Below are 115,343 nucleotides of genomic sequence, written 5' to 3'. Positions count from 1 at the left end.
GGCGATTCGCTGATCGAAGTACTGATCGGACACTTGAATGCCACCATTGTCGGTACTATCGATGACTTTGTAGACCAGGCCAAGCCGAAGCTGGCTGAAATACTCGACAACGGCGGCAAGCTGGGCCAGAACGCGGTCAACGAAATCGCCAAGGGACTGGAAACGGTCGTCAACGGCAAGCTCGATGCAAAAGGGGACATGAAGTCCGCGAGTGCCAAGGTGAGTGCGGCCGGAGGCCAGTTGTTGCATGACCCCAAGGCAGCCATCAGTAATATCTTCGGCGCAGCCTTCAGCGCCTACAAGGCTGCCGGCAAGGGTGTTGCCAACAGCGCTGCAAAGAACCTGTTGCCGGACAGTGCCAAGGCTTTAGTGCTGAGCAATACCGCCATGCTTCGTACGATGGGTGTGGAGTTGCGCACTCAAATAAACAAGCTTGGTGATCCCGCTGTTCAGCATTCAATCGGTTGGCTGTTGCAGATGCTGGCAGGTTCGGTTGTGACCTGGCGCAAGCGTCGAGCACAGGGTCAAGGGGCCAGCGTCAAGCCGGATACTACTTCAAAGGCTCAACACAGGGCTGGAGAGGGGCGGCTTGAAGCCAGCAGCCAACAGGCGCCAGCGACGCATAACTGCAAAAAATGTAAAAACGGCGTCATGCCGGGCACGATGAACAGCATCAGTTTTGCCCTGGGCTCTGAATCGCTGAGTCATACAGATTTCAACTTGCCTGGTGCATTCCCTTTTGAGTGGACACGCACCTACTGTTCGCGTCTGGATGCGTATGACGCCAGTGAGATGGGCGCCCGCTGGATTACGTCGTTGACTACCCGTTTTGACTGTGTCGGCGGGAGTCTGGTGTTCCATGACGCTGATGGTCGCAGCCACGACTATATGCTGCCCGAGACAGGGCAGACTCACTACGATGCCATTGAAAACATGACGCTGGTACGGGTGACCGATGACCAGCTGCTGTTGTGCAGAGGGTTTGAACGCAAGGAAACCTATCTGCGTCGTGGACAACGTTTCGTGCTGGTCGGCGTGGTGCTGCGCAACGGTGCGGGAATCATGCTGCACTACGAGCATCGCCACCAAGGAATGCCGGTGCTGTCCGACCTGATTACCTACCAGGGTGATATGGCCGACGTTAAATATCACCTCGGCACCCTGCTTGATGAGCACGGTCGCTTGAAGGGCCTTTGGCTGATCAGCGACGGAGTTCCTCAGCGTCAACTGTGTGCCTATCACTACGACAGCGTCGGTGATTTGATTCAGGCTCAGGACGAGAACGGTGCGGCCTGGAGCTACCAGTACCAGAATCATCTGATTCATCGTTACACCGATCGGACTGGACGGGGCATGAATCTTCAGTGGCAGAGCACTGGCGCTGATGCCCGAGCCGTACGCGAGTGGGCGGACGACGGCAGTTTCGACACGCGCCTTGAGTGGGACGAGAATATTCGCCTGACCTATGTCACCGATGCGTACGGTAACGAAACCTGGCACTACTACGACATTCTTGGTTATACGTACCGCATTCGCCATCCGGATGAACGTTCCGAGTGGTTGTTCCGGGACGAAGCGAAAAACCTGATTCGACACGTACATGCTGACGGCACAACTGATCGCTTCATCTACGACGAGCGTGGCAACGTTGTTGAACATTTGCGTGCTGACGACAGCGTGCTGCATTTTGCCTACGACGATCTGGATCAACTGATCAAGACCAGCGATGCAGAAGGAGGGCAGTGGCTGCGTGCTTATGACGATCATGGCAACCTTGTGGAAGCAGTCGACCCCCTTGGTAACGTAACGGAATACGCCTACAGCGTGGCAGGGTTGCCGACTGCAATCAAAGACGCCGACGGCAATGAGAAGAAGCTCGACTACAACGATGCCGGTCAACTGATCGAGTATGTTGACTGCTCAGGAAAGACCAGTGCCTGGGAGTACAACGAACTCGGACAGATGATCTGTTTTACCGACGCGACCGGCCAGAGTACCGAGTATGGGTATCGACTGGGCCAGTTGGTTTTGATCAGGCACCCGGACAAGACCGAGGAGTATTTTGAACGAGACGCTGAAGCTCGGTTGCTCGCGCATACGGATCGTCTTGGCCGCTGCACTTCCTGGGCGTATACGGCTGCTGGCCTTGTAGCCGAGCGCATCGATGCTAATGAGCATACGTTGGTCTACCGCTGGGATCGTCTCGGGCGCTTGCAGGCGCTGGACAACGAAAACGAGAGCCGAGCGCATTTCCTTTACGACCCAATGGGTCGCCTGCTGGAGGAAAAGAGCTTTGATGGTCGTATCACCCGCTATCGGTATGATTCTGATACGGGCCGATTGAGTCATATCGTCAACGGCGAGCGTGTAATTTGCGTGAGCTTTGATGCCATGGGACGCCTGATTGAGCGACGCGCCAGTCAAGGTAAGAAATCGCAGAGCGAGCGCTTCATTTACGACGGCAACGGTCACCTGATTGAAGCCGCCAACGTAGACAGTCGCTTGCAGTGGTTTCACGACCTGGCCGGCAATGTGCTGCGCGAGCATCAGCATTACCTTGGGCTGGACCAGCCACCGGTAGTTGGCGTGTGGCAGCACGAGTACGATGTGCTCAACAATCGTGTCGCGACAGTTCGTCCGGACGGGCACCGTGTCAGTTGGCTCACCTATGGCAGTGGTCATTTGTTGGGACTACGCCTGGACGAGCACGAGCTGATTGGCCTGGAACGCGATGACCTTCATCGTGAGATTGTTCGGCATCAGGGCAACCACCTTCAACAGACGCAAAAGTGGGATTGCGCCGGTCGTTTGCAGGAGCAGGTGCTGGGACGCAGTGAGGACAGTGCGAGCCTTGTCAAACGGACATATCAATACGATGCTGCTGGTCAACTGACTGCGATCAACGATACCCGAAGAGGCCCGATTTCATACCGCTACGACCCTCTCGGTCGACTGTTGGAAGCAGCGACACGACAGGTAGTTGAAACATTCACCTTTGATCCGGCCAGTAATCTGCTTGATGAAAAGACCAGTGAAATTCGACGACCATTGGACCAGTCTCCGCGCCAGGAGAGGCAGGTAGATAACCTGCTGCGCGAGTACGAAGGTAATCACTTCACATACGATGAGCGCGGCAACCTGATCGAGCGTTTGCAAAACAATCAGCGCAGCTTCCTGCAATGGGATTTGTTTGACCGTTTGGTGCGATTTGAAGATCAACGCTTGTCGGTTGAGTTCGCCTATGACGCTCTTGGACGACGTCTTCACAAAAACTCTATCGCCCATTACAAGGGGCGTCCCGAGGCGGGGTCGCACTGGAACCGGAACGAGCATGCACGGATACAGCGAGAGTACGGCTGTGGTTTCACGCTCTATGGCTGGGACGGTGACCGACTTGCCTGGGAAAGCAGTGCCGCGCAGCTGGATGGCGGCGCGGGACGCACGGTGCATTACATTTTCGAGCCTGGCAGTTTCGTTCCAGTAGCACAGGCCATACGACACGCCCCGATTACGCTGACGAATCAGCCTGAGTATCAGGGAGAGTACAGCCTGGATGACGATCCGTTATGGAGTCGCAAGGTCACAGTTCAGCCAATTGACGTTTTGCTTTGGTATCAGTGCGATCACCTGGGGACGCCTCAGGAGCTGACCGATTCTGAGGGACAGTTGGTCTGGACGGCTCAGTACAAGGCGTGGGGGGCGATATCGGAGCAGCAATCGCAATGGGCCCGACAACGTGATGTGAGAAACCCTATAAGATTTCCGGGGCAGTACCATGATCATGAGACCGGGCTGCATTACAACCGGCATCGTTACTATGATCCGGCGGTGGGGCGATTCGTCAGCCAGGATCCGATCGGTTATGCAGGCGGTCTGAATCTCTATACCTATGGTCCGAACCCTACAGGGTGGGTGGATCCGATGGGCCTGACGGGGGTCGATGTCTATCGGGCCATGAAAACCGACGAAACAGGTAAGCCCATTGCGGACTCGACCGCACGTGGGCTAGGGGTACGTCCTGTCGATATTCCGGTTGATAAAGATGGGAACGTTCATCCCAATACCGGTGGGATGTCCGTAGCGCCGGATACCCCGCAAAACCTGCCGGATCATCGGCGCCCCTCTACGTTACCCGGCGGAACCGGCAAAGACAGCGCCTGCAAATTGAATACCGATTCACTTCCGGAAAGTCTTCGTTACGTGCAAGACAAAAAAACTCACGGAACCATTCAGCCTAGTAAGGTCATGCCGATTTCTGATTACCAGAAGGCACTAGGTTCGACGGCTGAGCATTGGGAGAAACAATGATGAAATCGCTTGATAAACCGTTGGATGATGAACTGTCCGGCGCATTGAAGAGGGGGGGGGATCTTCTTTCTATACGGGAAGTCCTGCTGAAGTATCGAGACAAGGGTTTTTCCGCTGCATCGGTCAATGAACTGTTGGGTTCAATGCGCGGTGATGCCGATGAAGAGTTGGAGGATCGGATCCTGGAGGTGATGGATATCGTTTCCGGGTTTTGTACGCCAGCTCTGGAAGTCTGGTAAGCGGTTGTTTTGGAATTGAGAAGTTTCACTGGAAATCTGGACTTTAAAGGAATGAACATGAAAAACACCGCTGTGATCCTCGCACTGACTGCCACTTTAGGCGCCTCCGCCCTGGCTCGCGCAGAAGCGCCAGATCCCGCTACCCTGAAAGGCATGTACGACAGCGGTCGTAACATGTCGGGCCTGATCAAGCATTGCGTCGACAAGGGCTACCTGAAAGCGGACAGCACTGAAAACGCCAACAAGATGGTGGTGTTCGTTGCGAATATGCCGGGTGAGTTCGACAAGGCCGATGGCGACAAGAGCGAAGGTTTCGGTCGCAAAGGCGAAGTGTTGGCTGATGGTCAATACAAGAGTCTGGAAGGCAACCTCCCACCGGATCTGAGCCTCAAGCAATGGTGCGAGCAAGCGGATCAGGGAATGCGCGAGGGACTCAAGCAAATCGGCTTGTAAACGAAACGATTCAAACGACACCGAGGAGAACCTCGCCATGAAACCCGAAAAACCGCTCACCGATGCTTCGGTACTGATCGACGCACGAATCGCTGAACTGGCCGATTGGCGCGGTGCCATCCTCGGCGAGATTCGCAAGGTCATTCACCAGGCTGATCCCGAGGTGGTGGAGGAGTGGAAGTGGCGCGGTGTTCCGGTGTGGTCGCGGGGCGGCATCATTTGCACCGGGGAGACCTACAAGGCTGCGGTGAAGATGACCTTCGCCAAGGGCGCGGCGCTGGCCGATCCTGCGGGATTGTTCAACGCCAGCCTGGAGGGCAACACCCGGCGGGCGATTGATTTTCACGAGGGCGACCAGGTCGATGCGCAGGCCTTGAAAGCGCTGATTCGCGAGGCGATTGCGTTGAATTTGTCGAAGTGAATCGCGGCATTTGCCTTGGTTCAGAAATAACTGGCTGTTTTAAAACAATTTTTTTGCATTCAGGGCTTCCCAGATCGAAAAAAGGTTGGTAAATTGCGGCCCATTCTCGCAGAGCTTGTTACAGAGCTTGAGATACAGGGGCGTCGCCAAGCGGTAAGGCAGCAGGTTTTGATCCTGCCATGCGTTGGTTCGAATCCAGCCGCCCCTGCCATATTCAGAAAAAACGCCAGTCCGAAAGGGCTGGCGTTTTTTTGTGCGCGCGATTTGTGTCTGGCCGCGACGGTTGCCTGAGCTTGAGCGGGTGACTGTTGTAAACTCCCCCCCGCGAAAAGTCCCGGCAGGTTATTCCCCGGCGACCCTCACTCTCTCCAGACAAGAGACTTACATGGCTAATCAAGACCTCAGCTTCACCCCTGATCCGGATGCGGACTCCATTTCCTCCGACGTTGTCGGTTTCAACGGCATTCTGGTTTCGACCCAGATCCCGACCCGCGCCGACGGCAGCCTGGAGCTGGGCGACATCACCCTGCAAAGCGAATGCACCCTGCAGGCGCTGAAAGTGGCGCTGGAGCGGGCGGGCAGTTCGATGGATCGGGTCATGCACCTGACCATCTACCTCACCGACATGGCTGATCGCGCGGCATTCAACGAAGTCTACAAGCGCTTCTTCGCCAAACCATGGCCGGTGCGCGCCGCTGTTGGCGTGGCGTCGCTGGCGGTGGAAGGCATGCGCGTGGAAGTCACCGCGATGGCTGCCAAGGCCTGATTTTCCTGTGGGAGCGAGCAGGCTCGCTCCCACATTGATTTGTGTGAAGCCATCGATTGCGGACCACCACAGTTCCCTGTGGCTGGCGATGGCGGTCTGTCTGTCCAAAAAAAGCTGGAGCCTGGCGCGGATTTCCGCTCACAAGGCCTGCCACTTGGCAGCACAGGCGTGCCGGCCGGGCGTTTCGCAGCTACAATGCGCGCCTTAACCGTGACAGCCTGACTAAAAAAACTATGTCCTTGCCCAAGCATCACCTGGAACTGCTCAGCCCCGCCCGTGACGTGGCCATTGCCCGTGAAGCCATCCTGCACGGCGCTGACGCCGTGTACATCGGTGGCCCGAGCTTCGGCGCGCGCCATAACGCCTGCAACGAGGTGAGCGAAATCGCCGAGCTGGTGGAGTTTGCCCGTCGTTATCACGCGCGCATTTTCACCACCATCAACACCATCCTGCACGACAACGAACTGGAGCCGGCGCGCAAGCTGATCCACCAGTTGTACGACGCCGGTGTCGACGCGCTGATCGTCCAGGACCTGGGCGTGATGGAACTGGACATCCCGCCGATCGAGCTGCATGCCAGTACCCAGACCGACATCCGCACGCTGGAGCGAGCGAAGTTCCTCGATCAGGCCGGTTTCTCGCAACTGGTGCTGGCCCGTGAGCTGAACCTGAAAGAAATCCGTGCCATCGCCGATGAAACCGACGCGGCCGTCGAGTTCTTCATTCACGGCGCCCTGTGCGTGGCGTTCTCCGGGCAGTGCAACATCTCCCACGCGCAGACCGGCCGCAGCGCCAACCGTGGCGACTGCTCTCAGGCGTGCCGTTTGCCGTACACCCTGAAAGACGAAAAGGGTGGGGTGATCGCCTACGAAAAACACCTGCTGTCGATGAAGGACAATAACCAGAGCGCCAACATCCGCGCGCTGGTCGAGGCCGGTGTGCGCTCGTTCAAGATCGAAGGTCGCTACAAGGACATGGGCTATGTGAAGAACATCACTGCCTATTACCGCCAGCGCCTCGACGACGTGCTCGAAGACCGCCCGGACCTGGCCCGCGCCTCCAGCGGGCGCACCGCGCATTTCTTTCTGCCGGACCCGGAAAAAACCTTCCATCGTGGCAGCACCGATTACTTCGTCACCGATCGCAAGATCGATATCGGCGCGTTCGACTCGCCAACCTTCACCGGTCTGCCAGTGGGCACCGTCGAGAAAGTCGGCAAGCGTGACATGCAGGTAGTGACTCAAGAGCCGCTGTCCAACGGCGACGGCCTCAACGTACTGGTCAAGCGTGAAGTGGTGGGTTTCCGCGCCAACATCGCCGAGCCGAAGGGCGAGTTCGAAGAAGACGGCGAGAAGCGCTATCGCTACCGCGTCGAGCCGAACGAAATGCCGGAAGGCCTGTACAAGCTGCGCCCGAACCATCCGCTGAACCGCAACCTCGACCACAACTGGCAACAGGCGCTGCAGAAGACGTCTGCCGAGCGTCGGGTGGCCCTGAGCTGGGTCGCACGTCTGCGTGAAGAACAGCTGCAAGTGACCGCCACCAGTGAGGAGGGCATCAGTGCCAGCGTGACCCTGAACGGTCCGTTCGGCGTGGCCAACAAGCCGGAGCAGGCGCTGGAGCAATTGCAGGATCTGCTCGGTCAGCTCGGCACCACCCAGTACCACGCGATCGACGTGAAACTGGATGCGCCGCAGGCGTTCTTCATTCCGAACTCGCAGCTCAAGGCCTTGCGCCGCGAAGTGATCGAAGCGCTGACCGCCGCCCGTGTCGCGGCGCATCCGCGTGGCAGCCGCAAAGCCGAAACCACGCCGCCGCCGGTGTACCCGGAGTCGCACCTGTCGTTCCTCGCCAACGTCTACAACCAGAAGGCGCGCGACTTCTATCACCGCCACGGTGTGAAGCTGATCGATGCGGCGTACGAGGCCCACGAAGAGGCCGGCGAAGTGCCGGTGATGATCACCAAGCACTGCCTGCGTTTCTCGTTCAACCTGTGCCCGAAACAGGCCAAGGGCGTGACCGGTGTGCGCACCAAGGTCGCGCCGATGCAGCTGATTCACGGCGACGAAGTGCTGACCCTGAAGTTCGACTGCAAGCCGTGCGAGATGCACATCATCGGCAAGATGAAAGGTCACATTCTCAACCTGCCGCAACCGGGCAGCGTGGTTGGTCACATCAGCCCGGAAGACCTGCTGAAAACCATCCCGCGCGCGCCACACTGAGTGACGGGCGGGCGTGGCGCTAAAGTGTCACGCCTGCTCGGGCTCTCGATCCGCCAGCGCTTCGAGCAAGTCGGCTGAAGGCACAAAAAACAGACCCCCGGTGACCGCCGTGCTGAAGTCCAGCAAACGGTCATAGTTGCCGACGGGTTTGCCGACAAACATGTTCTCCAGCATCTGCTCGATCGGTTCGGGCGAGCGCGCGTAGCCGATGAAGAAGGTACCGAACTCGCCAGCCCCCGGGCGGCCGAACGGCATGTTGTCACGCAGGATCTTCTGCTCCTGGCCGTCCTTGGTGATGGTCGTCAGGGCACTGTGGGAGTTGCTCGGTTTCACTTCTTCACCGAGTTCGATGTCGGCCAGCTTGGTCCGGCCGATCACCTTTTCCTGAGCTTCGACGCTCAGCGCATTCCACGCGTCCATCTTGTGCAGGTACTTCTGCACCAGCACGTAGCTGCCGGATTCGAACGCCGGGTCTTCGTTGCCGATCAGGGTGAAGTGGTCTGCCTTGCGCCCCACCGGGTTCTCGGTGCCATCGACGAAACCGATGATGCTGCGCATGTCGAAGTAACGGAAACCCTGCACCTCATCCACCACGGTGATCGCGCCATTGAGCGCGCTGCACAGCTGCGTCGCCAGTTCGAAACACAGGTCCATCTGGTCGGCACGGATGTGCAGCAGGATGTCCCCCGGGGTCGCCACCGCGCGGCGGCCTTCCACGCCGAACTCACGGAACGGATGCAGCGATGCCGGGCGCGGGCTGCCGAACAGCGCGTCCCAGGCGTTGGCGCTGAACCCGCAGACACACGACAGGTTTCCGTTGGGCACGCGTTTGCCGACCGAACGGGTGAGGGCGGCGATGTCGCCGCACCAGCCGCGCACCTGGCTGGCGGCGTCGCTGCCGGGCATCAGCGTGGCGACGATGAAAATCGCGCTGCTGGTGATCGGGTTGCAGATGGCTTGCGGCTCGGGTGTCTGGGTATCCATTGTCGAGGTCATAGTCGGTTCCATGTGCGCAGGGCTAAGGTCGGCGCTCATTATGAAACCAAAAACGTTTCATCGATATCTCAGAAGCGACCCAGTCGATAGGCATCCAATGCCGGCAAGCCGGAATGTGTTCCCGGTAAGACCATCTGCGCGACCAGCTCCGCTGTCACCGCCGCCTGCGTCAGCCCCAGATGCTGATGACCGAACGCGAGCAGTACCTTGCCGTCGCAGACCTTGTCGATGATCGGCAGCGAGTCCGGCAGCGATGGGCGAAAGCCCATCCACGGCGTCGCGTCTTCAGCGTTCAAATCGCGACGGAACAAACCCTTGCTCAAACGGTGCAACTGCCAGGCGCGCTCCATGAACGGCGGGCGCTCAAGGCCGGCAAACTCCACCGTACCGGCCAGCCGCAAGCCGCCGGCCATCGGCGTCATGATGAACTTGCGCTCCAGCGAGGTGACGGCGAACGGCAGCCGCTCGTGTTCGTGCGGCAGCATCAGGTGATAGCCACGTTCGGTGTCCAGCGGCACCTGTTTGCCGGTCAGTGCAGCCGTGAGTTTCGCCGAGTGCGCGCCACAGGCGATCAGCACCTGGCGCGCGGTGAAGCGGCCCTGAGTGGTGTTCAACGCCACGCAATGTTCCTGCAACTGGCCGCCCAGCACTTCTTGTTCGAGGAACTGCACGCCGGCCGCTTTGGCGGCGCTCACCAGTTCACACACCACCCGATACGGGTCGAGAAAGTGCCCGGTGCGCGGAAAGAACAAGCCGCCCTGAATCTGCGCGCTGAGCTGCGGCGCGCTGTTGTGTACGGTACTGGCCGACCAGAAATCCACCGGCACCTGTTGCTGGCTCATGCGCGCCTGCAAGGCGTCGATGGCTTGCCGCGATTCGGCGCGTTCGAATACCAGCAGCGAGCCGTCCTCCTTGAGCAGATCCGCTTGGCTGATGCTCTGCAGCAAGCGATTCCACGCGGCGAAGCTGCTTTCGTTGAGCGCACGCAGGCCGGCAATCGTGCGCTGGAACGGCGCCGGGCGCAGGTTCAGCAACAAACGGGTGAACCACGGCACGGCGCGTGGCATGTACTTCCAGTCGAGACGCAGCGGGCCCATCGGGTCCATCAGCATCGCTGGCAGGCGTTTGAGGATCGACGCGTCGGCAATCGGAAACACCTGTTCGGTCGCCAGATGCCCGGCGTTGCCGAACGAGGCACCATGCCCTGGCGGCTGACGGTCGATGACCACCACCCGCCGGCCCTGGCGCGCCAGTTGCAGGGCGCAGGCGACGCCGATGATGCCGGCGCCGATCACCGCGATGTCGGCGTTGTCCGCTGTGAAGTTATCGGACATGTGTCAGGCTTCCCTCTGACCGTCGAGCAACCGCCGCAAGTGCAGCGGATTGGCCTGTTGCAACGCTGACGGCAGCAGGCTGTCGGGGAAATCCTGATAGCACACCGGGCGCAGGAACCGCAGGATCGCCGCCGTGCCCACCGAGGTGCTGCGCGAGTCCGAAGTGGCCGGGAACGGCCCGCCATGAACCATCGCATCACACACTTCGACCCCGGTCGGCCAGCCGTTGACCAGCAGGCGTCCGGCCTTGCGTTCCAGCGTCGGCAACAAGGCGCGGGCGCGATCCAGATCGGCGTCATCCAGGTGCAGCGTGGCGGTCAACTGGCCTTCGAGATGTTCGCAAACCTGACGGATTTGATCGTCGTTGGCGCACTGTACGATCAGCGACGCCGCGCCGAAAATTTCCCCTTGCAGGCGTGCGTCGGCGAGGAAATCCTGCGCGCGGGTGACGAATAACTGCGCCTGGCACTGGTTCGGCCCTTCAGCGGCGAGACCGCTGGCCACGCACTGCGCTTGCGGATGTTCGGCCAGCGCGGCGACGGCGCTTGCATAGGCGCGGAAAATCCCCGGTGTGAGCATGGTTTGCGCCGGGCTGCGCTGGACTCGCTCGGCGGCCGCCGCGATGAAGCTGTCCAGCGCCGGCCCTTGGCGAGCGATGACTAGTCCGGGATTGGTGCAGAACTGCCCGGCGCCCTGGGTCAGCGAGGCGACGAAGCCCTGCGCCAGCGCCTCGCCCCGCGCTGCAAGAGCTGCGGGAAACAGCAGCACCGGATTGATCGAACTCATTTCCGCATACACCGGAATCGGCTCGGGCCGCGCCTGCGCCGCTTTGCTCAGGGCGAGGCCGCCACTGCGCGAACCGGTGAAGCCCACAGCCTTGATGCGCCAATCGCTGACCAGCGCAATACCCACTTCATTGCCGGAACCGAACAGCAATGAAAACACGCCTTCGGGCAAAGCGGACTTTTTCACTGCACGAGTCAGCGCCTGGCCGACCAATTCACTGGTGCCGGGATGCGCGCTGTGCGCCTTGACGATCACCGGGCAACCGGCGGCCAGTGCCGAGGCGGTGTCACCGCCCGCCACGGAGAACGCCAGGGGAAAGTTGCTGGCGCCAAACACCGCCACCGGCCCCAAAGCGATCTGCCGTTGCCGCAGATCAGAACGTGGCAGCGGCTGGCGCTGTGGTTGCGAATGATCGACCCGCACGTCCAGCCACTCGCCAGCGCGCAGGGTGCGGGCGAAGGTGCGCAGTTGCCCGCAAGTGCGCCCGCGCTCACCTTGAATACGCGCACGTGGCAGACCGCTTTCGGCCACTGCACGGTCAATCAGTTCATCGCCGAGGGCTTCAATCTCATCGGCAATGGTCTCGAGAAATTCGGCGCGAGCGCTCAGGGACGTCTCGCGATAACGGTCAAACGCTTGCCACGCCAGGGCGCAGGCCTGTTCGACATGCTCAGCGCTGCCGCCGGCATAGGCCGGTTCGAGCACGGAGCCGGTGGTGGGGTCGATCCCGCGGATCGCTTCACGGCTGCCGGCAACGGCTTGGCCGCCGATCAGCATGTGGCCTGTCAGAGTCATGGCGGTTCCTGATAATTCGAGTGAAGCCCCGGCGTGTGATACCGGGGCAGGGGTAGCGGTCAGGCGAAGTTCTGTTCGGCGGACCAGTTTTTGTACCACTGGCGGAACAGTGCGTACTGGGTCTCGGCGTAGCGGCGCTGGGCGTCGCTCAGGGCATCGGTTTGGTTGAAGTGCAGGGCGTATTCGCGGTCGCCGTTGAGCACCATCAGGTGCTTGTAATACAGCACCAGATCGCAGCCTTCATCGAACGACGACAGCACCGCCAGCGCCGCTTCCAGTTCACGGGCCAGGCGCCGGGCCTTGGCGTCGCCCTTGGCCGCCTGCTTGCTCAGTGCCACCAATTGCAGGACTTCGCGGGGCAGGGCGTTGCCGATGCCGGTGATGGCGCCGGTGGCGTTGCAGTTGACGAAACCGTGCACCACTTGGGTATCGACGCCGACCATCAGGGTTACGGCATCGTCCTGCGAGGTGATGTTCTCGGCGGCGTAGCGCAAGTCGGCGCCGCCACCGAATTCCTTGAAGCCGATCAGGTTCGGGTATTCGCGGCGCAGTTCGAAGAACAGCTCGGCGCGGGTGGCGAAACCGTAGTAAGGGCTGTTGTAGATCACTGCCGGCAGGTTCGGTGCGGCTTGGAGAATGGCAGCGAAATGGGCCTTTTGCGCGGTCGCCGAGGCGCCACGGGACAGCACGCGCGGAATCACCATCAGGCCATGGGCGCCGACTTTCGCGGCATGGGCGGCGTGGGATACCGCTTCACGGCTGTTGACCGCGCCGGTGCCAACGATGGTCGGTACGCCAGCCGCCACCAGACGCGCCACGCCTTCCTGACGCTCGGCCTCGGTCAGCAGCGGCCAGTCGCCCATCGAACCGCAGTAAACCACCGCGCTCATGCCGATATCGATCAACTCGCGGCCCTTGGCGACCAGGGCGTCGAAGTCCGGTTTGCGCGCGGCGGTGCAGGGGGTCATCAGGGCCGGAATGCAGCCAGTGAAGATGTTATCGCTCATTGTTGTAGCTCCTCGGGACATTCATTCAGATCGGTTAAAAACGGGGCAGGTCAGATGCCCCAGGCGAAAGGGTCTTGTTCGTCGATCAGCAGGGTGGCGTCGGCGGTCATGCAGGCGCGCCCGGTGATGAACGGGCGCACGCGCTCGCCTTCCCATTCGAAGCGGGCTTCGAACTGGCTGCCGGTGATGCTGGCCTGGGTCCAGACCTGGCCTTCGGCGAGTTTGCCGTCGGCGGCCAGGCAGGCCAGTTTGGCGCTGGTCCCGGTGCCGCAGGGCGAGCGGTCGTAGGCCTTGCCCGGGCACATGACGAAGTTGCGGCTGTCGGCCCGGTCGTCGTCGGCAAACAGTTCGACATGATCGATCAGCGCGCCGTCCTCGCCATGGATGCCTTGGGCCTCAAGTGCCTTGAGCATCGCCCAGGTGTAATCGGTCAAGGCTTCGACGTTGCTCATCTGCAGGTCCTGGCCGTGCTCTGAGACAAGGAAAAACCAGTTGCCGCCCCAGGCAATGTCGCCGAATGCGCGTCCGTAACCGGGCACTTCGACCGGCACCTGTTTGCGATGGCGGTAGGCGGGCACGTTGCGTAGGGTCACTGCGCCGTCATCGTGCAGGGTGGCGCTGACCGGGCCGACCGGCGTGTCGATCTTGTGCACGCCCGGTTCGATGCGGCCCAGGTGATGCAGCGAATTGATCAAGCCGATGGTGCCGTGGCCGCACATGCCGAGATAACCGGCGTTGTTGAAAAAAATCACCCCGCAGGTCGCATCCGGCGACACCGGCTCGCAGTACAGCGCGCCGACCAGTACGTCGTTGCCACGCGGCTCCAGCAGGCAGGCACGGCGCCATTGATCATGCCGGGTGCGCAGGTTGTCGCGCTTCTCGGCCATGCTGTTGCCGTGCACGTCGGGGAAGCCTTGCATCACCAGGCGCGTGGGTTCGCCGCCGGTGTGGGAATCGATGATGTGTATTCGTTTCATGAACTCGTCCATTGCGTGAAAGTCAGGCGTGAGCCGGGCGTTGGCCGCTGGCGGTGCTGGCGGAGGATTCAGCGGCTTCGCTTTCGTCGTCCTCGGTTTCCAGACGAATCAGGTGCGCCGGTACGCCGGTGGCGGCGCCCCAGTAGTAGATGCCCAGTGCGCAGACCGCGACGATCACCGTATCGAACGGGTGGCTGAGTACGCCGATACCGCCGAAGCTGCCGAGTTTGGAGAGGACGATGGTCACGGCGTAGAAGCCGATCAGCCACGCCGACGAGCGTACTTGCTGGCCGAGATTGAGGTGCGCAGTCGGCACCATGCGGCCACACAACAGGTAGATGACGAACATCAGGATTTGCAGGCCAAGCAACCACGACACGGTGCTCCAGCCCGACCAGTAGACGATCAGCGCAGCGATGATGAACGACAGCGGCCCGAGCACGCTCATGCCCTTGACCCGGAACGGACGCGGCATGTCCGGCGCGTTGCGGCGCAGTGCGGCAACCGTCACCGGGGCCACGGCGTAGCTCAATACCAGCGCGGCGGAGACCACGTTGATCAGCGCTTCCCACGACGGGAACGGCAGGGTCCAGAACACCGACAGGCCAAAGGTCAGCCACAGCGCAGGGCGCGGGATGCCGGACTTCTCATCGATGCGGGTGAATATCTTGAAGAAGGTTCCGGTCTGCGCCCAGCCGTAGATCACCCGTGGAGTGGCGTTCATGTAGATGTTGCCGCAGCCGCTTGGCGAGATCACCGCGTCTGCCACCACCAGATATGCGAGCCAGCCGACGCCCAGTGCCAGGGCGATGTCGCGATACGGCAGGGCCAGTTCCTTGGCGACGCCGGCCCAGCCATTGGCGAGCATTTCGGTCGGGATGCCGCCGAGAAAAGCGGTTTGCAGCAGCACGTAGATGGCGGTGGAGAGCAGCACCGAAAGGATCAGTGCAATCGGAATCGTGCGTTGCGGATTCTTCACTTCACTGGCCACCGAAATGATCGGCGTCAGGCCCAGATAAGCGAAGATCACACCGCCGGCCGACACCGCCATTTCGATCCCGGACAGGCCGAACGGGGCGAAGCCATGCACTTCGAAGTTGGCCGGTTTGAAGAAGGTGAACAGCACGCCGATCACCAGCAGCGGCACAATGAACTTGAACACGCTGACCAGATTGTTGGCCATGGCGAAGGTTTTCACGCTGCGGTAGTTGAGCAGGAAAAACAGGCACAACAGACCGAATTGTACAAACCAGCCCAGCACGGTCGGGTCACTGGAACCGACCTTGGTCAGCTCGGGAAACCACGCCGCTGCATATTGCCGTGAGGCGACCACTTCGATGGCCACCAGGCTGGAAAACGCGATCAAGGTGATGAAACCCATCAGGTAGCCGAGCAGCGGGCCGTGGGAGTAAACCGGGTAGCGCACCACACCGCCGGCGCGGGGCAGCGCGGCGCCCAATTCGCAGTAGACGATGCCCAGCAGCAACACGGCGAAGCCGCCGAGCAGCCAAGAGAAGATCCCTGCGGGACCTGCGATGGCGGACACGTGACTGGCCGCGAACAACCAGCCCGAACCGAAGATCGCCCCCAGTCCGATGAACGTGAGGTCTGTCAGTGAAAGTTGTTTCTTGAACTTGCCTTGGCCTGTCATAGCGTCGCCTTCTTGTTGGTTGTTGGAGGGGCGTGCAGTGGCGCTACAGTGAACTCATCAAGCGCGGCGCGATTGATGTTTTTTGCCGGCATCAATGACGAATTCAGCACAATGGCCGACGCCAAAGCCCCGGCTCGACAGGCTGTCAGCCATGGGGCAATCTGCGCGCAGGTGAATGCGCAACGTGGGGAGTGAGGGGCATGATGCAGAATGCGTTTGCGATCCTGAGCCAACAGAACGAGGCGAGCCGGCCAGAGACCCTCGACGATCTGCTGGCGGGCATGGCGCTGCTGTTACCGATGCTGGACGTGATTCCCAACGCGGCGATCTTCATCAAGGATCTGCAGGCGCGCTACGTCATGGCCAACCGTACGCTGGTGCAGCGCTGTGGTTTGAAAGACCTGCGACCGTTGCTCGGCAAGACCAGCGCCGAGGTGTTTCCGGCGCAACTGGGCCCGGGCTATACCGAGCAGGATCGGCGGGTGCTTGAAGAGGGGTTTGTGCTGGAAGATCAGCTGGAACTGCATCTGTACGGCAGTCGCGAGCCGGGCTGGTGCCTGACTCACAAGCGTCCGCTGTACGACCGCAATAACCAGATCATCGGCTTGGCAGGAATTTCCGTCGACCTGCAAACCGCCAGCGAAACCCACCCGGCCTATCAACGCCTGGCGGCGGTAGACGAGTATATCCGGGCGAATTTCAATCGCCGCGTCAGCCTCGGTGAACTGACGCGCATCGCCGGGATTTCAGTGGCGCAACTGGAGCGTTACTGCAAACGGGTGTTCCACCTGACGCCGCGGCAGATGATCCAGAAAGTGCGCCTTGAGCATGCGCATCGGCTGTTGCACGGAGACTTGCCGATCACCGAAGTGGCGCTGCAGTGCGGTTATACCGACCACAGCGCGTTTACCCGGCAGTTCAAGGCGTCGACCGGGTTTACCCCGCGTCAGTATCGGTTGGCGACGGGGCATTAGGCGTAGAGTTGAGAAGGGATCGATTAAATGAGCTCAGGGGCTGCCTTTTCGATGACACCCTCGGCAACGCGACCGAAAAAGCTTCGGGTCAAGCTGAAAAAAGGATAGAGCCTGTTATTGCAAGGCACCAAATTGATACCAACCAAACATTCCAGATCCATTTCCTGTTCAATGTGATCTATGAAAATCTCGTCCAGCTCGTCCCACCACCGACGCCGCTCTATCAATAGGAAGGGGCTGTTAAGGTTGAGTAGGTCAATAGTGTATTGAGCGCGATCTTCATCTTTTTTCTCTAAACCGTCCGCGGGGACGACGCGTCCGTCAGACAGATAAGTGAAGAAGCGCCGGCAATCAGGCTGATGTGGCGAAACGAAGAGTCGAATGTCGACCGACTTCTGTTTGCCTGGAGCATGTCCACCGAAGACGATACCTGCTTGCTCGTCTTCAAGAAGGTTCTTCAATAGAGGATCTTTGTCTCCGGTGCGCAGAGCAGAAGCTGCAAGATTGGTGCAGTCAAATGTTCGCTGCGGGTTTTGTCTTTTGTTTTCGACATGCTCAATGTGATACCCAAGCTCGTGCTCGTCAGCACGTAGTTCACTGTAACAACACAACGAATACTGCTCTGACAGCAAGAACTCCATCACTTCTTGCTTATGATCAAAGCCACCCCAGCGACTGGTCGCATCGTCGGACGTTTGTGGCGGGTTTTCGTGCGATTTATCCAGATGGTAACCGGCATACCGCCGTTGAACGATATGTCTCATCCCTTGAGTACCCGTTGCCGAGCAATGCTGCGTTTGAGTCGCTGCATTTGCGGATGTTGCTCACTGAGGGAGAGTTGAAGCTCCTTGGTCAGCTGCAGTGCTTCCGGTTCGTCATAAAGGCCTTTATCGACAAGTTCTGTTAGTCGCTGAAGGTCAGCTTTCTCGGCCACTGGTGGCTGCGGATCGACCTGCATGACACTGTGCAAAATATCGCCGCTCGGTTCGCCATAGGTACGGGCGAGGGGTTCATTCGCCGAAACCTGGCCGCTGGCATCCCGTTCAAGTAACCGGATATTTTCCCTCCGTACAGTGCTGAGGACTTGAGGACTGTGCGTTGTGACGATGAACTGGATTTTCGGGAAGGCCTCCTGTAATTGGCTCAGGATTTTTTGCTGCCAACTTGGATGCAGGTGCATATCGACCTCGTCAATCAATACAACGCCGGAAGTTCTCTTTACGGCATCCTGCTTGTAGTGGAAGTTCAAAAGAGAACAGCGGCAGGCAAGGTCACCAACAAGTTCTATCATGCAGCGCACACCATCTCCCAATTGGGAGAGTTTTCTTTCCTCGGTGTCTCGTTTGAAATGAATCTGTTTTATGTCCTGCTTTGGAAGTTGCCACTCCCAACCAGTCACTGTGCGGATGGCCTCTCTAACCCCGATCCATAGATGTGCGACGTACTCTTTACTAAATAACCCATCTTTCACTGAAGAGAAGAGAAATAAAATAAACCATTCAAATCTCATGAAGCTTGACTCAAGGCTTGTTGCTCCGTCGTAACCCACAAATCTGACGGTTGAGCGATCAACCTTTCTTAATCCTGCACTTCTTTTCCATAGACGGTTAGTTCCATAGTATGCGATGACTGGTAAATCTCCTGGTTGCCCCTCTTCCCCCTGCCAACGATTAAGGTCATCAATAGCTGCATCCAATGCTTTGGATCTCGCCAATATGTCTAAGGACGTTCCGCGCAGCCAATTAATCTTTGCATTGGTTTTTGTCAGTTCGCACCCGATAATGTCTATGGGCGTGTCGTCATCGAAGTCTTCTTCGAAGTAGTAAAAATTTTCCTCTTCGGGAAAATCAACCATGCCTTTGACTGAACATGGGAAGTTTAATTTGTTTCGACCCTCAGGGGACTGGAAACTATGAATATCATCAGCCGTAATTTTAGGGGTGGCGCCGCGCCTGACATCTTTACCGTAATTACGTACATAAGACCAAAGCAGCAAACGGAATGCACTCATGACTGTGGTCTTGCCAAATCCGTTCAATCCTACGATAACTGTCAAATTAGGGTGCAGGTCAAGATCGAGCCTTTTGAATCCCCTATAGTTCTCAAGACGAACTTTCGTTAGCTTCAATTTGCTTTCTCCGACCCGATTAATTGGTCCGATAGTAAAGCAGTCGCGACGCTCAAAAAGTCATTTGTGATGTGTTTGATCTTGTACATGTCGAAACCTGAACATCCCTGGACGAGGTGTGATTTTTTGATAGATCTGGATGTTAACAGTACTACGCATGGCGCGCATCGATCACCGGTGTGTCGTTGTTCTCGCACATAATGGGCTACATTCACCGAAATGGATTCGGATTGATTGATTGATTGATTGATTGGCTTGGCCTTTCAGGCCTTGACCCATCGCTGCCGACTCCACGCACTCAGCGAATCCACACCCAATACCAGAATCAGCATCGCCAGAATCACCGTGCTCGCCTGCGCTTCCTGAAACAGGCTCAGGCTGACATACAGCATCTGCCCCAGCCCTCCGGCGCCGACGAAGCCCAGTACGCTGGCCATGCGGATGTTGTTTTCCCAGCGGTAAAGGCAATAGGCGAGTAACTGCGGGGCGAGGTTGGGCAGGGTGCCGTAGCAGAAGGCGAGTACCGGGTTGCCGCCCTGCAAGCGGATCGCTTCGGCAGGCTCGGGCGGGGTGTTTTCCAGGGCTTCGGCGAACAATCGGCCGAGTACGCCGGTGGTGTGCAGGGCCAGCGCGAGGGTGCCAGCGTTCGGGCCGAGGCCGGCGGCGAGCACCATCAGCGCCGCCCACACCAGTTCCGGAATTGCCCGCAGACCGTTGAGCAACAGGCGCGAGGCGCTTTGCAGCGGCCAGCCGAAACGCCCGGCAGCGGGCAGTGCCAGGAGGATGCCGAACACCGCCGCGAGCAAGGTGCCGAGGGCCGACATGGCGAGGGTTTCCATTGCCCCTTTGAGGATCGCCTGCATGTGCGTGGCGCTCAGGTCCGGGCTGAGAAAACGCTGCGCGTAGGCGCCCATCTGCTTGAGGCTGGCGCTGCTGCCCAGGTCACCGAGGTCGAGTTCGAGATAACCGAATGAGGCGACAACCGCTACGCCAATGCCGACGATCAGTAACAGATTGATCAGGCGATTCATGTCAGCCTCCAGCGCAGCAGGCGGCTGAGTTGATCGGCGCCGAGCACCAGCATCAGGAAGGTCAGCAACATGCTCGCCACTTCACCGCTGGCAAACATGCGCAGTGACAGGTCGATCTGTTGCCCCAGACCACCGGCCCCGACAAACCCCATCACCACCGACGCACGAATCGCGCACTCCCAGCGATAGACCGTGTACGACAGCAGCTCCGCCGCGACATTCGGCAGAATCCCGTAGGCAAAACCTGCGAGCCGCCCGCTGCCGGCCTGCATCAGGGCATGCGCCGGACGCTGGTCGGTGGACTCGAAAATTTCCGCATAAACCTTGCCTAGCATGCCGCTGTAAGTGATGGCGATCGCCAGCACACCCGCCGCCGGGCCGAGGCCCACGGCGCGCACGAACAGTAGCGCCCAGACGATTTCCGGCACGCTGCGCAAGAAGATCAGCAATCCGCGCACCGGCCAGCGCAGCAAGCGCCCGACCCGGCTTGGAACACCGCCCCGTGAGGCCGCCGACAGTGACAGCGCACGACTGGCAAGCAAACTCGCCGGCACCGCCAGCAGCAAAGCCAACGCCATACCGGCGGTGGCGATGGCCAGGGTTTGCAGGGTGGCCTTGAACAGCAACTGGAGAAAATCCGCGTCGTGCGCCGGCGGCCAGAAGCCGGCGATGAAACGGCCCATTTCGGTCTGACTGTCGGTGTGCAGCAGCACCCCCAGATCGAGTTCGCTGAGCTGGATGCCCGGCCACAGCAAGGCGATCGCCAGCAGGGTCAGCAACAGTCGCGGCGCGGTAGCCGGGTCTCGTGAATCGACCTTCAGCATCGCGGGATCTGCACGATCAGCGGCGCACTCGATGTCGTCGGGCTTTGCAATTGCTCGTTGGCGTACAGCGTATCGAGCATGTCACGGCTGACCTGTTCGGCAGGGCTGTCGAAGAGGATCTGGCCGTCGCGCAAACCGATGATGCGCGGAAAGTGCGCCAGCGCCAGCTCCACCGCGTGCAGGCTCGCCACCAATGTGACCTGATGAGCGCGGGCATGCTGCGAAAGGATCGACAGGGTGTGCCCGGCCAGTACCGGATCCATCGCGGAAACGGGTTCGTCCGCCAGCAGAATTTCCGGCGCCTGATACAGCACCCGGGCAATGCCCACACGCTGCAATTGACCGCCGGACAATTGCTGACAGTGAGCGAACAGCTTGTCGCCCAGATCCAGTCGTGCGAGGGCCGCGCGGGCACCGGGAATGTCCAGTGGATGCAGCAGATTCAACAGGCTCCTGCCCAGGCTCCATTGCCCGAGCTTGCCGGCCAGCACTGCCGTCACCACGCGTTGGCGCGGCGGCAGCGGTGGCGCCTGATGGACCAGACCGATGCGCGCACGCAAGCGTTGGCGTTGGTGGGTGGAAAGGTGCCAGGGGCGTTCGCCCAGGACCTCGATTTCGCCGCTGCTGGGACGCAAAGCCGTGGCCAGCAGGTTCAACAGACTCGACTTGCCAGCCCCGGACGGGCCGATGATTGCCACCTGTTCACCGGCGCCAATCTGCAGGTCGACGCCGCGTAGCGCGTCGACCCCGTTGGCGTGGTGCAGGCGGCCTTGTTTGAGGCTCAGGGTCATTTCAACAGATCGGCGGCGCGAGCAGCTTCCTCGATGCCCTTGTAGTTCTCGGGCTTGGTGTCGATGAAGCGGCTGGCCGCTTGCAGATCAAGAATCTTCTTCTGCTCTGGGTTCACCGGGTCGAGGGCGAGGAAGGCTTTTTTGATCTTCGCCGCCAGTGCCGGGTCGAGGGTGCCGCGCACGGTCCAGTTGTAATCGAAGTAGGCCGGGGTGGTGGCGAACACATGAACCTTGCTGGTATCGACTTTGCCGGCGTCCACCAGTTTCTGCCAGACGCTGGCGTTCAGCACACCGGCGTCGACCTTGCCGGCCTGGACCCAGGCGACGGTGGCGTCATGGGCGCCGGAGTAGGCGACGCGACTGAAATAGGCTTCAGGTTTGATGTTGTCGTTCTTCAGCATGAAGTAACGCGGCATCAGACTGCCGGAGGTGGACGACACCGAACCGAAGGCAAAGGTCTTGCCCTTGAGGTCGGCGAGGCTCTTCACGTTCGGGTCGGCGGTGATGAACTTGCTGGTGAACTGTGCATCCTGCTCGCGCTGCACCAGCGGGATCACCGGGGTTTTGCCTTCGCCTTGAGTTTTCAGCTGTGCCTGAACAAAGGTGAAACCGCCCAGCCAGGCCATGTCGAGGCGATCGGTCGCCAGTGCTTCGACCACTGCCGGGTAGTCGGCGACGGGTACGAACTGCACTTTCATGCCCAACTGCTGCTCCAGATAAGCCCCCAGCGGCTCGAACTTGCGCAGCAATTCGGTCGGTGCTTCATCGGGAATCGCGCTGACCCGCAGCACATCGGCGGCGTGCGCCACCAGAGTGGAAAAAGACAGGGCCAGGCCAGCGGTCAGTGCAAGGGTGCGTTTGAGCATGGAAATCTCCGTTTCATGAGCGTCGCATTCTAAGCGCCACGGGGCGCGGTGTCGCGGCCGGGCGCTCAATCAGGTTAGACGAAACGGCGAGGTTATACGTAGGCGGGCGGTTAAAGGCCAGTGCGGGTGTCTGGCGATGTTTTACCCCACGTTACGATGAGACGTTTTCCGGCAATCTGGCGATCACCTTGATCTCGAAGCGAAAGCCTGCCAGCCAGGTCACGCCCACCGCCGTGATCGTCGGATAGGGCGCCTGACCCCAGAACTCCGGCACCACTTCCCAGATGGTTTCGAACGTCGATTGCGGATCGACCATGAACACCGTCACATCCACCGCATCATCGAAGCTGCACCCGGCGGCATTGAGGATCGCATTCAGATTGTTGAAGGCCAGGCGCACCTGATTTTGCAGGTCCGGTTCGGGCGAGCCGTCCTCACGGCTGCCCACTTGTCCCGAGACGAACAGGAAACCGTTGGAGCGAATCGCCGGCGAGTAGCGATGGCGTTCGTAGAGAGTGTGGCGGGCCGGAGGGAAAACTGCATCACGTTGTGTCATGGGGTGTCTCCATCATGCTGGAACGTTGACGATGGAGCGACTTTAGGGACTTGCGCAGTGGCGATAAACGCGCAACCTTGGCGTTCACTGTTTGCAGATTCCAAACAATCAGAGGGCGAAAAGTGGACCGTTTCGATGCAATGCAGGCGTTCGCCCGGGTGGTCGAGGCGGGCAGTTTCACCAAAGCCGCCGAGACCCTGCACATAAGTAAGACCACCGTGACTCAACTCGTCCAGCAACTGGAGGCGCGGCTGCGGGTGAAGTTGCTCAACCGCACCACGCGCAAGGTCAACGTCACCGCCGATGGCGCGATTTACTACCAGCGGGTGATCAGTTTGCTGGCCGATCTGGACGATGCCGAAACCACGCTGTCCGGTGCCTCGGCGATGCCCAAGGGCCGGTTGCGGGTGGATGTGCCGAGTCCGCTGGCACGCCTGATTCTGATGCCGGCGTTGCCCGACTTTCACCAGCGTTACCCGGACATTCAGATCGACATGGGCGTCAGTGACCGCATCGTCGACATCATTGATGAGAACGTCGATTGCGTACTGCGCGGCGGCGAACTGCTCGATCAGTCGCTGATGGCCCGGCGGGTGGCCGATCTTCAATTGGGGGTATTCGCTGCGCCGAATTACCTGGCCGTTGCCGGCACGCCAATGCATCCGCGGGAGCTGGAAGACTCCCATCATCGAGTGGTCGGTTTTCTCTGGGCGCGCACCGGCAAACCGGTGCCTTACGCCTTGCACAATGGCAGCGAGCATTTGCAGATCAAAGGGCGCCACGTGTTGGCGGTCGACGACGGCAATGCCTACCTCGCGGCAGGTCTGGCCGGCATGGGCGTGCTGTGGTTGCCCAGGTACATGTCAGATGCTCATGCCATGCGGGGTGAACTGGTGCCGCTGTTCGAGGACTGGCAGCTGGAACCGATGCCACTCTACGTGGCGTACCCGCCGAACCGGCATGTCAGCCTGAAACTTCGGGTGTTCATTGACTGGATCATCGAGCTGATGGCGCAACATGCGCCGGTCATGGCGCGCCAAGGTTATTGATCAACCACTCACTGAAACTGCGCGCCATCGGCTCGTTTTCGCTGTCGCGATGGGTCAGCAGTGCCCAGTTCGGGCCGCGAATGGTTTGCTCAACCAACGGCACCAATAGCCCGCTTTCCTGCGCCTGACGGCTGAGCAACTGACTGACCAGCGCAATCCCCAGGCCGGCACACGCAGCGTCCAGCAGCAGGCCCGGATCGGAGAAATTCAGGCCCTGATCCTGCTGCCCGACATCGACTCCGGCCTCGACCGCCCAATGGCTCCAGTCCATTTCCCGTTCGCCGTGCAACGTGCTGCGCTGCGCGACGGGTTGCGCCAACACGCTCGGATGACAGGCCGGGTAGAGGCGGTCGGCGTGCAGCACCTTGAAGCTGCATTCGGTCTGGGAACTGATGTCGTCGCGCACGGCGATATCGATGGTTTGTGTCGCCATGTCCGGCACTTCATCGGTGCTGTAGATCCACAGATCCACTTCTGGATGCCGAGCGCGAAAATCCGCCAGACGCGGCAACAACCAATGTCGGGCGAACGCTGGCGTGGTATTGAGCACCAGTTGATTGGGCTTCTGATATTGCCCGAGGCGACGGATGCCGACCGCCAATTGCTGGAGCATCGCCTGGGTGGTGCTGAGCAGATCGTGGCCGGCGTCGGTCAGTGCCACGCTGCGCCCGCTGCGGAAAAACAGCGGCTGTTCGAGGTACGCCTCGAGGCTACGGATCTGCTGGCTGATCGCAGATTGAGTGAGGCTCAACTCATCGGCGGCCTTGTGAAAACTGCCCAGGCGTGCAGCTGCTTCAAAGCCGCGCAGGGAGCTGAGTGGTGGCCAGTGTTTGAGCATATCGATAAGTTCCTCTAATCAGTTATCCGCTAAATCCATCGTTTGTTTGCCTGTTTATGCGTCCGTAGCATGGTCGTCGTGAACACATTGGCTTAACTAACGAGGCTTATCATGCAGCACAATGACAATAAAAACAGCGCCTGGATGATGCCGGCGGAATGGGTCACCCACGCCGCCACATGGATGGTCTGGCCGCACAACCAGACGCTGTGGGAGTCGGGTTGGCGCGTGACGCTGGCGCAGGTGCAGGAAGACTTCGCCCGGGTGGCCAATGCCATCGCCCGTTTCGAACCGGTGAAACTGGTGGTCGATCCGTCAGCGGTCGCCAGCGCCAAGGCGCTGTGTGGTGCCAACATCGAGCTGATCCCGCTGGCGGTCAACGACAGTTGGTGCCGTGACTCCGGCCCGAGCTTCATCTGCCATCCGCAGCAAGGGCTGGCGGGGGTGAGCTGGCGCTTCAACGCGTGGGGCGGCAAGTCGGCGCACGACCTGGACGAAAGCCTGGCACGCCGCGCACTCAATCATCTTGGCCTGGAATGCTTTGGCACGCCGCTGAGTAACGAGGGTGGGGCGATTCACGTTGACGGCGAGGGCACGCTGATCACCACCGAGTCGGTGCTGCTCAATCCCAATCGCAACCCGGGCATCGGCAAGGCCGAGATGGAAGCGATTTTCAGCCGCTTGCTGGGGGTGAAGAAAACCATCTGGTTGCCGGGCGATCCGGATTACGTCACCGGCGACATGACTGACGGCCACGTCGATGGTGTCTGTGCGTTCGCCCGTCCCGGCGTGTTGCTGGTGGACGCGACCCACGACCAGCACTCGGTGTACGCCGAAGTGGTGCGCGAGAATCGCCGCGCGCTGGAGCTGGCGACCGATGCACACGGCCGTAAATTCCAGCTGATCGAACTCTACGAAGCCAGCGAAGCGGTGGACGCTGAAGCCGAAGTGTTCTGTGCCTCGTACACCAATTTCTACATCGCCAACGGCGCGATCATCATGCCGGCCTACGGCATCGAGGCTGACCACGTCGCAGCCAAAGTGCTCGAACAGGCGTTCCCCGGACGCGAAGTGGTGCCGGTGCGCATCAATCACCTGGCCCACGGCGGCGGTGGCGTGCATTGCATCACCCAGCAGCAACCCGCCTGGCCGCTGGAGGGTTGATTGATGAGCCATCTGACCATCGCCACCACCCAGATGCCGTGCACCTGGGACCTTCAGCGCAACCTCGATCAGGCCGAGCAACTGGTTCGCGAGGCGGCCGCGAAGGGCGCGCAGGTGATCCTGTTGCAGGAGCTGTTCGCCACGCCGTATTTCTGCATCGAGCAAAGCCATAAACACCTGGCCCTGGCCGAGGAGTTTCGCGACAGCCGCCTGCTCCAGCGCTTCGCCGCACTGGCGAAAGAGCTGGGCGTGGTGCTGCCGTTGAGCTGGTTCGAGAAGGCCGGCAACGCCTATTTCAATTCGCTGACCGTGGCCGATGCCGACGGGTGCCTGTCGGGGGTGTACCGCAAGACCCACATTCCCAACGCCATCGGTTATCAGGAGAAGGAATATTTCAGCCCCGGCGACAGCGGCTTCAAAGTCTGGGACACCGCGTTCGGCCGCCTCGGCGTGGGTATCTGCTGGGATCAGTGGTTCCCCGAAACGGCGCGTTGTCTGGCGTTGATGGGCGCTGAAGTATTGTTGTTTCCCACCGCCATCGGCACCGAACCTGGCTGCGCGGCGCTGGATTCTCGCGATCACTGGCAGATGACCATGCGCGGTCACGCGGCTGCCAATCTGCTGCCGGTGGTGGCTTCCAACCGCGTCGGGCGCGAGGTGGCGACCACCGATTCGTCGCTGCACATGAGCTTCTACGGCTCGTCTTTCATCAGCGATCACAAAGGCCAATTGCTCGCCGCCGCCGACCGCGACAGCACCGGCGTGCAGGTGCGCAGCCTCGATCTCGAGGCCATGCGCGAGGAGCGCCTGAGCTGGGGCATCTACCGTGATCGCCGACCGGACATGTATGGCGCGCTGCTCAGTCATGACGGTCGCCACCTCCATGCACGCTGGAACACTCAAGGGGTTTGAACATGGCTACGCACCACAAACGACTGCTCGGCGCGCTGGGCCTGGCGCTGACTTGCGTGATCCCGTCGCTGCATGCCGAGGACAAAACCCTGCGGCTGTACAACTGGGCCGATTATTTTGCCGAAGACACCCTGAGCCGGTTCACCGCCGAAACCGGGATCAAGGTGATCTACGACGTCATGGACGGCAGCGAAACCCTCGAAGCCAAGATGCTCTCCGGTGGCAGCGGCTACGACCTGATCTTCCCCGGCGACACCGTGGCCGAGCGCCTGATGCGTGCCGGCAGCCTGATGCCGCTGGATCAATCGAAGCTCACGGCGCTCGCCGAGATCGAACCCGGCCTGCAGAAATTGCGCAGCCATTACGAACATTCCAGCCAGGCCACCGTGCCCTACACTTGGGGCACCATCGGCCTGACGTATAACGCGGCGCAGATCCAGCAGCGCATGGCCGACGCGCCGGTCAATAGCCTGGACCTGCTGTTCAAGCCGGAACTGGCGGCGAAATTTGCCGATTGCGGGATCTCGATGATCGACTCGCCGGATGAGGTGCTGGCGGTGGTACTCAATTATCTGGGACGCGATCCGCGCAGCGCCAAACCGGCAGATCTGGCGGCGGCCAGTGACTTGCTGATGAAAGTGCGCCCGTACATTCGCAAGTTTCAGTCGCAACCGGTGACCGATCTGGTCAACGGCAACCTGTGCCTGTCGCTGGGTTACAGCGGCGACATGACCCAGGCTCAACGCACCTCGGACAGCGCTGGCAAGACCACGAAATTCCAGTACCGCATTCCCCGCGAGGGTACTACGGTGTGGATGGACACCATGGCGATTCCGGTCGATGCCAAACACCCGGAGTACGCCTACGCATTCATCAACTTCGTGATGCGCCCGCAGAACATGGCCGCGATCAGTAACTTCACCGGCTACCCGACCTCCAACGCCAAGGCGCGGGCCAGTGTCGATGCCGCTATGCGCGACAACCCGGACATCTACCTCGACGACGCGACCTATGCTCGATTGATCCCGGGCAAGGACATTCCCCAGGCCGACATGCGTGCCCGCATGCGCACCTGGACCAAGTTCAAAACCGCCACCCATCCGTGATGCAACCGCCGGCGCCTGGTCGCCGGCCATTTTCAGGAAAGCCAACATGTCGACTCGTCGTGAGTTCATCAAACAAGTATCAGTCGCCGCCGGTGTCAGCGCCGCGTTTATGGGCCTTGGTCTGTCGCCGGGCAAACTGCTGGCGGCCAGTGCGCAGGACTGGTTCATGCCGGACGAGGGCGACCAGCACGAGCGCGCGTTCATTGCGTTCGGTGCGCAGGACGCGATCTGGGAGGACTTCACCGCTGACGTGCAGGCCGCACTCGGCCGCATCGCCCGCGCCATTGCCCGGTATGAGCCGGTGACCGTGTTCTGCCGCAAAGGCGAGCGCAGCCTGGCCGAGCAGTATTGCGGCACGAGCAATGTCACCTACGTGACTGCGGCGCTCGACGACATCTGGATGCGTGACATCGGCGCCAACTTTGTCATCGACGACAAGGGCGGTCTCGGTGCGGTGGACTTCAACTTCAATGGTTGGGGCGACAAACAGCAGCACAGCAAGGATGCGAAAATCGCCGCGACAGTGGCCGACAACACGCAAGCGACTTACCTGCGCAGCGAGCTGGTGGGCGAGGGCGGCGGCATCGAAGTCGACGGTCACGGCACCGGGATCATGACGGAAAGCAGCTGGATCAACAGCAACCGCAATCCGGGGTGGAGCAAGGCAGACGTCGAGGCCGAACTGAAGGCGCGGCTGGGCCTGCGCAAAATCATCTGGCTGCCGGGGATCAAAGGCAAGGACATCACCGACGCCCACGTCGATTTCTACGCGCGGTTCATCAAGCCCGGCGTGGTCATCGCCAACCTCGATAGCGACCCGCAATCCTACGATCACCCGGTCACGCTGGCGCACCTGGAGATTCTCAAGAAGGCCACCGACGCTGACGGTCGGCCGCTACAGATCCACACGATTTCGCCGCCGCTCGCTCCACGCAAGAGCAAGTTCAGCCAGAACAACCCGGACTTTGCTGCCGGTTACATCAACTATTTCGTGATCAACGGCGCGATCATCGCCCCGGAATTCGGTGACAAGGCGGCTGACCAGAAGGCATACGAGCTGCTGTCGAAGCTGTACCCGGAGCGCAAAGTCGAGCTGCTGAACATCGACGCGATTGCGGCCGGTGGTGGCGGGATTCACTGCGTGACCAGTCATCAGCCGCAAGCGTGATTGACTCTTTGGCCCATCGAGCCAACTATCGGCGGATAACAAATGACCGATGGGCCAGACCTTGATCGAACGACGTCAATTCAGCGGAGGCATGAAGGGCAAAAACCTCCGCTATCTGAATGAACAATCTGCAGATTCGCGCCTCACCCGCACCGGTTTCCTGCTGCTGGAGCACTTTTCGCTGCCGGCCTTCACTCAAGCGCTGGATACGATCATCACCGCCAACCTGCTGCGTGCCGGGCTGTTCGCCTCGCGCACGTTCGGCCTGGGCGAGGCGCAGGTGATCAGCGATCTGGGCCTGGTCATTCGCCCCGATGCACGGATTGACCTGGCCAGCCTGGCGGAGCTGGATTTGCTGGTGGTGTGCGGTGGCTACCGCACGGAGCTGAAGGCGAGCGAAGAGTTGATCAGCCTGCTGCGTGCGGCAGCGGAGCGTGGCGTTAGCCTGGCCGGTTTGTGGAACGGGGCGTGGTTTCTCGGACGCGCCGGGCTGCTCGAGGGTTATCGTTGCGCGATTCATCCGGAACACCGCCCCGCGCTCACGGAAATTGCCAAATCCACTCAGGTCAGCAGCGAACCTTATGTGATCGATCGCGACCGGCTCACGGCATCCAGCCCGTCGGGGGCTTTCCACATGGCGCTGGACTGGATCAAGAACCTGCACGGCAAAGCGCTGGTTGAAGGTATCGAGGATATTCTGGCGTTCGAAGAGTCGCGTTATCGGCGGATCAAACCGGACGAAAACCTCTGTGTCAGCGCACCGTTGCGCGAGGTGGTCAAACTGATGGACGCCAACCTCGAAGAGCCGCTGGAGCTGGAGCAACTGGCGGTGTACGCCGGCCGCTCGCGGCGGCAGCTGGAGCGTTTGTTCAAGGAGCAACTGGGCACCACACCGCAGCGCTACTACCTGGAACTGCGCATCACCGAAGCCCGGCGCCTGCTGCAGCACACCGAGCTGTCGCAGATGGAAGTGCTGGTGGCGTGCGGCTTTGTTTCGCCGAGTCATTTCAGCAAATGCTATAGCGCGTTTTTCGGTTATCGACCGTCCAAGGAAAAACGCCTGGTCAAATAGACCGAGCAGTTTTCTGCCTCCAGCCAGAGACACCTGCCCATGCGGTCAGAACCACAGGCCCGCTCCCACCGTTTTAATTGGGTGGTGCCAGGGCCACTGGGGCAGCGCCGGCCCATTGTGGGAGCGGGCTTGCTCGCGAAAGCGGTGTGTCAGTCAGTATATGAGGTGGCTGATGTGGCCTCTTCGCGAGCAAGCCCGCTCCCACAATTTTAATTGGGTGGTGTCAGGGCCTCTGGCGCAGCGCCGGCTCATAGTGGGAGCGAGCTTGCTCGCGAAAGCGGTGTGTCAGTCAGTATATGAGGTGGCTGATGTGGCCTCTTCGCGAGCAAGCCCGCTCCCACAATTTTAATTGGGTGGTGTCAGGGCCTCTGGCGCAGCGCCGGCTCATAGTGGGAGCGGGCTTGCTCGCGAAAGCGGTGTGTCAGTCAGTATATGAGGTGGCTGATGTGGCCTCTTCGCGAGCAAGCCCGCTCCCACAATTTTAATTGGGTGGTGTCAGGGCCTCTGGCGCAGCGCCGGCTCATAGTGGGAGCGGGCTTGCTCGCGAAGGTGGAGTATCAGTCAGCATATGCGGTGGCTGATGTGGCCTCTTCGCGAGCAAGCCCGCTCCCACAATTTTAATTGGGTGGTGCCAGGGCCACTGGCGCAGCGACGTCCCATTGTGGGAGCGGGCTTGCTCGCGAAGGTGGAGTATCAGTCAGCATATGCGGTGGCTGATGTGGCCTCTTCGCGAGCAAGCCCGCTCCCACAATTTTAATTGGGTGGTGTCAGGGCCTCTGGCGCAGCGCCGGCTCATAGTGGGAGCGAGCTTGCTCGCGAAGGTGGAGTATCAGTCAGCATATGCGGTGGCTGATGTGGCCTCTTCGCGAGCAAGCCCGCTCCCACAATTTTAATTGGGTGGTGTCAGGGCCACTGGGGCAGCGCCGGCCCATGTGGGAGCGAGCCTGCTCGCGAAAGCGGTGTGTCAGTCAGCGCATGAGGTGGCTGACATGGCCTCTTCGCGAGCAAGCCCGCTCCCACAATTTTAATTGGGTGGTGTCAGGGCCACTGGGGCAGCGCCGGCCCATTGTGGGAGCGGGCTTGCTCGCGAAAGCGGAGTATCAGTCAGCATATGAGGTGGCTGATGTGGCCTCTTCGCGAGCAAGCCCGCTCCCACAATTTTAATTGGGTGGTGTCAGGGCCACTGGGGCAGCGCCGGCCCATGTGGGAGCGAGCCTGCTCGCGAAAGCGGTGTGTCAGTCAGCGCATGAGGTGGCTGACATGGCCTCTTCGCGAGCAAGCCCGCTCCCACAATTTTAATTGGGTGGTGCCAGGGCCACTGGGGCAGCGCCGGCCCATTGTGGGAGCGGGCTTGCTCGCGAAAGCGGTGTGTCAGTCAGTATATGAGGTGGCTGATGTGGCCTCTTCGCGAGCAAGCCCGCTCCCACAATTTTAATTGGGTGGTGCCAGAACCACGGCACAGCGCCGATCCATGTGGGAGCGAGCCTGCTCGCGAAAGCGGAGTATCAGTCAGCATATGCGGTGGCTGGTATGGCCTCTTCGCGAGCAGGCTCGCTCCCACCGTTTTGATTGGATGGTGCCAGGGCCACTGGCGCAGCGACGTCCCATTGTGGGAGCGGGCTTGCTCGCGAAAGCGGTGTATCAGTCAGCATATGAGGTGGCTGGCATGGCCTCTTCGCGAGCAGGCTCACTCCTACAGTTTTAATTGGGTGGTGTCAGAACCATTGGCTTGGTGCGTCCCCCTGTGGGAGCGGGCTTGCTCGCGAAAGCGGTGTGTCAGTCAGTATATGAGGTGGCTGGTATGGCCTCTTCGCGAGCAGGCTCACTTCTACAGTTAATCGGGTGGGGTGAGAACCATTGGGGCTCAAGGTCTCGGTGGCCCGACTCGTGAATCAGTTCCATACTCCTGCGGCGGTTTGGCAAACATCTTCGATCCTGACAGGAGCAAGGCCATGAGTAATAAACCGACCATTGTGCTGGTACACGGTTTCTGGGGCGGCGCGGCGCATTGGGGCCACGTCATTGTCGAGCTGACGCGCAGGGGCTACACAGACATCCGGGCGGTGGAGATGCCACTGACCTCGCTGGCCGATGATGCAGAGCGCACTCGCAAGATGATTGCGCAACAGCGCGGGCCGGTGCTGCTGGTCGGGCACTCTTACGGTGGGGCGGTGATCACCGAGGCCGGCAACCAATCCAATGTTGTCGGTCTGGTGTACATCGCCGCGTTCGCCCCGGATGCCGGCGAAAGCCCGGGCGGCCTGACTCAGCAACATCTGCCGCAGGCTGCGCCGAACCTGGCACCGGACAGCGACGGTTTTCTGTGGCTCAAGGCTGACAAGTTCCATGAAAGCTTCTGTCAGGACCTGACGGCCGATGAAGCGCTGGTCATGGCGGTCACTCAGAAAGCGCCGGTGGCCAGTACCTTTGGCGACCCGATCAGCAATCCGGCCTGGAAAAACAAGCCGAGCTGGTATCAGATCTCCAGCCAGGATCACATGATCCACCCGGACAACCAGAAGATGATGTCGGCGCGCCTCGGCGCCAGGAAAGTCATCACGCTGGAGGCCAGTCATGCTTCGCTGGCGTCGCATGCCGCCGAGGTGGCGGCGTTGATCGATGAGGCAGCGATGTCTGCGTCGAGCGTCTGATATTCAGTCGCGGAGCACGTAACAGGCTTATCTGGCCCGCAGCAACTTGCGGTAATCCACCGGCGAGATCCCGCGCGCCTGACGGAAGGAATGACTGAAGGAACTGGCCTGCGAGTAACCCAGCATCAGGGCGATGTTCATGATGCTGGTCTCGGTGCGACGCAGGTAATGGTCGGCCAGTTCCATGCGCATGGTTTCCAGCACCTGATTGAAGTTTTCCCCTTCGGCCGCGAGTTTGCGCTGTAAGGTGCGCGGCGAAATCGCCAACTGCCGGGCCAGGCTTTTCAGGCTGAAATCGCCGGTCGGCAATTGTTCGGTGAGCAGCGCGCGCAAGCGGTCGGTCACGGAAAATGCCGGGTACGACAGGCACAGCTGCCAGTCGGCTTCCAGCAGCATGCTGCGGTGCATGCGCGGGTCGGCACCCTGGATCCGCGTCGAGAGTGTCGACTCGGCAAACACCAGTGCGTTGCTCCCGGCCTCGAACTGCACCGGGCAGCCGAAAAAGTGTTCATACAGCGCCGGTTCGCCGACGGCGGCATGCATCATTCGCACTTCCAGCATCGGCTGGTTGCTGGCGACCAACCAGCGCCCGAACGCCGCCCAGCCGACCATCAGGGCTTCCTGGTGCAGGGCGCAATAAGGTTCCAGTTCACTGGTGCGCTGATCTTCGAGGGTCACGCGGCCGTCGCCGATGACGACCCGGGTCTGGCTGGAAGGGCTGTCGTAGAGAATCTTGCCGAAGCGCAGCATCATATTCAGCGACTCGCCCAGCGTCGGGCTGGTCATCAGCACATACCCCAGCACGCCGTAGGTGCCGGGGCGCACGGCCGCGCCGACCAGCAGGCCGAAATGCGCCAGGTTGCTGCTGCGCGCCGCCAGTTCCAGCAGGGCGCGCAGTTGCTTCATGGGGATGCGCACAATGGAGTCGGACAACTGCTCGCGTGACAGTCCGGTCTGGTGCAACAGCCAATCGCCATCGCAGCCGTGTTGCTCGGCGACATCAAGGACGTGGTTAACGAAGGCAGCGCTGGAGGTGGCGGGTCGCATGGGGGGAGGGGAAGTCCGGTAATCCGGTGATCTTGCTTTTCCGAAAAGTGAAGGAAGCGACGTCGCCAAGGTACGCGGCGTCAATAGACCCTACATGCGCCCGATCACCGGGATGCCGGTGCCGGTGACCGCCGAAGCTTGTTCCGAAATCAGAAACAGAATGACCGCCGCCAGTTGGGCTGGCGTTACCCAGCGCTGGTGCTCGGCGTCGGGCATGGCCTCGCGGTTTTGCGGGGTGTCGAGAATGCTCGGTAGCACGGCATTGACGGTGATGCTCATGTCCTTGAGCTCTTCGGCGAGGCTTTCGGTCAGGCGCAGTACGCTGGATTTCGACGCGGCGTAGGCGCCCATGCCCAGCCCGGCCTTCGCCGCCATGCTCGCACCGATGTTGACGATGCGCCCGGCCGAGGACTGCAGCAGTAATGGCAGCAGAGTTTTGCTGGCGTTCAAGGCGGTTCGCAGATTCAGCGTGTAGAGCCGATCCCAGGCGTCTATCGTCCCGCCCAGCAACGGCTCCCACGCATAGCCGCCGGCACCATTGACCAGCGCATCGAGGCGGCCGAAATAGCGGTTGATCTGCCGGGCGACGTCCTGGCAATCGGCAAGGGAGGCCAGATCAACGCCGGACAGGACCAGTCGGTTGTGAGAGGTGGGCAGCCCGATCGTCGCCTGATCGATCAGCACCAGATCCGCGCCCTGGGCTGCGGCCATGTCCGCCAGGGTCTCGCCGAGATTCCCCAGGGCGCCGGTAATCGCCACAACGCGCCGTGAGAGTGACTGAGTCATCAAGAGTCCTTTCCTTTTTAAGGGCGCATACTCTAATGATATCGGCCGCCCGTGGCATGCTTTTGGGTGTCAATTTGTTGTGCAAAAGTGCCAATTTTTTATGCTTGGAGAAACCTGCGCAAAGGGTCGTTAAACAGGCGTCAGAAAGTTGGCTTGCTGACGGTGTCGAGGCTGCAGAAAAGGCGTGACTTTATTCGCCTTCAGTCACAAGTTGTCAGCCCACGAGAGGGTGAGTAAGCTGCTCTGATGAATCAGCCATCGATCACTTCATCCCCACCCAGCACTCGTGGCCCCGTCGATCATGACATTCGCGATCAGATTGTCGCGGCTGCCAACGAGCATTTCAGCCAGTATGGCTACGGTAAAACCACGGTGTCCGATCTGGCCAGGGCCATCGGTTTTTCCAAGGCGTACATCTATAAATTCTTTGATTCCAAACAGGCGATCGGCGAAGCGATCTGCTCAAATTGTCTGGGGCAAATCGTTGCAGCGGTAGAACAGGCGATTAACGCAGAGGCGATTTCACCGACCGAGCGTTTACGCAGGTTGGTGAAAACCGTGATTGCCACGGGTGTGAACCTGTTCTTCAATGATCGCAAGCTCTACGACATCGCGGCATTTTCTGCGGCGGAGCGCTGGCCCAGTGCCCAGGTGTATGAGGAGCAGATCAAGCGCTTTATCTTCGACATCGTGCGTGAAGGGCGAGAGGCCGGAGAGTTCGAGCGCAAGACCCCCCTGGACGAGACCGTCGAGTCGATCCATCTGGCCCTGCGTCCCTTCGTCAACCCGTTACTGCTGCAACACAATCTGGATTTTATCGAGGTAGCGCCCACGCTGACCTCCAACCTTATCCTGCGCAGCCTGATGCCCTGACCCAACGCTGATCACTGTTCAGGTGATCTGAGCCAGAGCGACATCCCCCTTATCAGGTTCCTGTTCCCGGCACATGCGTGCCGGTACGGCGTTAAGTTTTGCTGTGTGTGACCATTGACTGAAATGGTCACATGGATAATATGGCTTCGCTGTCGTTCTCGATGTTCTTTTTCAGTGATCCCATAGAGTCCAGATAATGAAAAAAATAATGCTCAAAAATCCCGTTGGCCTGGCCGTCGTGCTGGCGTCCTCCAATGTGTTGGCCGGTGGCTTTGCACTCAACGAACAAAGCATCAGCGGGATGGGATCCGGTTTTGCCGGGCGATCTTCATCAGCCGAAGACGCCAGTACGATCTACGGCAACCCGGCGGGCATGGCGCGGCTTGAACGAGAGCAGATCAGCGTGGGGGCGGCTACGTTGTTTGCCAAGTCTGACATCAGCCGGACTCGCAGTACCTTCGGCGGCAAGGAAGACGGCGACATGGTGCCCACCACCACTGTACCGATGGGGTATTACGTCAAACCGATCGATGAGCATTGGGCATTCGGCGTCGGGTTTTATGTGCCTTTCGGGTTGATCACCGACTACGGCAGTGGTTTTGCCGGACGCTATTACGCCAACAAGAGTCAAGTCACCACGCTGACCTTCCAACCGACGATCAGCTACGCCTTTAACGAAAAAGTCTCGATCGGATTCGGGCCGACCATCAACCGTATCGGCGGAGAGATATCGGGCATGGTGCCCAATCCACTCAGCCCGGGGCGTAATGACGGCAAGCTCAAAAGCACCGGCGATGACACTGCACTGGGTTTCAACGCCGGCGTGCTGGTGCAGGCGACCGATCAGACCCGTCTGGGCCTGACGTATCACTCCAAAGTCAGTTACCACCTGGATGCCAAAACCAAGGTCACGGATGGCATCTTCAGTGTGCTGGGCGTCAGCGGTCGTAGCTATGACGCATCGCTGGATGTGGACACGCCGGAGTCGGTGGACTTTTCGGTGACGCATCAATTCAACAACGACTGGACGCTCTATGTGGGCAGTACCTGGACGCGTTGGAGCCGCTTCAAGGAGCTGACGATTGAGAACAGCGGCTTGCCGCCGTTGCTGAGCGGGCAGTTGGGGACGATCAGCGAAGAGCAGAACTGGCACGACACCTGGGCTCACGCGATCGGTGCGGCCTATCAATTGAATAAGCAATGGGTGCTGCGTGGCGGGTTTTCGGTGGATCAGTCACCCACCAACAATACCAATCGCGGGCCCCGGATTCCTACCGGCGACCGTAAGGTTGTCAGCTTCGGGGCCGGCTGGACGCCGGTGGACAATGTCACGATCGATCTCGCGTATTCCTACCTTTGGGAGGAGAGCGTACAGATCAACGACACCTCGGCAACGCGGGGTGCGTACAGTGCCAGGTACAAGAACAGTGCGAGCGGATTCGGTACTTCTGTCAGTTACCGCTTCTAGTTGAATGCGGTCAAGCGGGTCGGGAGTACGCGTGTCTCCCGACTCTCAGTAACCTGGTCTGAAACGATCTGGCGTTGCTGCTCAGCGCGCCACAACAGACGGCGACTCAGCGGGTTGCCAGCCACCGCCGAGAGCCTTGAATACCGCCACCGCCGCACGGGCCGATTCTGTCCGCGCTTGTGCTCTGGCGTCGGAGGCCTGCAGCAATGTTTCGTCGGCGTGCAGGACATCGATCAGGCTGGCCGTGCCTTTTTCATAGGCGATGAATGAGGACTGGCGAGCTTGAGTCAATGCCGCTTCGCCGCCGGTGAGGGTGGTGGTCTGGGTTTGCCGATTCGCCAGTGAGGACAGCGCGTTCTCGACATCTTCGGTGGCGCGCAGTACCGACTGGCGATACGCGGCCAACGCTTCAGCTTCCTGCCCCTTGGCCTGATCGATCTGGGCGTTGATGCGTGCGAAGTCGAAAAGCCTCCAGCGCAACCCCAGGACACCGCTCGACTGGCTCGCGCCGCTGGTGAATAGATTGCCGCCGGAGACGGCTGTCGCGCTGCCCAGCAAGGCGCTGAGGGAAAATTTCGGGTAGTACTCGGCAATCGCTTCACCAATGCGCGCGTTGGAAGCTGCAAGCCGGCGCTCGGCCACGATCAGGTCCGGTCTGCGCCGCAGCAGATCCGCCGGTGTGCCAAGCGCAGTCAACGACGGCGCATTGGGAATATCGCCCTCACGTGCCAGTTGCGTGCGGTGCGTGCCGGGAGGCGTGCCGAGCATCACGTCCATCGCATTCATGGCTGCCTCCAGACCGCTTTGCAGTACCGGCACGGTTGCCTGGACTTGCGACAATTCACCCTCGGCCTGACGCACCTGGTACTCCGCGGCCAGGCCCTTGCCGTAAAGCAACCGGACCTTTTCCAGCAACGCGCGCCGGGTGTCGACTTGCTGGTTGGCAATATCCAGTCGTGCCTGTAATCCGCGCAGGGTGATGTAGATATCGGCCGTTTGCGCGCCGATCGCCAGCCGTGTCGCGGTGAAATCCGCTGCGCAGGCCTGGTACTCAGCCAGTGCCGCCTCACGTCCGCGGCGCAGTCCGCCAAACACATCGACTTCCCAGCCCGCCTCGAGGTTGGCCTCGTAAGCATTGCCGTAACGGTCGTAGCCCGGTGTTGAATTCAATACCTGGCCCAGTGGCGTCTCGACGGACTGATAAGCGCGCGCCGCCTGTGCGTTGATATTCGCTGAGGGCAGCAGTGCTGCGTTTGCCGCACCCAGGCCGGCCCTTGCCTGGGTGACGCGCGCCGACGCCTGTGCCAGGTCCAGATTCTGCTGCAGGGTCTGGTTGATGTAGTCGGTCAGCAGCGGATCATTAAAGTTTTCCCACCAGGCGACAAGGCTGCCTGGTGTCGATTCGGATCGCGGTTCGACAGCAGACCGACCCAGGTAATGATCCGAAAGCGGGGCGTCTGGACGATGGTAATCCGGACCCACCGCACAGCCTGCCATCAGGCCGGCAGTAACCAAAAGAGCAGTCGGGCGGAGGGCAGGCATTGGCGTTCCTTAAGGGGATTTCGTGACCATATTACTTATTGGTCACTAAGTGTCAATTGTGTTCGATTGATCTGATCGAGCATCATCGCAAGGATTATTCCCGGATAAGGCTAAAGACTGGAGCGTTGAATGCCGAATGTGATGTGACTATTGACGATAATGGTCACGAGGCTGAGAATATGATGATCATCCTATTCCAGTAAGGGCACCTATGCGCCGGCTCCGATTTTTCCCCATTGCGGCATGCCTGTTGCCACTCGCCCTGGCGGCGTGCGGTGATTCCTCCTCCGTTGCAGACCCGCGCACGCAGGCACCTCTGGTCAGGTTCACCACCGTTCAGGCTGCGGCGGACGGTTCTCGTTCCTTCACCGGTGTGGTGACTGCGCGCGTTCAGGGCGACCTGGGGTTTCGCGTAGCGGGCAAGGTGCTCGAACGTCTGGTTGACACGGGCCAGACCGTCAAGCGCGGTCAGCCGCTGATGCGGCTTGACCCCATCGACCTGGGGCTGCAGGCACGCGCGCAGCAGGAGTCGGTCAGCGCCGCCCGGGCCCGCGCGAAGCAGACAGCCGATGACGAAGCGCGCTATCGCACCCTGGTCAGCGCCGGCGCCATTTCCGCATCGGCTTACGATCAGATCAAAGCCGCCGCAGACACTGCCAAGGCGCAGCTCAGCGCCGCTGAAGCGCAAGCGGACGTTGCCCGCAACGCTTCTGGTTATGCGGTGCTGGTCGCCGATGCCGACGGCGTTGTGGTGGAAACACTCGCTGAACCCGGACAAGTCGTCAGCCCCGGTCAACCGGTGGTTCGACTGGCGCGGGCAGGGCAGCGCGAGGCCATCGTGCACCTGCCCGAGACCTTGCGTCCCGCCGCAGGATCTACCGCGCAAGCCACGCTCTATGGCAACGCCTCGGGTGCTGTGAGCGCAAAACTGAGGTTGCTTTCGGACTCGGCAGACCGCACGACGCGCACGTTCGAGGCGCGGTATGTGCTGGAGGGCGCGTTGGCCAATGCGCCGATCGGTTCGACAGTCACCCTCCGCATCGCCGAGGGATCGGCACCTACCGCGTCGGTGCAAGTGCCGATCGCTGCCGTGTATGACCCGGGTCAAGGTCCGGGCGTGTGGGTCATCGCCGGCACACCGCCAACCGTGGCCTGGCGACCGGTTCAGGTGCTGGGGCTGAGCGACGATTCGGCGCGAGTGGTCGGCGACCTTCGCATCGGCGAGCAGATTGTGGCGCTGGGCGCTCATCTGTTGCGCGAGGGGGAGCCAGTAACAATAGCTGTGCCGACTGCCGCGACGGTTGCCGGGAGTCGTCCATGAACGAAGGACGATTCAACATTTCCGCCATCGCCGTTCGCGAACGGGCGATCACAGTCTTTCTGATTTTTCTGATCGCCGTTGCCGGCATTCTGTCGTTCTTCCAGTTGGGGCGTGCCGAAGACCCTCCGTTTACGGTCAAGCAGTTGACCGTCATCACGGCGTGGCCGGGGGCGACTGCACAGGAAATGCAGGATCAGGTCGCGGAGCCACTGGAAAAACGCCTGCAAGAACTCAAATGGTACGACCGCTCGGAAACCTATACGCGGCCAGGGCTCGCGTTCACCATGGTCTCGCTGCTCGACAGCACGCCGCCTTCGCAAGTGCAGGAGGAGTTCTATCAGGCGCGTAAAAAACTCGACGATGAAGCCATCAAGTTGCCGGCGGGCGTCATCGGGCCGATGGTCAACGATGAGTATTCGGACGTGACCTTTGCGCTGTTCGCCCTGAAAGCCAAAGGTGAGCCGCAGCGCCTGCTGGTACGCGATGCGGAGTCCTTGAGGCAGCGCCTGTTGCATGTGCCGGGGGTGAAGAAGGTCAACATCATCGGCGAGCAAGCCGAACGGATATTTGTATCGTTCTCCCATGACCGGTTGGCGACCTTGGGCTTGTCACCGCAGGATATCTTCGCTGCGCTGAACAGTCAGAACGTACTGACCCCGGCCGGATCGATTGAAACCAGCGGGCCACAGGTTTTTCTGCGTCTGGACGGCGCGTTCGACAAGCTGCAGAAAATTCGCGACACCCCTGTTGTCGTGCAGGGACGGACACTCATGCTGTCTGATGTGGCGACGGTCGAACGCGGTTACGAAGACCCGGCCACCTTTCTGGTGCGCAATAACGGCGCAGATGCGCTGTTGCTCGGTGTGGTGATGCGTGAGGGCTGGAACGGTCTTGATCTGGGCAAGGCGCTGGATGCCGAGACGGTCAGGATCAATGAGGAAATGCCGCTGGGCATGAGTCTCTCCAAGGTCACCGATCAGGCGGTGAATATCGATTCGGCCGTCGGCGAGTTCATGGTCAAGTTCTTTGTCGCGCTGCTGGTGGTCATGCTCGTCTGCTTTCTCAGCATGGGCTGGCGTGTCGGCGTGGTGGTCGCCGCCGCCGTACCGTTGACTCTGGCGATCGTGTTTGTGCTGATGGCGGCCACCGGCAAGAACTTTGACCGTATCACCCTCGGGTCATTGATCCTGGCGCTCGGGCTGCTGGTCGACGACGCGATCATTGCCATTGAAATGATGGTGGTGAAAATGGAGGAGGGCTACGATCGCCTCAAGGCTTCTGCTTATGCCTGGAGTCACACGGCGGCGCCGATGCTGTCCGGTACGCTGGTGACGGCGATCGGCTTTCTACCGAACGGTTTCGCCCAGTCCACGGCCGGCGAATACACCAGCAACATGTTCTGGATCGTGGGCATTGCGCTGATCGCTTCCTGGGTCGTTGCGGTGGCGTTCACCCCTTATCTGGGCGTGAAGCTGTTGCCAGACATCAAGGCGGTCGAGGGCGGACACGCAGCGATCTACAACACGCCGCGCTACAACCGCTTCCGCCGGGTTCTGACACGGGTCATTGCGCGCAAATGGCTGGTCGCGGGCACGGTGGTCGCGCTGTTCTTCGTGGCGGCGGCGGGCATGGGTCTGGTGAAGAAACAGTTCTTCCCGACCTCTGACCGTCCCGAGGTCATGATCGAGGTGCAGATGCCCTACGGCACCTCCATCGAACAGACCAGTGCCACGGCCGCCAAGGTTGAGGCCTGGCTGCAGCAGCAGGACGAGGCAAAAATTGTCACGGCCTATATCGGCCAGGGTGCGCCGCGTTTCTTCCTGGCCATGGCGCCGGAGCTGCCTGATCCGTCGTTCGCCAAGATCGTGGTGCTGACCGACAGTCAGGAAGCACGGGAAGCCCTCAAGTTGCGTTTTCGTGACGCGGCCGCCCAAGGGCTCGCCCCGGAAGCCCGTCTCAGGGCGTCGCAAATCGTGTTCGGTCCTTATTCGCCATTTCCGGTGGCCTACCGGGTGATGGGGCCTGATCCGGCGAAGTTGCGCGTGATCGCCGAGCAGGTGAGGGGCGTGATGCAGGAGAGCCCGATGATGAGAACCGTGAACACCGACTGGGGGCCGCTGACGCCGTCGCTGCATTTCAACCTGGACCAGGACCGTCTGCAGGCGGTAGGGCTGACATCGACTGCGGTTGCCCGGCAATTGCAGTTCCTGCTGAGCGGAGTACCGATCACGGCAGTGCGTGAGGATATTCGCTCAGTGCAAGTCATGGGGCGGGCAGCGGGCAATATCCGCCTCGATCCGCAGCAGATTGCCAGCTTCACCTTGGTCGGTGCGTCGGGACAGCGAATCCCGTTGTCGCAGATAGGCGAGGTCGATGTGCGCATGGAGGATCCGATCCTGCGCCGACGTGATCGCACCCCGGCCATTACCGTGCGTGGCGACATTGCCGAAGACTTGCAGCCTCCGGATGTTTCCAGTGCGCTGCTGAAGCAACTGCGGCCGATCATCGAGAAACTCCCTTCCGGTTACCGGATTGAGCAGGCGGGGGCGATCGAAGAGTCGGGCAAGGCCGGCAAGGCGATTCTGCCGTTGCTGCCGATCATGATCGCCATGACCCTGGTCATCATCATTGTGCAGGTTCGTTCGATCTCGGCGATGATCATGGTGTTCCTCACATCACCGTTAGGGTTGATTGGTGTGGTGCCGACACTGCTCATCTTCAATCAGCCGTTTGGCATCAATGCGCTGGTCGGTCTGATTGCTCTGTCGGGGATCCTGATGCGCAATACGCTGATTCTGATCGGGCAGATTCATCACAACGCGCAAGAAGGGCTGGATCCGTTTCACGCGGTTGTCGAAGCCACGGTGCAACGTGCGCGACCGGTACTGTTAACGGCGCTGGCGGCCATCCTGGCGTTCATTCCCCTGACACACTCGGTGTTCTGGGGAACGCTGGCCTATACCCTTATTGGCGGCACGCTCGTCGGCACCATCATGACGCTGGTGTTCCTGCCCGCGATGTACTCGATCTGGTTCAAGATCCGTCCTGAGGATAAGAGGCAACCTGAAACTGTAAAACCGGCGTAGCTATAAATCTTAAAATCGAGGCCCGCTCTGTCGGGCCTCTTTGCCCCCCCACACGTGAACTGCGCAATCGCTGCCTGGGAATTTCAGGCAAATCGAGTCCTGAAAGCCTGGCGATAGCTTGGTCTGGCATGCTTGGCGTCCTTTCGCCCAGTGCGAATCCTCTCTTTTGAAGTCTCTGACGCATCTCGTCTGGACGAGGCGTTGCAAAGCACACATGTACTTTTTCCCGCTTCATAATCTGTTGCTGCAACGATTCATCGCTGCTTGTATCCTTGCTTGCGACAAGGACAAGCGGCTGCAGCCATTGAGTCGATCATTAGTCGCTGGAACGGAAAACCGGACTTTCCAAAAGGTATTAATGTGAAGCGTGATACTCGCCTGGTTGTGCTTTTGTTGTTGGTGATCGGTTGTTCCCTGGCGTCATTGACGGTGTGGAAAGTCTTGGCCTCTCGAGAACGAGCTCTGGAGGAGGTCGATGTGCATGGCCTGAATCTGACCCAGGCGCTTTCGACGTACTCCGAAGGCATCGTCCGCCAGAGTTCGCTGCTGTTGCTCGGCCTCGTCGAGCGTCTGGAAACCGAAGGCAGTGGCCCCGCGCAGATTGAACGGCTGAGTGCCTTGGTCAACCGCCAGGAACCGTTGATGCCACAGCTCAGTGGCATCACCATCTACGATAATCAGGGCCGCTGGCTGATGTCTTCCAACCGGCCGATTCCCGCTGGGGCGAACAGCAGTGATCGCGCCTATTTCATCCACCATCGCGATGATCCCTCCCGCGAGACCTTTATCGGTCCGCCGATTCAGAGCCGTTCCAATCAGGAATGGGTGATTACCGTCAGCCGCCGTTTCAACGATGCGCGCGGCGAGTTCGCCGGGGTGGTGGCGGTTACCCTGGGGGTCGAAAACTTCCTGCGTCTGTTTGGCCAGATCGACGTCGGGCAGGAGGGCGCCATTGGCTTGTCCTATACCGACGGTACGTTGCTGGTGCGCTATCCGTTTCGCGAGCAGGACATGGGGCGCAACTTTTCCAAGTCGCCGATCTATGCCAAGTATCTGGTTGATCGGTCAGTCGGCACGGCGTCGTTTACCTCCAGCCTGGATGGCGTCGAACGTCTCTACGCCTTCCGCAAGAGTGATCGACTGCCCTTGATCACCACGGTTGCCCTCGGCAAGCGCGAGGCTCTCGCGGCGTGGCGCATGGAGGCGTGGCTGTCGGCAGTGGTGGTAATCGGGCTGCTGGGGCTGACCGGGCTGATCGGCAGGTTTCTGATTCTGGATATCCGCAGGCGCACACGGGCCGAAGACCAGTTGCGCGGGACGCAGGAGCAGTTGCTTTCATCCAATCGCCAGCTTGAGTTGCTGGCGATGAAGGACGCCCTGACGGGGCTGGCCAATCGGCGCTGTTTTGACGAGAGCCTCGCCATGGAAGCACGGCGGGCAAAACGCGACGGTACGACGCTGGCCTTGCTGATGATCGATATCGACTACTTCAAGCGGTACAACGACACCTTCGGGCATGTCGCCGGCGATGCCTGCCTGCAGACGGTGGGCAGAGCGCTGGAGGCCTGTGTGCGGCGACCGTCAGATCTGGTGGCGCGTTATGGCGGCGAGGAGATGGGCGTGATCATGCCGGGCACCAACAGTGACGGTGCGGCGGTGGTCGCGCAGCTCATCCTCGACCGCTTGCAGCAAGAGAACATCCCGCACACCGCCAGCCCGCTCGGACGGCTGAGTGTGAGCATCGGCATCGCGACGGCCACAGGGTCGCAACTGGATCACTTGCAAGGGTTGATCGAGGTCGCAGACCAGGCGCTGTACAACGCCAAGGCGCTGGGGCGTAACCAGTTTGTGAAGGGATGACTGATTGATGCGGCGCCTCAGCGACCGGTGTGCCTTGCCACACACTTTCTCGGCGTCGTCATTTAATCGTGACAACGACCTTGCCCTTGGCCCGTCCCTGTTCGACATACTTCAGCGCCGCTGCCGTTGATTCAAAGGGGAAGGCGCGGTCAATCACCGGTTTGATGATTCCCGCCTCGACTAGCACGCTGATTTGTTGCAGTTGATCGCCATTGGCGCGCATGAACACAAACGTGTAGCTGACGTTCAGCTTGCGGGCCTTGCGTCGAATGCCGAGGCTCAGCAGGCGCATGACTTGCTGCAATGGCCAGGACAACCCTTGCTCCTGAGCGAATTGCGCGGTGGGTGGCCCCGAGATGGAAATCAGCTGACCACCGGGCTTGAGCACTTTGAGTGACTGCTCCAGGACATCGGCGCCGAGACTGTTCAACACCACGTCGTAGTCGTGCAGCACAGTTTCGAAGTTCTGCTGTTTGTAGTCGATCACCACATCAGCGCCCAACGCCTTGACCCACTCGACATTCGCGGTGCTGGTGGTGGTCGCGACAAAGGCGCCGAGGTGTTTGGCCAGCTGAATGGCAACGCTGCCGACGCCGCCGGAGCCGGCGTGAATCAGCACCTTCTGGCCCTTTTGCAGGCGGGCGGTGTCGACCAGCACTTGCCAGGCGGTCAATGCCACCAAGGGCAGGGAAGCCGCTTGCGCCATGTTGGTATTGGCCGGTTTCAGGGCGATCGCGTGCTCGTGCACGGCAATCAACTCGGCGAACGTGCCGATCCGCGTTTCCGGCGGGCGGGCGTACACCTCGTCTCCCGGTTGGAAGCGTGTCACCTTCGAGCCCACCTCAATCACCACACCTGCCAGATCGTTGCCCAGGATCAGTGGAAACGAGTAGGGCAGGATCAGCTTGAATTCGCCTGCGCTGATCTTTGAATCCAGCACGTTGACGCTGCTGGCATGGACCTCGATCAAAACGTCGTGAGGACCCACTGCGGGGGAGGGCACTTCGCCCTGGCGTCCGGGATGCTTGCCATAGCGATCAATCAGAAATGCTTTCATCGGGGTGCGGCTCTTGTCGGTTATCAGGAGGGTAGCCGGTGCGTGGTCAGGCATCTAGGAACGCCTGTACCTTGGCCACAAAATCAGTGTGATGCTGGAAAATCCCGCCGTGCCCGGCATCCTCATACATCACCAGCTCTGCGTTGGGGATACGCTTGGCCAGCTCAAACGAATTGACGCTGGGCACCATGATGTCGTTGTCGCCGTTGACGATCAGCGTCGGCGTGCGCAAACGCCCGAGGTCTTGCGGCGCCTGTTGGCCCCACGCGGTGATGGCTTTCAACTGCCGCAGGAAAGCGCGGGGCGTCGGGCCTTTGTCGCGATCTTTTTTGCGTGCTTGCAGGCGTTGCACATACTGCGAAGCAGATCGGCGGCCATTGGCTGTCGAGGTGAAGAACAGGTAGAACTTCGGGTCGCGCAGGGTCAGCAAACCTTTGAGGATCAATGGCCACGACACCGCGCCGACCTTGTCCATGCCGCTGCCGCCGGCCGGTCCGGTACCGGTCAGAATCAAGCGGCGCACCAAGTCAGGCGCCTTCAGGGCGAGGTCCTGAGCAACGAAGCCGCCGAGGGAGAAACCCAGCACATCAACGGTTTCCAGGCCCAGCGCCTGGATCAGCCGGATGGCATCGTCGGCCATTTCGCCAACGGTCAGGGGCGCGGTTCCACCCGAGCCGCCGATGCCGCGATAGTTGGTGGTAATGACGCGTCTGGTTTGCGCCAGGCCATCGATGATCGCGGGGTCGAAGTTATCCAGCACCGCGCCCCAATGGTTGAACAGTACGAGCGGCACACCGGAATGTGGACCGATGTCGCGATAGGCAAAGCGAACGCCGTTGACCGTGATCGACTGGTTCACGGCGTTGATGAGCGATGTCGGCGAACCCGAAGGGGGATTTGTCTGTATTGAATTCATGGCTACTCCGGACAACGGATCGGATTCGATGCAGTGACTTGCGCCTGCATCGAATCCACCGTGAGTGCTCGCTACCAAAAGATCACTGTGGGTTCTGGTAGCGCTGGGCAACCGCTGACTGGCGGATTTGCCCCAGCAGGCCCTGACGTGCGCTCTGCAGGTCATCCCAGCGTTGCGCTTCGTGCAGCGGCGGGATGGTCACCGGTTCGCGACGATCAAAACCGACCAGTGCGGCATCCACCAGATCGCCCACTTCCATGATTTCACTCAAGGTATTGATGTCGACGCCGGAGCGATCCCAGATCTCCGTACGGGTAGCGGCCGGCAGCACGGCTTGCACGTAGACGCCTTGAGGCGACAGTTCCAGGCTCAGGCCCTGGGACAGGAACAACACGAATGCCTTGGTCGCACCGTAGACGGTCATGCCGAATTCCGGCGCCAGGCCCACCACCGAACCGATGTTGATGATCGCGCCGTCGCCGGCCTTGGCCAGGCGTGGGGCGATGGCGCTGGCGAGCCGCACCAGCGCCGTGGTGTTGAGGGCGACCAGTTGCGCCATGCTGTCGGTGCTTTGATCGACGAAGTTGCCCGACAGCCCGGCACCGGCGTTATTGACGAGGATGCCGATGCGGGCGTCGTTGCGCAGGCGGCTTTCGACGGAGGTCAGATCGCTGAGTTGGGTCAGGTCCGCCGGAATCACATCGACGGCGACGTCGTGTTCGCTGCGCAAACGTGCGGCCAGTGCGTCCAGGCGCGCCTGATCGCGGGCGACCAGGACCAGATCGTGGCCGCGTTGCGCGAAGCGCTCGGCGTAGACCGCGCCAATGCCGGTGGAGGCGCCAGTGACAAGAACAGTAGGGCGAGTGCTCATGGGGTATCTCTCTTTCAGGGTGTGAGAAACAGAACGCGCTCAGCTGGCGCTCGATTCAGCCAGCGTCGGGTAGTCGATGTAGCCTTGCGCACCGCCGCCATAGAGGGTGGCGGGATTGAACGCGGACAGCGGCGCGCCATGCTTGAGGCGCTCCACCAGATCCGGGTTGCCAATGAACGGACGACCGAAGGCGATCAGGTCGGCCTGGTCTTCAGCGAGCTTCGCGGTCGCCAGGTCCAGGTCATAGCCGTTGTTGGCGATGTAGGTGTTTTTGAAGCGCTGGCGCAGGGCGTCGAAATCGAAGGGCGCCACATCGCGCGGGCCACCGGTCGCGCCTTCGACCACGTGCAGGTAAACCACGCCGACGGCATCGAGTTGCTCGACGAGGTATTCGAATTGCGCCTGCGGATCGCTGCTGGAAACGCCATTGGCCGGCGACACCGGCGACAGGCGCACACCGGTGCGATCCGCGCCGATCTCACTGACCACGGCCGCCGTCACTTCGAGCAGCAGACGCGCACGATTTTCAATCGAACCGCCGTAAGCGTCGGTGCGCAGATTGGCGCTGTCCTTGAGGAATTGATCGAGCAAATAGCCGTTGGCACCGTGAATCTCCACGCCATCGAAGCCGGCGGCGGTCGCGTTGGCGGCCGCCTTGCGGAAATCGGCAACGATTCCCGGCAGTTCACTGATGTCCAGCGCGCGCGGCTCGGAGACGTCTTCGAAGCGGTTGTTGACGAACACTTTGGTCGCGGCGCGCAGCGCAGAAGGGGCCACGGGCGCAGCGCCGTTTTCTTGCAGATCAACGTGCGACACGCGGCCGACATGCCACAGTTGCAGGAAGATTTTCCCGCCCCTGGCATGAACGGCTTCGGTCACTGCACGCCAGCCGTCGATCTGCGCCTGGGTGTAGATCCCAGGGGTGTCCTGATAACCCTGGCCCTGTCGGGAAATCTGCGTCGCCTCGCTGATCAGCAAGCCGGCGCTGGCGCGTTGGCTGTAGTAAGTGGCCGCGAATTCGCTGGGGACAAAGCCCTGGCCTGCGCGATTGCGTGTCAGCGGCGCGAGAACCACGCGGTTCGACAGCGTAAGGCTGCCCAAGGTGTAAGGGGTGAACAGGTTCTGATTGGTCATCTGATGAATCTTCCGTGCCCGTTGATGGAAGTCGGTGGTGCGTGCAGTTAGGATGATGATCGAAATCTAAACTGTCAACGATTTTGATTATGGGCAACATCTATGTATCATCGGACGCAGGATTTCCCGCTAAACACGAGGTATTGCACGTGAGAGTGACCAAGGCCCAGGCGCAGGCCAATCGAGAGCACATCGTTGAAACGGCCTCTGAACTGTTCCGTGAACGCGGCTTTGATGGCGTCGGTGTGGCCGATCTCATGGCGGCAGCCGGTTTCACCCACGGAGGCTTCTACAAGCACTTCGGGTCGAAGGCCGACCTGATGGCTGAAGCCTCGGCCTGCAGTCTTGGCAAATCGCTGACCGGCGCCCAAGCGCTCGATGTGCCGGGCTTCATCAACGTCTACGTGAACAGAGAACACCGGGACGCACGCGGCAGCGGTTGCACCATGGCCGCGTTGGGCGGCGATGCGGCGCGCCAGGCGGACGAGGTGAAAGCGACATTTGCCGAGGGCATTGAGCACACCCTGCAAACCCTGGGCGAGAAATACCCGACAGGGCCGGATGCCGAGGCGGGTGAGGGGCGAAAGAAGATGATCGACCTGCTGTCGCGGGCGGTCGGCGCGATTATTCTGTCGCGTGCCTGCCCGGATGATTCCGCGCTGGCGGACGAAATTCTTGAAGTGTGTCGCGCGCAAATGCTGGCTTCGTTGCCGGTCGATGACGTCGACGCGCAGTAGCAGCGTGGCTCATTCCGCGAGCGCTTTGGCCCTGGCGATTGAAAGCGCTTGCGGCAGGCGGGCGCCATTCTTGGCGGCAAGGATCTCGGCCATCACGCTGACGGCGATTTCCGCGGGTGTCTTGCTGCCGATGTAGAGGCCGATCGGCCCGTGCAGGCGCTCAAGCGACGCCTCGCTCTCACCAAAATGCTCGATCAGACGTTCACGACGCAGTTGGCTGTTGCGCCGCGAGCCGATGGCACCGATGTAGAACGCCGGGCCGTGGAGCGCTTCGAGCAGTGCCAGATCGTCGAGTTTGGGGTCATGACTCAAGGCGACGATGCAGGTGCGCAGGTCGACCGCGAAGTCGCGGACGACGTCATCCGGCATGCCGACGATGCGCTCCACGCCGCCTACCGCCCAAGTCTCGATGTACTCGGGACGCGGATCGCACACTGCCACCTTGAAGCCGTTGAACAACGCCATGGTCGCCAGATATTCGGCCAGCGCACCGGCACCGATCATCAGCATCCGATAACCCGGCCCCAAGGTATTGAGCATCTGCGCGCCATCGAAGCAGAACTGCTCCGGCGTCGCCGTGGCTTCGAGCTTGACCTGACCGGTCGCCAGCGCCAGGCGACGGCGAACCAGCTGCCCTGCGTCCAGTTGCACCAGCAACGCGTCGAGTGACTGCCACGCCGGATTGAACTCAAGGATCAGTTCAAGCGTGCCACCGCAGGGCAAACCGAAGCGATGCGCCTCATCGGCGCTGACGCCGTAGCGCACCACTTGCGGTGCGCTGTCGTCAACACCACTGCCGCCGTGGGCCGTGGTATAGCGATGGATCAGATCATCCTCGATGCAGCCGCCGGACACGCTGCCCACCACGCGACCGTCGTCACGCAAGGCCATCATCGACCCCGTCGGGCGCGGCGAAGAACCCCACGTGCGCGCCACCGTGGCGAGCAGCACGCGCTCGCCGGCGGCGAGCCAGTCCCGCGCCGTGCGCAGGACCAGCAAGTCGATACTTTCCATCAGGCTCTCCTCTTAGCGCATCTGCAGAATGATCGGGCTGCTGCTGGCCGGACCGGTGTGTTCACGCAGCTTGCCAACCGCCTGCACATCAACGGCACTGCCCTGATTGCCCCAAGTACTGCGCATGAAGGTCAGCACTTCGGCAATCTGCTGATCCGACAACTGCTCACGGAAGGCCGGCATGCGATAGGCGTCCGGCACGCCGGCAGCTACGACCCGCTGTGAACCATTGAGGGTGATGTTGATCGCCGAGGCGCTCTCTTTGGCCAGTGCGGAAGTCGCGCCAGCCAACGGCGGCATCCATTCGGGCTGGCCCTTGCCGTCCAGTCCGTGGCACGAAGCACAGCGTGTCACGTAGGTATGCGCACCGGGCGCGTCCAGACGTTCCGTTGCCGAAACCGCTTGATACTGCCATGGCTGCCCGTCGCGCTCGCGGTCCCCGGGAAGCGACTTCAGGTAGTGGGCAATCGCGGTCAAATCATCGTCGGTCATGAACTGCGTGGAGTTGTTGAACGCCTCGGTCATCGAGCCGTAAACCACCGCATGTTGGTTGCGCCCGGTCTTGAGGAACTGCACGATCTGCGGTTCGCTCCAGCGGCCCAGCCCGGTGTTGTGATCATCACGCAGGCTCGGCGCGTACCAGCCATCGAGCAAGGCGCCGGCGAGGTACGGCTGACCGGTCTCATCCAGTGCCTTTTCGTTGAACGCCAGACCACGCGGCGTATGGCAACTGCCGCAGTGCCCCGCGCCTTGAACGAGGTACGCGCCACGGTTCCATACTTCGTCCTGCGACGGTTTGGCTGCGTAGGGTTCGGCGTCGACGAACACGCCGTTCCACATTGCAATCGGCCAGCGCAGGTTCAACGGCCACGCAATCGCACTCGGGATGTTCGCCTGTTTCACCGGCGCCACGCCTTTCATGAAGAACGCATACAGCGCACGCACATCGTCGTCACTGAGCTTGACGTAAGACGGGTAGGGCATCGCCGGATACAGGCGGCGACTGTCAGGTGTTACACCGTGGCGCACGGCTCGGTCGAAGTCCGCCAGGCTGTAATGGCCGATGCCGGTTTGCGTGTCCGGGGTGATATTGGTCGCATGGATCGCACCCAGCGGTGTGGCCATTTCCAGGCCACCGGCGAACGGTGCGCCGCCCGGCACGCTGTGACAGGCCACGCAATCGCTGAGCCTGGCAACGTATTCGCCACGGGCGACCAGCGCCGGGTCGATGTCGGCCACAGCGATCTGATGGTTTTCCAGGCGCGAAACAGGCTCGCGGGTGACATACCAGGCCAGCAGGCCTGCCGCGACCAGGCACGGCACGGCCAGCCAGCCAGCGGTTCTTGCGAATCGGCTGTTATTCATGAAGGCTCCGGCGCTGATCAAGTGAAGGTGTGTCGGCTCATGGGCAGGCTGCGCACCCGCTGCCCCGTCAGCGTTGCCACCGCATTGGCGACGGCTGGCGCGACGGCGGGCAATGGCGGCTCGCCAATGCCACCCATTTTTTCCCCGCTCTCGACGACACGCACGTGGACCCGGGCCATCCGCGCAGGCGGCAGGATCGGATACAAGTCGTAGTTGCGCGCCCGGGGTTTGCCATCCACCCAGACAGATTCCTCCACCAGTGTCTGCGACAGTCCCAACGCCACGGCGCCATTGACCTGCGCTTCGACAATCGCCGGATTGACGATGCTGCCCGGGTCAATCGCCTGCCAGATGTCGTGCACCCTGACCTGGCCGTTCTCGATGGACACCTCGGCGATCACCGCCGTCTGGGTACCGAACGGCGAAGCCATCGCCACACCTCGCGCACGTTTGCTGCCGTCCTCGGCGGTAAACGGCCCGCGCTTCCAGCCGCCCGACAGCTCACCCACCGCTTGCAGCAGCGTGGTCAGTCGCTGGTTGCCACGCAGCAGATGCAGGCGCAGGTCGAACGGGTCCTTGCCGCCCTTGTCGGCCAGTTCGTCGAGGAACGATTCATAGAAGAAGTCGTTGAGGGAATTGCCCACCGAACGCCAGTAACCCAACATCGCCGGGCCTTTGACGTAGATCTGCGCGATGCGCTTGTTGGGGATCGCGTAGGACTTGCCCGACAACCCTTCAAGCGCCGTCGGGTCGAGCTTCTCACCCTGCTTGCCGGCGAGGGCTTCGGTCGGGCCTTCGGTGGCACTGATCGCTTCGATTGCCAGCGGCCAGCCATCGTTGTCCAGCGCCGCGCGGAAGTTCACCGCAGCAACCGGACGCAGCACGTCACGCAGGAACTCTTCCTCGCGACTCCAGATCAGCTTGACCGGGCGGCCAACCGCTTTCGCCAGCGCGATTGCCTGCGGATAGGGGCTGGCCGCGTCGTAGAGAAAATGCCGACCGAAGAATCCACCCAGCAACGGTGAATGCAAGGTAATGCGCGACGGATCCAGCCCCGTGCGTTTGGCGATGTCCGCACGGAACATGTCCGGCGCCTGATTCGGCAACCAGACCTCCAGCGAGCCGTCCGGATTGAAGCGGGCCAGCGCAGAAGGCGGCTCCAGTTGCCCGTGGTTCAGGTATTGGTTGTGGTAAGTGGCGTCGATCCGGGTCTTGGCCTCCTTGAGAATCGACGCCACGTCGCCTTCATGTTCATCATCTTTGGCGGGGCCTTTGTCTGCAGCGAGTCGCTTGAGCCAGGCATCGCTGGAAAAGTCAGCGGGCATCGGCCGCACGGTGCTGTCTGCCGTGGGCTCCTGCCAGTCGACCTGAATCGCTTCGACCGCACGTTTGGCGTGCCACCAACGTTCGGCGACCACCGCCACGGCGCCCGGCAGACGATGCACGGAATGCACGCCTTTCATCGCCTTGACCTGGTCTTCGTTGCGCAGGTTGCCCACCGTCATCCCCAGGCGCGGGGCATGCTGAACGGCGGCATGCAGCATGTCGTCGACCTTCAGATCGATGCTGTAGAGCGCCTTGCCCGTGGACTTGTCGTAAGCATCGAGGCGTTTGACCGGTTTGCCGATCCAGCGGAACTGACTTGGATCACGCAGCTGCACAGAGGCCGGATCGGGAACCGGCAGGTCCATCGCGTGCTCGGCCAGTTCACCGTAGGCCAGCGAGCGGCCAGACTTGGCGTGCACGACTTTGCCAGGCTCGGTGGTCAATTCGCCCACCGACACCCCAAGCTTCTGCGCGCCGGCCTGCAGCAGCATGGCGCGGGCGAGGGCGCCGAGGCGGCGCATGACCGGGTAACTCATGCGCACCGACATGCTGCCGCCGGTGATGCGCATGCCGTTTTCCATCACCACATAGGCTTCGCCGGGCGGTGCCGCTTCAACCAGGAAGGTCGCCGGGTCGGCATCCAGTTCTTCACCGACGATTTGCGCCATCGCGGTGAACGTGCCTTGTCCGCCTTCCATGAACGGGCAGAGCAGACGCACGCGGTTGTCCGGGCGGATTTCCAGAAACGCCGGCACCTGCGTGCCGCGCTCGGCAGTCGTTGCCGCCGCTGCCGCTTGCACGCGTGTCGCACCCAGCGGCAGGCCGAAGCCGAGCACCAGTGCGCCGACGGCGGTGCCGGTCAGGAAACGTCTGCGCGATAGGTTGACCGGATCATGCAGAGCCAGTGCTGCTGCTTCCAGCGTAGGATCGATTCGAACGTTCATCAGGCATCTCCCTTGCCGGCAAGCTCATGCACGGCGGCATGAATGGCGTTGTAAGTACCGCAACGGCACAGATTGACCATCGCCGCCTCGATCTGCGCATCACTCGGCTTGGGGTTCTGTTTGAGCAACGCAGTAGCGGCCATCACTTGCCCTGACTGGCAGTAACCGCACTGCGCGACCTGCAGATCGACCCAAGTGGAGACGACCCGTTTGCCCACGTCATCGGCCTCGATGGCCTCAATCGTGGTGACCTCGCGGCCGACCACGCCGGCCACCGGCGTGACGCACGAGCGCACCACATTGCCGTCCACCAGCACCGAACAGGCGCCGCACTGCGCCAGGCCGCAGCCGTATTTGGTGCCGGTCATGCCCAAGTCATCGCGGATCACCCACAGCAAGGGCGTATCGGCGTCGGCATCGACCTGATAGGTCTTCTGGTTGATTCGTAGTTCCATGGTTCACCCGCTGATCATCGGTTGACGTGCATTGTTATAAACGGTGACACGCGGCAAGGCGCATCACCGGCTTTCGTTCAGTTCGCTACGGCGCCGGGCGCTTCTGCCTCGAGTGGCTGCCCGCGCATCAGGGCGATGTCACGGCTCGGCGCGGTGCCGAACAAGCGGGCATATTCGCGACTGAACTGCGAAGGGCTTTCGTAGCCGACCGCAAACGCTGCCCGCGAGACGTCCAGGTGTTCGGTCAACATCAGCCGGCGGGCCTCGTTCAGCCGCAGCCACTTCTGGTACTGCAGCGGGCTCATGCCAGTGAGCTGGCGGAAATGATGGTGAAAGGTCGGCGTGCTCATCTGCACCCGCGCTGCCAGCTCTTCGATGCGCAGGGCCTCGGTGTAGTTGACCTTGAGCCAGTCGATGGCTTTGGCGATGCGATAACCCTGGCCATCCACGGCGATGATCTGCCGCAGCCGCGCGCCTTGATCGGTATTGAGCAGCCGATAGTGAATTTCCCGCAGGATCAGCGGCGCCAGCACCGGGATTGCCTCGGGCTCATCGAGCAATGCCAACAGGCGATCAAGGGCGCCTTCGAGGGCCGACGACATACTGCCAATACCCGCGCCTGTGCTCATCGAAGGATGGCGTCTGGCAGGCAAGCCACCCTTGCTGAGGACCTCGGCGAGCATGCCGACATCCAGTTTCAGCACCAGCCCGACACAGGGTTGTTGGGGACTGGCAAGCATCACCTCGGAGTTGGCGGGCAGGTCCAGCGAGGTGACCAGAAATCGCGACGGGTCGTAGCAGTAACCCTCACCACCGACCCACAAGCGCTTTTCACCACGGCCCACCAGAATCAGGCTTGGCTCGACCATGCACACGGCGGGAGGTGCCGGCTGATCGCGACGAAACAGCGACAGCCCGGGAATAGAGGTGGCGAAGTCGCCCGGTACGCTCACGCGCGAGTCAATGTTCGACGCCAAAGGCGATTCATGGCGCAGGGGGGTAGGGATCATGTCGGGTCACTCCTGTTGACCGAACTCTAATCCGCTGCCGAGGCGTTTCCTATCCATCACCCTGCATCCTCAGAGGATCAGGCAAGCATTCAAGAGGAATGCGCTAGGGCAGAGGCGGATCGACCGGGAGAATGTGTCGAACTGTTACAGGAAAGCCCTTACAGGAAAAGCCCTTACAGGAGAGTCCCTATGCAAGTCTTCGCTTATGGCGCCCATGCGGGCGATAAACCGCTTGAACCCCTGCGCATCACGCGTCGCGATCCCGGCCAGGAAGATGTGCAGATCGAGATTGCCTATTGCGGTATCTGCCACTCGGACCTGCACCAGGTGCGCGCCGAATGGGAGGGTACGCAATACCCTTGTGTGCCCGGTCACGAAATTGTCGGTCGTGTCACGGCGGTAGGCCAAAAAGTCACCGGGTTCGCCCCGGGTGATCTGGTCGGCGTCGGCTGCATCGTCGACAGCTGCAAGCATTGCGAAGAGTGTGCCGAAGGCCTCGAAAACTACTGCGACGGCATGATCGGCACCTACAATTTTCCGACCCCGGACGCACCTGGCTGGACCCTCGGTGGCTACTCACAGGCAATCGTCGTGCACCAGCGCTACGCATTGCGCATTCGTCACCCCGAGGCGCAGTTGGCTGCCGTTGCGCCGCTGCTGTGCGCGGGCATCACCACCTGGTCGCCGCTGCGGCACTGGAACGCTGGCCCCGGCAAGAAAGTCGGCGTGGTGGGCATCGGAGGCCTCGGTCACATGGGCATCAAACTGGCCCATGCGCTGGGCGCGCATGTGGTGGCATTCACCACCTCCGAATCGAAGCGTGAAGCCGCGAAAAGCCTGGGTGCCGATGAAGTGGTGGTCTCAAGCGATGCGCAGCAAATGGCGGCGCACCTGAAGAGCTTCGACCTGATCATCAACACCGTCGCCGCGCCGCACGACCTCGATGCCTTGTTGATCCTGCTCAAGCGTGACGGCGCGATGACCCTGGTCGGCGCGCCAGCCTCACCGCATCCGTCGCCCAACGTGTTCAATCTGATCATGAAGCGTCGCACTCTGGCGGGGTCGATGATCGGCGGTATCCCGCAGACCCAGGAGATGCTCGATTTCTGCGCCGAGCACGGCATCGTTTCGGACATCGAGTTGATCCGCGCCGAGCAGATCAATGAGGCGTACGAGCGCATGCTCAAAGGTGACGTCAAATACCGGTTCGTGATCGACAACGCGACGCTGGCGCAGTGAAAAACAGCGCGTCCGGGCAATCGCCCGGACGCCTCTCGCAATACAGGTAGTTCCAATGACTTCCCTTTCTACAGAAAAACGCGGCTGGAGCGCCGTGCTGGCCATGTCGTTGGCCGCATTCGCCCTGGTCGCTTCAGAGTTCATGCCCGTCAGCCTGCTGACGCCCATCGCGGCAGAACTGCACATTACCGAAGGCCAGGCCGGGCAGGGGATTGCCGTCTCCGGTGGCTTCGCCTTGCTCACCAGTCTGGTGATTGCTGCAGTCGCCGCGCGTGTCGAGCGCAAGAAGCTGCTGCTGTGCCTGACCTTGTTGATGATCGTCTCGGGTACGGTCGTCGCATTCGCGCCGGGCTACCCGTCATTCATGTTTGGACGCGCCTTGATTGGCATCGCCATCGGCGGGTTCTGGTCATTGTCGGCGGCGACCGCCATGCGTCTGGTGCAGCCCGATCAGGTTTCCCGAGCACTGGCCATCGTCAATGGCGGTAACGCGCTGGCGACGGTCATCGCCGCCCCCGCGGGCAGCTTCCTTGGTTCGCTGATTGGCTGGCGCGGCGCATTCTTCTGTGTTGTACCGGTCGCAGCGCTGGCGGCCGTGTGGCTGCTGATCAGCCTGCCGTCCTTCAAGGTCGAGCGCCAGACCGGCAGCGGCAACGCCCTGCGGCTGATGCAGCGGCTGCCCGTCGCTTTGGGGATGATCGCCGTCAGCGTATTTTTCATGGGGCAGTTCATGTTGTTCACCTACCTGCGCCCGTTCCTTGAGGGCGTCACCGGCGTCAGCGTTTCAACATTGTCGTTCATGCTACTGGGCCTTGGCCTTGCCGGTTTCATCGGGACTTTTCTGATCGAAAGATTCATCGGCAATGGCCTCTACCGCACACTGACAGTGATCCCGCTGATCATGGCGGTCATCGCGCTGGCGCTGGTCAACTTCGGCGCCTCGCCGTTGCTGACCGCAGTGCTGCTCGGCCTATGGGGCCTGGTCGCTACGGCGGCGCCCGTAGGCTGGTGGACCTGGCTGGCGCAGACGCTCCCGGAGGATGCTGAAGCCGGCGGAGGGTTGCTGGTGGCCATCGTGCAACTGGCTATCGCCGCCGGGGCAATTGTCGGCGGCCTGGCATTTGATCTGAGTGGTTACAAAGCCACCTTCGAACTGAGTGCAGCGGTGTTGGTGGTGGCGTCTGTGGTCGCCTGGCTGGCGGGGCGCAGTGCGACTGAGGTTGATCTTGCCGAGTCGAAGGCGGCTGCCTGAAGAAGTTGGAATATGCTCAGCGAATGGGGGATGAAACGAGAGCCAGTGCGCGTTTAGAGGTGAATGAACCCCCATTGGCAGCGCCCCGTTCCGAAAAAAGTCGGTGACGGAGTTGAGCGGTCTCTAATGCAAGGATCCCTCACGTTGAGAGCGTCAGGCCGAGACACACTGCTGTAGCAGCAGTTGCCCGGCTACCGGCCTGGAAGAGCGTGGCGAATCCCTGTATCGATGTAAGCCTCCAATGCTTCTATGGCCATGGGGCAACCAAATAAATATCCTTGGAAGTTATGGCAACCCAAGGCAGCCAGCATGTCACGCTGTGCGCGTGTTTCAACCCCCTCAGCAATGACCGACAAGCTCATACTGTTTGCCAGCGCAACCACTGTCCTGGCGATTGCAGCGTCGTTTGGGTCCACCAGGATATCGCGTACGAATCCCTGGTCGATCTTGAGTTGGTCCAGCGGCAGGCGCTTGAGATACGAGAGGGAGGAGTAACCGGTGCCAAAGTCGTCCAGCGAAAAGCCGACGCCGATGGATTTCAACGCATTCATCTTGGCTATTACGTCCTCGATGCTGGAGACCAGCATACTTTCAGTAATTTCCAGCTTGAGACGATGAGGATTGGCACCGGAGAGCTCGAGCACAGACTGTATTTGTTCGACAAAACCATCCTGATTAAACTGCCGAGCACTGACGTTGACGGCGATGGTCAGGTGAGAGAACTTCGGTCTATACGCCCATACGGCCAACTGCTTACAAGCTATTTCGAGCACCTGCTGGCCTAGCGGGAAAATCAAGCCCGACGCCTCTGCCATTGGAATGAACTCTGCCGGAGAAATCATGCCGCCGCGCGTGTCTTTCCAGCGCACTAACGCCTCCACGCCTGTAATGCGACCTTCCTTCGTGACCTGCGGTTGATAGTGCAACAGGATGTGGTGTTGCTTGATAGCTTTGCGCAGTCCTTCCTCCAGTGCGATTCGAGCGCTGACGACCGTCTGCATCTCGGGGTCGAAAAAACACAAGACATTGCGTCCGCAGGCTTTGGCTTGGTACATGGCCAACTCGGCGCGTTTCAGGGGCTCGCTTGCATCCTCATCCCGCTCGCCGAACAGAGTAATACCTATGCTGCAGGTTCGGTGCAGTGTCGATGTACACAACTCATAAGGCTGCTCGATCTCCCGCAGGGTTTTTTCGCCAATGGTTTCAGCATGGTTCGCCGCCTCTTGCGGATTGGCGCTCTTGCTCTCCAGAATAAGAGCGAATTTGTCGCCTCCAAGGCGGGCGACGGTGTTGCCCTCCGGCACACAACTCCTCAATCGTTGGGCTATTTCATTTAGAAACAAGTCGCCTTGGCCATGCCCCTGAGTTTCGTTGATGGACTTGAAGTCATCGAGATCGACAAACATCAATGCGCCTATCCATTGATGGCGAATACTCGAAATCAATGCTTGTTCCAGCCGATCCATAAAGAGTCGGCGATTTGGTAACCCTGTTAACTGGTCAGAGAATGACAGTCTTTGGATCTGTTGTTCGGCATCTTTCCGGTCGCTGATGTCGCGGATGATACCTTGAATACATTGAGTGTCATCCAGGGTCATTATGTGCGCCGAAATCAGGCCGGGCCAAGTGCGGCCATCCTTGCTTACAAATTCAGCTTCATGATCAATGAAGTATCCTTGTTGCTGTAAGAGTCGAACTGATTCGTGACGCTCTTCCGGATAACGCCAAATGTCGATATCAAATACTGTTTTTCCAAAAGTCTCTTCCCGTGTCCAGCCAAATATGCGGGTAAATCCATCATTGACCTCAAGAAGGCTCCCATCGTCAAGGCGGGTGATGACCTGACTATCTGGGCTGGCGCGGAATGCGGTCCGAAAGCGCCCCATTCTTTTAGCCTTAAGAACTTCAGTTTCACGTCTATAACTGTTACGCGTGTAAACAAGAATAGTCAGGGTGAAAATTGTTATCAGTAACAGTGTTATGGCTGCTTCCTTTCGCCAAGGAGCGAGAAACTCGTCGGTGCTCGTTGCGACGATGATATAGAGAGGGTAATTAGCAATTTTTCGATAGCTGTAGAGTCGCTCAATGCCGTCTAGTGGAGCAACTGCGGTGTAGCTCCCATCATTCGGGAACGCACGAATAGTTTCTGTAGCCTTGGCTGACACCAACTTGGAGCCAACTTTTCCACTTTCACTCGCTACTTTCGGATACCGGGCTATGAGTGCCATCTCATCATCACGAATTGCGATGACTCCTTGTTTTCCAACATCAAAAGTGGAGAATATCTCGGTAAAATAATCCACCATGCGTAACGAGCCCAGCGCCACGCCTGCAAAGGAGCCATCAATGTGGTTGATGCGTCTGGACAGAAGGACCGACCAGGTTTTTGTGGTGCGTCCTATCACAGGTTTGGATATAACCATTCCAAGATGCGAATTCTCATGCAAGCGTTGGAAATACTCTCTGTCGGCAATATTCGTTTTGCCGGCGGTCAATATTGTTCCCCAAGGGACATCGCCTTTTTCATCAGCTACCCATAGCCCTTCGCAATCTCTAATCGCTGTCTGCTGTTGTGTTAGATATCCATCCAGCAATGTCTCATTGATGCCTCCAGCAGCCATTTGCCGCTCCACTTCCCTTGCCACAGCGAACAGGCCCACATCAACTTTATCAAGGACGCCAGTGACATTGATCGCCAAGGATCGCGCCAGGTTCTCCGCTGTGATGGCGGCTTGAAGCTCATGCTGTTTTTTACTCTGGTAGAGCGCCAAACCTGCCAGCACATAGACAAACAACATGAAGGAAGCAATACCTGTCGTAAGACGGACCATCAAGGAATGTGATCGCCATGGCATGATGAAATCTCGACAAAGCCAACTGGGGGCATAGCGGAGCGGAACACTTCATAGGTTAGTCTGTCAGGAAATACGTGCGTCGAAAAAATATTGACTACTCGGATAAGATTTTTCTTGGCAGCATGCAAAATGGATGCTTTCCAAACTGCGCACGGATAAACATTGTGTGCTAGGTCGTTGTTACCCTTGACTTGAGTTGCACCGCATGCCGGATAGCGTCATTTTTCGGCATTGCGCCGCTCTGATGCAGTTCGCCCTGCTTTTATTTCATTGCCCAAGTGATGGTGAATTGCACAAAGCTTTCCCTTGAGATGGGTGCCTCATATCGATCCGGGCAAGGTCAGTGCGGGACGAGTCTTGGCGGACCGATCACTCTTGCCGCGCTGCTCCATTCTGACAATTGCGGGGGCCGTACGCCTAACCAATGTGTGCAGACGTTTCTCCGAACGTCGCCATCGCCAAATGCTCCATGGATCTGCCCGCGTACGACCCGCGCGTTCTCCAGAACGCTCGCAAACTCTAGCCCGTCAATTCATGTGCTGCCGGGAATTTCCTTGACCGTCTGTTGGGCGACGCTACGGTAATTTGCGCACTTTCAGAATTTTCTTAGTGATATTCCTGACTAGATTTGATGTACCGGCGTGCATTTGCTGCGTGTGTAGGGGCCAGCGCGCAACTGTTGAGCGGGTAACTCGACAGGGGCACAACCAATAAGAAAAAAGGGAAAGACCATGAATCATGTATTTCGCATTGTCTGGAGTGGACGTGCAGGTACTTTCGTAGCAGTCAGCGAATATGCGAAATCTCATGGCAAAGGTCGCAGCGGCGGGCGGCGGGGGCGCAGGCTCCGGATACTGCCCTTGTTGCTGTCGGCGGGCATGGCGTTCAGCCCGTTGTTGCAGGCAGCCGATCGGTATTGGGATACCAACGGCACGGCACTGGGCTCGGGTGGTACCGGCACCTGGAATCTTTCCAGCGCATTCTGGAGCCCCAACAGCGACGGCGTCAGCGGCCCCTATAGCGCCTGGAACAATGCCACCCTCGACGACGCTTTTTTCGGCGGCACCGCCGGCACCATAACCCTGGGCACGCCGATCACCGTGCACAACCTCACCTTCCTGACCACCGGTTACACGCTCAACGGCAGCACCCTGACTCTGGGGGGGATCACGCCCACCATCACCGTCACTGGCGCAGCCAGCATCAACTCGATCCTGGCTGGCAGCGCGGGTCTGATCAAGGCGGGGGCCGGTACCCTCAACCTCAACGGTGCCAACATCTTCAGCGGTGGTGTCGTGGTCAATGCCGGCGGCTTGTCCCTCAATGGCGATTCCGCGCTGGGTGCGGCGGGCAACGGCATCACCATCGCCGGCGGCACAAGCTTGAGCAGCACTGGTGCCCTCGCAGCGAGCCGGAACATTACCCTCACCAGCGGCAGCGTCCTGCTGAACGGCGCCGGCGTGGGCTCGGCCCGCTTCACCGGTGCTGGTGGACTCAGGCTCAATAGCGGTGTCAGCCTCACCAACGCCGCTAGCAACTATACCGGGGCGACCATTTTCGGCAACGGGAATGGCGGCAGCTTTTCGTTCAACTCCGTCGCCGATCTGGGCGTGGCCAGTTCCCTGGGTGCGCCAACGACGGTGGCCAATGGCACCATCACGCTTGGGTCCGGCGGTGGCGTTCCTGCAACCCTGAGCTATTTCGGTGCCGGCAGCAGTTCCAACCGCAACTGGCAATTCAACGCCGCGGGCACCGTGGCACCGCTCACCTTTCGCAACATAGGGACAGGCACGTTGACACTGACCGGCAACATGGTCGTGTCGGGTGGCAGCACCTATGGAACTAACTTCAATGCCAATTCGGCCGACATGTCATTGCTGGGCATCATTTCAGGCAATGGCTTGGTCTCCTATACCGGTAGCGCCGGAAGAACCATCACGCTTGGCAACGTCAATACGTATACGACCGCGACCGGCATCAACGGTGTAACCGTACGGGCCGGTTCGTTCAAGGACATCGGCACCGCCAGTTCCTTTGGCGCCGGCGCGGTGGGGAATGGCATCGGCATCACCAATGGCGCCGTGACCTACACCGGCGCTGGCGACAGCAGCAATCGGACATGGGGGCTAAACGGCGGCGCGATCAACAACGATGGCACTGGCACGCTTGCGCTCAGTGGCACCTTGGCACTCACCAACACCGGCACGCTCGGCGGCAGCTACATTGGCGCCGACAACCTGTTCTCGGGCGTCATTTCCGGCACGGGAGGGTTGAGCAAGGGCGGCGCGTCCACCTGGACACTCAGCGGCGCCAATACCTACACCGGCAGCACTATTGTCAACAGCGGCACACTCCGTGCCGGCAGCACCACGGCCTTTGGGGCAACCAATGGGGTCGTTGTGAACAGCGGCGCCACGCTGGATATTAATGATCTGAACATCACGCTTTCCTCGTTGGCCGGTACGGGCGGCACCGTCGACCTGGGATCGGGGACGCTTACCCTGAACGATGCTGCGGGTATCAGTACCGCCTACGCCGGCAACATCACCGGCAGCGGTGGCCTCACCAAGACCGGGGCCAGCACGCAGACCCTCACCGGGGCCAACACCTATACGGGTGCGACCACGATCAACGGCGGCACGCTGCGGTTGGACTACGGTGCAGCCACCGCGCCCACCAGCAACATCATTTCCAGCGCCTCGACCCTGAAAATGGGCGGCGGGGTGCTCAATGCGATCGGTGCTGCTGGCAAGGCCAACACGCAGACGTTCAATGGTCTCCTCGTCACTGGAGGCAACAACACGATCGGCGCGACATCCGGCACCGGCGGCAGCATGGCGCTCAACCTGGGGGCGATCACCCGCACCAGTGGCCTGGTCAACTTCAACCTGCCGGGCAGCGGCAACATCACCACCACAAATAGCACCCTGGGCGGTTGGGCCACGGTCAACGGCACCAATTACGCCAAGGTGGTCGGTGGCAACATCCTTGCCTTCACCACAGCGGACTATGTCAACAAGGACAATGCGTCCACCTGGCTGAACAACGAGATCCTCAGCGATGCCGGTGGCACTGCGAACTCGCCCTATTTTGGCACGGTGAGCGGCAGCAAGCAGATCGGCGGCTTGCAGTACACCGCGGCAGCCAACTCCACCGTGACTGTGGGCGCCGGTAATATTCTAGGGGTGGATGGCACGATCATCGTTGCGCCGTCGGTCGGGGCCAACAATCAGACGATCACGGGCGGTTCGCTCACCGGTACCTCCGGAGGTGGTGTACTGGGCGTTCAGCAAAATGGCACCGGCAACTTCACCATAGCGTCCCAGATCGTCGACAACGGCGGCGGAGTCGGCTTCACCAAGGCCGGTGCCGGGCTGGTCACGCTGACCAACGCCAACAACACCTACACTGGCGCCACCATCGTGTCGCAGGGGATCCTCTCGGTCGGCAACATCACCAACGGCGGCACGGCCAGCGGCATCGGTTCCTCGTCCGCAACGTCGTCCAACCTGTTGCTGGAAGGCAGCACACTGCGGTACACCGGTGCCACGACGACCAGTGACCGCGGTTTCACCATCGCCAAATCCGGCGCGATCCTGGGCAGTACCATCGATGTCACCGGTGCCGCCAGCGACCTGACGTTCAACGGCCTGGTCACCAGCACCGATGGCGCCAGTTTCACCAAGACCGGCGTCGGCATGCTGACGCTGGGCAACGCGGGCAACGACTACACCGGCATCACCTCCGTCACCGGCGGCACGCTGGCGGTCAACACCCTGGCCAATGGCGGTCTGGTCAGCGGCATCGGTGCGTCCAGCAATGCCTCGGGCAATCTCGTCCTCAATGGCGGCACGCTCGCTTACCTCGGTGGTACGTCCAGCACCGACCGTGGTTTCACCGTCGGCACCCCCGGTGCTGGCGGCAGCGTTGGTGCCATTGGTGTCAGCAACGCGGCCACCACCTTGACTGTCAGCGGTACGGCAGTGGGTGATGATGGTTTTCGCAAGGACGGGGCGGGCACCCTGGTGCTCTCCGGCACCAATACCTACTCGGGCGGTACCTCGGTCACTGCCGGCACGCTGCGCGCAGGGTCTACCCAGGCTTTTGGCAGCACAAATAACAACCTGAGCGTGGCGAGCGGAGCCACGGCAGATCTCAATGGTTTCAACACCTCGATCGGGGCGCTCCAGGGCGTCGGCAACGTGACCCTGGGCTCCGCCACGCTAACGGCGCTCGCCGGCGGGAGCTTCAGCGGAATCATCAGCGGTAGCGGCGGCTATACACAGGCGGGTGGCACCCAGATCATGTCCGGTTGCAACAATACCTACACCGGCGCCACCGCCATCAACAACAACAGCCAGATTACCGTCGATTGTCTGGCCAATGGCGGGCAGGCAAGCGGTATCGGCGCATCGTCTAGCGCTGCTTCCAACCTGCTGTTCAATAGCGGTTATCTCAATTACACCGGTGGCAGCGTCAGCACCGATCACGGATTCACGTTGCAGGGCGGGTATGGCGTGCTTAACGTCACTGGTGCGACGACCACCCTGGGCATCAGTGGGGTGGTGGGCGGCGCCGGCACCCTGTACAAGAGAGGGCCCGGCACGCTGGTGCTATCCGGCAACAATACGTATACCGGCGGCACAGTGGTTGATCAGGCCGGCATCCTGCGCGCCGGCTCAGCCACGGCCTTTGGCAACGGCTACCTGAACATGGGCAACGTGGCCGGCGCCACGCTGGATGCCAACGGTTTCAATCCGTCGTTCACCTGGTTGCAAGGTGGCGGCACCACGGGCGGCAACATCAACCTTGGCGGGCAGACGCTGACGGTCAGCACCGGCAACAATACGGCTGGCGTTGCCTATGCAGGCAACATCAATGGCACCGGCAACCTGGTCAAGAGTGGTGTGCAGGTCCAGCAAATGACCGGATGCAACAACGGCTACACCGGCACCACCACCATCAACGGCGGCACCCTGGCCGTCGACTGCCTGGCCGACGGCGGCAGCAACAGTGGCACCGGCGCCAGCAGCGCGGCCGCAAGCAACCTGGTCATCAACAATGGCGCCACTCTGTCGTACGGTGGCGCGGGCCAAAGCAGCGACCGCCTGTTCACGCTCGGCGCGGGCGGTGGCTCGCTGGATTCCTCGGGCACAGGAGCATTGAACCTGACCAACGTCGGCGCCATTGCATTGACCGGTAACGGCATCGCGCGCACGTTGACGCTCAACGGTACCAACACCGGCAACAACACTCTGTCGGCGCAGCTCGACAACAACGGTACGGGTGTCAGCTCGTTAACCAAGACCGGCACCGGCACCTGGATCCTGACCAACAACAGCAGCAGCTACACCGGTGTCACCACCATCAGCGGTGGCGTGCTCGGAGTTAGCAAACTCAGCAATGGCGGCACGGCCAGCGGTATCGGCGCTGCGTCCAGTGCGGCCTCCAACCTGGTGATTGGCAACGACTCAGCCCTGCGCTACACCGGCTCGGGCGACAGCAGCAATCGACTGTTCACGCTGGCGGGCGGCGTTTCGTTCATCGAATCGTCGGGGACAGGCGCGATCAACTTCACTAATTCCGGCACAATCGGGCTATCGAATCCCAACGTGGCACGCACCGTCGCCCTAGGTGGTACCAACACTGGCAACAACACTGTGGCCGGCGTGATCGGCAACAGCGGCACCGGTATCACCACACTGGCCAAAAACGGCAGCGGCACTTGGGTACTGATCGGCAACAACACGTACACCGGGAACACCGTCGTCAACGACGGCAACCTGACAATCGGCGACGGCAACACGTCGGGCAATCTCGGCACCGGCAATGTGATCGTTGATTCGGCGACTTCGACGTTGTCGATGAACCGCAGTGACACGGTCATCTTCAATGCCGCCATGAGTGGTCCGGGCACCTTCGCGCAGGTCGGCACCGGCACCACTACGCTGACTGCAGGCAACAGCATCGGTGGCGCCACGGTGAGCGCGGGCACACTGGACGTGAACGGCGTGCTGAATACCGGCTCCATTGCCATGAGTAGCACCTCCACCCTCAACGTGGACGGTACCGTGCAAGCGGCGGGCGGAACGACTGCTGCGATCACCGGCGACGCAGGCGCCAGCACGATCAACGTTAACAGCGGTGCGACCCTGCGCGTTAATGGCGACTTGGGCGATGGCAGCGATGCGCTCAACGTGACGGGCACGCTGGATACGGGTGCCACGGTGTTGAACCTGGGCGCTGGCAACGACACGCTGACCATCAATGACGGAGTGATCAACGGCGCCGGTGTCGACGCGGGTGCCGGCACCGCCGACAGCCTGGTGATCAACAACGCCCTGGCGAAGACCTTCGGTGGTTTCAGTGGCTTCGAACAACTGACCAAGCAGAACGTGGGCACGCTGACCTTGACCGGCAACCAGAGTTACAGTGCCGGTACCGCGATCAATGGCGGCGCGCTGAATGTGGGCGGCTCGCTAGATACATCAACCGTCTCGATGGCGGACGCCACCACCTTGAATGTGGTTGGCACAGTGCGAGGCATGGGCGGGACGACTGCCATCCTCACCGGCAGCGCCGGCGCCAACACCCTCAACATCAACAGCGGGGCGACGCTGCAAGCAAGCGGCAGCCTTGGCGGCGGCACCGACAACGTCACCCTCGCAGGTACGCTTAACACGGGCGCTGCCGCCCTGGACCTGGGTGCGGGGGACGAAACCGTGATCCTGCATGACGGCGCTGTAATCAGTGGCGTGGGCATCAACGCCGGAACCGGCAACGACCAGTTGGTGCTCGACAATGCCCTGGCGCTGACTTTCAACGGAGGCGCGACTGCGGGTTTCGAGAGTCTGCTCAAACAGAACGGCGGCGTCACCACCCTGACCGGCAGTCAGAGCTTCAGTGTCGGTACCACAATCAACGGCGGCGCGCTTAATGTGGTGGGTGCGCTGGAAACGCCATCAGTGAATCTGGCTGACAGTGTGACGCTCAATGTCGATGGCTCACTGCAGGGTGTTGGCGGAGCCGCGACCACGGTCACCGGCAGTGCCGGCGCGAATACCTTGACGGTAGGTGCTGGCGGCCACCTGGTCGCCAGTGGCGATCTGGGTGGCGGCGACGATTTCCTGGACGTGGCCGGCACGCTCGACACCGGCGGTGGTACTTTCGCACTCGGCGACGGTGATGACACCCTGATCATCCATGATGGCACCCACATCATCGGCGCCGTGACGGCGGGCGCGGGCACCGATACTTTCGCCACTGATATCAATACCAGCGCAGACGTGGGCGCCGTGCAAGGGTTTGAAACCCTGACCAAGACTGGCGTCGGCTCACTCAACTTCAATGGCCCGACGGGTTCGGACTTCACGACCGTCAACGTGCTGGCCGGCATTTTGAACATCAATGCCGCTGCCAGCCTTACCGGTGTATTCAGCGCGACGGTCGCCAGCGGCGCGGCGCTGAACGTCAATGGCAGCCTGGGTTTTACCACAGGCTCTGACAGTTTCACCGTTGCAGGCAATGTGGCGGGGACGGGCACCGTCGACATGCTCGACGGCGATGATCAGTTAACGCTACAGGATGGCGCTGATCTAAGCGGTCTGACGACCGCGATCAACGGTGGCCTCGGCATCGATACGCTGACGGCTGACATCGCCACCACCGCTGCCCTGGGTGGCGCGGTCAATTTCGAAACACTGATCAAATCCAATGTCGGCACGCTCAACCTCACAGGCCCGGTGACTTCTCAGTTCGATACGGTGCTGGTGCGGGGCGGGACGCTGCATATCGCCGCGGGCACCATCGTCGATCCGCAGACCACCGTGGTGTCCTCGGGCGCGACCATGACCGTGGATGGGACGTACCAAGGCACCGCAGGCAACGACACGTTCACGGTGTCAGGCACGGTCAATGGCACGGGCACGATCAACCTGCTCGGCGGCGACGACGTACTGACCTTGAACGACGGCGCTGACCTGAGTGGGCTGGCCAATCCACTCGACGGTGGCGCGCATGGCGCAGGCGACACGGTCATATTGAACAACGCCGGCGCACTGGCCCTCAACGGCGGCAACATCGTCAACTTCGAATTCCTGCAGAAGGACAACACCGGCACGGCGACGCTGACCGGGACACAGAGCTTCAGCGGCGGCACCGCCATCAGTGGTGGCACGCTGGATGTGGACGGTGCAATGAATACGCCGACCGTAACGCTTGCCGACAACACGACGCTCAATGTCGATGGTTCGCTGCAGGGCGCGGGCGGTACAGCCGCGACGATTACTGGCAGCGCCGGCATCAATACGGTGACAGTCAATGGCACGCTGGTCGCGACCGGCGACCTTGGGGCCAGCGACGATGTGCTAGACGTGGTTGGCACGCTCGACACACTGGGCGGAACCTTCGCGCTGGGCGATGGCGACGATACCTTCACCGTGCACGACGGCACCCATATCATCGGCACCATTGACGGTGGCGCCGGCGTGGATACCCGCGTCTACGATATCAATCTGAACGCCGACCTCGGCCAGTTGGTCAACTTCGAAGGCGTGACCAAGACCGGAACCGGCACGCTCAACCTCAACGGCCCCGGTGCGACCGATCTGCAAGAAGTCAGCGTGCTGGGCGGTACGTTGAACATCGGACCCGCCGGCAGCGTGGTGGCGACCCCGGGCAGCACGCTCACCACGGTAGTGGGCAGTGGTGCGACCTTGAACGTTGACGGCAGCTACGGTTGCGGCGACGGCAACGATGCCATGACGGTGTCCGGCACGGTGTCGGGCACCGGCACCATCGACCTGTGTGGCGGCGATGACACGCTGACCCTCAACGATGGCGCGGTGCTGAGCAACGTCGTCAGCGGCGGAGACTCTATAAACGGCGATACCGTGGTGTTGAACAACGCCAACGCCTTTACGTTCGACGCTGGCAAAACGACCAACTTCGAGTTCCTGCAGAAGGAAAACACGGGTATCGCGACCCTGATCGGAGCCCAGGGTTTCAACAACGTCAATGTGGCGGCGGGCACGCTGGATGTGGACGGCACGCTGGAGACGTCGGATATGGTTCTATTTGGCGGTACGACGCTCAACGTTGACGGCGTGGTACGAGGCTTCAATGGCGCCGAAGCGGTCATCGTCGGTGACGATGACGTCAACACGATAACGATCGGGGCTGGCGGTTTGCTGTTCGCGACAGGCGACCTGGCGGGCGGCAACGACGTGTTGGACGTGTTCGGTGAACTCAACACCAATGGCAATGACTTCAGTGGCGTGCTCTCGCTGGGCGACGGCGACGATCTGTTCACCCTGCACGACGGGGCTGTGGTGGATGGCGTCGTCTACGGCGGCGATGGCACCGACACCGCCATCGCCGATATCAACCTGACTGCCAATCTCGGCGCACTGGCTCAGTTTGAAGTCCTGACCAAGACCGGTGGCGGCACCCTCAACATTAACGGCGATACCGTCGGCGTGTTATTCCCGTCCACCATCCAGAACGTCAACGTGCTGGAGGGCACATTGAACATCGGGCCGGATGGCATCGTGGACGGGCCCGCCGACGGTAGTCCGCTCAATACGCTCGTCGCGAGTGGCGCCACCCTCAACGTGGACGGCAGCTACGGCTGTGGCTCCGGCAACGACACGATGACCGTGGGCGGCACGGTGAGGGGCAGCGGCACCATCGATCTGTGTGACGGCGACGACACGCTGATCTTAAACGACGGCGCGAATCTGTCGGGTCTGGTCAACGCGCTGAGTGGCGGAGATGGAACGGATACAGTGTTGGCTGACATCGCCGGCAGTGTGGTCCTGGGGGGCGTAGTCAACTTCGAGACGCTGACCAAGACCAACATCGGCACGCTCAACGTCGATGGCCCGGCTTCTTCGTCGTTCACTACGGTCAACGTCCTGGGCGGCACGCTGGATATCGGTGCTGCCGGTGCGATAAACGGCGTGGTCACCACGACGGTGGCAAGCGGTGCGACCTTGAATGTCGACGGCGGCTACACGGGCAGCGCGGGCAACGACAGCTTCGACGTGTCCGGCACGGTCAGCGGCAGTGGCACCATCGACCTGGCCGCCGGTGACGACACGCTGACACTCAACGACGGCGCGGTGCTGAGCAACGTCATCGACGGCGGCGCGCATGGCGCAGGCGACACCGTCGTGCTGAACAACGCCAACACACTGAGCTTCGACGCCAGCGATACGATCAATTTCGAATTCCTTCAGAAGGACAACACTGGCACGGCGACGCTGACCGGGACACAGGGCTTCAGCAGCGGCACCACGATCAACGGCGGCACGCTGGACGTGGACGGTGCACTGAGCACGCCGACCGTGACGCTGGCCGACAACACGACGCTCAATGTCGATGGTTCGCTGCAGGGAGCGGGCGGTACGGCCGCGACGATCATCGGTAGTGTGGGCACTAATACCGTCACCGTGGGAGCGGGCGGGACCTTGCTCGCCAGCGGCGACCTGGGCGCCGGCAACGATGTACTCGATGTGATCGGCACGCTCGACACGCAGGGGGGAACCTTCGCGCTGGGGGATGGCAACGATACCTTCATCGTGCGCGACGGCACCAATATCATCGGCACCATCGACGGGGGGGCCGGTCTGGACACCCGCGTCTACGACATCAACCTGGCCGCCGATCTGGGCGCATTGGTCAACTTCGAAGGCGTGACCAAAACCGGCGTCGGCACCCTCGACATCAACGGTCCCGCCGCGACCGACCTGCTGCAAGTCGACGTGCTCGGCGGCACGCTGAATATCGGGCCAAGCGCCACGGTATCGGTGCAGGACACCACGGTCGGCAACGGCGCGACGTTGAACGTGGACGGCAGCTTCACCGGCACGAGCGGGAACGACACAATGACCGTAGCCGGTACGCTGACCGGCACGGGCACCGTGGACCTGCTCGAAGGCGACGACACCTTCACTGTCCGGGACGGTGCCGATCTGTCGGGCTTGGCGAATGCCGTGGACGGAGGGGCGGGCACCGATACCTTCCTGGCGGATATCGCAGGCAGCGCGACGCTGGGCGGCGCGATCAATTTCGAGACCCTGACCAAGACCAACACAGGCACGCTCCATGTCGATGGGCCGGCGAGCTCGAGCTTCACTGTCGTCAATGTGGAGGGTGGCACGCTGGACATCGGTGCCGGCGGTGCGATCAACGGCGCGGTCACCACGACGGTGGCGAGCGGCACAACCTTGAATGTCGACGGCGGCTACACGGGCAGCGCGGGCAACGACAGCTTCGACGTGTCCGGTACGGTCAGCGGCAGTGGCATCATCGACCTGGCCGGCGGCGACGACACGCTGACCCTCAACGATGGCGCGGTGCTGAACAACGTCATCGACGGTGGTGCGAACGGTGCAGGCGACACCGTCATGTTGAACAATGCCGCGGCGATGACGTTCGATAGCAGCCATACGATCAACTTCGAGTTTCTCACCAAGGACAACGTCGGCGTTGCGACCCTGGTCGGCACCAGCACCTTCTCCGGTGGGACCGCGCTCAATGCGGGCACTTTGGACGTGGCTGGCACGTTGAATACACCAACCGTCGCGCTGGGTGACAACACCACGCTGAATGTCGACGGCAGGTTGCAGGCGGTCGGCGGTACGGCGGCGACGCTCACCGGTAGCACCGGCACCAATACGGTGTCGATCGGTGCGGGCGGCACGCTGCTGGCGAGTGGCGATCTGGGCGCGGGCAACGACGTGCTGGATGTCGCCGGCACACTCGATACCCGGGGCGGGATCTTTGCCCTGGGGGATGGCGACGACACCTTCGTGGTGCACGACGCCTCCGTGGTGCTGGGCACGATCGATGGCGGCGCCGGGCTGGATACCCGCGTTTACGACATCAACCTGACCGCCGACCTCGGCGAATTGGTGAGCTTCGAGGGTGTGACCAAGACCGGGGCTGGCGTGCTCAACATCAACGGGCCGGGCGCGACCGATCTCCAGGAAGTCAGCGTGCTGGGTGGTACTTTGAATGTCGGCTCCGACGCCAGTGTGGTGGCGACCGCTGGCAGCACGCTTGCCACCGTAGTGGGCAGCGGTGCGACGTTAAATGTGAACGGCAGTTACGGCTGCGGCGCGGGAAATGACACGATGAGCGTGTCGGGCACCGTAAGTGGTAGTGGCACCATCGACTTGTGTGCCGGTGACGACACGTTGACCCTCAACGATGGCGCGGTGCTGAACAATGTCATCGACGGTGGTGCGAACGGTGCAGGCGACACCGTCATGTTGAACAATGCCGCGGCGATGACGTTCGATAGCAGCCATACGATCAACTTCGAGTTTCTCACCAAGGACAACGTCGGCGTTGCGACCCTGGTCGGCACCAGCACCTTCTCCGGTGGGACCGCGCTCAATGCGGGCACTTTGGACGTGGCTGGCACGTTGAATACACCAACCGTCGCGCTGGGTGACAACACCACGCTGAATGTCGACGGCAGGTTGCAGGCGGTCGGCGGTACGGCGGCGACGCTCACCGGTAGCTCCGGCACCAATACAGTGTCGATCGGTGCGGGCGGCACGTTGCTGGCGAATGGCGACCTGGGCGCGGGCAACGACGTGCTGGATGTCGCCGGCACACTCGATACCCGGGGCGGGATCTTTGCCCTGGGTGATGGCGACGACACGCTGATCATCCACGACGGCAGCAAAATCCTGGGTACGGTGGCTGCAGGAGCAGGTAACGACATCTTCAATGCCGACATCGCGGTGAGCGCCGACCTGGGCGCCGTGCAGAGCTTCGAAACCCTGAGCAAGACCAATGTCGGCGTGCTCAACATCAACGGCCCGTTGGGGTCGGAATTCGCCACGGTCAATGTGCTCGCCGGCACCTTGAACGTGGGCGCCAACGGCAGCGTCATGGCACAGAACACGACGGTCGCCGCCGGTGCCACGCTCGCCGTGCAGGGCAGTTACACGGGGACCGCCGCAGATGACAGCTTCACCTCGAGAGGCACCGTGCGCGGCATGCTGGACTTCGGTGCCGGTAATGACTCGGCTAGTTTCATCGGTGGCGATCTGAGCGGTCTGCGCGGTCTGGATGGGGGGGATGGCAATGACCACCTCAGTTTCAGCGGCCTGGACTTCAGTACCGGCGCTCCTGCGCTGAACAATTGGGAGCGGGTCGAATTACTCGACGGCAGCGCTTTCTCGCTGGCCAGTCCACTCGACCTGAACGGTGGTCTATTGACCATCGACAGCACTTCACGCCTGCTCGCCCGCTCCGGTGCAAGCGTTGGAGGAAGCGTTCATAACGACGGCCTGATTAATGTCGGATCGCACCGTCTGGCGATCAGCGGAGACTACAGCGGTAACGGCGCCCTCGACGTGCAGGTCGCTGCGTCCGCCGGTACGTCTGGTGGGTTGGACATAGGCGGTGATGTGGTCGGTACGACACGCGTCAATTTCGCCAACGATGGTACCGAGGCCAAGCCGGGGACAACGATCCGAGTCATCGGCAGTCCCAATGACAATCCGTCAACCGCCGGAGGCTTCGTGTCGGACAAAACCGTGCGTTTAAATGGTAGTGTCCTTGCCTGGAATTTCGCTCAGGGCAAGAATGACTCGGGCTGGTATTTGAGTTCGGCCGACAAGCTGCTGTTGCCGGAGATTCCCGGCTATACAGTGGTGCCGGATATCGGCTATAGCATGACTCTGGATAACAACCGACTGCTGTTTGACCGCATGGCCGGAGGCCGTGGAGATAACCCCTACTGCAATCGCAGCGAAGAAGAACGCACGCGCATTGGTCTGGAGTGGTTCGGCACCTGCGAAGGGTTGTGGCTGGCCACCATCGGCAGTCACTTGTCGATGGAGTCGAATCCAGGGTTCGAGTTCGATGGCAACAGCACGGGACTCTATGCCGGCTATGACCACCTGTTCGTGAACGAACAGGCTTACCGTATGCGTGGTGGTCTGTTCATCGGCCAGCAGCGGGGCAATTACTCGACCACAGGCGAGAGTTCGACCGGTCAGGTGAGTGTGGGCAGATCCAACGTGGACATGGACGCACTGGCGTTTGGCGCCTATGGAAGCCTGGATTGGCAGAGCGGTACCTATGTCGACCTGAGCCTGACGGCTCTGCTTCCCGATGCGCATATCCGCTCATCCGATGGTTTCCGCGAGCAGGTGCACGGCGACATTTTGAGTCTCAGTGGACAAGTGGGGCACAGGTATCCCTTGAGCAACGGCTGGGTAGTAGAGCCACAGTTCCAGGCGAGTGCCATCCACATGCGCTGGGACGACAAGACCGACTCAAGCGGTAAGCAACTGAACATAAAGGACGATGTACTGGGGTTAGTGAGGACTGCGGTACGCGTCGAAAAGACCATCAAGACGGATGGCGGCGCGACCCTAAAGCCTTGGCTGGCCGCAGGGTTGCAGGACACCCTCGGGGAGAACTCAACAAATCTGGAAGTCACTCTGCCGGGCGGGACACGGCAGAACTTCTCCGGGCATGACCTGGGATTGAATGCAACGCTGGATGTGGGGCTGGAGGCCCAGGTAACTCAGGATCTGAGGGTGTTTGGCACGGCTTCGGTAATAGGCGTGAACCTGGGAGGCAGCGATGTCAGTCAGCAGCAGGTTACTGTCGGAGTGCGCTGGTCTTGGTAGGGGAGGCTGACGAGTTGCGAGGCTACGACATCTCTGCCCTGTAACAGTGATGGTGAAAGTGCCGAGACCTCAATGCGCGTAAGTTCTGACTACGGTCTGACACGGGTCGATAACAAAAAGAACTTACGCTTATGCGCCCCCCCCAGGGCATGAAACCGGTCCGACCTTTGATCAGCCAGTCACGCTGATTGTCGCCGACGGCACCACCTGAACGTCTACGGCGACTATAGCGGCTCGGCTAACGAGGAAAGCGACGACGTGGGGCAGCAGAACACGTGGAGTGAGCGCGTTCGGGACGCGCTCATCGGAGAAAGTCTGGGCGGTGGTGATACAGATCTGCGTCAAGCCAGAGTCGGCCTGCGCGGGGTCTGGTAATCGGTTCCAGAACTATCGCGCCTCACACCAAGTGCAGAAAAGCAGCCACAGCGCTACTGCCCTCGTGACGGGTGGAAACTCTTGCGGCTGGCTGTAGAAACGTTCTGTAGTGTTCGTGTTAAGCCGCTTGGATCTGTGCAGTCGAGCGTCAGATCGTTGAGTAGATAGCCCAATCCTTGCGTAACGAGATAATTCGCCAGTTCGACACCGGCACTCAGTCCGAGTTTATTCAGGGCGTTGTATTTGTGAGCGGCGATGGTCTTGTAGTCGCGGCTCTGGCGTTTGGCTACCACTTGCAAGCATTCGCCACGGGCCAGTGACAGCAGCACATGCCACTCGAGGTCGCTGAGTGAGTACCAAGGATGCATGTGGGCGCTGCCAAGGTCGATCACCGGATCGCAAAAAACCTTCCCGGCTTTGAGCGTTTGGATGGCCTCGATGATCAGATGATATCCGCTGGATTTGCAGACGTAGGCACTAGCGCCCTGTTCCAGTGCAGCGAGCGCCAGGCATGGTGACTTATTCCCCGAAAAGATCACCACCCCGAGATTCGGCGCTTCACTCAGTGCCGCCCGTAGCATGGCGATACTTTGTCCGACGCCAGGCATAATCAGATCCAGAATGAGAAAGTCGTAATGTTTACTCGTCAAACATTTGAGCATTGCCAGACTATCGCCAGCCGCGTCGATGTGGGCTGCGTTGGGGAATGCATCCTTGAGCAACTCACTCAAGGCGTAGGTGATAATGGGCTGATCGTCTACCAACAAAAAGGCCATTTTTCTACTCCAGCCATCGTGCTGTTGGCGCTGATGGAAAATTGACCCACCCTGCCAATTGAAATTTGACCCACGGCGGATTGCTGATTTCAGCCTCAGCAATTATGGATAAGTTGAGCAACGGAACTGCTTTTGAAGCTTTACCCTTCGATCGTCCAGAACGGCGATTGAATACCAGCCACAAGTTGTCATGCATAAGGTCATCCTTTCCCTAAAATCAAAATGCTTTGTCGTCCGCCAGCTTCTAATTCTCTTACACCACCAATGCCTTGCTTCGCAGACTTTACTGACTACTAGTGAATTAACGTACTCAGGTCGGTGCCCAATCCATTGATTGCTTGGGTAAAATCCTCAGTTCTGATCTGCATTGAAGCGTTTTTCATTTTGTTTCCAAATACCTTGCCGGTTCTCGCTAGCGGCTCTTTGAGCGCCTGTCGCCATGGGTGCAGGAAATAATTCCACCCTCATTCATCCTGCAAAAGCTTCAAGGCACGGTCGAAGTCGAACCGTTCCACTTGCACCGCGACCCGTTCCAGACGTTCTGCCAACACCCGATCGAGTGGCATGTTGCGCAATCCGGCAAGTGTGTCCAAAGCCGCCGTGTCACCCTCGGCCAACAGCTCTTTGAGCCTGTTCAGTTGCGGGCTGATTGCCGAACCCTCCAGCAGGCCGTCACCGGTGGCGGTCGGTGTGTTTGCCTTGAGGTCGGCCAGAGCCGTCAGGATCGGGAGCAGGCAGTGCTCGACCTGTGTCGCCAGCGCCTTCAGCTGCGTTGCGGACTCACCGTTCTGGCAGGCCTGCTCCAGCAAAGCGCAGGCCTGAGCCAGGGCTTTGGCGCCGATGGTGCCGGCCGTGCCGCGCAAACTGTGAGCCAGCCGTTCGGCGGCGCCCACATCCGGATCGATCCGTGCGGCCTGGAATTGTTCGGTAAAGCCGGTCTGAGTGTCGCGAAACTTGCACAGCAGCCGTAAATAGAGGTCCCGCCGGCCCATGCAGGTGGCGAGACCCGCTGCCAGGTCAATGCCCTCGAGACGATCTGGCAAACCATCGGAGAAACCTGTACTCAGCAAGGTCTGAGCAGGCCGTGGCTTGATCCATTTTGCCAGGGTGGCGAACATGGCCTCGACGTTGAGGGGCTTGGAGATATGGTCGTTCATGCCACTGCTCAGTGCGCGCTCGCGGTCACCGTCCATGGCGTTGGCTGTCATCGCGATCACCGGCAAAGCGTCGAGGCTCGGCTGCTGGCGAATCCGCCGGGTGGCGGTGTAGCCATCCATTACAGGCATCTGGCAATCCATCAGCACACCGTCGAAGTTGTCATCCTCGGCCAGGATGTCCAAGGCTTCCTTGCCATGACAGGCCAGTCGCAGGCTTATTCCGACACTCTCGAGCAGCTCGCAGGCCAGTTCCTGATTCAGCTCGTTGTCTTCCACCAGCAGCAGACGCGCGCCACTCAGGCTGGCCACGGTGCCGGCATTCTGTTGCGAACGCTCGCCGGCACGGGTATCGCCCTCCGGGTCTTTACCCAGCACCACACCGATGGCCTCGAGCAGAGAGGAGGGGGTGACCGGTTTGGTCAGTACCACCGGCAACTGGATGCCCTGGCGTTCGGCTTCTTCGCGGGCTTCTTCGCGGCCGAAAGCGGTCACCATGATGACCGGCGGCGTATGCATCAGGCTGGCGGAATGCATTTTGCTCACGGCCTCCATGCCATCCATGCCGGGCATCCGCCAGTCCATCAGGACCAGATCGTAAGGCAGCGCCTTGTGCTCGGCGTCGTCCAACATGTGCAACGCCAGCCGACCACTCTGCGCGACATCCACTTCCAGGCCAAAGCTGCGCGCCATGCCCGAGAGAATTTCACGGGCACTGGCGTTGTCATCCACGACCAATAACCGCATGCCCAGCAGTTCGTTGGCCTTGAACATCCGACGCGGCTGAACGTCGTGCTGCACGCTGAGTTGTACCTGGAAATGGAACGTGGAACCGACCCCCGGCTCGCTCTCAACCCAGATTCGGCCGGCCATCAGCTCCACCAGCTTCTTCGAGATAGACAAGCCCAACCCGGTGCCCCCGTATTTGCGGGTGATCGAACTGTCCGCCTGACTGAATGACTGAAACAGGCGTGAACACTGCTCGACGGTCATGCCGATGCCCGTGTCGCGCACCCAGAAATGCAGTTGCACACTGTCCGTGTGCGTAGCCACTTCCTCCACGCCGACCACGATTTCACCGCGCTCGGTGAATTTGGCAGCGTTGTTGCCCAGGTTGATCAGCACCTGTCCCAGCCGCAGGGGATCGCCCAGCAGTGCCGTGGGCAAGTCGGGCGGGATCTGGAACAGCAACTCGAGGCCCTTGTCCTCGGTCTTCAGGCCAATCATGGCAGCAAAACTGTCGAGTACGTCCTCCAGGCGGAAAGGCGCTTGTTCGAGGCTCATCCTGCCGGCCTCGATCTTGGAGAAGTCGAGGATGTCGTTGATGATCCCCAGCAGGTTTTCCGCCGAGCGATGTACCTTTTCAATGTAGTTGCGCTGGCGTTTGTCCAGTTCGGTACGCAGTGCCAGGTGGCTCATACCGATGATGGCGTTCATCGGCGTACGGATTTCATGGCTCATGTTGGCGAGGAATTCGCTCTTGGCCAGCGTGGCTTCTTCGGCCGCAGCCCTTGCCTCTGCCAGTGCTGTCACGTCGATGTTGATGCCGGTTGCGCGCAATGGCTTACCGTCTGGCGTGCGTGAGAAGCGGTTCAGCGACCGGAGCGTGCGCACCAGCCCATCGTTTTTGCGCACGATCCGGAAGTCGAACTCGACGCGATCATCGCCACTCTGAACGGCGTTCTCGAACGTGCTGCTGACCCGTGCCACGTCCTCGGGATGCACCAGCGCCTTCCAGTGCGCCAGCGTGCCACCGAATCGGCCAGGCTCCAGCCCGAACAGTGTTTCGAGCTGTGGCGTCCAATAGTTTGTGCCGCTGACCAGATCAACGTCGAACAGACCGATGTCACCGGACTCCTGCGCCAGGTTCAGGCGATCGCTGGCGGTCCGCAGCTTTGCCTCCATCGCCCGGCGCTCACTCACGTCGCGCACCGAGGCACATACGCAGACACCACGTCCCTCCAGACGCGGCAGGTGCGAAAGGCCGATTTCCACGGAGAACAGACTGCCGTCTTTGCGTACCCCGCTCAAATCGTCAAGATCGCCACCCATCTGCCGGGTTCCGCCGCTGGCAATGAACCCGTCGCGTAACCTGACGTGCCGCTCGCGGGCAGCCTGCGGTACCAGGCGCTCGATGCTGGCGCCAATCAGCTCGCCGGGGGCGTAGCCAAACAGGCTGTCCATTTGCGGGTTGGTCATCAGGATGCGGCCGTCGGCTCCCAGCACCAGCATGCCGTCCGGTGCCGCCTCGATGATGCCGCGGTACCAGGCCTCGGTGGCGCGCAATGCTGCCTGCTGGGCCTCCAGCTCTCTGGCCTGGTGTTCCAGCTGCAAGGCTTGCGCTCCCATTTCGTCAGCCTGGCGCCGTGTTTCCTGGAGCAACGCCTGGGCCGCCTCGCTGCGTTCCATAATGGCCATCGCACCGGCCAGCCTGGGCAGGACTTCTTGCAAGAGCAACGCCTCGTTCTCCTCCAGCGAGCGAAAGCCAGCCATTTCCACAACTCCGAGCAAGCGCTCGCCACGCAGCACGGGCTGAACCAGCAGGTGGCTGGCGGGGGCTGCGCCCAACTGCGCATGCACATGCCAGAACTGTTCGGGCAGATCCTTGAGCTGGCGGGGTTGGCGATCCAGCGCACACTGGCCGAGCAACCCTTCACCGAGCTCAAGATCAACGGGCAGTGGGTGCGCACTGTCCACCGCATAACCGCCGACCAATCGCAGACGTGATGCGCCTTCATAGAGAACGTAAAGCGCCCCCTGGCACATGCCCAACTGGGGCGCGATATGGCTGAAAAAAGCCTGGGCCAATTGTTGCGGCGTCTCGGCCTGTTGCAGATCGACTTGCAGGAGTGAGGCGTGGGTCTTCACCCAACGCTGGCGCTCAAGTTGACAAGCCTCCTGCTGCAACGTGGCGATGGCGCGCGCCAGGTCGCCGGTTTCGTTGCGAAGGTCGGTGTGAGGGATCTGACCATCCAGCTTGCCCGACGCCAATTCGTCCACGGCCACACGCACGCGGTTCAGCGGAACGCGAATGGAATAGCTGACCAGCCAGGTCAACAGCAAGGCCAGCGCCGAGCCGCCCAGCAGCAAGATGTACGTGATCGTAGTGCTGCGCTGTGCGTACTCCGCGAGGTTCTTTGCCGTATCGTGGATGTCGGTTTCCTTGTTCTTTTCAATCTGGGTGAGCAGCCCGTCGCCTCCCTGTTCCAGCTCAAGAAAATCCTTACTGTTGAGCAACATCAAGGCCTGCCCCAGGGAGCCCTTGCCGGCCAGTTCCAGCGCCTCATCGCCATCTTTTTGCAGGCGCTGCAATACCACTTCGAACTCCAGCAGGCTGCTGATACTGCTCTGTCTGCGCAGCGTTGGACGAACCTGCTCCAGCGCTTCATGGAGTCGCTCCTGGGCGGCATCCATCTGGGCTCTGGCGCTGATGCGGATGTCTGCATTGTTGGTCGCGATCGCGCGTTGCATTGCCAGCAACAGATGCGGCAACTGCACCCGAACCTCCTGCACATGCTGGATCCCCACCAGATCCTGTTGGTACAACTGCTGCATTTCATTTCTGAGTGAATACTGGGTGCGCAGGCTTTGCACGCCCAGTATCAGGATCAATATCAGCAGCGCAGCGAAGCCGATGATCAATTTACTGCGCAGAGACAGGCGCTCGAGCATCTCGAACAGTCTGTTCATAAACGGCCTCTTTAACTGGATGTGCAGAGTGATGCGCGTGGCTCAGGGAAGGTCGGCGATCTGCTCAAGCTGGGCTAACTGCCTGGCCATGTCCTGGTCGCTGTCGGCGAACCGCGCGGCAATTTCGCGGAACTGCTCGGCATTGGCGAGAAACGCGTCACAGATGTCCGGATCAAAATGCGAGCCCCGGCCTTCGCGGATGATTTCCACCGCCTGCTCATGGGGCATGCCGGGCTTGTACACGCGGCGGCTGATCAGTGCATCGTAGACATCTGCCACGGCCATTAACCGGGCGCTGATCGGGATGTCGTCGGCGACCACACCTTGCGGATAGCCACTGCCATCCCACTTTTCCTGGTGGCCGTAGGCAATTTCCTTGGCCAGCTGAAGGAAATCGACGTCTATGCCTAACTGATCCTCTGCGTGCTGGATCGCGTCGCGGCCCAATGTGGTGTGGGTCTTCATGATCTCGAACTCTTCGGCAGTGAGCCGACCCGGTTTGAGCAGGATGCGATCAGGAATGCCAATCTTGCCGATGTCATGCAGCGGTGCCGATTTGAATAGCAGTTTGATGGTTTCCTCGTCGAGGAAGTGACGGAAGCGCGGGTGCTCGCGCAGCAGTTCGGCGAGGAGTTTTATGTAGTGCTGGGTGCGGCGAATGTGGTTGCCGGTTTCGTTGTCTCGGGTTTCGGCCAGCGAGGCCATGGCGTGGATCGTGACATCCTGGATGGCGATCACCTCACGGGTACGACGTTGCACTTCCTGCTCCAGAAAATCGTTCTGATTGCGCAGGAAATCGGCAACGGCCTTGAGCTTGATCTGAGTTTCGACCCTGGCCATGAGCACCGGGGGGATGATCGGTTTGGTGATGTAATCCGCAGCGCCCAGGCTCAGGCCGCGAATCTCGTCTTCCGTGGCGGTCATCGAGGTCAGGAAAATGATCGGTATAGGGTGAATGCGAGCATCACGCTTGAGCTGCTCGGCCACGTCATAACCGGACAGGCCCGGCATCATGATGTCCAGCAGGATCAGATCGGGAAGCGGGTCAGCCTGCAGAAGACGCAAGGCTTTCTCGCCGCTGTTGGCGGCCTTGACCCGATATTTGTCCTTGAGCAACTCGGCGATCAACATCAGGTTGTCGGGAGTGTCGTCGACCACCAGAACCGTTGCCATTGGATAAACGCCCTGAATACTATCCATTGAAGTTGGCTCCCTTGCCTGACAATTAAGGAGTGGTCGCAGGTACGCCATTCACATGCTGGCAAGCGTAGCTAAAAAACCTGTAATCGCCAGGAAGAAGCCGGAGGCGCGCGGGTCTCGGGCCGGATAGCGTCGGGCAGCCTTGGACGGTCGTGACGGGGGAGCCACGGACGCGTCCGGGGCCAGGAAAATGGCCTTTGTCTTTGGATCTGGGCCGGGCTTTCTGTTGTAGAGCGCAAGACACTCTAATGGGAATGTCCGTTTCTGGCTGTGGATGCAACCGTCGAGCGTCTGGCCACCTCGCTCAAATATGCAGCCAGGCCAGCGAACCCAGCATGACCCCCAAACCCGCAGCCCCAAAAGACACGCGCCTGAGCCATTCCTTGCGCGTCAGCAAGGTGATGGCCGCCAGTGAAATGGCGATTTGAATCGCGGTCATGGCCTGGGCCCAGCGGTGATGCTGATGCAGCATCTGCTCTGACTTCTCCTCCCATTCGTGCGCCTGTTGCTCAAGGGCTTCGGCCTTCTTGCGCGCTTCCTCTTTCTGCCCCCCGTAGCGCTGCGCCTCGGCAACATAATGGGCAGAATCCAGCCCCGGCAGATGGCTGGCCAGCTCCGACAGGTTCTGCCGGCTGGACTTGGCCTGGTAGTAGTTCCATTCGTTAGCGGCTTCGGTCTTCTGGATGGCGGCGTTGTTCTTGTCCATCGCCGCCTCACTCTCCGTGGAACCTGCCTGATAGCTCATCAAGGCACCGACAGTCGCCATGATTGCCGTCATCACCGCAATCTTGCTGGCAAAGCGATCGCCTTGTGCATGGGCATGGTGGGTCGTGTGCTCAATATGTTGCTCGTGAGGGCTTGGTACTTCGAACTCTTCAGGCATGGCTGTCGAACTTTGATGAGGGAGTCGGGAGGAGCGGCATTATGAGTGGTGGCAGGTTTTTTAGACACCAGTGAGTGGTCGCGCCTGATCTTCAGTTGCTCAATACGCTACTTGATGGGGAGAACGTGAATGTTCAACAGGTATCCCGAGCGGCAGGTGGGTCAGTGCGCCAATGACGGCTGGGTTGCGATCGAGACGGTGAAGATCAGAATAAACAGCACGACAAGTGTCCAGAACATCGACACGACGGTCACCATGACGACCTTGAGGCTTTGATACAGCTTTCGCAGCCAGTGGCCCTCGGGTCTTGCTTCTGACCGGGTTCCGAGTACGCCTTTCAAATAGAAGCCTAGGAGGGCAAGCAGTGCGCCATCGATCAATAACGCAGGCAGGCCGGCTTCGGGAAAAATGCTTCCCCAGCGATAGAATGGCGACCGGCTCAGGAACACCACATAACAAGTGAGGCCGCCGTAGGGGACGGCTCTCCACCACTTGCCCGCCAGCGCCCCGACCATCAGGCACATAATCACCATGAACGGGTTGAGGAGAATATTGACCATCCACTCCAGTACGTTGGGGAAGTAGCCCGGGGAATGGATGCTGCGCCAGATGTGTTCCAACATTGTTCAGGTTCCTGCCTTCTATGGAGTAAGTGCTGCTTGCGTGCTTGCGTGCCGCTGCACGGTATCGGCATCTCGTCGGCTTACATAAGTCCTGTTGTGTAAATCAGGGCCTGAACGAAAAGTCGCACATGTCCGGTTGGTGAAGGTGGATCGAAATTTGCGCAGGCCACTGAGGGGCTTTCGGGCAGCACATGGAACTGTACGGGGAAGGGCACTTGGCAACGGTGTCGCGATCGTCAATGACAAACGGGGATAATGGGAATTTGTGTTAATTGCGAATGGTTGTGTATAGCATGCGCGGGAGTTTTTGGCGGTTTCACTCCCTGTATTGGCCTATTCGTAAAGGTTGCTCTCTCCATGCGTCGAACCCTGCTTTCCATTTGTGTCCTGCAAGCGTTGTCGCCTGCCTCATGGGCTGAACAAACAGAGGGATCGCCCTCAACGCTCGAGCTGGACGCAACCGATGTGATCGGTACTGCGAATTACGAAAGGGCGGACGGGCCGGTGCAGGGTTATCGGGCGACGCGCTCGGCCAGCGCCACACGTACCGACACATCGATCCACGAAACCCCGCAATCGATCAGTGTGGTCTCGAAGGATGTGGTCGAGGATCTGGGCGCCACTCGTTTGCAGGACGCACTGGACTACGCCGGGGGTGTGGGACGGGCGAACAATTTTGGTGGCCAGGGCCTGACCACGTTCACCGTGCGTGGCTTCACCACCGGCGAGTTTTATCGCAACGGTTTTCCGATCAACCGTGGCTACCCGAACATGCCGGATGCCAACACGATTGAGCGCCTCGAAGTGCTGCGCGGCCCGGCCACCATGCTCTACGGTCGAGGTGATCCTGGCGGCACCTTCAACGTGGTTTCCAAACAGCCGTTGCCCGAGCGCTCCGTCACCCTGGGCAGTCAACTCAACGATCAGGGCATGAAGCGTGGCACGCTGGATGCTTCCGGCCCGCTCGATGATGAGGGGCGCCTGGCCTATAGACTGAACGTAGTGGGCGAGGGCGGCGACACCTTCCGTGATCATGTCGAAACTGAGCGCTACGGCATCGCGCCGGTGCTCACCTGGCAGGCAACCGATGCGACCAGGCTGATTTTCGAAGGCGATTTCATGCGTAACAACGCACCTCTGGATCGAGGCGTTACCCGTTACGCGAAACAGACCGGTACCGCCTCTCGCGACAGTTTTTTTGGCGAAAAAGACGCTGGAAAGCTGCATAACGACAACAACATGGCGCAACTGCGTTTCGAGCACATGCTCAACGACGACTGGACGCTGGGGGGCGGCTTCCAGTGGCTCGATGGTTCGCTCAAGGGCAACGCAGTCGAGGCCAACGGTATTGCCGCGGACGGCCGCACCCTGGGTCGCAACTTCAACTATCGCAAGCTGGAGTGGACCGACAAGGATACCCAGCTCAATCTGACCGGCCATTTCGAGACCGCTGGATTGCAGCACACGTTGCTCACTGGCATCGAGTATGAGGATTACGACTACAAGTCGATCATTCAACGCTCCAGTGGTGCTGTCAGTGCGTACCCGATCGACATCTTCGATCCGGTGTACGGCCAGCCGCGTCCGGCGCTCACCCGCACGCCGACCGACGATAAGGAAAACCTCAAGACGTATGCCGCGTTCGTGCAGGATCAAGTGGCATTGACCGACAAATTGAAGGTGCTGGCCGGGGCACGTTTCGAACGCTTCGAACATGACTACGAAACCTATGTGCCCGGCGCCAAGAGTTGGCAGGCAAGTGACAACGCGGTGACTCCGCGCATCGGCGTGACCTACGACCTGACCGAGACCTTGGCGGTCTATGCCGATACCGCGCGCTCTTTCAAGCCGAACACCGGCGCCAGTCGCCAGGGTGGAGGGTTCGAGCCGGAGAAGGGCAAGTCTTACGAAATGGGTATCAAGTGGGAAGCGCTGGATCAGCAGTTGAGTGTCGATGCGGCGGTCTATCAGATCGAAAAACGTAACGTGTTGACCACCGACCCTGTTGATTCGACCTTCAGCGTTGCGGCCGGTGAGGTGCGCAGCCGTGGTTTCGACGTTAACGTTGCCGGCAACCTCACGCCCGAATGGCGCGTGATTGGCGGCTACGCCTATGTCGATGCCGAAGTGACCAAGGACAACGTGCTGCGCTCTGGTACGCGGTTGCTGAACATCCCGAAAAACAGCTTCAGCCTGCTGAATATGTATGAGTTCCAGGACGGAACCCTCAAGGGGTTGGGCCTGGGCACCGGCCTCAAATACGTTGACGAGCGCGCCGGACAAACCGCCAACACCGCGTTTTCGATGGGCAGCTACACCGTTGTCGACTTGCTGAGCTTCTACAAGATCAACGACAAGGTGCGACTCAATCTCGACGTGAAAAACCTGTTTGACCGCGATTATGAAGAGGGCGCATTCGGCAACGTCTATGCCTATCCGGGGGCGCCGCGAACCGTGCAGGTCGGTGTTTCTTACACCTTGTAGTGCGATCTGCTGGCGCCCGCCGAACCTGCCTCGATAACGCGCGAGGTGAGGCGGTGTGCGCCAGCAGGACTGCTCAAGCGTCGCCCTCTCGGTATGGCGGTTTATGCCTCGGAAACGGCCTCGCGCACAAAGTCTTCATAGGTGCGCAGTGGGTGCCCCATGAGGGTCTGCAGCCGTTCTACAGTTCCCTCAACTGACTGCATGCCGAAGGTCTGGATACCCGACATCATCAGGCGCATGTCATAAGCCAGCCAGGTGGGGCCATACGAAGCCAGCTGTGCTTCGAAAGCTGCCACGTCATCACCCCCATAGGCGATCTCGCGGCCCAGAGCCGCACTCCATATTTTCGCCACTGACGCACCGGTAAGCGCGTGCGGCCCAACCAGTTCCAGCGTTTCACGACGCAGCGCAGAGGGGGCCTTATCGCGTCGCAGCAGTTCTGCGACCGCGACATCAGCGATATCGCGCGCGTCAATCATCGACACGCCCGCCGCGCCGATCGGCATTGGGTAAACCGAGTAGTTCTGAATAGTCTGTTGGACCATGCGGTCGTTTTGCATGAAGTAAGCCGGACGCAGAATCGTGGCAGGCATGTCCAGACTCTCGATCATGCGTTCAACCGTATGTTTGCCGGTGAAGTGCGGGACATTGGTGAGTTTGTCGGCATGGATCACCGACAGATAAACGATGCGTTCGATACCCGCCTCACGAGCCAGATTCAGCGTGATGAGGGCTTGAGTGACCTCGTCGGGCGTCACGGCATTGAGCAGGAACAGGCTACGCACCGACGCGAGCGCAACGCGCATCGACGCTACGTCGGTGAGGTCTGCGACAACTTCAGTGACACCAGCCGGAAACTCCCGCTTACCCGCTTGGCGCACCAGGGCTTTGACCTCGGCGCCCGCGCCAGCAAGGCCTTGAGTGATCAGTGAACCAATGGTGCCGGTGGCGCCAATAACCAGAATGCTCATGTTTGAAACTCCTGCATGGGATTTAGAGTGGATCAGCGAGTGAAATCCGCAACAACCTTGCCCGTCCGTGAAACGGTGCGATTGCGTTCGATCGCCCTGGGAATATCAGAAAAACCAACTACGTCGCCGATCCTCGATTGAAGCGTGCCGTTGGCGACTTCCCTGGCCAACTGCTCCAGCAAGTGAGGATCAGGCTTGTTCATGAACCAGAGGCCACGGCGATCCGTCGGCGTCCGGGCAAGAATTTCGGGAGATGACGTGCCGACAATCACACCGTCCGGCGCCAACACCTGCCACGACCGATCCAGGACCTCACCACCGACGTAGTCGAGCACCAGCGCAATATTCCGGACGATGTTTTCGAAACGTTGAGAGTGGTAGTCAAAGACAAAATCGGCGCCGAGGCTTCGCACGTAATCCAGGTCCGCAGCGCCCGCCGTTGCAAAGACCTCGGCGCCTGCCCGCTTGGCATACTGCACGGCATAAGCGCCTAGCCCACCTGCGGCGCCATGAATCAGGACTCGCTGACCCGCGAGGATCGGCCCCGCGTGATGAAGACTGTTCCACGCCGCAACGGCTGCCACAGGCATGGCGGCCGCATGGACGTCGTCCAGAGCCTCAGGCGTCAGAGAAAGACTCGCTTCGTTGACAGTCACGAATTCAGCGTAAGCGCCCAATGCGCCCATCGCTCCCATGACACGGTCGCCAACATTGAAACGAGAGGCGCCGGGCCCCACCGCATCAATCACTCCGGCCATCTCGGCGCCCAGTACGATGGGCAATGGCAGTGCGAATGCATTGCGCACAAGACCTTCGCGAACCTTCCAGTCGATGCCATTGACGCCCGCGGCCCGAACCCGAACCAGAACCTGGCCTTGCTCGGGTGCCGGTTTCTCGATCTCGGAAATTCTTGCGGCTTGCGCACCACCGTAGTCGCGTATCAATACAGCACGTTGAAGGGTGTTCATGGCAATTCCTCATATCGTGTTCCGATGACGAGAAATTAACCTGTTGCACATGCAAAACGAAGACCGCAAAATTCATACACCTCGTTTCATATATGGAACACCATGAACCTTAATGCGCTGATTGATTTCATCCTCGTCGCCAGCAATGAGGGGTTGGGAAAGGCAAGCCGTGCGAGCGGTATTTCCAAAGCCACGTTGTCGCGCCGAATCTGCGATCTTGAAGATCAACTGGGCGTGAGGCTGGTAGAGCGCAGCGCACGTGGTCTGAAGCTGACCGACGCGGGTGAGGCGCTGATGTCTCGAACCGAAGGCCCGCTGAGTGAAGTGACCGATGCCATGGCAGCAGCACGTGAGGGCGTTTCAACGCCTCGCGGACGCCTGCGAGTCGCGGCCCCGATTCTGTTCTCGCAGCTCGCAATGGGACGTATCGGCGCCGAGTTCTGTGCGGCCTATCCGGAGGTATTCATCGAGGTTGTGTCGGAAGATCGCAGGGTGGATCTGGTGGAAGAGCAATTTGACGTCGCCATTCGAATCAACCCAAGCCCGGACAGCAGCCTGGTCGGACGGTGCTTCGCCAAGGACCGGCTGATAGTGGTGGCGGCGCCTCAAATTCTCAGGCCGATGGCCGGCGCGATCAGACCCGTTCCCGCTATCGTGACGTCGGCTTTCCAGCCAACGCAATGGAGTCTTGATGGCGGGCAGTTGGTCTTGGAGCCGATCCCGAAGATGCGACTCTCTTCGCTACTGATGGTCCGCGATGCAGCTATCGCCGGTGGCGGTGCCGCTCTAATCCCCCAGTCCATCGCCTGGAACCAGCTCGCTCGTGGCGACTTGGTTCAGTGGGGAACGGTGTCAGGCGTAGAGCCAGCGCTTTGGGTGTTGCACACTTCCAGGCGGCTCGCGGCGCCAAAGGTTCGCGCATTCGTCGACTTCATATGTGACAAATATTCAGACATGTCGCTTGTTCTAAGGGGATAGACCTTATTTAAGCCAGACTCGTGTGCTCGCCGTATAGGGGCGTAGCAGGCACTCGCGAGTGGCCACTTCTGGCTGATTCTGTTGAAAAAAACCGGTCATCCAAAACGGCCTAATCATTGACTGGTGAAAACGCCTTTTTTTGCACGTTGCTGCGTGAAATCTGCTTCTGGAAACCTTTGCCGCAAGCAAAGATTTCAATCTCGCGCGCGTACTTTACAGCTGTGAAAACCATGGCCGACTTTTTCAACAGAATCGGCCGAAGACTGGCTGACCTATGCCTGCCGGACGAAGACTGCGGAGGATCGGCGAAGGTGTCTATAAGGTTCGCAGACCGATTTGCCACGACAGCACTGGATTTGAACCGTTAACTGCTTGGAATCCTTCATATAAACCCCTTGCTCTAACACCTTGTTCATAAAGATAACGACAAGCGTGCCGATACTCCAAAAGCACTTCAGGTCACTGCACACTGTTTTTGGCGATGAGCAAGGAACACAACATGATGTCTACTCGTCAGAACGCTCTCAAAGCATCAGACGTGACCCTTTGCGGTCTGGTGTGCCTGGCAGGGGTGGCCGTCACATTCTTGGTACTGACGCTATTCGAAAGGTCAGAGCAGCGTACCGTCAGCGTTGCTTTTCAGCTGGAGGTCGACGAAAGATTCAGTCGCCTGCAACGACGCTTTAATACTCAGGTCCTGAAACTGGACGTTGTGAGGCGTTTCTTTATCAACGCCGACGATGTCACTGAAAAGGAGTTTCTGGGATTCGTTACGCCTCTGGTTGAAGAGGACGAAGCCTGTAGCTGGGTCCCCAGGATTATCGAGAAGGATCTCCAGGCGTTTCGCGCCACGGCGCTTCGCAACGGCACCGGTGATTTTTCATATCATGAAATCAACCCCGTCACCGGCGAAAGAGTCCCCCTCAGCAGCCGGCCGGAACACTGGATATTGCTCTACATATTGAAGCGCGATGACGTAAAGGTCATACCCGGCATGGATGTTCTGGCTCGCCCGGGTCGCCAGGCCTTGATGAGCAAGGCACGAGAAACGCGGCAAATAGTTGTGTCGGAACCATTGAAAATGACCAATGGGCAGTCGGGGATTTTCTTTGTCGCACCGGTATTCCGGGAGTCCCCTGAGGTTGCATTGAACGATGACAACTTGCAGGGGTTCGTTGTCTCTACCGTACGCTTGGCTTCTTTGATGGAACAAGGCATTCCATTGCCAAGTCTGCAACGACTGAACGTGACGCTTTCATTGATCGACACGCAGCATCAAGGGGAAACCATTTATCAGAGCTCGGCCCCTGCTGCCCCTTCAACGCTGTATGCGCAGCGGCTGCTGAAAGTAGCCGACCAGAATTACCTGATCCAGTTCAGACCCAGCTCAACCTTTCTGGTCGCCAACAGCTACGCACTGTCCATCAGCCTGATTATCGTGTTCGGAGCAGGGTTGACGCTGCTGCTGACCTTGATGGTGTACTTGCTGATTACGCAGCGCTCCCGCGCGCTCTCGCTGGTTGATGAACGCACGCAAGACTTGCGTTTGTTGAACATTACCGATCACCTGACCGGCGTCTATAACCGCCGATACTTCGAAGAGTTGATGGAACGCCTGCTCATCGAGGCTAGCGTGCAACACCGCTCTCTGTCGCTGATCATGTTTGACGTCGATCACTTCAAACAGATCAACGACCGCTGGGGCCATCAGTGTGGTGATAACGTTCTGAAGTCGTTGTGCACACGAATACGTTCGGCAACGCGCAAAACCGATCTACTGTGCAGAACAGGCGGAGAAGAGTTTGCATTGATCTGCCCGGATACCCAACTGAACGATACAAGGCTGCTGGCAGAAAAACTTCGAGCGCTGATAAGCACTCTGCCATTTGATGATATTGGACAGGCGACTTGTAGCTTCGGCGTTGCGACGTGGATTCCATCAGAATCGTTTGACGCCTTCATTCGGCGTGCCGATACCGCGATGTACAGTGCTAAATCAAGTGGTAGAGATCAAGTCCAGCTTGCCGCTGTGTAGCAGACCAGGCTACCTGGGTGTCACGGCGCAAAAGCCGGCTCGACAACTTCGCAGCCGCGCTCTGCCTCCAGGTCATCACCCCATTGTGCTGCACGCCCCTGGTAATGAGCGGCAGACGACCCGAATCTGCCCTTCGGGGAAGGGCTGAAATCGGCCAGTGGTCGGTCGCTCAAAACACTTGAAAAACTACTGATTGCTAAAGTCAGGGTTCGAAAACAGCTCACTCGGTCGAAGGCACGGCTGCTTTGCTGCCCAAGCGGATGAGTTCATTGGAGAAACACAGACCGACGATGATCAGTGCCGCTCCTGCGTACAGGCTTTCGCGCGGTACTTCGTTGAGCGCCACAAACGCCAGCAGCGCGGCGAACAGTGGCTCGGTCAGCTCCAGCGCTTGCACTTGGGATGGCTTGAGATACTCGATGGCCTTGGTGGTGCAGAAGAAGCCCAGGATCGTCGGTAGCGTGGCCAGCGCCAGTAGCGCGGCGATCGCCAGCGGTGACAACTCGCCCATCGCGAAACCATCGGCGGCAGCTGGCATCAGCAAGTACAGGCTGCCAAAGAACAACAATTGTCGGGTGAAGTGCAGCCCTCCCGAAACCCCCATACGCTTCATCGCAACCGAAAAGGCCCCATAACCGGAGCCAGCCACGGAGGCGAGGGCAGCACCTTGCAGGGTAAAGCCCTGCTGCAGGTCGCCGCCGAAGATCACCGAGATTCCGGCGATAGCCAGAGCGGCACCCACGGTAGCGTTCGCGGTGATGGCATCCTTGAGGAAAATGCGCCCCAGAATGATCGAGGAAATCGAGGCACTGGCCATCAGCACCACCACCACACCTGCTGCAGCATAGTGTCGATAGGCGGATGTTTCGAAATGGAACAGCACAAAGATGCCAAGGAATGCGCAGATAGCCGCCTGAGTCCATTTGGTCGACGCCACCGGGCGCTTGAGAAAAAACAATAGGGTCGAGAGAAGCACGCAACCCAGTACAGTCTTGATGAGAGCGACACTGCTGGCGCTGAAACCATTACTCATGAGTATTTTGCTGAGTACACCGATCGTTGCGTTCAGTGCCGCAGCGCAGAGTGCAAATATGACGCCTTTGCTGAAAGTGGATTGCATTGATGACGATCCCTGTCGCTGAATGGTCGTTCGATAGAATGCCGCCCTGTATCGACGGCGCCAAGTTTGAGGATATGAAGATCCCAGTAACCCTAATGCCGATCAGTTAAGCGAACTCAATGCTCAAAGCAACGAAGATCAAGTGTGGGACCGGGCTTGCTCGCGAAGACGTCGGCCCGGCAAACATTGATGTTGACTGCCACACCGCATTCGCGAGCAAGCCCGCTCCCACAGGGGATCTGCGCTTAACTGATCGGCATTACCCGCTAACCCCGGTATTTATTCTGACACAGGCGCTGGATCGCCCAGCAGGTTGTTATTCGCCTTCTTGTCGCCGCCAGGGGAGAGGTCAGAGGGCCTGGCCCTTGGCTATGCAATATGAGTTGACGAACGTTGCAGTGTGCTGCAAAGACTGACGTATATCCGGTTTGGCTATTCCATGCCTGTTGGCAAATTGTTCGACCGCGGCTGTATCAAAACGAGTGGTCTGGATAAAGTCCAGGGCTTCGGGTTTTGTATTCAAAAACCACGCGACGGGAGGAATGCTCAGTAGCAACTTCAGCAATCGGAGTGAAATGTGATGCTTGGGAGACTTTAAGCCCAAAGGTTGTGCCACCTGAATCAGGAGTTCTCGCAAGTTTGGAGTTTGGTCATCAAGCGCCAGCAGTTCCTGGCCCACCATGGCAGGATCAAAAGCACAAACTGCCACCAGCTCAACCAGGTAGTCCACGGTGACCAGTGGCAGCCAGTGTTCGGCGGTACCGGGCACCGCAGTCAGCTTTCCCTGCACAAGGTTGCGTATCAGCTCCACCAGCGGCTGACCGTCAAGGATATGCCCTGTGCGGCTATGGCCACAGACAGTCGCAGGGTGGACAACGGTCATCTCCCCACCCTTGGCGGACATGACCTCCAGAGTCGCAAAATGCGCCTCCAGCTTGCTTCCCTCGTAACCGCCGACACGCCGGTAGACGGCAGACCAGTTCGTCAACTCCGGATGACGAGGATCAATGCCGATACGTTGCAGATGTTGATGATTTTTCAGCATGTAGCCGCCGATCATCACTAAACGGCTTTTTTGCTCAGCCGCCAACAGCGCCACGCGCTTTGCCCCTTCCACATTCACCGCACGAGCGTGCTCCACTGAAAGCCCCCATGCGAAATGGGCGCCCAGGTGGAATATGACGCGGGCACGCCTTAGCACTTCCCGGTCAGCAAGACTCAGTCCGAGGTTGTCCCGTTCCAGATCGCCAGCTACGGCAAATACCCGGGTTGCGCACCCTCCCAGATTATCGACTTGCTCGCGCAACGCAGCCAGTCGCTCCGGGCGACGCATCAACACCCGAATGGTGTGACCTTTTGCACTCAGGTTCGCCACCAAATGTTGACCGATGAAGCCAGTTCCGCCCGTGACAAAGCACTCCACGCTCATTTCCCTGTTCCTTGTTGAAGGTGAGAAATCAAGCGTAAACTATCGACCCAACTCTACAGTCAAGCGGTGTTTTCATGAAAATCGGCGACCTCGAGGCCCGCAGCGGTGCCAGCCGCCATACGCTGCGTTACTACGAACAAATCGGCCTGATCTCACCGCTGCGGCAAACCAACAACTATCGCGTTTACACCGAGCAGACTCTGCAGGATCTGGACTTTATCCAGCGCGCGCAAAGCATGGGGTTTTCTCTGGGGGAAATAGGCGAGATTCTGGATGCGCAGCGGAACAAGCTGATCGATTGTGCTGACGGCGCGAAGCTGATTGAAAAGAAAATGGCAGAAATCAAACAGAAAATTGCCAACCTCCAAAGCATTTATCGGTATCTGGATCAAGAGCGCGCAACCCTCCAAGCCAGTGCTGCCAGGCAACTTGAGCTTCAGCAGCAGAGCAACGCTTCCCACTGAACTGTCAGCGTCCGGGTAACGGACGCTGCGGCCTGCCTCCAGTTTCAAGCCCGTCGCTTACGCATTTTCTGAAACCTTGCGTACACCGAAAAATGTTTCGGACACCTCAACATCGCGAGTGCCCGGAAATATCAGCTTTCGCCTGCGCTTACATCCGGTGATGTTCCAGCAAGAAGTCCACGAACAATCGCACCCGCGCCGGCATTGCCGCTCCACCGACGAACACTGCATGAATCGGTTCCTGGTCGCCGGGGTTCCAGGCTTCCAACAGCGCAATCAGGTCGCCGCGCTGCAGATCTTCGCTCACGCTGAATTCACCGATACGTGCAATGCCGGCGCCGACTCGCGCGAGTTGTGCCAGCGCTTCACCACTGCTGCATTCGATGTTGCCGCTGACCTTCAGGGAAAACTCGTTTCCATCGCGGATGAACGGCCAGTTGGGTTCGGCACGCCGGAAGTTGAAGCGCAGGCAGTTGTGCTGTAGCAGATCCTCCGGTTGCTGGGGGATGCCGTGGCGCTGCAGATACTCGGGCGATGCCACCACTACCTGGCCGGTGTTGCCGATCTTGCGCGCGGTCAGCGGGCTGTCGGGCAGATGGCCAAAGCGGACCGCGACGTCGGCCTGCCCGCCGAGAATGTCGACCACTTCGTCGCCGAGGGTGAGGTCGACGACGATGTTCGGGTAACGGGCGCTGAATGCTGCGACCAAGGGAACGATGGCCAGCCGCCCATGACCAAGGGCGGCACTGACGCGCAATCGTCCCCTGGGTACGCCCTGATCGGCGATGGCTTCTTCGACCTCGTCCATGTCGGCGAGGATACGCCGGGCGCCGCGCAGGAACGCTTCGCCCTCGGCAGTGAAGGTGATCGCCCGGGTGGTGCGCAACAGCAGGCGGGTGCCAAGACGTTGTTCGGTACGCGCGATGATCCGACTGACTGCCGAGGGTGTCAGGCCCAGTGCACGTGCGGCGGCCGACAGGCTGCCTTCCTGCGCCACGGTGGTGAACACGCTCATTTCACCTGACCTGCCGTTGAAATCCACTTGTGCCTCCCGCGCAAAGGTGATTACCAAAAATGCTATCTACCGCTTGAAAAGACAGGATCGTAGCATCTGCGGCATAGATAAGGAGCCTTCCATGCGTATCAATCCACCACTTGTCGCACTCGCCATCGGTGCCTTTGGCATCGGCGTTACAGAGTTCGCCCCCATGGGCATGTTGCCGGGTATCGCTGCGGACCTGGGCGTTTCCATTCCCGCCGCCGGTTTGCTGGTCAGTGCTTATGCGCTGGGCGTATTGCTCGGCGCACCGCTGATGACCCTGACCACCGGCAGGATCCCCCGGCGCTATCTGCTGATCGGGCTCATGGCGATTTTCACCCTGGGTAATCTGATGTCAGCTCTGGCTACCGATTACTACAGCCTCATGGTCGCCAGGGTGGTGACCTCACTGAACCATGGTGCATTTTTTGGCGTTGGCTCCATCGTCGCCGCCAGCGTGGTCGCCCCGGAGAAACGTGCCGGGGCGGTGGCGGCGATGTTCATGGGCCTGACTCTGGCGACCATTGGCGGTGTGCCGCTGGCCGCCTGGTTTGGTGAACTGTTCGGTTGGCGCACCGCTTTCTGGGGTATTACCGGGCTGGGCGTGGCGACCATGGCCGCGTTGTGGTTCGCCCTGCCTGACCTGAAGGCGCCGCAAAGCGTCGGTGTAATGGCGGAAATTCGGGTATTGGGGCGTGGCCCGGTGTTGGGCGCGCTGGCCCTGACCGTCGTCGGCTCGAGTGCCATGTTCACCGTCTTCACCTACATCGCGCCGATCCTCAGCAGCGAGACCCATGCGTCCACCGCCTTCATCACCGCCATGCTGGTGCTCTACGGTGTCGGGTTGACGCTGGGCAACATGTGGGGCGGCAAGGCCGCTGACCACTCGATTGATCGCACTCTGATCATCTCGCTGAGCGTGCTGATTCTCGTCTTGCTGGCGTTCACCGTACTGATGCGTTGGCCGCTGCCGGCCGCCGTCGCCATCCTGATATGGGGTGTCGCCAGTTTCGCCCTGGTGCCGCCGCTACAGATGCGCGTCATGGAAGCTGCGAAGGACGCGCCCAATCTGGCCTCTGCGGTGAACATTGGCGCGTTCAATTTTGGCAACGCGATTGGCGCAGCGCTGGGCGGAGCGGTGATCAACGCTGGTCTGGGTTATCCGGCGATTTCCCTGGCCGCAGCGGCGATGGCCGGCCTGGGGCTGCTGATGGTGTTGGCTTTTGCCTGGCGCTCCAGAACGATTGAAGCCGCTGTGGTGTGAGGAAGATGATGCGGCGTCGGGCTACCCGCTCAGCGGCTTGATTTGCTGGATGAATTCAATGAGCAAGCGCAACCCGGTTGGCAGTTGCCGCCGGCTGGAATAGTAGATATGAAAGCCATCTTCCAGAGGCGCCCACTCCGTCAGCACCAGACGGAGCCGCCCGTCCTTCACATAAGGCGCGACAAGAGGTTCCGGCAAATACATCAAGCCAGCACCACCGAGTACTGCAATGAGCCCCGTCTCGGCCTGGTCGACAGTGATGGACGTCGGAACGGTGATTTGTAATGCCTCACCGTCGCGCTCCAGCTCCCACCGATACACCCGATCATCTCCAAGACGGTTGCTGATGCAGCGATGATTCAACAGGTCATCCGGGTGTTCAGGTGTTCCAAACCGTTCCAGGTAGCTCGGTGCCGTAGCTGCCGTGGGCTATGAGTGCTTTCTCGGCATCGCTCACGGGAAGTGCATCGATAAAGGCTCGCGCCCCATCCAGGCTCTGAAAGGGATAGTCGATGGAATACAGGATGCGCTCGGCACCCATCAGCGTGTGAATGAACTGAAAGTGCGTCCGCTTCCGGCGGCTGCCACGGCAGGGTTGCAAAACCGGCGAAGCGCTCGGGATGAGCTTGCGCAGCTGCGGCTAACCAATCGTTGGCGGCACGGTTCAGGTCGATGGCTTCTTGCGCAGGCAACAGCTGGGGAATCCATCCGCGTTGAACCCGGCGTGCTCGCCATCTACTCGATAGCGGAGAAGGGCAGGCCCACTAGTCTAATGCCGATCAGTCAAGCGCAGATCCCCTGTGGGAGCGGGCTTGCTCGCGAAAGCGGTGGGGCAGTCAACATCAATGTTTGCCGGGCCGACGTCTTCGCGAGCAAGCCCGCTCCCACCATTGATCTTCGTTGCTTTGAGCATTGAGTTCGCTTACCTGATCGGCACTCGCGTGAGTACGCCAGGATCCTGAACCTGTGGAGCACACAAAACGACTTTCACAAATGGTGCCATAAATTGGCACCACCGGGTTTTATGCTGCGCTTCTCAGGCAGATATACCCATCCAGTCTCGTCGCTGCCTGCTCTGTGAAGGAACTGCGCCATGCCCGGATTTGAACGTATTCAGTACAACAACTATGGTGGCCCGGAGGTGATGCGGATCGAAGATTTCGAACTGCTCGCACCTGGCAACGGGGAAGTGGCGGTGCGGGTAAAGTTCGCCGCCATCAATCCAATCGACTGGAAGCTGCGCGACGGACAAATGAAAATCGTGACTGGCAGGGCTTTTCCCCGGGCGATGGGGATGGACTTCTCCGGGATCGTCACGGCCGTCGGTCACGGTGTAACGCGGCTTCGGGTAGGTGACGCCGTATTTGGTCTTGCCCGCTTCAAGGAAAGTGGCGCGCTCGGCCAGGCGGTGGTGACAAAGGAGACGTTCCTTGCCAAAAAGCCCGACAGTGTTTCCTTCGAGGATGCGGCATGTTTGGGCACTCCAGGCGTTACCGCGTGGAACGGGCTGATCGACAAGGCAAAGCTGCGTGCTGATCAGCATGTCTTCATCAACGGGTGTGCCGGGGCGGTCGGCGAAGCCGCTGTGCAGATCGCACGGCTTTTCGGTGCCGTTGTCTCCGGTAGCTGTAGCGCCCGGGACATGGAACGGGCCAGAGCACTCGGCGTGCAGACCGTCTACGACTACCGCACGATGGATCTCTCAACGATCACTACGCGCTTCGACGTGGTCTTCGATACCGCCGCGACAATGAAAATGTCGGCGGGGATGGCCATGCTGCGGCAAAGCGGCGTGTTGCTGGATCTGAATCCCGGCCCGGGCAAGTTCATCCGGGCGATCTTCGATCGACGGCTGAAGCCTGTTATCGGTTCGCCACGTGCCGATATTCTCGAGAAGCTTGCGGATGCTGCCCGGGAGAACAACCTCAGAATGCCCATTGGAGAAATCGTTTCGCTGAACGCAGCGATCCAGCTAATCACAGAACTTGAAAAAGGGCGCAAGCTTGGCGGTAAAGGCATCGTCGCGATGGAGCCGGAATGACCAGAAGTCATCGATTATTTGACCTGATGCAAGCACTTCGCCGACACCGCAGGACGGTGTCAGGCAAAGCGCTTGCGCATGAGCTGGGTGTGTCTTTGCGCACCATCCGCCGTGACGTCGCCACACTTCAGGAGATGGGCGCCGACATCGAGGGCGAACCAGGTGTCGGCTACATTCTGCGACCAGGATTTCTTCTGCCCCCACTGTCTTTCACCGAAGAGGAAATATATGCGCTGGCAATCGGCGCCCAGTGGGTGAGTCGCCAAGCCGACGATTCACTCACCCTCGCCGTAACGAACGCACTGGCCAAGATCAATGCCGTTCTTCCCGCTGATATGCGCTCGGCCCTGGACGACGACACGGTCTACGTGGGCCACCCTATGAAGGGTTTGATGCCTCTCGATCTGAGTCAAATACGCGGGGCACTTCGGGAGCAGCGCAAGCTGCGCATTACACTTTCGATCGCACATGCACCGGAGGACGAACAAGTGATCTGGCCGATCATGCTGGGCTTCATAGAATCCAGGCGGTTCATAGCTGCATGGTGTGAGCTGGACAGTAGATTTCGGGTGATCGGCATGGATGACATTGCGAGCGCGGTGGTACTTGCAGAGCGCTACTCTCGAAGTCGCCGCCAGCTCGTCAAGGAGTGGCGTTCCCAGGAGGTGCGGCCCTGCAACAGCGAGGGTGAAATTTGTTGACGACGGGAGGGCGTTCGGAAACCGTCAAAACCCCCTGTTTTGTCTTGAACGGAGTGCGGTGCGCCGCAGAGGCAGGGTTTCGGGAATGGTCTTAGGTTCTCCGTGACTCACGAGTCTCCAACACGACCTCCAGGTATTGGCGTGTCGATATCAGACACGATCATGGCGCAATCAGGCTACTGGATCGTTGGGAAGGCCGGCTAAGGTGACGTGTCTTCGTATCAAAATAACCCCACTCAAATCATGGGGTTGATAAGAACTGCGGCGGTTGAACGGGCTTCTTTCGGGAGTTTCTGCAGGCAACGATGGTGATCGATCGTCTGCCCGGTCAATTTTGCTTGAATGTCGATCAGCAGAGAACAAAAAAACCAATGATCAGCCCGAACTCCATGGATTCGAGTAGCCAATTGGCGCAGGGCTTCAAGCCTCGTCACGTCACAATGCTGTCCATCGCCGGGATTATTGGCGCCGGTTTGTTCGTAGGTTCAGGACACGCCATTGCCGCAGCAGGGCCGGCGGTGCTTCTCGCCTATCTGTTTTCAGGTTTGCTCGTCGTTCTGGTCATGCGCATGCTCGGTGAGATGGCGGTGGCCAATCCGGATACCGGTTCGTTCTCCACCTATGCCGACCAGGCCATCGGCCGCTGGGCTGGTTTTACCATCGGTTGGTTGTACTGGTGGTTCTGGGTTCTGGTCATTCCGATCGAAGCGCTGGCGGCCGGGCATGTGTTGCACCAATGGTTTGCGCAAGTCGATGCCTGGATGTTCGCGCTGGGCTCGATCATTGCGCTGGTGGTGACCAACCTGTTCAGCGTGTCCAAGTATGGTGAATTCGAGTTCTGGTTTGCCATGGCCAAGGTCGTGGCGATCATCGGTTTTATCGGCGTCGGTTTTGCCGTGTTGATGGGTTGGGTGCCCGATCGTGAAGTCAGCGGGTTGAGCGGGCTGATGGCCGAGCACGGCGGATTCGCGCCTAACGGATTGTCAGCGGTGGTTGGCGCGTTCATCACCATCATGTTCAGCTTCATCGGTACTGAAGCGGTGACTATTGCGGCGGCCGAATCGAACGACCCGTCGCGAAACATTGCCAAGGCCACGCGTTCGGTAATCTGGCGTATCGGCGTGTTTTACCTGCTGTCGATCTTCGTGGTGATCTCCGTGGTGCCCTGGAACGATCCGTTGCTGGCCTCGGTCGGCTCTTATCAGCGCGCCCTGGAAATCATGAATATCCCTCACGCCAAGTTCATGGTCGACATCGTCGTCCTGATCGCCGTGGCCAGTTGCATGAACTCTTCGATCTACATTGCCTCTCGGATGTTGTACTCGCTGGGCCGGCGTGGTGATGCACCGAAAATGTTGAAGGCCACCTCCTCGGAAGGCGTGCCACGGGCGGCTGTAATCGCCAGCACGGTGCTCGGCGCGTCGATCACCGTGTGGAGCTACTTCATGCCCGACGGACTGTTCGAGTTTCTGTTAGCCAGCTCCGGGGCGATTGCCTTGTTGGTGTACCTGGCCATCGCGGTGTCGCAGTTGCGGATGCGGCGGATACTGCGTCAGCGCAACGTCGAACTGACCTTTCGCATGTGGTTGTTTCCATGGCTGACGTGGCTGGTGATTGTGTTCATCTGCGCAGCGCTGGCGGTCATGATGATCACCCCGCAACACCGCACTGAAGTCACCACTACTATAGGCCTGGCATTGGCGATTTCTCTTGTTGGTCTCGCGACGTCGCGTCATCCCACGCCGGTTGCGAGGGTCACATCGGTGGGGTAGACGTTTAAACCGAACCCGATAATCCCTTCACGAATGTCGGAGGAGTTGACAGACGCCTGCATCGCAGACCGTTTTTTATGAGGACATGATGTCATCGACCCCTTCCGCGGCCGACGGTACAACCCAATCCGTCGGGTTTCTGCTGTTGGACAAATTCACCCTCATGTCTCTGGCGTCCGCCGTTGAGCCATTGCGAATGGTCAATCAACTGACGGGGCGAACGCTGTATCGCTGGCATACCTTCAGCCCCAATGGAGCGGTGGTCCGGGCCAGTGACGGCGTGCCGATCACGCCGGATACGCCGGATACGCCGTGGAGCAATCCCTCTGTGGTGGACACGGTCATCGTTTGCGGCGGTGTCGGCATTCAGAGCTCGATTACCCGGGAGCACACGACTTGGCTGCAAGCCTTGGCGCGACAGTCCAAGCGCTTGGGCGGGGTGTGCACCGGTAGTTGGGCGCTCGCTAAAGCCGGGTTGCTCGATGGCTACGAGTGCAGTGTGCATTGGGAATTTCTGGCGGCCATGCAGGGTGCTTGCGTTCAATCCGGTTGAGCGCGTCCTTCCAAGATCGCAAATCCGTCGTCAAGGGGATCGTACCCCACTACTTTTCGGGTGCTATCAATGGAAAGACGCTTGTATCTGTTATCCGAGACCCCGTGGATAACATGGAACCCGCTCAGTTCAGCCTCAACGCAATTTTCAAGTAGCGTGACAACGTCCCTGAAACTGATAAAAGCAGCGACGTCCCTGGGGCTGTGGCTTTCCCCTTGATGAAATCTGGCGACGTTTGCAATACGCACTGCAATGGTTGTCATGTGTCCATCGTTTGCATACATCGAGGCCAGCGCTTCCCCAAACGCTTTGCTGACCCCGTAAAGATTGCCCGGTCTAGGCGCCATACATTCCTGTATCTGGACATCCAATGGATAACCTTCAATCGCCTGGGCGCTGCTCGCAAATATGAACCGTTTGCAGCCTTGGGCCTTTGCGGCGAATAGCATGTTGTAGGTGCCCACAATATTCACCGGGAGCAGGGAGGTGGTGAAATCGGCGTCCGGGTTAGGGTCAGCCGCTAGATGAATCACTGTGTGTATGCCCGCGCAAGCTTCAAGACAACTGGCTTGATCCCTGATATCGAGAGAGAAACGCTGTGCCGAGTCCGGAAGTTTTGAGACGTCCATGTCGGCTAAACGCAAATTTGATTTATCGTCTTGCGCTGCCCAAAAAGCGCTACCGATCTGGCCCGCAGCACCTGTAACCAGGACTTTTGGTGTTCTCATTTCAGCATGTCCTTATGGTAAACCTCCCTCTAGCCTCCCAGCCTTGTGGTTGGTTTACAACTTCCAATAAGAACAAACGTCGATTTCAAACACGGTCGTCGCTGGCCAAATATTTTCATTTTTGCCTGACTGCTAACCGAAAGCTGTCAGTCAGGCTTCATCAAGACAGCCAAGGTCATCTTGATGAATTCCTCATTTCTGTCGATCGTCCAGAGCACCGCGGACGTTCTCGGCGACATCGGCCGATCAGCGCTGCTCGACCCAGTTGGACAGTTCCATGATGGCGGCTTCGAGGGCGAGCTGGTTTTCGTTGATCTTGAAGAGCAGGGAAGGGAGCAGGTCGGTTGGTTTTTCAGGTGGCAGAACGCCGGGGAAAGTGGCTGAAGCACGGATAGCTATGGAACTCGCCCACAAAAGTTATGGAACACATTCTGGAGGGCGTAGAAATTCTCAACCCCCAGAAACGACAAAGCCCTGAATAATCAGGGCTTTGTCGTACATAAGATGGCGGAGGCGATGGGATTCGAACTCATGGACCTGTTACAGTCGACGGTTTTCAAGACCGTTGCCTTAAACCACTCGGCCACACCTCCGTTTGCGTTGCGGGCGCCATAATACCTGAATGAAACACACTGTCAAACTCTGTGCATGGCTTGTTACAGAGCGTCTGTTATGATCTTTGCGACTGAACGTTTCAAACCAACAGGAGTGTCGCCATGCGCGAACAGGATTACGCAGTTCACAACAGCGTGCAGGCTGAGCAGCTAGAGGTTAGCCGCGTCCTGCGCAACACATACGGCTTGCTGGCGCTCACCCTCGCTTTCAGCGGTGTGATGGCTTTCGTGGCCCAGCAGATGCGGGTCGGCTACCCGAATATTTTCGTGGTGCTGATCGGCTTCTACGGGCTGTTCTTCCTCACCAACAAACTCCGTGATTCGGCCTGGGGCCTGGTGTCCGCGTTTGCGCTGACCGGTTTCATGGGTTTCCTGCTCGGCCCGATCCTCAACCGTTACCTGGGCATGCAGGGCGGCGCTGAAGTGGTCAGCTCGGCATTCGCGATGACCGCGCTGGTGTTCGGTGGTCTGTCGGCCTACGTGCTGATCACCCGCAAGGACATGAGCTTCCTCGGTGGCTTCATCACCGCCGGTTTCTTCGTGTTGCTGGGTGCGACGCTGGCGAGCATGTTCTTCCAGATCAGCGGCCTGCAACTGGCGATCAGCGCAGGTTTCGTGCTGTTCTCGTCGGTCTGCATTCTGTTCCAGACCAGCGCCATCATCCAGGGTGGTGAGCGCAACTACATCATGGCGACCATCAGCCTGTATGTATCGATCTACAACCTGTTCATCAGCTTGTTGCAGATCTTCGGCATCATGAGCCGCGACGACTGATCGCTGCTGCTGAATCAACGAAAAACCCGCCTAGGCGGGTTTTTTGTTGTCTGCGCAAAAGTACCAACGCGATCAGTTGATCACGATGCTGCCGTCCGCTTGTTGTTTGTAGATCGTGTAGGGCAGCAACAAGGTATCGAGCACACCCGATGCGGCGGCATCGATCAGCACGCCGGGGTTGGCATTCTTGTAGTCGAACACGTCGACGCCGTCCTTGAGTTCGGCGTGCATCAGGCAAAAATCGTAAGTCACGCCACTGTAGATCCGTGGTACGGCGCCGCAGTAGGTTTTCTCGTTCCTGAGCCGCTCTGCCGTCTTCTGATCACTGCTCACAACCGTCTGCACCGTCCCGCAGGCGGTGAGCACCATTGTTGCCAGGAGTATTGCCAGGGTTTTCATCACCGCCAATCCTTCGCCGGAAAAACCTCAATCTACGCCGAACATGCGCAAAAAGCACTCACGCCATCGGCGGCAACCGGCGTTTGACCGGAGTCTTCTTGACGATAGCGGTATTGGTTTCGGCCAGCGTATTGAGCCGGTCGAGCAGGGTGTCCAACTGCTCCATCGAACGTACGTGCAGGCGAGCGATAAAGCAGTCTTCGCCCGTGACCTTGTCGCACTCGGTGAATTCCGGGATCGACAGGATCTGCCGCTCCACTTCCTGCAATTGCCCTGGCAGCGGTCGTACCCGGACGATGGCCTGCAGTTGATAGCCGAAGCATTTGGGGTCGATCTCGACGGTATAGCCCTTGAGCACACCGCGCTCCTCCAATCGGCGCAGGCGTTCGGCCACGCTTGGCGACGACAGGCCGCTGATCTGCGCCAACGCCTTGAGCGAGCGGCGCGAGTCTTCCATCAACGCACTGATAAGTATCTGGTCGATATCGTCGGTCATGGGGCAACTCCGGTATTAGGCAGTTGAAGGAAACCACCCACGATAAAAAAGGTAGAAATCAAGTTTAGCCTGCTTTTTGCGCTGGAGGTGTGCGCTGTCGGCTTGGCATACTTTTGCCACGCTTTCGTCACACGCTTAGGGAGATCGATGATGGACAACACAATCCGCCGTGGCTCGTTCGAAATGACCGCGGCCATGCTGATTTCCGGGACCATCGGTTGGTTCGTGCTGGTGTCCGGGCAACCAGTGCTGGACGTGGTGTTCTGGCGCTGCGTGTTCGGCGCCGGCACCTTGCTGCTGATCTGCGCCGCGTTCGGCTTCCTGCGCCCGGGCATTCTGACTCGCACCACGTTCCTGTTGGCGGTGCTCAGTGGCGTCGCGATTGTCGGCAACTGGGTGTTGTTGTTCGGCTCGTATTCCCGGGCCTCGATTGCCATCGGCACGGCGGTCTATAACGTGCAGCCGTTCATGCTGGTCGGTCTGGCCGCGCTGTTCCTCGGCGAGAAAATCACTGCGCAGAAACTGTTCTGGCTGGCGATTTCGTTTCTCGGCATGTTGGCGATCGTCAGCGCCCATGGCGGGCAGGGCGAGAGCGGTGGCGATTATCTGTTGGGGATTGCGCTGGCGCTGGGCGCAGCGTTGCTCTACGCGATAGCGGTGCTGATCATCAAGCGCCTGACTGGCACGCCGCCGCATCTGATCGCGCTGGTTCAGGTCTGCACCGGGGTGCTGTTGCTCGCGCCGTTTGCGCACCTCAATAGCCTGCCGCAAACCGGCGGTGCGTGGGCCAGCCTGGTGACGCTGGGCATCGTCCACACCGGCCTGATGTATGTGCTGTTGTATGGCGCGATCCAGAAACTGCCGACTGCCCTGACCGGCGCGTTGTCCTTCATCTATCCGATTGCGGCGATTTTCGTCGACTGGTTCGCCTTCGGCCATCGCCTGGAACCCCTGCAATGGGTCGGTGTGGCGGCGATTCTGCTGGCCGCCGCCGGGATGCAACAAGGCTGGGGCCTGAAAAACCGCCGTCAGCTCAAATCGGTTTGAGCAGATTGCGGAACAGTCCTTTCAACTGTTGATTGCCGGCATCCACCAGATGATTGTCGTCGAAGTACAGCGGCACGCCGTCCCTGGAGCCCATGCAGTTGCCGTTGGGGCACAGGTACGGCGTCGGGTCGATCACCGTTGCATGGCAGCGACTGGCCGCTTCTTCAATCGTCGCGATGGCGATTCGGTTGCGTTTTTCATACGCCTGCAACGGCAGTGAAATGTCGGTGGTTTGCCGAAATAATCGCTGATTCAGATTCAAACCCTTGTAAACGCTGAATGGCATTTCCGGGATCGGTTTGACGATGTACACAGGATGGTTTTCAGCAATCGAGCAGACGGTGCTGACGTACTCTTCGGTGTAAGCCTCGGCGAACGGAGCCTGGCGCTCGGGAAAGGAAATCCGGTAGCTGTTTTCCCGACCAGCATCCGCGTACAGCGCCGCGCGGCTGAACAGCACCACCGGGATGCCGGCGTAATCGGTTTTCAGCCGTTGCAGTTTTTCCTGATTGAAACCCCGGCATTGGCTTTCGACGGTTTTGTCGTGCATTGCAAAATGGGCCAGGGTCGGGCAACCGCCTCGTGACCATGACAGCGCCGCCTGAGGATTTTCCATCTGCACTGCCGCGGCTGTCGATTGTGCGTGGCTGTCGCCATACAGAATCACCGACACCTCGCCGGTGCCCAGTTTGCAATCTGCCGCTGAATAGGCGTTGGGGTAGCACTCCTGCGGATACAGCTTGCTGGTGTATTGCGGCTGGCCCAGTTCGACCAGCGCCGGGCGCCAATCGGGGTGTTGCTTGACCAGCGACGACATCACGGCCGACACGGCAACCACACCCACCGTCAGCGAAGCGAACCTGATCATGGTCCGTGTCGCTGTCGCACCTTTTTTCACCTTCGATTCAACCCCATAAAAGGACAGGGCGCCGAGGGCGAACGAGGCGACAATCGCGCCGATCACGTGCGGCCAACTGTTCAACAGCCCGCACAGGTACAGCAACACCACCAGCGGCCAATGCCACAGGTACACCGAGTAGGAAATGCTCCCGGCAAACTGCAGTGCAGGCTGGGTGCTGAACAGCGACCGGGTATTGCCGTGAATCACCAGCATCGTCCCCAGTACCGGCACCAGTGCCAGATAACCCGGCCACAGATCCTGCTCGGAAAAACCCAGTACGCTGACGAAAATCGCCAGCAACCCAAGCCCCTCGCAGATCGCGCCGCCACGCGGGCTCAGCCGCAGGGGAAACAGAAACACCAGTCCGCCAGCGATCATTTCCCACGCCCGGGTGGGCAGCATGTAGAACGCGAACGTCGGGTTGAGGCGGGTCACGACGATGGATGCACCGAGCGAAATCAACGCCAGGGCAATCAGGGCAAAGCGGGTTTTGTCGCTGCCAAAGAACTTGTGCAAGCCCATGATCAACACCGGATACAGCAGGTAGAACTGCCACTCGACCGACAGCGACCAGGTGTGGAGCAACCAGTTTTCGTGCAGCGGTGTCGCAAAGTAGTTGCCGCTCCGGGCGAAGCTGAAGTTCGAGCTGAACAGCAGGCTGCTCTTGATCGTGCGGATCGTCTCGCGCAAATCGTCCATTGGCAGGTACAGGTAGCCGAAGATCAGCAGCGCAACGCACAGGGTCAGCAGGGCGGGAATGATGCGCCGGGCGCGGGAGGCGTAGAAACCGAGGAGGGAGAAGTTCTGCTGTTGCACGCCATTGAAGATGATGCCGGTCATCAGAAACCCGGAAATGACGAAGAACACGTCTACCCCGGCGAACCCGCCCTCGAACCCTGGCACCTTGAAATGGAACAGCACGACCGAGAGGACGGCCAGTGCCCGAAGCGCGTTGATACTCTTCCTGAATTGCATTTATGCGTCCATGTCACATTCCTTGTGCGGCGCATTGTAATGATGATGTCGGCTTTGTTACATGGGTTTTTCCCTGGGGCTCAGATATTCCAGCGTGGCGCGGTTTTCGCCAGACGCTGGCGCAGTTCGCCGATGTTGGCCGCCAGTTGTCGGGTCAACAGACGGTAACCGTCCAGTGCGCTGTAGACCGGTGTGTCGAGGCTGGCGTCGGGCAAATCAAGCGGGCGCTCCAGGCGTTGCGTGGCGCCGGACTTCAAGGCCCGGGCCATGCCGATCAGTTGCACACGGATCACCCGGTGCTCGGCCCGCAGCGCCGATTGCAGGTGGGTCATGGCGTCGGGATCGTTGGCATCCGGTCGGGTGTTGCCGAGGATTTCCAAAGTACTGACGCACATGCGCAGGTTGCGTTGGATCGCGTCCAGCTCGGTCATGGAAATCTTCACTTCCTTGGACACCGAAGGCATCAACGAGCGCAGTTGCACCATGACCGAGGTCACCCGGCCCATCAGCTTCAGGTGTTCATCGGCGCTGACCGCTTGGCCGCTGATGATTCGTCCGTACAGCGTGGCGCAGTCGCGCAAGGCATCGACGAGGTTGTAGCGCCACGAATACACCGCGTACAGCGGCAGGGCGAAGGAAAATGCCAGGGCCAGGGCAATACCGATCAGGATGTCGACCCCGCGCCACAAGCCGTCGGTGATCGGGTTGTCGCCATGTCCGGCGACAATGAACACGGTGATCGCCGAGAGCAGGGCGGTATAACCGCCCTTGCCGATGGCGTGATAGGAGAAAAATCCGCAGACCACTGCCATGGCAAAGTACGTCAGCCACGGCAGGCCCAGCCACGCCTGTTGCGCCACCAGCACCAGACCGACGCCGGCACCGATCAAGGTGCCGGTGGCGCGTTCGGCGGCTTTCTTGCCGATGTTGCCGTGGTGTTGCAGGCCGCCGATCACCACCAGCATGGTCACCGAGGCCCACTCACCGTGGGGCAGGTTGATGCCGGTGGTCAGCAGGATGGTCGCCAGCAACCCCAGTGCCACGCGCACCGCGTGAATCAGCCGGGCGTGCTGGTAGCGGCGGTATGGGTCCAGTAACGGACGCAGGATTCGCCGCAGCAGCGGTGGCAGTCGGGGGGTGCTGAATGTACTCAGTGCGATGTCCTCGTCAGAAGATGTAGTCGGTGGTCAGGAAGCTCGAATCGCGGCCGCGAATGATCTCGCTGATCAGGTCCTTGTTGCTGTCCTGGAACTTGGTCGCCACCAGCGTGCGGATCGAAAACACCCGCAAGGCATCGTGTACCGACAGCGTGCCCTCGGCGGAGTTCTTGCGCCCGTTGAACGGATAGGTGTCCGGGCCGCGTTGGCACTGGGCGTTGAGGTTGATTCGCCCGACCTGATTGGCGAACGTATCGACCAGCCGGCCGATCGCCACCGGGTTGGTGCCGAACAGACTCAACTGCTGACCGAAATCCGATTCCAGCACGTAATCGATCACGGTATCGAGGTGACGGTACGGCACGATCGGCACCACCGGGCCGAACTGCTCCTCGTTGTACACGCGCATTTGCGGCGTGACCGGGTACAGCACGGCCGGGTAGAAGAACGATTCGCGACTCTCGCCGCCGTTCGGGTTGACCACTTGCGCGCCCTTGCTCTGCGCGTCGGCCACCAGACCGTGCAGGTAATCGACCTTGCCCGACTCCGGCAATGGCGTCAGCGCCACACCGCTGTCCCACGGCATGCCCGGCTTGAGCGTGGCGAGTTTGGCGTTGAACTTTTCGATGAAGGCGTCGACCACGTCTTCATGCACGAAGAGGATCTTCAGCGCCGTGCAACGCTGGCCGTTGAACGACAGCGAACCGGTCACCGCTTCATTGACGGCATTGTCCAGATCGACTTCCGGCAGCACGATCCCGGGATTCTTCGCGTCCAGCCCCAGCGCGGCGCGCAAACGGTGCGGTTTGGGGTGCAGCTTCTTCAGGTCGCTGGCAGCCTTGTTGGTGCCGATGAAAGCGAAGATGTCGATCTTGCCGCTGGCCATCAGCGCGCTGACGGTCTCGCGGCCGCTGCCGTAGATCACGTTGATCACGCCGGTGGGGAAGCTATCGCGGAACGCTTCGAGCAACGGGCGGATCAGCAGCACGCCGAGCTTGGCCGGTTTGAACACCACGGTGTTGCCCATGATCAGTGCTGGAATCAGCGTGGTGAAGGTTTCGTTCAACGGATAGTTGTAAGGCCCCATGCACAGCGCCACGCCAAGCGGTACGCGGCGGATCTGGCCGAGGGTGTCCTGTTCCAGCTCGAAACGGCTGGAGCGACGGTCGAGTTCTTTCAGGGCATTGATGGTGTCGACGATGTAGTCGCAGGTGCGGTCGAACTCTTTTTCCGAGTCCTTGAGGTTCTTGCCGATCTCCCACATCAGCAGTTTCACCACCGCATCGCGCTGCTGGCGCATGCGTCCGAGGAAGGCTTCGACGTGCTGGATACGTTCGGCCACGCGCATGGTCGGCCACAGGCCCTGACCACGGTCGTAGGCTCGTACAGCGGCGTCGAGAGCGGTGAGGGCGGTGTCGGCGTCGAGCAGCGGCGTGCTGCCCAGAATCACTTGTTCATCGCCATTTTCGCCATGCAGGTAGACGGGGCTGCGCACTTGGGCGAGGGGGCCGTCCCAGCGTCGCAACTGGCCATCGACGAGGTATTCGCGTTGCTCGACCTGACCGTCGAGACGGTATTTTTCCGGGATGTCGCTGACAGAAGGGAACAGGTTGCCAAGGATGTTTGCTGTGGTCATGTCGCTACCCCGTGTTGATGTCCGCATACAGATCAAAAGTCTTTACAGGTTATACGCCTGAATGCGCCGAAATTTAAACCCGTGAATGTCACGCGAATGTCACGCCAAGGCGCACAGCAGAGCTTCAAAGAACATTCGGGAACCCTGGTTCATGATCGTTCCCACGCGCAGCAAAGGAATGCCTCAAGGGACGCTCCGCGTTCCAAGCGGACGCAGAGCGTCCGGGGCTGCATTCCCACGCAGAGCGTGGGAACGATCATCGGGGGGGGAGAGCTGGCCCCGTTTGCCCCCCTCACTGTCCCGCAATGCCCTCAACCCGCTGACGTCGCTGCCTTAAGGTGTGATCACAACAATAAGCGGCACTCACGCGAGGATTGTTATGCGGGCCATCCGACTCTCTTTATTGCTGGCACTGGCCATGGTGCTGCCCGGTTGCGGCGAAGAGCCCAAACCCCCGGCCACCCACAACACAGCCATTCCCCAGGATCCCGCACTGGCGCAGATCTACACCAACAGCTGCCAGCTGTGCCACGCCAATCCGGCCGCCAACGCGCCGCTGACAGGTGATCGCAAAGCCTGGGAACCGCGCATTCAGCAGGGCGTCGATACGCTGCTTGACCACGCCATCAATGGCTACAACGGCATGCCGCCGATGGGCCAGTGCGTCGAGTGCTCGGAAGAACAATTCCTGCAACTGATCGGCTTCATGGCCGACCAGCCCCTCCCACAATAAGGGCGCGCGCATGACCATGGATCTGACCCGGCGTCAGTTGTTGTATCGGGCAAGTATCGTCGGTGCATTCAGTGCGCTGGCGGCCAACCCCGCACTGGGGCAATTGATGCGCGCACCGCGCTTGATCCCCTGGCGCAACTGGTCGGGCGGGCAGAATTGCCTGCCGGCGGCGCGGTTGGCACCGAAAAATCTCGATGAATTGACCTCAGCGATTCGCCAGGCTCAGGGCAAGATCCGTCCGGTCGGCTCGGCGCATTCCTTCAGTGCGCTGGTGCCCACCGACGGTACGTTGCTGTCGCTGAGTTACTTCACCGGCCTGCTCGATCACGACCCGAAAACCCTGCAGGCCGAATTTGCCGCGGGCACGCCGATGTCGCGCATGGGCCTGCCGTTGAAAGACATCGGTCAGGCATTGCAGAACATGGCCGACATCGATTACCAGACCCTCGCCGGGGCGATTGCCACTTCGACCCATGGCACCGGCAAAACCTTTCAGTCGTACTCGGCGCATGTCTGCGGCATGCAACTGGTGACGGCCAGTGGCGAGGTGCTGGATTGCGACAGCCAACGGCACCCTGAAGTGTTCAACGCGGCTCGCGTTTCGCTCGGCGCCCTCGGTGTGGCCACCCGAATCCGCCTGCAAAACCGCCCGGCCTATCGCCTGCGCGAACGTCAGTGGATCGCCAAGACCGAAGAACTGCTGGAAGACCTCGACAAGAACACTCGCGAGAACCAGCACTGGGAAATGCTCGTGGTCACCCATTCCGATTACGCGTTGTCCATCGCCCTCAACGAAACCAGCGACCCGGCCACGCCGCCGATTCCACCCGAAGAGGAGGGCGGTAACGAGTTCGTGACCCTGATCGAGAAGATCGACAAGTACGGCAGCGACTTCCCCGAACTGCGCCGCACGATGCTTAACAGCCTGCGTCATCTGGCGAGTTTCGATGACCGGGTGGGCGACTCGTTCGACATCTACGCCAACGTGCGCACCGTGCGTTTCAACGAGATGGAATACTCGGTGCCTGCCGAACACGGCCCGGCCTGCCTGCGCGAAATCCTCAAGCTGATTCAGGACAAGGACCTGCGCACCTGGTTTCCCATCGAGTATCGCTACGTCAAGGCCGACGACATTCCACTGAGCATGTTCGAGGGCCGCGACAGCTGTTCGATCTCGGTGCACCAGCATTACCAGATGGATCATCACAACTTCTTTGCGGCAGTCGAGCCGATCTTCTGGAAGTACAACGGCCGCCCGCATTGGGGCAAGTTGCACACGCTCAACGCGAAGAATCTGCAGCCGCTGTATCCGCGCTGGCGCGAGTTTGTCGAGGTGCGCCAGGCGCTTGATCCGAGCGGACGGTTTCTCAACGCGCATCTGTCGTCGATTCTGGGGGTGAGCTGATGGCGGTCAATCGACGCAATTTTCTACTGGGTACGCTGGGTGTCGGTGCGTTGTTGGCGGGGGCTGGCGCGTGGCTGCGGCCGGGTGATCGCGGTGCGCCGTACAGCGAATATTTCCGCGCGCTGAACAAAGAGTTAAAGGAAAACGGCCCGATGCGCCCGGTGCTGTTGATCGATCTGGATCGCCTCGACCACAACATCGATGTGGTGATGCAGTCGGTCAGGCGTGGCGGCAAGCAACTGCGGCTGGTGGAGAAGTCGCTGCCGTCACCGGGACTGTTGAACTACATCGCGCAACGTGCTGGGACGCAAAAATTGATGTCGTTCCATCAGCCCTTTCTCAATCACGATGCTGTCACGTTCCCCCAGTCCGACATTCTGCTCGGCAAGCCGTTGCCGGTGCGTTCGGCAGAGCTGTTTTATCAATCCCACAAAGGCCCGTTCGATCCCGCGAAGCAACTGCAATGGTTGCTCGACGGCCCCGAGCGTTTGCAGCAATACCTGCAACTCGCACAGGGTTTAGGCACGCGGATGCGCATCAACATCGAGCTGGACGTCGGCCTGCATCGCGGCGGCGTCAGTGATGTGAATGTGTTGGGGCAGATGCTCACGCTGATCAGCGCCAACCCGCAGCATCTGCAGTTCGCCGGGTTCATGGGCTACGACCCGTTCGTGGGCATGGGCGTGCCGGGGATTCTCGGCTCGCCTGAAGAGCTGTTCGCCAAGGTCATGCTGATTTATCAGCACTGCGTCGATTTCACTCGCCAGCAGTTTCCGGCGTTGTGGCATGACGGCCTGTGCCTGAACACCGCTGGCAGCCCGAGTTATCGCATTCACGAAAACGAGAAGCTGAGCACCGAGGTTTCGGTAGGCACGGCGATGCTTAAATCGACTCACTATGACCTGCCGTCATTGGTCGAACACGTCCCCGCGACCTACATCGCCACGCCGGTGCTGAAGAGTACCGGCGCGGTGAAAATCCCGGCGCTGGACGACAAGTCCAAGCTGTTTTCGTGGTGGGACACCAACCAGCGTCAGACCTTCTTCATCTACGGCGGAAACTGGATGGCCGAGTTCGAATCGCCGCCGGGGTTGCAGAGCAACGGTGTGTACGGGCGCAGTTCGAATCAGGAGATGGTCAACGGTTCGAATGCCGTGGGTTTGACCGTTGAGGATCAAGTGTTCCTGCGTCCGACTCAGACCGAAGCCGTACTCCTGCAATTCGGCGATCTGCTGGCGGTGCGTGGCGGCAAGATCGTCGACACCTGGCCGGTGTACAGCTGAGGGCCAAATCATGCAGCGTGCGACCAATATCAGAGCCCGTCCACTGTCAGGTCTGACAGTAGACGGCGCGTTTGCGGTGCGCGCAATAATCGGTTTCATGGCGTCGTGGTTGAAGGGGCGAGGATTACCTTTAGGCGTTGTTCATAAATCCCTTTTATAGATAGGTGATGGAAATGGCGACTATGGGAAAGTTTGAATTCACAAGTGATGCCTGGAAGACGACGCAGGCGAATGCGCTCGACCTGAAAGAGGAGGGCTCACTGTACAAAGTGCGGGCGCAAAGAGTAGTTGGCAAAAACCGTGAAGTGTTCGATCTGGGTTTCCCGAAGCGTGAGGGCACAAACAAGTTCGACTGTTCCGAGCTCACCTCAGTCAAGTATGTTTTTGTTAATGACGATTACACCTTTCGATTTACCGCGAAGTCTGGCTCTCTGACGGCCACGAGTGTGGGAGGGACTGTGGCCGTTACTGGAACCTTCAATTTTGAAATGACCGCCGATCCTGACAGTGATTCACAAGGGCCAAAAACCCTCAGCATCACCAATGGCGTATTTGATCTGAAAAACTGACTCTCTGCATTTCTCTGCAATATCAAAAACCGTGGGAACGAACAGGCTCGATCCCACGTTTTTTACGCCTGCAGGTTCTCCTCCAAGTCATTAATGAAGCTTTTATGACAAAAGTTCGGTAGCACATAGCCAGTCCGGTCATGCCTATGTAACGCGCTTGAGGGGCCCAACGGGGCGCTTTTCACAAGCCGAGGCGGGACGCC

General features: G+C 60.1%; 81 protein-coding genes, 2 tRNA genes and 2 pseudogenes (1 of these 85 running past the window's edge). 39 read left to right on the top strand and 46 right to left on the bottom strand.

Translation table 11 applies throughout. The features are described from left to right. From QMK55_RS00425 to QMK55_RS00395, 7 genes are all read left to right on the top strand, one after another. On the top strand, positions 1-4,308 hold the 3' portion of the coding sequence (locus QMK55_RS00425; protein ID WP_320328377.1) for an RHS repeat-associated core domain-containing protein. Its footprint begins 396 nt before the window's first position; 4,308 of the gene's 4,704 nt are visible here — the last part of the coding sequence; its start codon lies beyond the left edge, outside the window; it ends in the stop codon at positions 4,306-4,308. Beyond that, positions 4,308-4,547, top strand: a complete 240-nt coding sequence (locus QMK55_RS00420; protein ID WP_320328376.1) for a hypothetical protein — start codon at positions 4,308-4,310, stop codon at positions 4,545-4,547. Before QMK55_RS00425 ends, QMK55_RS00420 begins: the two co-directional genes overlap by 1 nt. A gap of 57 nt (positions 4,548-4,604) precedes the next feature. After that, entirely contained in the window at positions 4,605-5,000 is a 396-nt protein-coding gene (locus QMK55_RS00415) for a hypothetical protein (RefSeq protein WP_320328375.1), read from the top strand. Positions 5,001-5,037: 37 nt separating this feature from the next. After that, a complete protein-coding gene (locus QMK55_RS00410) occupies positions 5,038-5,421 on the top strand; it encodes a DUF1801 domain-containing protein (RefSeq protein ID WP_320328374.1) in 384 nt (127 codons plus the stop codon). A 136-nt stretch (positions 5,422-5,557) separates the two neighbouring features. Continuing rightward, a tRNA-Gln gene (locus QMK55_RS00405) sits at positions 5,558-5,632 on the top strand. 174 nt (positions 5,633-5,806) lie between these two features. Further along, positions 5,807-6,187 (top strand): RidA family protein, encoded by a 381-nt coding sequence (locus tag QMK55_RS00400; protein WP_003224376.1) that lies wholly within the window; start codon positions 5,807-5,809, stop codon positions 6,185-6,187. Positions 6,188-6,420: 233 nt separating this feature from the next. Next, positions 6,421-8,409 (top strand): peptidase U32 family protein, encoded by a 1,989-nt coding sequence (locus QMK55_RS00395; protein ID WP_102356706.1) that lies wholly within the window; start codon positions 6,421-6,423, stop codon positions 8,407-8,409. 27 nt (positions 8,410-8,436) lie between these two features. Here the strand turns inward: QMK55_RS00395 and QMK55_RS00390 are convergent, their stop codons facing one another. The 6 genes from QMK55_RS00390 to QMK55_RS00365 all read right to left on the bottom strand — a co-directional run bounded on the left by QMK55_RS00390 (position 8,437) and on the right by QMK55_RS00365 (position 15,955). After that, on the bottom strand, positions 8,437-9,405 hold the full coding sequence (locus QMK55_RS00390; RefSeq protein WP_320328373.1) for a Dyp-type peroxidase: 969 nt from the start codon (positions 9,403-9,405) through the stop codon (positions 8,437-8,439). A gap of 68 nt (positions 9,406-9,473) precedes the next feature. Further along, a complete protein-coding gene (locus QMK55_RS00385) occupies positions 9,474-10,739 on the bottom strand; it encodes an FAD-dependent oxidoreductase (protein WP_320328372.1) in 1,266 nt (421 codons plus the stop codon). A gap of 3 nt (positions 10,740-10,742) precedes the next feature. Beyond that, complete coding sequence (locus QMK55_RS00380) at positions 10,743-12,320, bottom strand: aldehyde dehydrogenase (NADP(+)) (RefSeq protein WP_320328371.1); 1,578 nt, start codon at positions 12,318-12,320, stop codon at positions 10,743-10,745. A gap of 59 nt (positions 12,321-12,379) precedes the next feature. Beyond that, positions 12,380-13,327, bottom strand: coding sequence for a dihydrodipicolinate synthase family protein (locus QMK55_RS00375; RefSeq protein WP_320328370.1), 948 nt, complete (start codon positions 13,325-13,327; stop codon positions 12,380-12,382). Between the two features lie 50 nt (positions 13,328-13,377). After that, positions 13,378-14,304, bottom strand: a complete 927-nt coding sequence (locus QMK55_RS00370) for a 4-hydroxyproline epimerase (protein ID WP_102356701.1) — start codon at positions 14,302-14,304, stop codon at positions 13,378-13,380. Positions 14,305-14,326: 22 nt separating this feature from the next. Then, on the bottom strand, positions 14,327-15,955 hold the full coding sequence (locus tag QMK55_RS00365) for an APC family permease (protein ID WP_320328369.1): 1,629 nt from the start codon (positions 15,953-15,955) through the stop codon (positions 14,327-14,329). Positions 15,956-16,155: 200 nt separating this feature from the next. On the opposite strand from QMK55_RS00365, the gene QMK55_RS00360 reads away from it, so the two are divergent. After that, on the top strand, positions 16,156-16,929 hold the full coding sequence (locus QMK55_RS00360) for an AraC family transcriptional regulator (protein ID WP_320328368.1): 774 nt from the start codon (positions 16,156-16,158) through the stop codon (positions 16,927-16,929). A gap of 23 nt (positions 16,930-16,952) precedes the next feature. On the opposite strand, the gene QMK55_RS00355 is transcribed toward QMK55_RS00360, so the two are convergent. From QMK55_RS00355 to QMK55_RS00325, 7 genes are all read right to left on the bottom strand, one after another. Continuing rightward, positions 16,953-17,693, bottom strand: a complete 741-nt coding sequence (locus tag QMK55_RS00355) for a retron system putative HNH endonuclease (RefSeq protein ID WP_320328367.1) — start codon at positions 17,691-17,693, stop codon at positions 16,953-16,955. Continuing rightward, positions 17,690-19,057, bottom strand: coding sequence for an AAA family ATPase (locus QMK55_RS00350; protein WP_102356697.1), 1,368 nt, complete (start codon positions 19,055-19,057; stop codon positions 17,690-17,692). The genes QMK55_RS00355 and QMK55_RS00350 overlap by 4 nt, the downstream gene beginning before the upstream one ends. Positions 19,058-19,320: 263 nt before the next feature. After that, positions 19,321-20,088: a phosphonate ABC transporter, permease protein PhnE gene (phnE, locus tag QMK55_RS00345; protein ID WP_102356696.1), complete on the bottom strand. Its 768-nt coding sequence runs from the start codon at positions 20,086-20,088 to the stop codon at positions 19,321-19,323. Continuing rightward, the gene (locus tag QMK55_RS00340) at positions 20,085-20,912 is read right to left on the bottom strand and encodes a PhnE/PtxC family ABC transporter permease (RefSeq protein ID WP_320328366.1); all 828 of its coding nucleotides are present in this window, start codon (positions 20,910-20,912) and stop codon (positions 20,085-20,087) included. Before QMK55_RS00340 ends, phnE begins: the two co-directional genes overlap by 4 nt. Continuing rightward, positions 20,906-21,703 carry a phosphonate ABC transporter ATP-binding protein gene (locus tag QMK55_RS00335; RefSeq protein ID WP_320328365.1) on the bottom strand — a complete coding sequence of 266 codons (798 nt, stop codon included), beginning with the start codon at positions 21,701-21,703 and terminating at the stop codon, positions 20,906-20,908. Before QMK55_RS00335 ends, QMK55_RS00340 begins: the two co-directional genes overlap by 7 nt. Continuing rightward, positions 21,700-22,569, bottom strand: coding sequence for a putative selenate ABC transporter substrate-binding protein (locus QMK55_RS00330; protein ID WP_320328364.1), 870 nt, complete (start codon positions 22,567-22,569; stop codon positions 21,700-21,702). The genes QMK55_RS00335 and QMK55_RS00330 overlap by 4 nt, the downstream gene beginning before the upstream one ends. A 151-nt stretch (positions 22,570-22,720) precedes the next feature. Further along, the gene (locus QMK55_RS00325; RefSeq protein WP_102356692.1) at positions 22,721-23,125 is read right to left on the bottom strand and encodes a RidA family protein; all 405 of its coding nucleotides are present in this window, start codon (positions 23,123-23,125) and stop codon (positions 22,721-22,723) included. 122 nt (positions 23,126-23,247) lie between these two features. Here QMK55_RS00325 and QMK55_RS00320 point away from each other — a divergent pair, with 122 nt between their 5' ends. After that, positions 23,248-24,174: a LysR family transcriptional regulator gene (locus QMK55_RS00320; RefSeq protein ID WP_320328363.1), complete on the top strand. Its 927-nt coding sequence runs from the start codon at positions 23,248-23,250 to the stop codon at positions 24,172-24,174. Here QMK55_RS00320 and QMK55_RS00315 read toward each other — a convergent pair. Continuing rightward, the gene (locus QMK55_RS00315) at positions 24,152-25,012 is read right to left on the bottom strand and encodes a LysR substrate-binding domain-containing protein (protein WP_320328362.1); all 861 of its coding nucleotides are present in this window, start codon (positions 25,010-25,012) and stop codon (positions 24,152-24,154) included. The two genes, QMK55_RS00320 and QMK55_RS00315, sit on opposite strands and share 23 nt — an antisense overlap. Positions 25,013-25,123: 111 nt before the next feature. Here QMK55_RS00315 and QMK55_RS00310 point away from each other — a divergent pair, with 111 nt between their 5' ends. The 6 genes from QMK55_RS00310 to QMK55_RS00285 all read left to right on the top strand — a co-directional run bounded on the left by QMK55_RS00310 (position 25,124) and on the right by QMK55_RS00285 (position 33,085). Beyond that, on the top strand, positions 25,124-26,176 hold the full coding sequence (locus tag QMK55_RS00310; RefSeq protein WP_320328361.1) for an agmatine deiminase family protein: 1,053 nt from the start codon (positions 25,124-25,126) through the stop codon (positions 26,174-26,176). Between the two features lie 3 nt (positions 26,177-26,179). Further along, the gene (gene aguB / locus QMK55_RS00305; RefSeq protein ID WP_320328360.1) at positions 26,180-27,088 is read left to right on the top strand and encodes an N-carbamoylputrescine amidase; all 909 of its coding nucleotides are present in this window, start codon (positions 26,180-26,182) and stop codon (positions 27,086-27,088) included. Positions 27,089-27,090: 2 nt separating this feature from the next. After that, positions 27,091-28,194, top strand: a complete 1,104-nt coding sequence (locus tag QMK55_RS00300) for an extracellular solute-binding protein (protein ID WP_102356688.1) — start codon at positions 27,091-27,093, stop codon at positions 28,192-28,194. 46 nt (positions 28,195-28,240) lie between these two features. After that, on the top strand, positions 28,241-29,362 hold the full coding sequence (locus tag QMK55_RS00295) for an agmatine deiminase family protein (protein WP_320328359.1): 1,122 nt from the start codon (positions 28,241-28,243) through the stop codon (positions 29,360-29,362). A 49-nt stretch (positions 29,363-29,411) separates the two neighbouring features. After that, positions 29,412-30,434, top strand: coding sequence for a GlxA family transcriptional regulator (locus QMK55_RS00290; RefSeq protein WP_102356686.1), 1,023 nt, complete (start codon positions 29,412-29,414; stop codon positions 30,432-30,434). A 1,952-nt stretch (positions 30,435-32,386) separates the two neighbouring features. Next, positions 32,387-33,085, top strand: coding sequence for an alpha/beta hydrolase (locus QMK55_RS00285; protein ID WP_102356685.1), 699 nt, complete (start codon positions 32,387-32,389; stop codon positions 33,083-33,085). Positions 33,086-33,112: 27 nt separating this feature from the next. Here QMK55_RS00285 and QMK55_RS00280 read toward each other — a convergent pair whose 3' ends face one another. Next, positions 33,113-34,132 (bottom strand): AraC family transcriptional regulator, encoded by a 1,020-nt coding sequence (locus QMK55_RS00280; RefSeq protein WP_102356684.1) that lies wholly within the window; start codon positions 34,130-34,132, stop codon positions 33,113-33,115. Positions 34,133-34,222: 90 nt separating this feature from the next. Then, positions 34,223-34,918, bottom strand: coding sequence for an SDR family NAD(P)-dependent oxidoreductase (locus tag QMK55_RS00275; RefSeq protein ID WP_102356683.1), 696 nt, complete (start codon positions 34,916-34,918; stop codon positions 34,223-34,225). Between the two features lie 246 nt (positions 34,919-35,164). On the opposite strand from QMK55_RS00275, the gene QMK55_RS00270 reads away from it, so the two are divergent. Further along, entirely contained in the window at positions 35,165-35,791 is a 627-nt protein-coding gene (locus QMK55_RS00270; protein WP_102356682.1) for a TetR/AcrR family transcriptional regulator, read from the top strand. A 196-nt stretch (positions 35,792-35,987) separates the two neighbouring features. After that, complete coding sequence (locus tag QMK55_RS00265) at positions 35,988-37,259, top strand: OmpP1/FadL family transporter (protein WP_320328358.1); 1,272 nt, start codon at positions 35,988-35,990, stop codon at positions 37,257-37,259. Positions 37,260-37,340: 81 nt separating this feature from the next. Here the strand turns inward: QMK55_RS00265 and QMK55_RS00260 are convergent, their stop codons facing one another. After that, the gene (locus QMK55_RS00260; protein ID WP_320328357.1) at positions 37,341-38,801 is read right to left on the bottom strand and encodes an efflux transporter outer membrane subunit; all 1,461 of its coding nucleotides are present in this window, start codon (positions 38,799-38,801) and stop codon (positions 37,341-37,343) included. 211 nt (positions 38,802-39,012) lie between these two features. Between QMK55_RS00260 and QMK55_RS00255 the strand changes: the two genes are divergently transcribed. From QMK55_RS00255 to QMK55_RS00245, 3 genes are all read left to right on the top strand, one after another. Then, positions 39,013-40,122, top strand: coding sequence for an efflux RND transporter periplasmic adaptor subunit (locus QMK55_RS00255; protein WP_320328356.1), 1,110 nt, complete (start codon positions 39,013-39,015; stop codon positions 40,120-40,122). Then, a complete protein-coding gene (locus QMK55_RS00250) occupies positions 40,119-43,208 on the top strand; it encodes an efflux RND transporter permease subunit (protein WP_320328355.1) in 3,090 nt (1,029 codons plus the stop codon). Before QMK55_RS00255 ends, QMK55_RS00250 begins: the two co-directional genes overlap by 4 nt. A gap of 360 nt (positions 43,209-43,568) precedes the next feature. Further along, the gene (locus tag QMK55_RS00245; RefSeq protein WP_102356677.1) at positions 43,569-45,068 is read left to right on the top strand and encodes a diguanylate cyclase; all 1,500 of its coding nucleotides are present in this window, start codon (positions 43,569-43,571) and stop codon (positions 45,066-45,068) included. 58 nt (positions 45,069-45,126) lie between these two features. Here QMK55_RS00245 and QMK55_RS00240 read toward each other — a convergent pair whose 3' ends face one another. The 4 genes from QMK55_RS00240 to QMK55_RS00225 all read right to left on the bottom strand — a co-directional run bounded on the left by QMK55_RS00240 (position 45,127) and on the right by QMK55_RS00225 (position 49,046). Beyond that, positions 45,127-46,125: an NADP-dependent oxidoreductase gene (locus QMK55_RS00240; protein WP_320328354.1), complete on the bottom strand. Its 999-nt coding sequence runs from the start codon at positions 46,123-46,125 to the stop codon at positions 45,127-45,129. A gap of 46 nt (positions 46,126-46,171) precedes the next feature. Continuing rightward, positions 46,172-47,041 (bottom strand): alpha/beta hydrolase, encoded by an 870-nt coding sequence (locus tag QMK55_RS00235; RefSeq protein WP_320328353.1) that lies wholly within the window; start codon positions 47,039-47,041, stop codon positions 46,172-46,174. Between the two features lie 82 nt (positions 47,042-47,123). After that, positions 47,124-47,912, bottom strand: coding sequence for an SDR family oxidoreductase (locus QMK55_RS00230; RefSeq protein WP_320328352.1), 789 nt, complete (start codon positions 47,910-47,912; stop codon positions 47,124-47,126). Positions 47,913-47,951: 39 nt separating this feature from the next. Beyond that, the gene (locus QMK55_RS00225) at positions 47,952-49,046 is read right to left on the bottom strand and encodes an alkene reductase (protein ID WP_320328351.1); all 1,095 of its coding nucleotides are present in this window, start codon (positions 49,044-49,046) and stop codon (positions 47,952-47,954) included. Between the two features lie 149 nt (positions 49,047-49,195). Here QMK55_RS00225 and QMK55_RS00220 point away from each other — a divergent pair, with 149 nt between their 5' ends. Beyond that, complete coding sequence (locus QMK55_RS00220; RefSeq protein WP_178082139.1) at positions 49,196-49,783, top strand: TetR/AcrR family transcriptional regulator; 588 nt, start codon at positions 49,196-49,198, stop codon at positions 49,781-49,783. Between the two features lie 9 nt (positions 49,784-49,792). Here QMK55_RS00220 and QMK55_RS00215 read toward each other — a convergent pair whose 3' ends face one another. From QMK55_RS00215 to QMK55_RS00195, 5 genes are all read right to left on the bottom strand, one after another. Continuing rightward, complete coding sequence (locus tag QMK55_RS00215; protein WP_320328350.1) at positions 49,793-50,797, bottom strand: XdhC family protein; 1,005 nt, start codon at positions 50,795-50,797, stop codon at positions 49,793-49,795. A 12-nt stretch (positions 50,798-50,809) separates the two neighbouring features. Continuing rightward, complete coding sequence (locus QMK55_RS00210; RefSeq protein ID WP_102356671.1) at positions 50,810-52,162, bottom strand: c-type cytochrome; 1,353 nt, start codon at positions 52,160-52,162, stop codon at positions 50,810-50,812. Between the two features lie 17 nt (positions 52,163-52,179). Continuing rightward, entirely contained in the window at positions 52,180-54,432 is a 2,253-nt protein-coding gene (locus QMK55_RS00205) for a xanthine dehydrogenase family protein molybdopterin-binding subunit (RefSeq protein WP_320328349.1), read from the bottom strand. Then, complete coding sequence (locus QMK55_RS00200; protein ID WP_027613020.1) at positions 54,432-54,887, bottom strand: (2Fe-2S)-binding protein; 456 nt, start codon at positions 54,885-54,887, stop codon at positions 54,432-54,434. Before QMK55_RS00200 ends, QMK55_RS00205 begins: the two co-directional genes overlap by 1 nt. A gap of 77 nt (positions 54,888-54,964) precedes the next feature. Continuing rightward, a complete protein-coding gene (locus tag QMK55_RS00195; RefSeq protein ID WP_320328348.1) occupies positions 54,965-55,897 on the bottom strand; it encodes an AraC family transcriptional regulator in 933 nt (310 codons plus the stop codon). 189 nt (positions 55,898-56,086) lie between these two features. On the opposite strand from QMK55_RS00195, the gene QMK55_RS00190 reads away from it, so the two are divergent. Beyond that, entirely contained in the window at positions 56,087-57,136 is a 1,050-nt protein-coding gene (locus tag QMK55_RS00190; protein ID WP_320328347.1) for an NAD(P)-dependent alcohol dehydrogenase, read from the top strand. Between the two features lie 55 nt (positions 57,137-57,191). Next, positions 57,192-58,388: an MFS transporter gene (locus QMK55_RS00185; protein WP_320328346.1), complete on the top strand. Its 1,197-nt coding sequence runs from the start codon at positions 57,192-57,194 to the stop codon at positions 58,386-58,388. A gap of 191 nt (positions 58,389-58,579) precedes the next feature. Here QMK55_RS00185 and QMK55_RS00180 read toward each other — a convergent pair whose 3' ends face one another. Next, positions 58,580-61,186, bottom strand: coding sequence for an EAL domain-containing protein (locus QMK55_RS00180; RefSeq protein ID WP_320328345.1), 2,607 nt, complete (start codon positions 61,184-61,186; stop codon positions 58,580-58,582). A 788-nt stretch (positions 61,187-61,974) separates the two neighbouring features. On the opposite strand from QMK55_RS00180, the gene QMK55_RS00175 reads away from it, so the two are divergent. Further along, positions 61,975-75,903 carry an autotransporter-associated beta strand repeat-containing protein gene (locus QMK55_RS00175; protein WP_320328344.1) on the top strand — a complete coding sequence of 4,643 codons (13,929 nt, stop codon included), beginning with the start codon at positions 61,975-61,977 and terminating at the stop codon, positions 75,901-75,903. A 428-nt stretch (positions 75,904-76,331) separates the two neighbouring features. On the opposite strand, the gene QMK55_RS00170 is transcribed toward QMK55_RS00175, so the two are convergent. The 5 genes from QMK55_RS00170 to QMK55_RS00150 all read right to left on the bottom strand — a co-directional run bounded on the left by QMK55_RS00170 (position 76,332) and on the right by QMK55_RS00150 (position 84,604). Then, entirely contained in the window at positions 76,332-77,054 is a 723-nt protein-coding gene (locus QMK55_RS00170) for a response regulator transcription factor (RefSeq protein ID WP_102358030.1), read from the bottom strand. Positions 77,055-77,518: 464 nt separating this feature from the next. Next, entirely contained in the window at positions 77,519-81,898 is a 4,380-nt protein-coding gene (locus tag QMK55_RS00165) for a response regulator (RefSeq protein ID WP_320328343.1), read from the bottom strand. Between the two features lie 42 nt (positions 81,899-81,940). After that, a complete protein-coding gene (locus QMK55_RS00160) occupies positions 81,941-83,098 on the bottom strand; it encodes a two-component system response regulator (RefSeq protein ID WP_320328342.1) in 1,158 nt (385 codons plus the stop codon). A 304-nt stretch (positions 83,099-83,402) separates the two neighbouring features. Then, complete coding sequence (locus QMK55_RS00155; RefSeq protein WP_102358025.1) at positions 83,403-83,981, bottom strand: DUF4337 domain-containing protein; 579 nt, start codon at positions 83,979-83,981, stop codon at positions 83,403-83,405. Positions 83,982-84,142: 161 nt separating this feature from the next. After that, on the bottom strand, positions 84,143-84,604 hold the full coding sequence (locus tag QMK55_RS00150) for a hypothetical protein (protein WP_102358024.1): 462 nt from the start codon (positions 84,602-84,604) through the stop codon (positions 84,143-84,145). A 357-nt stretch (positions 84,605-84,961) separates the two neighbouring features. On the opposite strand from QMK55_RS00150, the gene QMK55_RS00145 reads away from it, so the two are divergent. Beyond that, a complete protein-coding gene (locus QMK55_RS00145) occupies positions 84,962-87,088 on the top strand; it encodes a TonB-dependent siderophore receptor (RefSeq protein ID WP_320328341.1) in 2,127 nt (708 codons plus the stop codon). A 101-nt stretch (positions 87,089-87,189) separates the two neighbouring features. Here QMK55_RS00145 and QMK55_RS00140 read toward each other — a convergent pair whose 3' ends face one another. Continuing rightward, entirely contained in the window at positions 87,190-88,059 is an 870-nt protein-coding gene (locus QMK55_RS00140) for an NmrA/HSCARG family protein (protein WP_320328340.1), read from the bottom strand. Positions 88,060-88,091: 32 nt separating this feature from the next. Next, positions 88,092-89,027 carry an NADP-dependent oxidoreductase gene (locus QMK55_RS00135; protein WP_320328339.1) on the bottom strand — a complete coding sequence of 312 codons (936 nt, stop codon included), beginning with the start codon at positions 89,025-89,027 and terminating at the stop codon, positions 88,092-88,094. A gap of 102 nt (positions 89,028-89,129) precedes the next feature. Here QMK55_RS00135 and QMK55_RS00130 point away from each other — a divergent pair, with 102 nt between their 5' ends. Beyond that, on the top strand, positions 89,130-90,005 hold the full coding sequence (locus QMK55_RS00130; protein ID WP_320328338.1) for a LysR family transcriptional regulator: 876 nt from the start codon (positions 89,130-89,132) through the stop codon (positions 90,003-90,005). A gap of 499 nt (positions 90,006-90,504) precedes the next feature. Then, the gene (locus QMK55_RS00125) at positions 90,505-92,040 is read left to right on the top strand and encodes a diguanylate cyclase (protein WP_102358013.1); all 1,536 of its coding nucleotides are present in this window, start codon (positions 90,505-90,507) and stop codon (positions 92,038-92,040) included. Positions 92,041-92,260: 220 nt separating this feature from the next. On the opposite strand, the gene QMK55_RS00120 is transcribed toward QMK55_RS00125, so the two are convergent. Both QMK55_RS00120 and QMK55_RS00115 read right to left on the bottom strand, forming a co-directional pair. Then, positions 92,261-93,160, bottom strand: a complete 900-nt coding sequence (locus QMK55_RS00120) for a DMT family transporter (protein WP_320328337.1) — start codon at positions 93,158-93,160, stop codon at positions 92,261-92,263. 349 nt (positions 93,161-93,509) lie between these two features. Next, entirely contained in the window at positions 93,510-94,589 is a 1,080-nt protein-coding gene (locus QMK55_RS00115; protein ID WP_320328336.1) for an SDR family oxidoreductase, read from the bottom strand. Positions 94,590-94,663: 74 nt separating this feature from the next. Here QMK55_RS00115 and QMK55_RS00110 point away from each other — a divergent pair, with 74 nt between their 5' ends. Next, positions 94,664-95,053 carry a MerR family transcriptional regulator gene (locus tag QMK55_RS00110; protein ID WP_320328335.1) on the top strand — a complete coding sequence of 130 codons (390 nt, stop codon included), beginning with the start codon at positions 94,664-94,666 and terminating at the stop codon, positions 95,051-95,053. A 148-nt stretch (positions 95,054-95,201) separates the two neighbouring features. On the opposite strand, the gene QMK55_RS00105 is transcribed toward QMK55_RS00110, so the two are convergent. After that, positions 95,202-96,095, bottom strand: coding sequence for a LysR family transcriptional regulator (locus tag QMK55_RS00105; protein ID WP_102358007.1), 894 nt, complete (start codon positions 96,093-96,095; stop codon positions 95,202-95,204). 94 nt (positions 96,096-96,189) lie between these two features. On the opposite strand from QMK55_RS00105, the gene QMK55_RS00100 reads away from it, so the two are divergent. Continuing rightward, complete coding sequence (locus QMK55_RS00100) at positions 96,190-97,356, top strand: MFS transporter (protein WP_102358006.1); 1,167 nt, start codon at positions 96,190-96,192, stop codon at positions 97,354-97,356. 21 nt (positions 97,357-97,377) lie between these two features. On the opposite strand, the gene QMK55_RS00095 is transcribed toward QMK55_RS00100, so the two are convergent. Continuing rightward, a complete protein-coding gene (locus QMK55_RS00095) occupies positions 97,378-97,719 on the bottom strand; it encodes a LysR substrate-binding domain-containing protein (RefSeq protein ID WP_320328334.1) in 342 nt (113 codons plus the stop codon). Between the two features lie 730 nt (positions 97,720-98,449). Here QMK55_RS00095 and QMK55_RS00090 point away from each other — a divergent pair. From QMK55_RS00090 to QMK55_RS00075, 4 genes and pseudogenes are all read left to right on the top strand, one after another. Then, positions 98,450-99,397: an NAD(P)-dependent alcohol dehydrogenase gene (locus QMK55_RS00090; protein ID WP_320328333.1), complete on the top strand. Its 948-nt coding sequence runs from the start codon at positions 98,450-98,452 to the stop codon at positions 99,395-99,397. After that, the gene (locus QMK55_RS00085; protein WP_320328332.1) at positions 99,394-100,098 is read left to right on the top strand and encodes a YafY family protein; all 705 of its coding nucleotides are present in this window, start codon (positions 99,394-99,396) and stop codon (positions 100,096-100,098) included. Before QMK55_RS00090 ends, QMK55_RS00085 begins: the two co-directional genes overlap by 4 nt. Positions 100,099-100,469: 371 nt before the next feature. Beyond that, positions 100,470-101,870, top strand: coding sequence for a GABA permease (gene gabP / locus QMK55_RS00080; RefSeq protein WP_320328331.1), 1,401 nt, complete (start codon positions 100,470-100,472; stop codon positions 101,868-101,870). 88 nt (positions 101,871-101,958) lie between these two features. Further along, positions 101,959-102,405 (top strand): annotated as a pseudogene (locus QMK55_RS00075) (AraC family transcriptional regulator); the annotation flags it as partial. A 5-nt stretch (positions 102,406-102,410) separates the two neighbouring features. On the opposite strand, the gene QMK55_RS00070 reads toward QMK55_RS00075, so the two are convergent. From QMK55_RS00070 to QMK55_RS00060, 3 genes and pseudogenes are all read right to left on the bottom strand, one after another. Next, positions 102,411-103,151: an NAD(P)-dependent oxidoreductase gene (locus QMK55_RS00070; RefSeq protein ID WP_320328330.1), complete on the bottom strand. Its 741-nt coding sequence runs from the start codon at positions 103,149-103,151 to the stop codon at positions 102,411-102,413. Between the two features lie 146 nt (positions 103,152-103,297). Beyond that, positions 103,298-103,514: pseudogene (locus tag QMK55_RS00065) on the bottom strand (hypothetical protein). Positions 103,515-103,656: 142 nt separating this feature from the next. Continuing rightward, positions 103,657-103,744: transfer RNA gene (locus QMK55_RS00060), tRNA-Ser, on the bottom strand. Between the two features lie 123 nt (positions 103,745-103,867). Here QMK55_RS00060 and QMK55_RS00055 point away from each other — a divergent pair. Beyond that, positions 103,868-104,539 (top strand): Bax inhibitor-1/YccA family protein, encoded by a 672-nt coding sequence (locus tag QMK55_RS00055; protein ID WP_025110060.1) that lies wholly within the window; start codon positions 103,868-103,870, stop codon positions 104,537-104,539. A 72-nt stretch (positions 104,540-104,611) separates the two neighbouring features. On the opposite strand, the gene QMK55_RS00050 is transcribed toward QMK55_RS00055, so the two are convergent. Together QMK55_RS00050 and QMK55_RS00045 are read right to left on the bottom strand one after the other, a co-directional pair. Then, a complete protein-coding gene (locus QMK55_RS00050; RefSeq protein ID WP_320328329.1) occupies positions 104,612-104,938 on the bottom strand; it encodes a YceK/YidQ family lipoprotein in 327 nt (108 codons plus the stop codon). 58 nt (positions 104,939-104,996) lie between these two features. Continuing rightward, complete coding sequence (locus QMK55_RS00045; protein ID WP_007915449.1) at positions 104,997-105,434, bottom strand: Lrp/AsnC family transcriptional regulator; 438 nt, start codon at positions 105,432-105,434, stop codon at positions 104,997-104,999. Between the two features lie 150 nt (positions 105,435-105,584). Between QMK55_RS00045 and QMK55_RS00040 the strand changes: the two genes are divergently transcribed. Further along, a complete protein-coding gene (locus tag QMK55_RS00040) occupies positions 105,585-106,481 on the top strand; it encodes a DMT family transporter (RefSeq protein WP_320328328.1) in 897 nt (298 codons plus the stop codon). Here the strand turns inward: QMK55_RS00040 and QMK55_RS00035 are convergent. The 3 genes from QMK55_RS00035 to QMK55_RS00025 form a co-directional block, all read right to left on the bottom strand. Further along, on the bottom strand, positions 106,468-108,357 hold the full coding sequence (locus QMK55_RS00035; protein ID WP_320328327.1) for an acyltransferase family protein: 1,890 nt from the start codon (positions 108,355-108,357) through the stop codon (positions 106,468-106,470). The genes QMK55_RS00040 and QMK55_RS00035 overlap by 14 nt on opposite strands. 80 nt (positions 108,358-108,437) lie before the next feature. Further along, the gene (locus QMK55_RS00030; protein ID WP_320330231.1) at positions 108,438-109,478 is read right to left on the bottom strand and encodes an FUSC family protein; all 1,041 of its coding nucleotides are present in this window, start codon (positions 109,476-109,478) and stop codon (positions 108,438-108,440) included. 46 nt (positions 109,479-109,524) lie between these two features. After that, positions 109,525-111,150: an NADP-dependent glyceraldehyde-3-phosphate dehydrogenase gene (locus QMK55_RS00025; RefSeq protein WP_320328326.1), complete on the bottom strand. Its 1,626-nt coding sequence runs from the start codon at positions 111,148-111,150 to the stop codon at positions 109,525-109,527. A gap of 379 nt (positions 111,151-111,529) precedes the next feature. Between QMK55_RS00025 and QMK55_RS00020 the strand changes: the two genes are divergently transcribed. From QMK55_RS00020 to QMK55_RS00005, 4 genes are all read left to right on the top strand, one after another. After that, positions 111,530-111,883: a c-type cytochrome gene (locus QMK55_RS00020; RefSeq protein ID WP_320328325.1), complete on the top strand. Its 354-nt coding sequence runs from the start codon at positions 111,530-111,532 to the stop codon at positions 111,881-111,883. A gap of 76 nt (positions 111,884-111,959) precedes the next feature. Then, a complete protein-coding gene (locus tag QMK55_RS00015) occupies positions 111,960-113,288 on the top strand; it encodes a D-arabinono-1,4-lactone oxidase (protein WP_178082102.1) in 1,329 nt (442 codons plus the stop codon). A 74-nt stretch (positions 113,289-113,362) separates the two neighbouring features. Next, positions 113,363-114,571: a DSD1 family PLP-dependent enzyme gene (locus QMK55_RS00010; protein WP_320330230.1), complete on the top strand. Its 1,209-nt coding sequence runs from the start codon at positions 113,363-113,365 to the stop codon at positions 114,569-114,571. A gap of 182 nt (positions 114,572-114,753) precedes the next feature. Next, complete coding sequence (locus QMK55_RS00005; protein ID WP_320328324.1) at positions 114,754-115,140, top strand: hypothetical protein; 387 nt, start codon at positions 114,754-114,756, stop codon at positions 115,138-115,140. Positions 115,141-115,343 lie beyond the last annotated feature (203 nt).

Source organism: Pseudomonas sp. P8_229 (assembly GCF_034008635.1).
Classification (GTDB): Bacteria; Pseudomonadota; Gammaproteobacteria; order Pseudomonadales; family Pseudomonadaceae; genus Aquipseudomonas.
The sequence above is the reverse complement of the archived record's forward strand: the minus strand, read 5'-3'. Positions and strand labels throughout refer to the sequence as shown.

Excerpts from the sequence above, each read along its gene's own strand:
- QMK55_RS00280 (WP_102356684.1), bottom strand. The coding sequence starts at position 34,132 with ATGCGACCCGCCACCTCCAGCGCTGCCTTCGTTAACCACGTCCTTGAT.
- QMK55_RS00340 (WP_320328366.1), bottom strand. The coding sequence starts at position 20,912 with ATGCTGAAGGTCGATTCACGAGACCCGGCTACCGCGCCGCGACTGTTG.
- QMK55_RS00025 (WP_320328326.1), bottom strand. The coding sequence starts at position 111,150 with ATGACCACAGCAAACATCCTTGGCAACCTGTTCCCTTCTGTCAGCGAC.
- gabP (WP_320328331.1), top strand. The coding sequence starts at position 100,470 with ATGATCAGCCCGAACTCCATGGATTCGAGTAGCCAATTGGCGCAGGGC.
- QMK55_RS00185 (WP_320328346.1), top strand. The coding sequence starts at position 57,192 with ATGACTTCCCTTTCTACAGAAAAACGCGGCTGGAGCGCCGTGCTGGCC.
- QMK55_RS00255 (WP_320328356.1), top strand. The coding sequence starts at position 39,013 with ATGCGCCGGCTCCGATTTTTCCCCATTGCGGCATGCCTGTTGCCACTC.
- QMK55_RS00270 (WP_102356682.1), top strand. The coding sequence starts at position 35,165 with ATGAATCAGCCATCGATCACTTCATCCCCACCCAGCACTCGTGGCCCC.
- QMK55_RS00190 (WP_320328347.1), top strand. The coding sequence starts at position 56,087 with ATGCAAGTCTTCGCTTATGGCGCCCATGCGGGCGATAAACCGCTTGAA.
- QMK55_RS00100 (WP_102358006.1), top strand. The coding sequence starts at position 96,190 with ATGCGTATCAATCCACCACTTGTCGCACTCGCCATCGGTGCCTTTGGC.
- QMK55_RS00205 (WP_320328349.1), bottom strand. The coding sequence starts at position 54,432 with ATGAACGTTCGAATCGATCCTACGCTGGAAGCAGCAGCACTGGCTCTG.
- QMK55_RS00050 (WP_320328329.1), bottom strand. The coding sequence starts at position 104,938 with ATGAAAACCCTGGCAATACTCCTGGCAACAATGGTGCTCACCGCCTGC.
- QMK55_RS00020 (WP_320328325.1), top strand. The coding sequence starts at position 111,530 with ATGCGGGCCATCCGACTCTCTTTATTGCTGGCACTGGCCATGGTGCTG.
- QMK55_RS00385 (WP_320328372.1), bottom strand. The coding sequence starts at position 10,739 with ATGTCCGATAACTTCACAGCGGACAACGCCGACATCGCGGTGATCGGC.
- QMK55_RS00300 (WP_102356688.1), top strand. The coding sequence starts at position 27,091 with ATGGCTACGCACCACAAACGACTGCTCGGCGCGCTGGGCCTGGCGCTG.
- QMK55_RS00070 (WP_320328330.1), bottom strand. The coding sequence starts at position 103,151 with ATGAGAACACCAAAAGTCCTGGTTACAGGTGCTGCGGGCCAGATCGGT.
- QMK55_RS00045 (WP_007915449.1), bottom strand. The coding sequence starts at position 105,434 with ATGACCGACGATATCGACCAGATACTTATCAGTGCGTTGATGGAAGAC.
- QMK55_RS00125 (WP_102358013.1), top strand. The coding sequence starts at position 90,505 with ATGATGTCTACTCGTCAGAACGCTCTCAAAGCATCAGACGTGACCCTT.
- QMK55_RS00410 (WP_320328374.1), top strand. The coding sequence starts at position 5,038 with ATGAAACCCGAAAAACCGCTCACCGATGCTTCGGTACTGATCGACGCA.
- QMK55_RS00315 (WP_320328362.1), bottom strand. The coding sequence starts at position 25,012 with ATGCTCAAACACTGGCCACCACTCAGCTCCCTGCGCGGCTTTGAAGCA.
- QMK55_RS00115 (WP_320328336.1), bottom strand. The coding sequence starts at position 94,589 with ATGAGCGTGGAGTGCTTTGTCACGGGCGGAACTGGCTTCATCGGTCAA.
- QMK55_RS00330 (WP_320328364.1), bottom strand. The coding sequence starts at position 22,569 with ATGCTCAAACGCACCCTTGCACTGACCGCTGGCCTGGCCCTGTCTTTT.
- QMK55_RS00260 (WP_320328357.1), bottom strand. The coding sequence starts at position 38,801 with ATGCCTGCCCTCCGCCCGACTGCTCTTTTGGTTACTGCCGGCCTGATG.
- QMK55_RS00290 (WP_102356686.1), top strand. The coding sequence starts at position 29,412 with ATGGGCCAGACCTTGATCGAACGACGTCAATTCAGCGGAGGCATGAAG.
- QMK55_RS00240 (WP_320328354.1), bottom strand. The coding sequence starts at position 46,125 with ATGAAAGCATTTCTGATTGATCGCTATGGCAAGCATCCCGGACGCCAG.
- QMK55_RS00090 (WP_320328333.1), top strand. The coding sequence starts at position 98,450 with ATGCCCGGATTTGAACGTATTCAGTACAACAACTATGGTGGCCCGGAG.
- QMK55_RS00360 (WP_320328368.1), top strand. The coding sequence starts at position 16,156 with ATGATGCAGAATGCGTTTGCGATCCTGAGCCAACAGAACGAGGCGAGC.
- QMK55_RS00210 (WP_102356671.1), bottom strand. The coding sequence starts at position 52,162 with ATGAATAACAGCCGATTCGCAAGAACCGCTGGCTGGCTGGCCGTGCCG.
- QMK55_RS00415 (WP_320328375.1), top strand. The coding sequence starts at position 4,605 with ATGAAAAACACCGCTGTGATCCTCGCACTGACTGCCACTTTAGGCGCC.
- aguB (WP_320328360.1), top strand. The coding sequence starts at position 26,180 with ATGAGCCATCTGACCATCGCCACCACCCAGATGCCGTGCACCTGGGAC.
- QMK55_RS00135 (WP_320328339.1), bottom strand. The coding sequence starts at position 89,027 with ATGAACACCCTTCAACGTGCTGTATTGATACGCGACTACGGTGGTGCG.
- QMK55_RS00055 (WP_025110060.1), top strand. The coding sequence starts at position 103,868 with ATGCGCGAACAGGATTACGCAGTTCACAACAGCGTGCAGGCTGAGCAG.
- QMK55_RS00400 (WP_003224376.1), top strand. The coding sequence starts at position 5,807 with ATGGCTAATCAAGACCTCAGCTTCACCCCTGATCCGGATGCGGACTCC.
- QMK55_RS00110 (WP_320328335.1), top strand. The coding sequence starts at position 94,664 with ATGAAAATCGGCGACCTCGAGGCCCGCAGCGGTGCCAGCCGCCATACG.
- QMK55_RS00235 (WP_320328353.1), bottom strand. The coding sequence starts at position 47,041 with ATGAATTCAATACAGACAAATCCCCCTTCGGGTTCGCCGACATCGCTC.
- QMK55_RS00040 (WP_320328328.1), top strand. The coding sequence starts at position 105,585 with ATGGACAACACAATCCGCCGTGGCTCGTTCGAAATGACCGCGGCCATG.
- QMK55_RS00130 (WP_320328338.1), top strand. The coding sequence starts at position 89,130 with ATGAACCTTAATGCGCTGATTGATTTCATCCTCGTCGCCAGCAATGAG.
- QMK55_RS00310 (WP_320328361.1), top strand. The coding sequence starts at position 25,124 with ATGCAGCACAATGACAATAAAAACAGCGCCTGGATGATGCCGGCGGAA.
- QMK55_RS00225 (WP_320328351.1), bottom strand. The coding sequence starts at position 49,046 with ATGACCAATCAGAACCTGTTCACCCCTTACACCTTGGGCAGCCTTACG.
- QMK55_RS00355 (WP_320328367.1), bottom strand. The coding sequence starts at position 17,693 with ATGAGACATATCGTTCAACGGCGGTATGCCGGTTACCATCTGGATAAA.
- QMK55_RS00165 (WP_320328343.1), bottom strand. The coding sequence starts at position 81,898 with ATGAACAGACTGTTCGAGATGCTCGAGCGCCTGTCTCTGCGCAGTAAA.
- QMK55_RS00140 (WP_320328340.1), bottom strand. The coding sequence starts at position 88,059 with ATGAGCATTCTGGTTATTGGCGCCACCGGCACCATTGGTTCACTGATC.
- QMK55_RS00170 (WP_102358030.1), bottom strand. The coding sequence starts at position 77,054 with ATGGCCTTTTTGTTGGTAGACGATCAGCCCATTATCACCTACGCCTTG.
- QMK55_RS00365 (WP_320328369.1), bottom strand. The coding sequence starts at position 15,955 with ATGACAGGCCAAGGCAAGTTCAAGAAACAACTTTCACTGACAGACCTC.
- QMK55_RS00155 (WP_102358025.1), bottom strand. The coding sequence starts at position 83,981 with ATGCCTGAAGAGTTCGAAGTACCAAGCCCTCACGAGCAACATATTGAG.
- QMK55_RS00215 (WP_320328350.1), bottom strand. The coding sequence starts at position 50,797 with ATGGAAAGTATCGACTTGCTGGTCCTGCGCACGGCGCGGGACTGGCTC.
- QMK55_RS00195 (WP_320328348.1), bottom strand. The coding sequence starts at position 55,897 with ATGATCCCTACCCCCCTGCGCCATGAATCGCCTTTGGCGTCGAACATT.
- phnE (WP_102356696.1), bottom strand. The coding sequence starts at position 20,088 with ATGAATCGCCTGATCAATCTGTTACTGATCGTCGGCATTGGCGTAGCG.
- QMK55_RS00035 (WP_320328327.1), bottom strand. The coding sequence starts at position 108,357 with ATGCAATTCAGGAAGAGTATCAACGCGCTTCGGGCACTGGCCGTCCTC.
- QMK55_RS00420 (WP_320328376.1), top strand. The coding sequence starts at position 4,308 with ATGAAATCGCTTGATAAACCGTTGGATGATGAACTGTCCGGCGCATTG.
- QMK55_RS00395 (WP_102356706.1), top strand. The coding sequence starts at position 6,421 with ATGTCCTTGCCCAAGCATCACCTGGAACTGCTCAGCCCCGCCCGTGAC.
- QMK55_RS00005 (WP_320328324.1), top strand. The coding sequence starts at position 114,754 with ATGGGAAAGTTTGAATTCACAAGTGATGCCTGGAAGACGACGCAGGCG.
- QMK55_RS00175 (WP_320328344.1), top strand. The coding sequence starts at position 61,975 with ATGAATCATGTATTTCGCATTGTCTGGAGTGGACGTGCAGGTACTTTC.
- QMK55_RS00275 (WP_102356683.1), bottom strand. The coding sequence starts at position 34,918 with ATGACTCAGTCACTCTCACGGCGCGTTGTGGCGATTACCGGCGCCCTG.
- QMK55_RS00230 (WP_320328352.1), bottom strand. The coding sequence starts at position 47,912 with ATGAGCACTCGCCCTACTGTTCTTGTCACTGGCGCCTCCACCGGCATT.
- QMK55_RS00380 (WP_320328371.1), bottom strand. The coding sequence starts at position 12,320 with ATGACTCTGACAGGCCACATGCTGATCGGCGGCCAAGCCGTTGCCGGC.
- QMK55_RS00250 (WP_320328355.1), top strand. The coding sequence starts at position 40,119 with ATGAACGAAGGACGATTCAACATTTCCGCCATCGCCGTTCGCGAACGG.
- QMK55_RS00085 (WP_320328332.1), top strand. The coding sequence starts at position 99,394 with ATGACCAGAAGTCATCGATTATTTGACCTGATGCAAGCACTTCGCCGA.
- QMK55_RS00150 (WP_102358024.1), bottom strand. The coding sequence starts at position 84,604 with ATGTTGGAACACATCTGGCGCAGCATCCATTCCCCGGGCTACTTCCCC.
- QMK55_RS00295 (WP_320328359.1), top strand. The coding sequence starts at position 28,241 with ATGTCGACTCGTCGTGAGTTCATCAAACAAGTATCAGTCGCCGCCGGT.
- QMK55_RS00390 (WP_320328373.1), bottom strand. The coding sequence starts at position 9,405 with ATGACCTCGACAATGGATACCCAGACACCCGAGCCGCAAGCCATCTGC.
- QMK55_RS00375 (WP_320328370.1), bottom strand. The coding sequence starts at position 13,327 with ATGAGCGATAACATCTTCACTGGCTGCATTCCGGCCCTGATGACCCCC.
- QMK55_RS00370 (WP_102356701.1), bottom strand. The coding sequence starts at position 14,304 with ATGAAACGAATACACATCATCGATTCCCACACCGGCGGCGAACCCACG.
- QMK55_RS00285 (WP_102356685.1), top strand. The coding sequence starts at position 32,387 with ATGAGTAATAAACCGACCATTGTGCTGGTACACGGTTTCTGGGGCGGC.
- QMK55_RS00145 (WP_320328341.1), top strand. The coding sequence starts at position 84,962 with ATGCGTCGAACCCTGCTTTCCATTTGTGTCCTGCAAGCGTTGTCGCCT.
- QMK55_RS00335 (WP_320328365.1), bottom strand. The coding sequence starts at position 21,703 with ATGACCCTGAGCCTCAAACAAGGCCGCCTGCACCACGCCAACGGGGTC.
- QMK55_RS00265 (WP_320328358.1), top strand. The coding sequence starts at position 35,988 with ATGAAAAAAATAATGCTCAAAAATCCCGTTGGCCTGGCCGTCGTGCTG.
- QMK55_RS00160 (WP_320328342.1), bottom strand. The coding sequence starts at position 83,098 with ATGGATAGTATTCAGGGCGTTTATCCAATGGCAACGGTTCTGGTGGTC.
- QMK55_RS00200 (WP_027613020.1), bottom strand. The coding sequence starts at position 54,887 with ATGGAACTACGAATCAACCAGAAGACCTATCAGGTCGATGCCGACGCC.
- QMK55_RS00325 (WP_102356692.1), bottom strand. The coding sequence starts at position 23,125 with ATGACACAACGTGATGCAGTTTTCCCTCCGGCCCGCCACACTCTCTAC.
- QMK55_RS00180 (WP_320328345.1), bottom strand. The coding sequence starts at position 61,186 with ATGTTGTTTGTCTATGTGCTGGCAGGTTTGGCGCTCTACCAGAGTAAA.
- QMK55_RS00120 (WP_320328337.1), bottom strand. The coding sequence starts at position 93,160 with ATGCAATCCACTTTCAGCAAAGGCGTCATATTTGCACTCTGCGCTGCG.